The 111798-nt window shown below is 62.2% G+C and carries 116 protein-coding genes, 2 tRNA genes, 1 pseudogene and 1 riboswitch (1 of these 120 only partly in view); of the genes and pseudogenes, 34 read left to right on the top strand and 85 right to left on the bottom strand.

Features of this window, described 5'->3' with window-relative positions; genetic code table 11:
- A protein-coding gene (gene leuD / locus ACM9ME_RS05955; protein WP_415642521.1) for a 3-isopropylmalate dehydratase small subunit crosses the window boundary here: on the bottom strand, nt 1-509 show its 5' portion. 82 nt of this gene lie to the left of the window's left edge; 509 of the gene's 591 nt are visible here — the first part of the coding sequence; the start codon lies at nt 507-509; the stop codon falls past the left edge of the window.
- 51 nt (nt 510-560) lie between these two features.
- Between leuD and ACM9ME_RS05950 the strand changes: the two genes are divergently transcribed.
- Entirely contained in the window at nt 561-1226 is a 666-nt protein-coding gene (locus ACM9ME_RS05950; protein ID WP_415642520.1) for an epoxyqueuosine reductase QueH, read from the top strand.
- A 205-nt stretch (nt 1227-1431) separates the two neighbouring features.
- A complete protein-coding gene (locus tag ACM9ME_RS05945) occupies nt 1432-2271 on the top strand; it encodes a PEPxxWA-CTERM sorting domain-containing protein (protein WP_415642519.1) in 840 nt (279 codons plus the stop codon).
- Nucleotides 2272-2287: 16 nt separating this feature from the next.
- On the opposite strand, the gene ACM9ME_RS05940 is transcribed toward ACM9ME_RS05945, so the two are convergent.
- Genes ACM9ME_RS05940 through ACM9ME_RS05925 form a run of 4 tightly spaced genes read right to left on the bottom strand, consistent with a single transcriptional unit; the run spans nt 2288 to nt 6105 of the window.
- Nucleotides 2288-3268 (bottom strand): DNA polymerase III subunit delta', encoded by a 981-nt coding sequence (locus ACM9ME_RS05940; RefSeq protein WP_415642518.1) that lies wholly within the window; start codon nt 3266-3268, stop codon nt 2288-2290.
- Nucleotides 3265-3885 (bottom strand): dTMP kinase, encoded by a 621-nt coding sequence (gene tmk, locus ACM9ME_RS05935; protein ID WP_415642517.1) that lies wholly within the window; start codon nt 3883-3885, stop codon nt 3265-3267. Before tmk ends, ACM9ME_RS05940 begins: the two co-directional genes overlap by 4 nt.
- Nucleotides 3882-5045, bottom strand: coding sequence for a D-alanyl-D-alanine carboxypeptidase family protein (locus tag ACM9ME_RS05930; RefSeq protein ID WP_415642516.1), 1164 nt, complete (start codon nt 5043-5045; stop codon nt 3882-3884). Before ACM9ME_RS05930 ends, tmk begins: the two co-directional genes overlap by 4 nt.
- A gap of 25 nt (nt 5046-5070) precedes the next feature.
- On the bottom strand, nt 5071-6105 hold the full coding sequence (locus ACM9ME_RS05925; RefSeq protein WP_415642515.1) for a lytic murein transglycosylase: 1035 nt from the start codon (nt 6103-6105) through the stop codon (nt 5071-5073).
- Between the two features lie 77 nt (nt 6106-6182).
- Here ACM9ME_RS05925 and ACM9ME_RS05920 point away from each other — a divergent pair.
- Nucleotides 6183-6269: transfer RNA gene (locus ACM9ME_RS05920), tRNA-Ser, on the top strand.
- A 224-nt stretch (nt 6270-6493) separates the two neighbouring features.
- Here ACM9ME_RS05920 and rpmE read toward each other — a convergent pair.
- The 12 genes from rpmE to rpsB form a co-directional block, all read right to left on the bottom strand.
- A complete protein-coding gene (gene rpmE / locus ACM9ME_RS05915; protein WP_415642700.1) occupies nt 6494-6721 on the bottom strand; it encodes a 50S ribosomal protein L31 in 228 nt (75 codons plus the stop codon).
- 88 nt (nt 6722-6809) lie between these two features.
- Nucleotides 6810-7250 (bottom strand): 3-hydroxyacyl-ACP dehydratase FabZ, encoded by a 441-nt coding sequence (fabZ, locus tag ACM9ME_RS05910; protein ID WP_415642514.1) that lies wholly within the window; start codon nt 7248-7250, stop codon nt 6810-6812.
- A gap of 4 nt (nt 7251-7254) precedes the next feature.
- Nucleotides 7255-7869, bottom strand: a complete 615-nt coding sequence (locus ACM9ME_RS05905) for an OmpH family outer membrane protein (protein WP_415642513.1) — start codon at nt 7867-7869, stop codon at nt 7255-7257.
- Complete coding sequence (gene bamA, locus ACM9ME_RS05900; RefSeq protein ID WP_415642699.1) at nt 7869-10502, bottom strand: outer membrane protein assembly factor BamA; 2634 nt, start codon at nt 10500-10502, stop codon at nt 7869-7871. Before bamA ends, ACM9ME_RS05905 begins: the two co-directional genes overlap by 1 nt.
- 126 nt (nt 10503-10628) lie before the next feature.
- On the bottom strand, nt 10629-11738 hold the full coding sequence (gene rseP, locus ACM9ME_RS05895; RefSeq protein ID WP_415642512.1) for an RIP metalloprotease RseP: 1110 nt from the start codon (nt 11736-11738) through the stop codon (nt 10629-10631).
- Entirely contained in the window at nt 11735-12898 is a 1164-nt protein-coding gene (gene dxr / locus ACM9ME_RS05890; protein ID WP_415642511.1) for a 1-deoxy-D-xylulose-5-phosphate reductoisomerase, read from the bottom strand. Before dxr ends, rseP begins: the two co-directional genes overlap by 4 nt.
- Nucleotides 12898-13542 (bottom strand): phosphatidate cytidylyltransferase, encoded by a 645-nt coding sequence (locus tag ACM9ME_RS05885; RefSeq protein ID WP_415642510.1) that lies wholly within the window; start codon nt 13540-13542, stop codon nt 12898-12900. Before ACM9ME_RS05885 ends, dxr begins: the two co-directional genes overlap by 1 nt.
- Nucleotides 13539-14183 (bottom strand): polyprenyl diphosphate synthase, encoded by a 645-nt coding sequence (gene uppS / locus ACM9ME_RS05880; protein ID WP_415642698.1) that lies wholly within the window; start codon nt 14181-14183, stop codon nt 13539-13541. The genes ACM9ME_RS05885 and uppS overlap by 4 nt, the downstream gene beginning before the upstream one ends.
- 71 nt (nt 14184-14254) lie before the next feature.
- Nucleotides 14255-14812 carry a ribosome recycling factor gene (gene frr, locus ACM9ME_RS05875; RefSeq protein ID WP_415642509.1) on the bottom strand — a complete coding sequence of 186 codons (558 nt, stop codon included), beginning with the start codon at nt 14810-14812 and terminating at the stop codon, nt 14255-14257.
- Between the two features lie 10 nt (nt 14813-14822).
- Nucleotides 14823-15542 (bottom strand): UMP kinase, encoded by a 720-nt coding sequence (gene pyrH / locus ACM9ME_RS05870; protein ID WP_415642508.1) that lies wholly within the window; start codon nt 15540-15542, stop codon nt 14823-14825.
- Between the two features lie 125 nt (nt 15543-15667).
- Nucleotides 15668-16600, bottom strand: coding sequence for a translation elongation factor Ts (gene tsf / locus ACM9ME_RS05865; RefSeq protein WP_415642507.1), 933 nt, complete (start codon nt 16598-16600; stop codon nt 15668-15670).
- 150 nt (nt 16601-16750) lie between these two features.
- A complete protein-coding gene (gene rpsB / locus ACM9ME_RS05860; protein ID WP_415642506.1) occupies nt 16751-17644 on the bottom strand; it encodes a 30S ribosomal protein S2 in 894 nt (297 codons plus the stop codon).
- 340 nt (nt 17645-17984) lie between these two features.
- On the opposite strand from rpsB, the gene ACM9ME_RS05855 reads away from it, so the two are divergent.
- A complete protein-coding gene (locus tag ACM9ME_RS05855; protein WP_415642505.1) occupies nt 17985-18197 on the top strand; it encodes a hypothetical protein in 213 nt (70 codons plus the stop codon).
- On the opposite strand, the gene ACM9ME_RS05850 is transcribed toward ACM9ME_RS05855, so the two are convergent.
- Together ACM9ME_RS05850 and ACM9ME_RS05845 are read right to left on the bottom strand one after the other, a co-directional pair.
- Nucleotides 18166-18918: a CDP-alcohol phosphatidyltransferase family protein gene (locus ACM9ME_RS05850; protein ID WP_415642697.1), complete on the bottom strand. Its 753-nt coding sequence runs from the start codon at nt 18916-18918 to the stop codon at nt 18166-18168. The two genes, ACM9ME_RS05855 and ACM9ME_RS05850, sit on opposite strands and share 32 nt — an antisense overlap.
- Before the next feature lie 5 nt (nt 18919-18923).
- A complete protein-coding gene (locus ACM9ME_RS05845; protein ID WP_415642504.1) occupies nt 18924-19661 on the bottom strand; it encodes a phosphatidylserine decarboxylase in 738 nt (245 codons plus the stop codon).
- Nucleotides 19662-19767: 106 nt separating this feature from the next.
- Between ACM9ME_RS05845 and ACM9ME_RS05840 the strand changes: the two genes are divergently transcribed.
- Nucleotides 19768-20988, top strand: coding sequence for an NADP-dependent isocitrate dehydrogenase (locus ACM9ME_RS05840; protein WP_415642503.1), 1221 nt, complete (start codon nt 19768-19770; stop codon nt 20986-20988).
- On the opposite strand, the gene ACM9ME_RS05835 is transcribed toward ACM9ME_RS05840, so the two are convergent.
- From ACM9ME_RS05835 to ACM9ME_RS05825, 3 genes are all read right to left on the bottom strand, one after another.
- Complete coding sequence (locus ACM9ME_RS05835; protein ID WP_415642502.1) at nt 20989-21414, bottom strand: hypothetical protein; 426 nt, start codon at nt 21412-21414, stop codon at nt 20989-20991.
- Nucleotides 21415-21658: 244 nt separating this feature from the next.
- Nucleotides 21659-22528 carry a UTP--glucose-1-phosphate uridylyltransferase GalU gene (gene galU / locus ACM9ME_RS05830; protein WP_415642501.1) on the bottom strand — a complete coding sequence of 290 codons (870 nt, stop codon included), beginning with the start codon at nt 22526-22528 and terminating at the stop codon, nt 21659-21661.
- Nucleotides 22528-22704 carry a hypothetical protein gene (locus ACM9ME_RS05825; RefSeq protein WP_415642500.1) on the bottom strand — a complete coding sequence of 59 codons (177 nt, stop codon included), beginning with the start codon at nt 22702-22704 and terminating at the stop codon, nt 22528-22530. Before ACM9ME_RS05825 ends, galU begins: the two co-directional genes overlap by 1 nt.
- A 619-nt stretch (nt 22705-23323) precedes the next feature.
- Between ACM9ME_RS05825 and ACM9ME_RS05820 the strand changes: the two genes are divergently transcribed.
- Nucleotides 23324-24082 (top strand): NUDIX hydrolase, encoded by a 759-nt coding sequence (locus ACM9ME_RS05820; RefSeq protein ID WP_415642499.1) that lies wholly within the window; start codon nt 23324-23326, stop codon nt 24080-24082.
- Here the strand turns inward: ACM9ME_RS05820 and ACM9ME_RS05815 are convergent.
- The 3 genes from ACM9ME_RS05815 to ACM9ME_RS05805 all read right to left on the bottom strand — a co-directional run bounded on the left by ACM9ME_RS05815 (nt 24079) and on the right by ACM9ME_RS05805 (nt 25872).
- Complete coding sequence (locus ACM9ME_RS05815; protein WP_415642498.1) at nt 24079-24624, bottom strand: hypothetical protein; 546 nt, start codon at nt 24622-24624, stop codon at nt 24079-24081. The two genes, ACM9ME_RS05820 and ACM9ME_RS05815, sit on opposite strands and share 4 nt — an antisense overlap.
- Before the next feature lie 138 nt (nt 24625-24762).
- Nucleotides 24763-25050, bottom strand: a complete 288-nt coding sequence (locus tag ACM9ME_RS05810) for a hypothetical protein (protein WP_415642497.1) — start codon at nt 25048-25050, stop codon at nt 24763-24765.
- Nucleotides 25051-25092: 42 nt separating this feature from the next.
- Nucleotides 25093-25872: a transglutaminase-like domain-containing protein gene (locus ACM9ME_RS05805; protein WP_415642496.1), complete on the bottom strand. Its 780-nt coding sequence runs from the start codon at nt 25870-25872 to the stop codon at nt 25093-25095.
- Nucleotides 25873-25943: 71 nt separating this feature from the next.
- Between ACM9ME_RS05805 and ACM9ME_RS05800 the strand changes: the two genes are divergently transcribed.
- A complete protein-coding gene (locus ACM9ME_RS05800; RefSeq protein WP_415642495.1) occupies nt 25944-27110 on the top strand; it encodes an MBL fold metallo-hydrolase in 1167 nt (388 codons plus the stop codon).
- Nucleotides 27111-27116: 6 nt separating this feature from the next.
- Here the strand turns inward: ACM9ME_RS05800 and ACM9ME_RS05795 are convergent, their stop codons facing one another.
- Both ACM9ME_RS05795 and ACM9ME_RS05790 read right to left on the bottom strand, forming a co-directional pair.
- Nucleotides 27117-28451, bottom strand: a complete 1335-nt coding sequence (locus tag ACM9ME_RS05795) for an amidohydrolase (RefSeq protein WP_415642494.1) — start codon at nt 28449-28451, stop codon at nt 27117-27119.
- A gap of 4 nt (nt 28452-28455) precedes the next feature.
- On the bottom strand, nt 28456-28995 hold the full coding sequence (locus ACM9ME_RS05790; RefSeq protein WP_415642493.1) for a DUF3617 domain-containing protein: 540 nt from the start codon (nt 28993-28995) through the stop codon (nt 28456-28458).
- A 51-nt stretch (nt 28996-29046) separates the two neighbouring features.
- On the opposite strand from ACM9ME_RS05790, the gene uvrB reads away from it, so the two are divergent.
- Nucleotides 29047-31242, top strand: a complete 2196-nt coding sequence (uvrB, locus tag ACM9ME_RS05785; RefSeq protein WP_415642492.1) for an excinuclease ABC subunit UvrB — start codon at nt 29047-29049, stop codon at nt 31240-31242.
- Between the two features lie 4 nt (nt 31243-31246).
- Here uvrB and ACM9ME_RS05780 read toward each other — a convergent pair whose 3' ends face one another.
- The 11 genes from ACM9ME_RS05780 to ACM9ME_RS05730 all read right to left on the bottom strand — a co-directional run bounded on the left by ACM9ME_RS05780 (nt 31247) and on the right by ACM9ME_RS05730 (nt 41115).
- Nucleotides 31247-32038, bottom strand: coding sequence for an esterase/lipase family protein (locus ACM9ME_RS05780; RefSeq protein WP_415642491.1), 792 nt, complete (start codon nt 32036-32038; stop codon nt 31247-31249).
- A gap of 74 nt (nt 32039-32112) precedes the next feature.
- Nucleotides 32113-32721: a GNAT family N-acetyltransferase gene (locus tag ACM9ME_RS05775; protein ID WP_415642490.1), complete on the bottom strand. Its 609-nt coding sequence runs from the start codon at nt 32719-32721 to the stop codon at nt 32113-32115.
- Nucleotides 32679-33740, bottom strand: a complete 1062-nt coding sequence (locus tag ACM9ME_RS05770) for an alpha/beta fold hydrolase (protein WP_415642489.1) — start codon at nt 33738-33740, stop codon at nt 32679-32681. The genes ACM9ME_RS05775 and ACM9ME_RS05770 overlap by 43 nt, the downstream gene beginning before the upstream one ends.
- A complete protein-coding gene (locus ACM9ME_RS05765; protein ID WP_415642488.1) occupies nt 33740-34078 on the bottom strand; it encodes a poly(R)-hydroxyalkanoic acid synthase subunit PhaE in 339 nt (112 codons plus the stop codon). Before ACM9ME_RS05765 ends, ACM9ME_RS05770 begins: the two co-directional genes overlap by 1 nt.
- A gap of 31 nt (nt 34079-34109) precedes the next feature.
- Nucleotides 34110-34721, bottom strand: coding sequence for an NADPH-dependent FMN reductase (locus tag ACM9ME_RS05760; RefSeq protein ID WP_415642487.1), 612 nt, complete (start codon nt 34719-34721; stop codon nt 34110-34112).
- Between the two features lie 175 nt (nt 34722-34896).
- Nucleotides 34897-37020, bottom strand: a complete 2124-nt coding sequence (locus ACM9ME_RS05755) for a TonB-dependent receptor (protein WP_415642486.1) — start codon at nt 37018-37020, stop codon at nt 34897-34899.
- Between the two features lie 71 nt (nt 37021-37091).
- Entirely contained in the window at nt 37092-37601 is a 510-nt protein-coding gene (locus ACM9ME_RS05750; RefSeq protein ID WP_415642485.1) for a hypothetical protein, read from the bottom strand.
- A gap of 46 nt (nt 37602-37647) precedes the next feature.
- The gene (locus ACM9ME_RS05745; RefSeq protein ID WP_415642484.1) at nt 37648-39549 is read right to left on the bottom strand and encodes a TonB-dependent receptor plug domain-containing protein; all 1902 of its coding nucleotides are present in this window, start codon (nt 39547-39549) and stop codon (nt 37648-37650) included.
- Between the two features lie 74 nt (nt 39550-39623).
- Nucleotides 39624-39813: riboswitch (cobalamin riboswitch) on the bottom strand.
- On the bottom strand, nt 39787-39939 hold the full coding sequence (locus tag ACM9ME_RS05740) for a hypothetical protein (protein ID WP_415642483.1): 153 nt from the start codon (nt 39937-39939) through the stop codon (nt 39787-39789). It overlaps the preceding riboswitch by 27 nt.
- 49 nt (nt 39940-39988) lie before the next feature.
- A complete protein-coding gene (locus tag ACM9ME_RS05735; RefSeq protein WP_415642482.1) occupies nt 39989-40450 on the bottom strand; it encodes a peptidylprolyl isomerase in 462 nt (153 codons plus the stop codon).
- A complete protein-coding gene (locus ACM9ME_RS05730; protein WP_415642481.1) occupies nt 40447-41115 on the bottom strand; it encodes a PEPxxWA-CTERM sorting domain-containing protein in 669 nt (222 codons plus the stop codon). Before ACM9ME_RS05730 ends, ACM9ME_RS05735 begins: the two co-directional genes overlap by 4 nt.
- Before the next feature lie 123 nt (nt 41116-41238).
- On the opposite strand from ACM9ME_RS05730, the gene cobT reads away from it, so the two are divergent.
- A complete protein-coding gene (cobT, locus tag ACM9ME_RS05725) occupies nt 41239-43065 on the top strand; it encodes a cobaltochelatase subunit CobT (protein ID WP_415642480.1) in 1827 nt (608 codons plus the stop codon).
- Here the strand turns inward: cobT and ACM9ME_RS05720 are convergent.
- Nucleotides 43062-43541, bottom strand: a complete 480-nt coding sequence (locus ACM9ME_RS05720) for a hypothetical protein (RefSeq protein WP_415642479.1) — start codon at nt 43539-43541, stop codon at nt 43062-43064. The two genes, cobT and ACM9ME_RS05720, sit on opposite strands and share 4 nt — an antisense overlap.
- Before the next feature lie 134 nt (nt 43542-43675).
- Nucleotides 43676-44098 (bottom strand): hypothetical protein, encoded by a 423-nt coding sequence (locus ACM9ME_RS05715; protein WP_415642478.1) that lies wholly within the window; start codon nt 44096-44098, stop codon nt 43676-43678.
- Between the two features lie 124 nt (nt 44099-44222).
- Here ACM9ME_RS05715 and ACM9ME_RS05710 point away from each other — a divergent pair, with 124 nt between their 5' ends.
- Entirely contained in the window at nt 44223-45161 is a 939-nt protein-coding gene (locus tag ACM9ME_RS05710) for an esterase-like activity of phytase family protein (RefSeq protein ID WP_415642477.1), read from the top strand.
- Here ACM9ME_RS05710 and rpmB read toward each other — a convergent pair.
- Nucleotides 45158-45451, bottom strand: coding sequence for a 50S ribosomal protein L28 (gene rpmB, locus ACM9ME_RS05705; protein WP_415642476.1), 294 nt, complete (start codon nt 45449-45451; stop codon nt 45158-45160). The genes ACM9ME_RS05710 and rpmB overlap by 4 nt on opposite strands.
- Nucleotides 45452-45585: 134 nt before the next feature.
- Between rpmB and ACM9ME_RS05700 the strand changes: the two genes are divergently transcribed.
- From ACM9ME_RS05700 to ACM9ME_RS05685, 4 genes are read left to right on the top strand one after another with little or no spacing between them, the layout of a single operon-like run.
- A complete protein-coding gene (locus ACM9ME_RS05700; RefSeq protein ID WP_415642475.1) occupies nt 45586-45855 on the top strand; it encodes a hypothetical protein in 270 nt (89 codons plus the stop codon).
- A 58-nt stretch (nt 45856-45913) separates the two neighbouring features.
- Nucleotides 45914-46342 (top strand): nucleoside deaminase, encoded by a 429-nt coding sequence (locus tag ACM9ME_RS05695; RefSeq protein ID WP_415642696.1) that lies wholly within the window; start codon nt 45914-45916, stop codon nt 46340-46342.
- A gap of 37 nt (nt 46343-46379) precedes the next feature.
- Nucleotides 46380-47699: a hemolysin family protein gene (locus ACM9ME_RS05690; protein ID WP_415642474.1), complete on the top strand. Its 1320-nt coding sequence runs from the start codon at nt 46380-46382 to the stop codon at nt 47697-47699.
- 47 nt (nt 47700-47746) lie between these two features.
- Entirely contained in the window at nt 47747-48130 is a 384-nt protein-coding gene (locus ACM9ME_RS05685; RefSeq protein WP_415642473.1) for an HNH endonuclease, read from the top strand.
- Here ACM9ME_RS05685 and ACM9ME_RS05680 read toward each other — a convergent pair.
- The 12 genes from ACM9ME_RS05680 to ACM9ME_RS05625 form a co-directional block, all read right to left on the bottom strand.
- A complete protein-coding gene (locus ACM9ME_RS05680) occupies nt 48096-48518 on the bottom strand; it encodes a 23S rRNA (pseudouridine(1915)-N(3))-methyltransferase RlmH (protein ID WP_415642695.1) in 423 nt (140 codons plus the stop codon). The genes ACM9ME_RS05685 and ACM9ME_RS05680 overlap by 35 nt on opposite strands.
- On the bottom strand, nt 48515-49189 hold the full coding sequence (locus ACM9ME_RS05675) for a gluzincin family metallopeptidase (RefSeq protein ID WP_415642472.1): 675 nt from the start codon (nt 49187-49189) through the stop codon (nt 48515-48517). The genes ACM9ME_RS05680 and ACM9ME_RS05675 overlap by 4 nt, the downstream gene beginning before the upstream one ends.
- Entirely contained in the window at nt 49189-49509 is a 321-nt protein-coding gene (gene rsfS / locus ACM9ME_RS05670) for a ribosome silencing factor (protein WP_415642694.1), read from the bottom strand. Before rsfS ends, ACM9ME_RS05675 begins: the two co-directional genes overlap by 1 nt.
- 111 nt (nt 49510-49620) lie before the next feature.
- A complete protein-coding gene (locus tag ACM9ME_RS05665; RefSeq protein WP_415642471.1) occupies nt 49621-50268 on the bottom strand; it encodes a nicotinate-nucleotide adenylyltransferase in 648 nt (215 codons plus the stop codon).
- A complete protein-coding gene (locus tag ACM9ME_RS05660) occupies nt 50232-51476 on the bottom strand; it encodes a glutamate-5-semialdehyde dehydrogenase (RefSeq protein ID WP_415642470.1) in 1245 nt (414 codons plus the stop codon). Before ACM9ME_RS05660 ends, ACM9ME_RS05665 begins: the two co-directional genes overlap by 37 nt.
- A 2-nt stretch (nt 51477-51478) precedes the next feature.
- Entirely contained in the window at nt 51479-52150 is a 672-nt protein-coding gene (locus ACM9ME_RS05655) for a glutathione S-transferase family protein (RefSeq protein ID WP_415642469.1), read from the bottom strand.
- Nucleotides 52151-52184: 34 nt separating this feature from the next.
- Nucleotides 52185-52661: a hypothetical protein gene (locus ACM9ME_RS05650; RefSeq protein ID WP_415642468.1), complete on the bottom strand. Its 477-nt coding sequence runs from the start codon at nt 52659-52661 to the stop codon at nt 52185-52187.
- A gap of 70 nt (nt 52662-52731) precedes the next feature.
- Nucleotides 52732-57240 (bottom strand): glutamate synthase large subunit, encoded by a 4509-nt coding sequence (gene gltB / locus ACM9ME_RS05645; RefSeq protein ID WP_415642467.1) that lies wholly within the window; start codon nt 57238-57240, stop codon nt 52732-52734.
- On the bottom strand, nt 57237-57953 hold the full coding sequence (locus tag ACM9ME_RS05640; protein ID WP_415642466.1) for a DUF2059 domain-containing protein: 717 nt from the start codon (nt 57951-57953) through the stop codon (nt 57237-57239). The genes gltB and ACM9ME_RS05640 overlap by 4 nt, the downstream gene beginning before the upstream one ends.
- Entirely contained in the window at nt 57950-59380 is a 1431-nt protein-coding gene (locus ACM9ME_RS05635) for an NAD(P)-dependent oxidoreductase (RefSeq protein ID WP_415642465.1), read from the bottom strand. The genes ACM9ME_RS05640 and ACM9ME_RS05635 overlap by 4 nt, the downstream gene beginning before the upstream one ends.
- 144 nt (nt 59381-59524) lie before the next feature.
- Nucleotides 59525-60325, bottom strand: coding sequence for an undecaprenyl-diphosphate phosphatase (locus tag ACM9ME_RS05630; protein WP_415642464.1), 801 nt, complete (start codon nt 60323-60325; stop codon nt 59525-59527).
- Nucleotides 60325-61245 (bottom strand): complex I NDUFA9 subunit family protein, encoded by a 921-nt coding sequence (locus tag ACM9ME_RS05625; protein ID WP_415642463.1) that lies wholly within the window; start codon nt 61243-61245, stop codon nt 60325-60327. The genes ACM9ME_RS05630 and ACM9ME_RS05625 overlap by 1 nt, the downstream gene beginning before the upstream one ends.
- Before the next feature lie 74 nt (nt 61246-61319).
- On the opposite strand from ACM9ME_RS05625, the gene ACM9ME_RS05620 reads away from it, so the two are divergent.
- From ACM9ME_RS05620 to ACM9ME_RS05600, 5 genes are all read left to right on the top strand, one after another.
- A tRNA-Leu gene (locus ACM9ME_RS05620) sits at nt 61320-61406 on the top strand.
- A gap of 206 nt (nt 61407-61612) precedes the next feature.
- Entirely contained in the window at nt 61613-62263 is a 651-nt protein-coding gene (locus tag ACM9ME_RS05615; protein WP_415642462.1) for a hypothetical protein, read from the top strand.
- Nucleotides 62264-62312: 49 nt separating this feature from the next.
- Nucleotides 62313-63521, top strand: a complete 1209-nt coding sequence (locus ACM9ME_RS05610) for an ImmA/IrrE family metallo-endopeptidase (protein ID WP_415642693.1) — start codon at nt 62313-62315, stop codon at nt 63519-63521.
- Nucleotides 63521-64015, top strand: a complete 495-nt coding sequence (locus ACM9ME_RS05605) for a DUF4411 family protein (protein WP_415642461.1) — start codon at nt 63521-63523, stop codon at nt 64013-64015. Before ACM9ME_RS05610 ends, ACM9ME_RS05605 begins: the two co-directional genes overlap by 1 nt.
- 28 nt (nt 64016-64043) lie before the next feature.
- Nucleotides 64044-64286, top strand: a complete 243-nt coding sequence (locus tag ACM9ME_RS05600) for a hypothetical protein (RefSeq protein WP_415642460.1) — start codon at nt 64044-64046, stop codon at nt 64284-64286.
- Here ACM9ME_RS05600 and ACM9ME_RS05595 read toward each other — a convergent pair.
- The 5 genes from ACM9ME_RS05595 to ACM9ME_RS05575 all read right to left on the bottom strand — a co-directional run bounded on the left by ACM9ME_RS05595 (nt 64283) and on the right by ACM9ME_RS05575 (nt 68050).
- Nucleotides 64283-64597, bottom strand: coding sequence for a hypothetical protein (locus ACM9ME_RS05595; protein WP_415642459.1), 315 nt, complete (start codon nt 64595-64597; stop codon nt 64283-64285). The genes ACM9ME_RS05600 and ACM9ME_RS05595 overlap by 4 nt on opposite strands.
- Nucleotides 64598-64899: 302 nt before the next feature.
- Nucleotides 64900-65514, bottom strand: a complete 615-nt coding sequence (locus tag ACM9ME_RS05590; protein WP_415642458.1) for a hypothetical protein — start codon at nt 65512-65514, stop codon at nt 64900-64902.
- Nucleotides 65511-65957 carry a hypothetical protein gene (locus ACM9ME_RS05585; protein WP_415642457.1) on the bottom strand — a complete coding sequence of 149 codons (447 nt, stop codon included), beginning with the start codon at nt 65955-65957 and terminating at the stop codon, nt 65511-65513. The genes ACM9ME_RS05590 and ACM9ME_RS05585 overlap by 4 nt, the downstream gene beginning before the upstream one ends.
- Nucleotide 65958: 1 nt before the next feature.
- The gene (locus ACM9ME_RS05580) at nt 65959-66420 is read right to left on the bottom strand and encodes a hypothetical protein (protein ID WP_415642456.1); all 462 of its coding nucleotides are present in this window, start codon (nt 66418-66420) and stop codon (nt 65959-65961) included.
- Between the two features lie 1237 nt (nt 66421-67657).
- Entirely contained in the window at nt 67658-68050 is a 393-nt protein-coding gene (locus tag ACM9ME_RS05575) for a hypothetical protein (protein WP_415642455.1), read from the bottom strand.
- A gap of 31 nt (nt 68051-68081) precedes the next feature.
- On the opposite strand from ACM9ME_RS05575, the gene ACM9ME_RS05570 reads away from it, so the two are divergent.
- Nucleotides 68082-68336 (top strand): hypothetical protein, encoded by a 255-nt coding sequence (locus tag ACM9ME_RS05570; RefSeq protein WP_415642454.1) that lies wholly within the window; start codon nt 68082-68084, stop codon nt 68334-68336.
- Between the two features lie 65 nt (nt 68337-68401).
- On the opposite strand, the gene ACM9ME_RS05565 is transcribed toward ACM9ME_RS05570, so the two are convergent.
- On the bottom strand, nt 68402-70300 hold the full coding sequence (locus ACM9ME_RS05565) for a hypothetical protein (protein ID WP_415642453.1): 1899 nt from the start codon (nt 70298-70300) through the stop codon (nt 68402-68404).
- A 12-nt stretch (nt 70301-70312) separates the two neighbouring features.
- Between ACM9ME_RS05565 and ACM9ME_RS05560 the strand changes: the two genes are divergently transcribed.
- Complete coding sequence (locus tag ACM9ME_RS05560; protein ID WP_415642452.1) at nt 70313-70717, top strand: hypothetical protein; 405 nt, start codon at nt 70313-70315, stop codon at nt 70715-70717.
- 166 nt (nt 70718-70883) lie between these two features.
- Here the strand turns inward: ACM9ME_RS05560 and ACM9ME_RS05555 are convergent, their stop codons facing one another.
- Nucleotides 70884-71117 carry a hypothetical protein gene (locus ACM9ME_RS05555; RefSeq protein WP_415642451.1) on the bottom strand — a complete coding sequence of 78 codons (234 nt, stop codon included), beginning with the start codon at nt 71115-71117 and terminating at the stop codon, nt 70884-70886.
- Nucleotides 71118-73007: a phage tail tip lysozyme gene (locus tag ACM9ME_RS05550; RefSeq protein WP_415642450.1), complete on the bottom strand. Its 1890-nt coding sequence runs from the start codon at nt 73005-73007 to the stop codon at nt 71118-71120.
- Between the two features lie 247 nt (nt 73008-73254).
- Here ACM9ME_RS05550 and ACM9ME_RS05545 point away from each other — a divergent pair, with 247 nt between their 5' ends.
- Nucleotides 73255-74115 (top strand): hypothetical protein, encoded by an 861-nt coding sequence (locus ACM9ME_RS05545; protein ID WP_415642449.1) that lies wholly within the window; start codon nt 73255-73257, stop codon nt 74113-74115.
- 345 nt (nt 74116-74460) lie between these two features.
- Here ACM9ME_RS05545 and ACM9ME_RS05540 read toward each other — a convergent pair whose 3' ends face one another.
- From ACM9ME_RS05540 to ACM9ME_RS05495, 10 genes are all read right to left on the bottom strand, one after another.
- A complete protein-coding gene (locus tag ACM9ME_RS05540; protein ID WP_415642692.1) occupies nt 74461-74886 on the bottom strand; it encodes a nuclear transport factor 2 family protein in 426 nt (141 codons plus the stop codon).
- A 142-nt stretch (nt 74887-75028) separates the two neighbouring features.
- On the bottom strand, nt 75029-75712 hold the full coding sequence (locus ACM9ME_RS05535) for a hypothetical protein (protein ID WP_415642448.1): 684 nt from the start codon (nt 75710-75712) through the stop codon (nt 75029-75031).
- A 99-nt stretch (nt 75713-75811) separates the two neighbouring features.
- Nucleotides 75812-76432, bottom strand: a complete 621-nt coding sequence (locus ACM9ME_RS05530) for a recombinase family protein (protein ID WP_415642447.1) — start codon at nt 76430-76432, stop codon at nt 75812-75814.
- A 612-nt stretch (nt 76433-77044) separates the two neighbouring features.
- A complete protein-coding gene (locus ACM9ME_RS05525; RefSeq protein ID WP_415642446.1) occupies nt 77045-78007 on the bottom strand; it encodes a hypothetical protein in 963 nt (320 codons plus the stop codon).
- Nucleotides 78004-78702, bottom strand: a complete 699-nt coding sequence (locus ACM9ME_RS05520) for a MarC family protein (RefSeq protein WP_415642445.1) — start codon at nt 78700-78702, stop codon at nt 78004-78006. Before ACM9ME_RS05520 ends, ACM9ME_RS05525 begins: the two co-directional genes overlap by 4 nt.
- A complete protein-coding gene (gene gadC / locus ACM9ME_RS05515; protein ID WP_415642444.1) occupies nt 78699-80219 on the bottom strand; it encodes a putative glutamine/gamma-aminobutyrate antiporter GadC in 1521 nt (506 codons plus the stop codon). The genes ACM9ME_RS05520 and gadC overlap by 4 nt, the downstream gene beginning before the upstream one ends.
- Before the next feature lie 64 nt (nt 80220-80283).
- Entirely contained in the window at nt 80284-82062 is a 1779-nt protein-coding gene (locus tag ACM9ME_RS05510) for a pyridoxal phosphate-dependent decarboxylase family protein (protein WP_415642443.1), read from the bottom strand.
- A gap of 333 nt (nt 82063-82395) precedes the next feature.
- A complete protein-coding gene (locus ACM9ME_RS05505) occupies nt 82396-82815 on the bottom strand; it encodes a response regulator (RefSeq protein WP_415642442.1) in 420 nt (139 codons plus the stop codon).
- Nucleotides 82816-82888: 73 nt separating this feature from the next.
- On the bottom strand, nt 82889-83512 hold the full coding sequence (locus ACM9ME_RS05500) for a response regulator transcription factor (RefSeq protein ID WP_415642441.1): 624 nt from the start codon (nt 83510-83512) through the stop codon (nt 82889-82891).
- Nucleotides 83505-85064 (bottom strand): PAS domain-containing sensor histidine kinase, encoded by a 1560-nt coding sequence (locus ACM9ME_RS05495; RefSeq protein ID WP_415642440.1) that lies wholly within the window; start codon nt 85062-85064, stop codon nt 83505-83507. The genes ACM9ME_RS05500 and ACM9ME_RS05495 overlap by 8 nt, the downstream gene beginning before the upstream one ends.
- Nucleotides 85065-85313: 249 nt before the next feature.
- Here ACM9ME_RS05495 and ACM9ME_RS05490 point away from each other — a divergent pair, with 249 nt between their 5' ends.
- A complete protein-coding gene (locus ACM9ME_RS05490; RefSeq protein ID WP_415642439.1) occupies nt 85314-85511 on the top strand; it encodes a hypothetical protein in 198 nt (65 codons plus the stop codon).
- A gap of 251 nt (nt 85512-85762) precedes the next feature.
- Here ACM9ME_RS05490 and ACM9ME_RS05485 read toward each other — a convergent pair whose 3' ends face one another.
- On the bottom strand, nt 85763-86359 hold the full coding sequence (locus ACM9ME_RS05485) for a recombinase family protein (RefSeq protein WP_415642438.1): 597 nt from the start codon (nt 86357-86359) through the stop codon (nt 85763-85765).
- Between the two features lie 147 nt (nt 86360-86506).
- Here ACM9ME_RS05485 and ACM9ME_RS05480 point away from each other — a divergent pair, with 147 nt between their 5' ends.
- From ACM9ME_RS05480 to ACM9ME_RS05460, 5 genes are all read left to right on the top strand, one after another.
- Entirely contained in the window at nt 86507-87988 is a 1482-nt protein-coding gene (locus ACM9ME_RS05480; protein WP_415642437.1) for a Mu transposase C-terminal domain-containing protein, read from the top strand.
- Nucleotides 87988-88809 carry an AAA family ATPase gene (locus tag ACM9ME_RS05475; RefSeq protein WP_415642436.1) on the top strand — a complete coding sequence of 274 codons (822 nt, stop codon included), beginning with the start codon at nt 87988-87990 and terminating at the stop codon, nt 88807-88809. The genes ACM9ME_RS05480 and ACM9ME_RS05475 overlap by 1 nt, the downstream gene beginning before the upstream one ends.
- Before the next feature lie 175 nt (nt 88810-88984).
- Nucleotides 88985-91942 carry a Tn3 family transposase gene (locus ACM9ME_RS05470; protein WP_415642435.1) on the top strand — a complete coding sequence of 986 codons (2958 nt, stop codon included), beginning with the start codon at nt 88985-88987 and terminating at the stop codon, nt 91940-91942.
- Nucleotides 91943-92006: 64 nt separating this feature from the next.
- Nucleotides 92007-92294, top strand: coding sequence for a hypothetical protein (locus ACM9ME_RS05465; RefSeq protein ID WP_415642434.1), 288 nt, complete (start codon nt 92007-92009; stop codon nt 92292-92294).
- Between the two features lie 81 nt (nt 92295-92375).
- Entirely contained in the window at nt 92376-92633 is a 258-nt protein-coding gene (locus ACM9ME_RS05460; RefSeq protein ID WP_415642433.1) for a hypothetical protein, read from the top strand.
- Nucleotides 92634-93046: 413 nt separating this feature from the next.
- Here the strand turns inward: ACM9ME_RS05460 and ACM9ME_RS05455 are convergent, their stop codons facing one another.
- From ACM9ME_RS05455 to ACM9ME_RS05420, 8 genes are all read right to left on the bottom strand, one after another.
- Nucleotides 93047-93325 (bottom strand): hypothetical protein, encoded by a 279-nt coding sequence (locus tag ACM9ME_RS05455; RefSeq protein ID WP_415642432.1) that lies wholly within the window; start codon nt 93323-93325, stop codon nt 93047-93049.
- Entirely contained in the window at nt 93322-93756 is a 435-nt protein-coding gene (locus ACM9ME_RS05450; RefSeq protein WP_415642431.1) for a DUF5681 domain-containing protein, read from the bottom strand. Before ACM9ME_RS05450 ends, ACM9ME_RS05455 begins: the two co-directional genes overlap by 4 nt.
- Before the next feature lie 325 nt (nt 93757-94081).
- The gene (locus tag ACM9ME_RS05445) at nt 94082-95263 is read right to left on the bottom strand and encodes an AAA family ATPase (protein ID WP_415642691.1); all 1182 of its coding nucleotides are present in this window, start codon (nt 95261-95263) and stop codon (nt 94082-94084) included.
- Nucleotides 95264-95304: 41 nt separating this feature from the next.
- The gene (locus tag ACM9ME_RS05440; RefSeq protein WP_415642430.1) at nt 95305-96219 is read right to left on the bottom strand and encodes a DUF7146 domain-containing protein; all 915 of its coding nucleotides are present in this window, start codon (nt 96217-96219) and stop codon (nt 95305-95307) included.
- A complete protein-coding gene (locus tag ACM9ME_RS05435) occupies nt 96216-96542 on the bottom strand; it encodes a hypothetical protein (protein ID WP_415642429.1) in 327 nt (108 codons plus the stop codon). The genes ACM9ME_RS05440 and ACM9ME_RS05435 overlap by 4 nt, the downstream gene beginning before the upstream one ends.
- 206 nt (nt 96543-96748) lie before the next feature.
- A complete protein-coding gene (locus ACM9ME_RS05430) occupies nt 96749-96934 on the bottom strand; it encodes a hypothetical protein (protein WP_415642428.1) in 186 nt (61 codons plus the stop codon).
- Between the two features lie 99 nt (nt 96935-97033).
- Nucleotides 97034-97711 carry a hypothetical protein gene (locus tag ACM9ME_RS05425; RefSeq protein ID WP_415642427.1) on the bottom strand — a complete coding sequence of 226 codons (678 nt, stop codon included), beginning with the start codon at nt 97709-97711 and terminating at the stop codon, nt 97034-97036.
- The gene (locus tag ACM9ME_RS05420; RefSeq protein WP_415642426.1) at nt 97708-98952 is read right to left on the bottom strand and encodes a tyrosine-type recombinase/integrase; all 1245 of its coding nucleotides are present in this window, start codon (nt 98950-98952) and stop codon (nt 97708-97710) included. Before ACM9ME_RS05420 ends, ACM9ME_RS05425 begins: the two co-directional genes overlap by 4 nt.
- A gap of 208 nt (nt 98953-99160) precedes the next feature.
- Between ACM9ME_RS05420 and ACM9ME_RS05415 the strand changes: the two genes are divergently transcribed.
- A complete protein-coding gene (locus tag ACM9ME_RS05415) occupies nt 99161-100150 on the top strand; it encodes a LacI family DNA-binding transcriptional regulator (RefSeq protein ID WP_415642425.1) in 990 nt (329 codons plus the stop codon).
- Between the two features lie 37 nt (nt 100151-100187).
- Nucleotides 100188-101450 (top strand): MFS transporter, encoded by a 1263-nt coding sequence (locus ACM9ME_RS05410; protein ID WP_415642424.1) that lies wholly within the window; start codon nt 100188-100190, stop codon nt 101448-101450.
- Between the two features lie 37 nt (nt 101451-101487).
- Here the strand turns inward: ACM9ME_RS05410 and ACM9ME_RS05405 are convergent, their stop codons facing one another.
- Entirely contained in the window at nt 101488-103953 is a 2466-nt protein-coding gene (locus ACM9ME_RS05405; RefSeq protein WP_415642423.1) for a TonB-dependent receptor, read from the bottom strand.
- A 12-nt stretch (nt 103954-103965) separates the two neighbouring features.
- On the bottom strand, nt 103966-105054 hold the full coding sequence (locus tag ACM9ME_RS05400) for a Gfo/Idh/MocA family protein (protein ID WP_415642422.1): 1089 nt from the start codon (nt 105052-105054) through the stop codon (nt 103966-103968).
- A gap of 26 nt (nt 105055-105080) precedes the next feature.
- On the opposite strand from ACM9ME_RS05400, the gene ACM9ME_RS05395 reads away from it, so the two are divergent.
- The 3 genes from ACM9ME_RS05395 to ACM9ME_RS05385 all read left to right on the top strand — a co-directional run bounded on the left by ACM9ME_RS05395 (nt 105081) and on the right by ACM9ME_RS05385 (nt 107632).
- Nucleotides 105081-105989 (top strand): aldo/keto reductase, encoded by a 909-nt coding sequence (locus ACM9ME_RS05395; protein WP_415642421.1) that lies wholly within the window; start codon nt 105081-105083, stop codon nt 105987-105989.
- Nucleotides 105986-107053, top strand: a complete 1068-nt coding sequence (locus tag ACM9ME_RS05390; RefSeq protein WP_415642420.1) for an LLM class flavin-dependent oxidoreductase — start codon at nt 105986-105988, stop codon at nt 107051-107053. Before ACM9ME_RS05395 ends, ACM9ME_RS05390 begins: the two co-directional genes overlap by 4 nt.
- Before the next feature lie 75 nt (nt 107054-107128).
- On the top strand, nt 107129-107632 hold the full coding sequence (locus ACM9ME_RS05385) for a pyridoxamine 5'-phosphate oxidase family protein (protein ID WP_415642419.1): 504 nt from the start codon (nt 107129-107131) through the stop codon (nt 107630-107632).
- Between the two features lie 33 nt (nt 107633-107665).
- On the opposite strand, the gene ACM9ME_RS05380 is transcribed toward ACM9ME_RS05385, so the two are convergent.
- Nucleotides 107666-108883 (bottom strand): polyhydroxyalkanoate depolymerase, encoded by a 1218-nt coding sequence (locus ACM9ME_RS05380; protein WP_415642690.1) that lies wholly within the window; start codon nt 108881-108883, stop codon nt 107666-107668.
- A 78-nt stretch (nt 108884-108961) separates the two neighbouring features.
- Between ACM9ME_RS05380 and ACM9ME_RS05375 the strand changes: the two genes are divergently transcribed.
- Nucleotides 108962-110731 carry an ABC transporter transmembrane domain-containing protein gene (locus tag ACM9ME_RS05375; protein ID WP_415642418.1) on the top strand — a complete coding sequence of 590 codons (1770 nt, stop codon included), beginning with the start codon at nt 108962-108964 and terminating at the stop codon, nt 110729-110731.
- Between the two features lie 143 nt (nt 110732-110874).
- Here the strand turns inward: ACM9ME_RS05375 and ACM9ME_RS05370 are convergent, their stop codons facing one another.
- Together ACM9ME_RS05370 and ACM9ME_RS05365 are read right to left on the bottom strand one after the other, a co-directional pair.
- Nucleotides 110875-111450 carry a hypothetical protein gene (locus ACM9ME_RS05370; RefSeq protein WP_415642417.1) on the bottom strand — a complete coding sequence of 192 codons (576 nt, stop codon included), beginning with the start codon at nt 111448-111450 and terminating at the stop codon, nt 110875-110877.
- 15 nt (nt 111451-111465) lie between these two features.
- Nucleotides 111466-111798 (bottom strand): annotated as a pseudogene (locus ACM9ME_RS05365) (hypothetical protein); the annotation flags it as partial.

Genomic DNA, 111798 nt, shown 5'->3' with positions numbered 1-111798 from the left:
GCGATCTCGTCTGTCCCCGCCATCAGGCACGATTTGCGGAACGGGTCGATCTCGAAGCGAAAGCGGTCCTGATATTCGGTGGTGACGCTTTGTGCCTCCAGGTCGATATGGATCGGGTCGCCCGCCGCCGCGACCACCAGCAACCGATCGACCGCATCCTGCGGCAGGACGACGGTCAGCAGCCCGTTCTTGAACGCATTGCCGGAGAAAATGTCGGAAAAACTGGGCGCGATCACCGCCTTGATGCCCATATCGTCGAGCGCCCAGGCGGCGTGTTCGCGGCTCGACCCGCAGCCGAAATTGTCCCCCGCGATCAGCACCGGTGCACCCGCGAAATCCGGATCGTCGAACACATTGCCGTCCTCTGCCCGCACCGTTTCGAACGCCCCGCGCGACAATCCGGAGCGCGTGATCGTCTTGAGCCATTTGGCGGGGATGATGACGTCGGTATCGACATTCTTGCGCCCGAACGGATAGGCGCGGCCCGCGATGGTCGAAACTGGCTCCATCCGCCTCCCCTGCCCTTCGACAAGGCGCGGCGCAATCGCTATGGCGTGCCGATGACCGATCGCCCTGTGCTGACGCCCCCCGATGGCCACAAACGCGTCCTGCTGCACAGTTGTTGCGCGCCGTGTTCGGGCGAAGTGATGGAAGCGATGACGGCGTCGGGGATCGATTACACGATCTTCTTCTACAACCCGAACATCCACCCCAAGGCCGAATATGAACTGCGCAAGGAGGAGAATATCCGCTTTGCCGAGGAGCACGGCGTGCCATTCGTCGATGCCGATTACGATACGCAAAACTGGTTCCAGCGCGCCAAGGGGATGGAGCATGAGCCCGAGCGCGGCATCCGCTGCACGATGTGTTTCGACATGCGCTTCGAGCGGACCGCGCTCTATGCCCACGAACATGGGTTTCCAGTGATCACCTCGTCGCTCGGCATTTCGCGCTGGAAGGACATGAACCAGATCAACGGCTCGGGCGAGCGCGCCGCGTCGCATTATGACGGGCTGAGCTACTGGACATTCAATTGGCGCAAGGGCGGCGGCGCGGCGCGGATGATCGAGATTTCCAAGCGCGAACAATTCTACCAGCAGGAATATTGCGGCTGCGTCTATTCGCTGCGCGACACCAACGCGCACCGGGTGAGCCAGGGGCGGCCCGAGATCGATCCGGGGAAGTTGTTCTACGGGGTGGACGAGGCGGAAGTGGCAAAAGCCTGATCGTCGCCCCGGCGAAGGCCGGGGCCGCTCGAGGTTAGGCACTCAGACGCCAACGGCCCCGGCCTCCGCGGGGGCGACGCACGGTGCCGCCCCATCAGCCTCGCAAGATGCCCCAGCATCTCGAGCCACCGCACCGACTTCGTTTCTATACAATACGCGACAAACCACCGGCCCTACCGGGACCTCTTGATAATCGGGGGTGGCGATGGCGGTACGGACATGGATTTTGGGGCTGGCGCTGCTTGGCGTGTCGGGGACAGCCGTCGCAACACCGACGCAGGGCAAGTTGAAACCCGGCGCTGCCGTGGCCGATTTCCTGGTCAATGTTTATGCTACTGAGGCGCACTCGACCCAACAGGGGGCGACGTTCGGATCGCACACCGCCGTGCTCAAAAAGGGATCCGCGCAAACCTATAGCCGCAAAAAACCGTCAGCGGCGGTGCGATCCAAGGCCAAGGCAGGGCCTACGGTTCAGGCGACGGCCTACAGCAACCTCAGCTATGACTATGTTTTCCATGCCAAAAGTCAGACCGCGTTCGACCAATTGACGGCTTATGCTGCGACGCATGACGGTACTAATGCAACGATCAGCGGGTATGCGAAACAAGCTGTGAAAGGCTCCGGCTCCGCGCTGACGTCGATCGACGCCGGAGCCGCGATCACCGCCAGCTTTGCATGCACCGATACCGGAGGCGACTGCAACGACAGAGCGCACCACCTTGCCAAATACGTGTTCACGATCCCCGGGGCGGTCACGATCAGCGACGCTGTCCATCTGGACTTCGCCGGCCACATTTTCCTGACCAGTCTCGCCAATGCTTACACGCCGAAATCGCAGGCTTTCGCTTTTATCGATCCTGAAGTGGCTCTGCCCGGCGACTTCGGTGGCGACTTCAGCGACTTTTCCATCGAGCTCAGCGACGGTATCGACAATGCGATCGGCAGCGACGCCGTTCCCGAGCCGAATAGCTGGGCTTTGCTGATCATGGGGTTCGGCGTAGCCGGCGGGGCGATGCGGCGACGGGGCGCGCGCGTAACCGTCTGACGTCGAGAGATCGGGACTACCGCTTCGCCAAGGCGGCAACATGCCCCAGCATCTCGAACGCCACCGTCTCCGCCGCCAGCGATTGCGGCAGCGCGATCGCCGCCAGATGCCGCGTCGCCGACCAGTGCTCGATCGCATTGGCCAAGGCCGCGCCGTCCAGCCGCTTCGCCTCGTCGGCGATGAAGGCGGGGACGCGCGCGAGGAACGCTTCGTACCGTGCCGCCGACGCCTTGCCATAAAGGCTGCGGGCGAGCGTCGAGCGCAGGCGATTGTCGCGGTCGCCCTCGCGCGCGATCCGCACCAAAGTCGCGTCGATCTCGCCCAGGCGATTGCCCAAAGCGGCGATAGCGCGACCGGGCGATCCTTCGGCGGAGGCGATCGCCGCATCTTTGTCCGGTCCGTCCTGTTCCGTGGCCAGCGCCGCGCTCATTTGAGCGTCGTCGAGGGGGCCGAACCGCAGCACGCGACAACGCGAACGGATCGTCGGTAGCAATCGCCCGGCGACATGGCTGATCAGCATGAAGGTGGTGCTGGCGGGCGGCTCCTCCAGCATCTTGAGCAACGCATTGGCCGCGGGCCGTTCCAGATCGTCCGCCGCGTCGATGATGATCACCCGCCGGTCGGCGAGCGATGGCGGCATCGACAGGATGGGCTCGAGCGCGCGGATCTGCGCGATGCGAATGCTGCGCGCGACCGGATCGTCGGCCTTGCGCCGGTCATACGCTACGATGCGCGGCGGCGAGCCGTCCCAAACCTCGCGCTCGACCAGCCGGAAATCGGGATGGCTGCGCGCGGCGATCAGCGAGCCCGCGCGCGATTCTGCATCGGGGGGGAATGCGTAAGGCGCGCCCTCGATGATCGCCTGCGCGGCAAACTTTGCGAAACCCGCCTTGCCGACACCCTTGGGCCCGCTGAGCAACCAGCCATGATGCAGCCGCCCGCTCGTCAGCCCCGCGGCCATCTCCGCCCATTGCCGCTCGACGCCGATCAGGGTCACAGCAGGTCCGATAATGCGGCGATCAGGCGTGTGCTCACCTCGTCGGGCGATCCCGCAGCATCGATCGTGCGAAACCGTTCGGGCTCCGCCGCCGCGAACGCGCGAAAACCGGCATCGACCCGGTCGTAAAACGTGTCGTCGCGCGAACCCATCCGGTCGCTCGCGCCGCGTGCGCCCGCCCGGGTCAGGCCCGCTTCGACGGGCAAATCGAGCAGCAGGGTCCGGTCCGGTAGCATGGCCCCGCCGATGCGGTTGACCGTCACGATATCCGCATCGTCGATCCCGCCCGCCGCCCCCTGATACGCCCGCGTCGAATCGAGATAGCGGTCGCAAATCACCCATTTGCCCGCCGCCAGCGCCGGTTCGATCACCCGCGCGACGTGATCGGCGCGGGCGGCGGCGAAAAGCAATGTCTCGGTGGCGGCATTCCACCGCCCGGCCGCCCCGGTCATCAGCAGATCACGGATCGCCTCCGCGCCCGGCGTGCCGCCCGGCTCTCGCGTCGTCACCACCTCGATGCCACGAGCCTGCAACGCTTTAGCCAGCCGCCGCACCTGCGTCGATTTGCCGACCCCCTCGCCGCCCTCCAGCGTGATGAAGCGGCCCCTCTGGCTCACGCCAGTCCGATGAGCGATTTCAGCCCCGCCCATAGCCGCGAAAAAAATCCAGCCTCTCCGACATCGTTGGCAGCGGCGAGCGGCAACGTCTGCACCCCGGCATCGGCTGAAGTCACAACTAGGTCGGCAACATGCTGACCCGCCTCGATCGGCGGATGCAGCGGCCCGGTATAAACGATTTTCATCGTCATTCCCGCGTCGCTACCGGCAGGCACGGTCAACGCCAGGTCGCGCGGTGCGACCAGCGGCACCGTCGCGCTATCACCCAGTTCGACGCGCGCCGAACCGACCTGCTTCCCTTTGGCAAACAGTGGCTTGGCGGTCCACGCGCGGAAACCCCAGTTCATGAAACTCACCGATTGCGAAATGCGGTCGTTGAAACTGCCCAACCCGGCGACGACCATCACCAGCCGCCGTCCGCCCTGCTGCGCGGAGCCGGTAAAGCCATAGCCCGCCTCATCGGTATGCCCGGTCTTGAGCCCGTCGGCACCCTCGACGCGCCCCAGCAGCGGATCGCGATTGGCCTGAGTGATGTCCGATCCCGCCCCCATCGTCTTGCCCCAGCTGAATTCGCGCTGGCTGTAGAATTGCTTGTACAGCCCCGGATGCTCCTCGATCGTCGCCTCGGCGAGGTGCGCGAGGTCCTTGGCGGTGACGCGGGTCACGCCGTTATCGGGCCAGCCGTTCGACGTCCCGAAATTGCTGTTGTTCAGCCCGATCTTCTTCGCCGCCTGGTTCATCCGCGCGACGAACGCGGCCTCGGTCCCCGAAATACCTTCGGCGAGGACTACACAGGCGTCATTGCCCGACAGCGTCACCACGCCATGCAGCAAATTCTCGACGCTGACGCTCTCTCCGGGCGACAGGAACATCGTCGAACCAGCGGCGGCACCATGCCATTTCTGCCACGTTTCGGGCCGCACGGTGAATTGTTTGTCGAGGCGCAACTCGCCCTTTTTTATCATGTCGAACACGACATAGACCGTCATCATCTTGGCCATCGACGCGGGAGGCATCTGCCGGTCCGCATCCTTGGCGTAGAGCACCGCGTGACTCGACAGGTCGATCATGTACGCGATCGGCGCGCTGGTTTCGAACGGTGGCGCGGCGGCACCGGCGGGAACGGCAATCAGGACGGATGCGAGGAGAAGCTTCTTCATTCCCGGGCGATAGGCCGGAGGGGGGTCAGCTTTCAACCGCGTCGGCCAGCAATCCGACCGACAGCGCATAAAAATTCGAGCAATTGTAGTCGAGGATCACGCGGTAATTGCCGGTGAGCAGGTACGCCGTCGCATTCGGCCCATCGGGTTCGATCAGCGAAGCCAGCGTACTGTCGGGCATCGTCCGCCCCTGCGGCGTCACGCCCAGCGCGCGCCATTCGCGCATCGTCAGCCATTTGCTGTGCCGGTCATGCACTCGCGGACAGCGCGGGCTGGTCGTGCGGTCGCGAATCGCCGACCGGTCGAGATCGCCCGGCACGCGCACGGCGACGCCCCAGCGCTCGCCCGGCCGCCAGCCCGCCGCGACGAAGTAATTGGCGATCGACGCCAACGCGTCCGCGCGGCTGCGCCAGATATCGACACGCCCGTCACCATCGCCATCGGCACCCAGTCTCAGCACCATCGACGGCAGAAACTGCGGATAGCCGGTCGCCCCTGCCCAACTGCCTTTCAGCGTGTCCCGCGATACGCCCCGGTCCATCAGCTTGAGCACCGCGACGAACTCATCCTCGAACAGCGCGCGCCGCCGCCCGTCATAAGCGAGCGTCGCCAGCGCGCGGGCGAGGTCGAAATCGCCGGTATAGCCGCCATAATTGGTCTCATTGCCGAAGATCGAGACCATGATTGCTTCGGGCACCCCGGTTTGCGCCTCGACCCGGCTGAGCAACGGCCGCAGCGACGCATAGGCCGCGCGACCCCGCGTGATGCGATCGCCGTCGACATGCGCCGCGCGATAAGGCGCGAAATTGGGAATGGCGGACGGCGCGTTGGTGGCGGTCCCGCCCGGCTGCCCGCGGTCGAGCTCAACGACGCGCGCGCTGTACGTCAGCGTCGGCAGCACCGATGCGATCGTCTCCTCGCGCACGCCCGCCGCCCGCGCCTTGGCACCCAGCGTCTGGAGATAGGTCTGGAACCCGTCCTCTTGCGCCACCGCCATCCCGCCCATGCCCAATGGGGCCGCGGGCAGAATCATGGCGAGTGCGAACAGCAACGACCTCATCCCGGCATCGTGACACAGGATGACGCGCGCGTGAATCCCTTTCGTCGCACGCCGACCTCGGCTAGGCGCGGCAACTAGGACAGGTGGCCGAGTGGTTTAAGGCTCTGGTCTTGAAAACCAGCGACGGTGCAAGCCGTCCGTGGGTTCGAATCCCACCCTGTCCGCCGGAGCGAGGTGCGTAGCGCAGCAGCGCACCGGTCGCGAAGCGACGTGAACGGACGGCCAGCCTTGCGCAGCAAGGTCTGACGACGCGGCTTTGCCGCGGCAGCCTGTATCAAATATGAGCTGCGACGCGGCAAAGCCACGTCGTCGATCCTCGGCATGAAGCCGAGGCCGTCCGGCATGCCGCGTCTCGGCAATAGCTACGCTATCGCCGTGCGCTCCATGCTTACTTCTTCAGCGTAAGCCCGCCGAAACGCTTGTTGAAGCGCGCAACCTGGCCGCCTGCGTCGAGCATCTTGCCCGAACCGCCGGTCCAGGCCGGGTGGCTGGTCGGATCGATTTCGAGCGTCATCGTGTCACCTTCCTTGCCCCAGGTCGAACGCGTCTGGAACTCGGTGCCATCGGTCATCTTGATGTTGATGGTGTGGTAATCGGGGTGGATGCCGCTTTTCATATCGATACTTTCCATGATCGACCGGTTCCGACCGGTCTGGGAAAAAGGAAGCGCGCTCGTAACGTCGCGCGCTTGAAAAGGCAAGTTTTCAGGCTGGCGGATCCGCGATCATCGCGGTGAAATTCGCTTCCGCCGCCAATTTGCCATCGACCAGCGCGCGGCCCGCGAATTTGCAAACGCTCGCACGCTTCTGGACGAAGGCGCATTCGAGGCGGAGCAGCACGCCGGGTTCGACCGGCGCACGGAACTTCGCCCCGTCGATCGCCATGAAATAAACCAGCTTGCCCGATCCCGCGAGGCCGAGGCTTTCGACCGCGAGAATTCCCGCAGCCTGCGCCAAGGCTTCGACGATGAGGACGCCGGGCATGATCGGACGTCCCGGAAAATGCCCGGCGAAGAACCCCTCATTGATCGTCACGGCCTTTATCGCGACGATACGCTCGTCCTTGACGAGTTCCTCGACGCGATCGACCAGCAACATCGGGTAGCGATGCGGCAGCGCCGCCATCACCCCCCGAATGTCCATCATGGATTTAGCGGCCTGCAGGACGCGGTGTCGCCGGAGCGGCGGTTGCCGGCAACGGCGTAACCGACACACTGGTCACCGCCTGATTGAGCGCGGCAAGCACCGCGTCGGTCACGTCGACACCCTTGGCCGCTGCCAGCGTCGCCTGTTGGTCCATGGCGATATTGGCACCGCGCTGAGTCATCACCGACGTAATCACCGGATTCAGCTTTTCGCTGAGCTGGCGCAGCACGTTCTGGCGCGTCGATTCGATGTTGTTGCGCAGGCGTTCGACTTCCTGCTGCGCTGAGGCCTGCTGAGCCTGGAATGCCTGAACGCGCTGGTTCAGCGTCGATGCCGCGGTGTTCTTCGCCGCGCCGTCCGGCATTGCGCGTACACGCGTGGCTTCGGTCTCGAGCGCCTGCTGCTGCGTCTGCAGCGGGGTGCCCAGCGCAGTGGCGCGGGTCTGTGCCTGCGTTACCAGCGCCTGGGTCTGCGAATTGGCGGCAACGCACGCCGTGCAGGTGCCGAAGATGCGCGCCGTGTCGACAACCGCGATGACGGCGGGCGGAACGGCCTGAGCGAAAGCGGCAGCCGGTGTAAACACGGCCGCGGCAAGAAGCGCGAGCTTGATCTTGGTCATTAGAATTGAGTTCCTACGTTGAATGTGAACAATTTGGTGTCGTCGCCCTTTTGCTTGAGCAACGCCTTGGCGATGTCGAGCCGTAGCGGGCCGAACGGCGAGTTCCAATTAAAGCCGATGCCGACCGAAACGCGCGGTTTGGCCGAGCCGCCATAGTATTTCTCGTTGAACCCGGTGCTCAATGCCGTCGAATAAGGCGTCGTTCCCGTCGGGCAAACCCCACCGACCGCCGAGGTCAACGCCGGTGGCACCGCCATATCGACGCATTGGCGGGCGCCATCGGCGCCGAACACCGGACGCAGCAGCCGCGTATCGCCCGGCCGGTAGTCTTGTGTGTCCGGATAACGCAGCCCGAAGACCGACCCTGCGTCGAGGAAGATCGACGGTCGGATGCCCAATTCCCGCGCGCCCGCGCCCAGTGGAATCTCGAGCTCGAGATGCGTTACGTAATAAGCCCGACCGCCGAGAGCGTCGTCGGTGATCGTGGCGCGGTCGGTCGACTCGGCGACTGTGGTCGAACCGTCGGCATTGGTCGTGACAACATACGGCACGCGCTGAACTCGCGGACCGACGCCGCGAATGTCGAAGCCGCGAATCTGCGGCTCACCCAGGAAGAAGCGGTCGCTCAACCGGACCGTGTCGCTGCCGCGTCCCGGGGGGTTGCCCTTGAACGGCGTGATCGCGCCACCCTCGGCACGCACCGAGAAAATGAATTTTCTGCCGAGATCCCAATATTTGGCGGTCTCGCCCGATGTGCGAATATAACGCACGCTGCCGCCAAGTCCGGCCACGTCCTGGCTGAACACCGTTCGTTCGCCAGCGCTCGGCCGAATGCGGTTGTTCAGGCTGTCCCACACCAGGCTGTAACCGACCGACGACGTCGTGCGGTCGCCCAAAGCGTCGCACAGATACCGCCCGGCGACCAACGGATCGCACGTATCGTTCACGCCGGTTCCGTTGGGATCGTAGAAATAGGTGTTTTTATCGAGGCTGATCTTGTCCTGGCTCAACCCATAACGGAACGCCACCGACAGATATTCGGTCAGCGGCACGCCGGCGCGGATCTGGAATCCCGTCGTCAGCTGTGAATACGTGGTGTTGCGATCACCGTTCTGCGTGAAGTTGAACGAATTCAGATCGCGGCGGAAAATATCGCCACCGACAGCGATGTTCTTGTCGAACAGATACGGCTCGGTGAAACCGAGGTTGATCGACTTCGAATAGGTCGAATAATCGACACTGGTGCGCAATTCCTGGCCCTTGCCGCGGAAATTGCGCTGGCGGATCGACGCGTTGATGATGAACCGCTCGAGGCTCGAATACCCCGCCGACAACTGGAGTTCGCCGGTCGATTTTTCCTCGACGTTTGCTTCCAGCACGACGCGGTCGGGGGCCGAACCCTGGGTCTGCTTGATCTCCAGCTTTTCCTGGAAGAACCCGAGCGACTGGATGCGGTCCTGCGACCGCTTGATGGCGATCGAGTTGAACGCATCGCCTTCCGCCAGCCGCATCTCGCGCCGCACGACCTTGTCTTGTGTGACCGTGTTGCCGTTGATGTTGACGGCCTCCACATACACGCGCGGCGCATCGGAAATGCGAAACGTGATCGCCATGGTCTTGGTTTCTTTGTCGCGCTCGAAACCCGGATCGACCTGGGTAAAGGCATAGCCGACCAACCCTGCGGTCTCGCCGATCGCGTCGACCGTGTCTTCGACCTGCTTGGCGTTATACCAATCGCCCTTTTTCATCGGGATGATCGCCTTGACCGTTTCCGGCTTCAGATCGCGCAGATCGCTTTCGACATTCACGTCGCCGAATTTGTAGCGGTCGCCCTCTTCGACGACGTAAGTGATGATGAAATCGCGCCGGTCGGGGGTCAGTTCGGCCACCGCCGAAACAACGCGGAAATCGGCATAGCCCTTTGTCAGATAGAACTGGCGCAGCTTCGATTGGTCATAGGCCAGGCGATCGGGATCGTAGGTATCGTTCGACGCGAAGAAGCGATAAAAACTGGAGCGCTTGGTTGCCATCTCGCCGCGCAGTTCGCCATCCTTGAACACCGTATTGCCGATGATGTTGATCTGACGGACTTTGGACCGTGGCCCTTCGGTGATTTCATAGACCAGATCGACGCGGTTCTGATCGAGATTGACGATCTTCGGCTCGATCGACGCTGCAAACCGGCCTTGGCGGCGATACAGTTCGATGATCCGGGCGATTTCCGCGCGAACCTTTGACCGGGTGAAGATCTGGCGCGGGGCGAGCTTCAACTCCTTGGTGAGCTTCTCTTCCTTGATGCGTTTGTTGCCCTCGAACACCACGCGGTTGATGATCGGGTTTTCCTTGACGATGATCGTCAGCGCCCCGTTATCGTCGCGGATCTGGACGTCGGCGAACAATTCGGTCGCGAACAGGTCGCGCAGCGCTTCGTCGAGGGTTTCGCGGGTGTAAGGCGCCCCGGCGCGCAGCTTCACATAGCTCCGGACGGTCTCGGGTTCGATACGCTGCGACCCTTCGACACCGATCGTGCGGATCGTCCCGCCATCGGTCTGCGGGGCCGGCGCCGGAGGTGGCGGATTGAGCAGCGTCGCCGCTGCCACGGGCCGCGCCGGACGCTGGGCAATTGCGGGCATGCCGCCGAGCACCGTGCCGAGCAGCAACACGGTGGACAGACGCGCGCCATGCTTCACTGCCTTGTCGATCGTCACCCGGTCCCGCCTTGCTTTTAAAAAAGAGCCTGCGCCCCTGCCCGAAGGCGCTTATCCAATCAACCCGGCAAGCCGCCGGAACAGTCCCAAACCGGCCAGATCGTTCACAGTCACGAAGACGGTGAACGCCAGCAGGAGCGCCAGACCGGACCGGAACGCCAGTTCCTGCACCCGTTCCGTCACCGGCTTCCCCCGCACCGCCTCTGCCGCGAACAACGCGAGGTGGCCACCGTCGAGCATCGGAATTGGCAACAAGTTGATGAACCCCAGATTTATCGACAGCATCACCATGAAATAGAGGAAGGAAACCCAGCCATAGGAAGCGATCGCGTTCGACGCCGCCGCGACCTTGACCGGCCCGCCGAGCTCGTCCGCCGAACGCTGTCCGCTGACGATCTGCCACAGCGTCGTGGCCATAGATTTGACCGCATTAACCGTGAAGCGCCCCGCGGCGGCGGGCAATTCGGTGACGGAAGGGCGAATGTAATCGACCTTTGCGGGTGCGACCCCGATCCGCCCGACCCGCGTCTCCGCGCCCGTCAGGTCCTTGACCGTCTCAGCCACCGGCGTGACCATCAGGAGCAGCGATTTTCCGCCACGCTCGACCGTTATCGGCAACGTCTGGCCAGCCTTGATCTGGACGATCATCGCCAGATCTTCGAAATCGTCGATGCGGCTGCCATCAATGGCGGTAATTCGGTCGCCAACCTTCATACCCGCCGCCTGAGCAGACGAATGCGGTGCAAAACCGCCGACGTCAGCAAGGATGCGCGGCTCGCCAAATGCCGAGAACAAACCGGCCAGCATGATCATCGCCAACAGGAAATTGGTCAGCGGCCCGGCGGCGACGATCAGCGCGCGTTGCCACACCGGCTTGGTATGCAGCGACGCTGGATCATGAACCGCATTGGGATCGGGCTGGCTCGCTGCGTTCATGTCGCCGGCAAATTTCACGTAGCCGCCCAGCGGCAGCCAGCCGAGGCGCCATTCGGTGCCGCGCTTATCCATCCATTTGGCGATGGGTTTGCCGAAACCGATCGAAAACGCGTCGGCCTTGACCCCGAATACCCGGCCCATCGCGTAATGGCCCAGTTCGTGAAAAAACACGAGCGGACTGATCGCCAGCGCGAACCAGAATATTGCCGTCAATACCGCCATCATGCCTCTTCCCTGAGCATCGCTTCCGTCGCCACCGCCCGTGCCGCGGCGTCGATCGATAGAACGTCCGACACGCTCTGCGGTGCCGCATTCGGTTGGTAACGCTCCAGCGTGCGCTCGACCGTCGTGACGATATCGAGAAAGCCGATTTGTCCGGCGAGGAAACCGGCCACCGCAACTTCGTTCGCAGCGTTGAGGATGCACGGCGCGGCACCCCCCGCGGCCAATGCTTCGCGCGCGACACGCGTCGCCGGAAAGCGCTGTTCATCAATTGCTTCGAAGTCCAACCTGCCAATCGCCGCGAGGTCGAGAGGCGGCATCGGCGTCGCCATCCGGTCAGGCCATGCCAGGCAATAGGCCAATGGCGTACGCATGTCGGGAGGACCAAGCTGGGCGAGCATCGAACCATCGATATAATCGACCAGCGAATGCACGACCGATTGACGATGCACGACGATCTCGATCCGGTCGGGATTGATCGGAAACAGCCGCGCCGCCTCGATCAGCTCCAGCCCCTTGTTCATCATCGTCGCCGAATCGACGCTGATCTTCGCGCCCATCGACCAATTGGGGTGCGCGCAGGCCTGTTCGGGAGTCACCTGCCGCATCGCATTGATGCTGAAGTCGCGAAACGGCCCGCCGCTCGCGGTCAGCACGATCCGCCGCACGCGTTCGGGTCGCTCGAAATCGAACACCTGAAAGATCGCATTATGCTCGCTGTCGGCGGGCAATAGCGTTGCCCCCGATTTGCGCGCCAGATCGAGAATGAACGTGCCGGCCGAAACCAGAGGCTCCTTATTGGCCAGAATTACGCAGCCCCCGGCTTCGACCGCCGCCGCGACGGGTGCCAGCCCCGCGCAGCCGACGATTCCGGCGACAACGACGTCCGCCCCCTCGCCCGCCGCAGCGGTCACGGCATCCGCGCCTGACGCCGTGGCGATCCCCGTCCCCGCCAATGCCGCCGCCAGCGCATCGTGCTGCGCCGGATCGCAAATCACCGCGCGCTTGGCCTTCACGCTCCGCGCCGCCGCGGCCAGCCCGGCGGCATCGCGGTTCGCCGTGACCGACAGCACGTCAAAACGGTCTGGCTCGCGCTTGACGAGGTCGAGCGTCGACGCCCCGATCGAGCCCGTCGCACCAAGGATTGTCAGACTGCGCGTCATTAGATGAAGAAGATCACCGCACCGACGGCGACTAGCACCATCAACAGCCCGTCGACCCGATCGAACACACCGCCATGCCCCGGGATCAGCCGCCCCGAATCCTTCACTCCCGCGCGCCGCTTCATCCAGCTTTCGAGCAGATCGCCCGATTGAGCCAACATCGCTACAACGAGGCCGCGGATCGCCGCGTGGCCGAGCGCGCTTATTCCGTTCCCCTTGTACACTCCATACGCCAGAATCACGGCCGTTGCGGCGATGGCGCCGCCGAACAAACCTGACCAAGTCTTGGATGGACTAATGCGCGGCGCGAGCTTCGGGCCGCCAAAGGCGCGCCCTGCGAAATATGCACCGATATCGACCGCCCATACAGCCGCGAGTAGCGTGGTCGTCTGTCCCAGCTTGTAGTTCACCCGGAAGATAACCAGCGTGAACACCGCCGCTCCGATGTAGATCAAACCCGCCAGCAACCACACGATGAATGCGCGTCCGGCAAACAGCCGCGTCAGCGCGACCCATTCGATGAGCACCGCAAGCCCAACGAGCACGCAAAACCCGACGAACACCCAGCCGCCGACCGCCAACGCGCCCAGAGCGACGACAATCATCACAACGCCCGAGATGATCCGCTTGCCGAGTTCGCTCACAGCCCGCCGAACCTCCGCTCGCGCATGGCGTAGGCCTGGATGGCATCGCGCAGGCCATCCGCCCCGAAATCGGGCCACAATGTCTCGGTGAACAGCAATTCGGCATAGGCCGCCTGCCACAACATGAAGTTGCTCAGGCGCTGCTCGCCCGAGGTGCGGATCAGCAGGTCGACCATCGGCAGCCCTGCGGTATCGAGATTGGCCGCAACCGATGCTTCGTCGACCTCGCCCTGCGCCGCCGCTTTTTTCGCGGCGCGAACCATTTCGTTCTGCGCGCCGTAGTTCAGCGCGACACACAACGTCTGCCCGGTGTTGCCCGCAGTGCGCGCGATCGCCCCGTCGATCATCTCGACCACGTCGGGGCTGAATGCGCCATGATCGCCGATGACGCGCAACCGCACATTGGCCTCGGCGAGTTCGTCGAGGTCGCTACGGATAAAGTGCTTGAGCAACCCCATCAGGTCGCTGACCTCCTCCGCCGGCCGCCGCCAGTTTTCGGAGGAAAACGCATAAAGGCTCAGCACTTCGAGCCCCAGATCACGACTGGCGCGCGTCACCGCCCGCACCGCCTCGATGCCTTTGCGATGCCCGGCCGCGCGCGGCAAAAACCGCTTCTTCGCCCAGCGGCCATTGCCGTCCATGATGATCGCCACGTGACGCGGCAGCGTGCTCCCGCCCGCTTGCTTCACTCCCGCAAGGGCGGGCGCAGCATTCACTTGCCGAGGATTTCCCGTTCCTTGGCGCTGGATGCCGCATCGATGTCGACGATGGTGCTGTCGGTCAGCTTCTGGACGTCTGCTTCATGACGCTTGCGTTCGTCCTCGCCGATTTCGCCCTTTTTCTCGTCGGTCTTGAGCGCATCCATGCCGTCACGGCGAACGTTGCGGGCGGCAACGCGGGCCTTTTCGGCATATTGCCCGGCCAGCTTGGCGAGTTCCTTGCGGCGCTCCTCGGTCAAATCGGGGATCGGCAGGCGGATGCTGGTGCCATCTGTGATCGGATTGAGCCCGAGCCCCGCCGAACGGATCGCTTTCTCGACCGGCCCGGTGTTCGCCTTGTCCCACACTTGCACGCTCAGCATGCGCGGCTCTGGAACCGAGACAGTCGCCACTTGATTGAGCGGCATGTGCGACCCGTACACCTCGACCGTGATCGGATCGAGCAGATTGATCGACGCGCGCCCGGTGCGCAGCCCGATAAGGTCGCTCTTCAACGATTCGACCGCGCCCGCCATGCGGCGCTCGAGGTCTGATTTCTGATAAGCCGGCATGTCTGTGTTCCTAATTTCCGACGACCGTAGCCGTGCCTACGCCCGCGAGAACCCGGGCGAGATTGCCCTGTTCGCGAATGTTGAACACGATGATCGGGATGTTGTTGTCGCGGCACAAGGCCACGGCGCTGGCGTCCATCACTTTGAGGTTCTTTGCCAATACCGTATCGTAACTGACTGTATCATAACGCGTTGCGTTCGGATCGGTCTTCGGGTCGGCGGTGTAGACGCCATCGACCGAAGTTCCTTTTAGCAACGCGTCGCACTTCATTTCTGCAGCCCGCAAAGCAGCGCCGCTGTCGGTCGTGAAAAATGGCGAACCCACCCCCGCGGCGAAAATCACCACACGGCCCTTTTCCAGATGCCGCTCGGCCCGCCGACGGATGAACGGTTCGCACACGCTGGCCATGGGGATGGCCGACTGCACGCGGGTTTCAACCCCAATCTGCTCCAGAGCATTCTGTACCGCCAGCGCGTTCATGACGGTCGCCAGCATGCCCATATAATCGGCACTGGCGCGCTCGAACCCGCGCGCCGCCGCCGCCATGCCGCGAAAGATGTTGCCGCCACCGACGACGACGCACATCTCGAAACCCTTGCTCTTGGCGTCGGCAATCTCCTGGGCGACGCGCCCGGTCATCGCCGGATCGATGCTCAGGCCGCTGCCCTCACCCATCAACACCTCGCCCGACAGTTTCAGGAGGATGCGTTTCAGGGGCGGTCTCGACATGGGCTGGCTCGATAGTCCTTGCGGGGAATTAAGGAAAGCGGGACTCCGGCTCAACGACCGGGGCGACGAGCCTTTTTGAAACCTCGTCACCCCGAACTTGATCAGGGATCCCGCTTCTATCCGGCTTACGCGCCCTGCGGCACGCCCGAAGCGGCGGCGACTTCCGCTGCGAAATCGCTCTCGGCCTTTTCGATGCCTTCGCCCAGTTGGAAGCGAACATAGTCGGTCAGCGCGATGCTGCCGCCTGCATTCTTGGCTTCCGCCGCGATGACGTCCGCAATCCTGGTCTTGCTGTCCATCACGAACAGCTGGCTCATCAGCGCGTTTTCCTTGCGGAATTTCGCCAAAGCACCTTCGACCATCTTGGCGATGATCTCGGCGGGCTTGCCACTGGTCGATGCCTTTTCCTCGGCAATGGCGCGCTCACGGCTGACCATCGCTTCGTCCAAGCCTTCCTCGTGCAGCGACAGCGGCGATGCGGCAGCAATGTGCATCGCCAACTGCTTGCCCAGCGCTTCCATCTTGCCCGTATCGGCATCGCCCTCGAGCGCGACGAGCACGCCGATCTTGCCGAGGCCCGGCGCGGCGGCGTTGTGGACATAAGGCACGACGACGCCCTTGGTCACCGACACCGTCTTCACGCGGCGCAGCGACTGGTTCTCACCGATCGTGGCGATGTTCGCGGTCAGCGCGTCGTTCACGCTGCCACCAGCCATGGGCGCAGCGGCAAGCGCTTCGATGCTGTTGCCATTGGTCAGCGCGAGCTGCGTGACGTCACGGACGAATGATTGGAACTGGTCGTTCTTGGCGACAAAGTCGGTTTCCGAATTGACTTCGACCGCAGCACCCTTGGTGCCGCTGACGGCGACGCCAACCAAGCCTTCGGACGCGGTGCGCCCGGCCTTCTTGGCGGCGGTCGCGAGACCCTTGGTGCGCAACCAGTCGATCGCGGCTTCCATCTCGCCACCGGTTTCGGTCAGCGCCTTCTTGCAATCCATCATGCCCGCGCCGGAACGCTCACGCAGCTCCTTGACCGCAGCAGCGGTGATCTCTGCCATGTTACTTCCTCTTAGAAATCAGAAACTTGAAACCCAAACTTCGTCACCCCCGTGAAAACGGGGGGCCATCTGCTTTCCACGCCGCACTTGGCCGGATCACCAGATGGATTCCCGCTTTCGCGGGAATGACGAATGATTTGGTCGTCAGTGTTACGCTGCGGCCGTCTCGTCAGCAGCAGCTGCTTCAACAGCCGGAGCTTCAGCTTCGACAGCGGCAGCAACCGGAGCATCGGCAACCGGCGTGTCCGCAGCCTGATCGGCAACCGCTTCCGCTTCGGTCGTGACCGGGCTGGCTTCGAGCACCGGCTCGACCGGCGGCTCGACCATCGCACCAAAGTCTTGGCCACGATTGGCACGGGCTTCGTTGCCACCGCGCGTCGCGGCCTGGGCCAGCGCATCGCAGTACAGACGGATCGCGCGGCTGGCATCGTCATTCGCCGGCACCGGGAATGCGATGCCGTCCGGGCTGACGTTCGAATCGAGGATCGCGACGACGGGAATGCCGAGGACGTTGGCCTCCTTGATCGCCAGCTCTTCCTTGTTCGCGTCGATCACGATCATCACGTCGGGAATGCCGCCCATGTCGCGGATACCGCCAAGGCTCATTTCCAGCTTGTCGCGCTCACGCGTCAGCTGAAGCACTTCCTTCTTGGTCAGGCCGGCGGTGTCGCCGCTGAGCTGCTCGGTCAGCGTCTTAAAACGACGGATCGAATTCGAAATCGTCTTCCAGTTGGTGAGCATGCCACCCAGCCAGCGATGATTGACGAAATGCTGGTTCGACGCACGCGCTGCATCGGCAATCGGCTCCTGCGCCTGGCGCTTGGTGCCGACGAACAGAACCTTGCCGCCCGAAGCCGCCGTCTGCGACACGAAGTCGAGCGCCCGCGCCAGCAACGGCACGGTCTGCGACAGATCGAGAATGTGGATGCCGTTCCGCTCGCCGAAGATGTACGGCTTCATGCGGGGATTCCAGCGGTGAGTCTGGTGACCAAAATGCGCGCCAGCTTCGACAAGCTGCTGCATCGAGACGGTGGGAGCCGCCATAGGATGTTTCTCCTTACCCGGTTTAACCTCTGGGAAGCGGAACGCGAAGGGTTGGCCCCGCGCACCGGTTATGTAGCTTCCCATGTGGAATACGGGCGCCAGTACAGGGGAAAGCGCAGTTTTTCAACCCTTGGTTCGCGACGCTCCGGATAGAACGAGAGTCAGCGGTGTTGCCGGGCGCGCTGGCCTGTTGAGCTGCCAGCCGCTGCGCTGCTCGTATCGGTTTCGATGCAACCTGCAACGGTCGTGAGAAAACACGCTTGACAAATACAGAACATATAGTGAACATGGAACAAACACGGGCCGCTGGGGTTCGAATGGTGAACGAAAGGCCGTGGCTATGTTGATGATCGCATCGATCCTGATTTCGCTGGCTCTGATTGGCGTCGCGTCGATGGTAATGGCGCAAACGGTTGCTCCCGCTCTGCCGCGGATGCTCGTCGCGTTGAACGGTGCGTCACCTTTGTCACCTTTACCCGCCTGGCAGCGCCGTCCGCAGGTCGCGACGGCGCGCGTGCGGTTCACCCAGCCTGCGCTGCGCGCCGCCGCTTGACCTTCGCGTAACTGCGCACCGACCAGGCGATTAGCCCAAGGTAGACCAAGCAAATCACGGTTAGCGTTTCGAACGGCGCTGACAGCAAGGCAGCGCCGACGAGTGCCACACCCACCAAAGCCTCAAGCCGCACGGATCGTCTGATTCGCAAGGACGACCAGCTGAACGTCGCGATGTTCGACACGGCAAGGAATGCCACAAAGGCGAGCCACGGCGCAGTGATCCAGGGGATCCGCGCCATATCCTGTCCACTCCACAGCCAGATATACAGCGGCAGCATCGCCAATCCGGCTGCAGCCGGCGCCGGTACGCCGGTCAGGAAACCCGCGCTCTTATGCGGCTGCTCGACCGAATCGATCTGCGAATTGAACCGCGCCAAGCGCATCGCCATGCACACCGCCAGCGCCAGCGCGAAGATCCAGCCGTAGCGCGGCACATCCTTCAACGACCACAAGAACATGATCAGCGCGGGCGCGACACCGAAAGCAATGACGTCGGACAGCGAATCGAGTTGCTCACCGAACTTGCTCTGTCCCTTGAGCAATCGCGCAATCCGCCCGTCGAGCCCGTCCAGCACGCCGGCAATGATGATCGCCCCCGCCGCCCGTTCCCATTCGCCGGCGATCGCGAATCGCACACCGGTCAGCCCCGAACACAGGGCCAAAGCGGTAACCGCATTGGGCGCTACCGCGCGCAAGGGTATGCCACGCCGCAGCGGCATCTCGCTCAAAGTGCGCGACCCTTGGCCGCATCCGCATCGCCGATCACGCCGAGAATGGTCTCCCCCGAAATTGTCCGCTGCCCCAGCGACACCCGCGGCGCGGCGCCGGCCGGCAGATAGACATCGACGCGGCTGCCAAAGCGGATCAGGCCAATGCGCTGCCCGGCGACGACCATGTCCCCATTCTTGACGAACGGCACGATCCGCCGCGCGACCAGCCCGGCAATCTGTGTGAAGCCGACGCGCGAGCCGTCGCCGCGCTCGACCAGGATATGCTGACGCTCATTGTCTTCGCTCGCTTTATCGAGGTCGGCATTGAGGAACTTGCCCGGCACATAGACGACCGACTTGATCGTCCCGGCGATGGGCGTGCGGTTGATATGGACATCGAACACCGACATGAAAATCGACACGCGAGTCATCGGCTCGCTGCCCAGCCCTGCATCACCAGCCATTTCGCGGGGCGGTGGCACTTGCTGGATCAAGGTAATGAGGCCGTCCGCGGGTGCGACGATCAGATTTTCGCCCTGCGGCACGGTGCGGATCGGGTCGCGAAAGAACGTCGCCACCCAGATCGTGACACCCAGCAACGGCCAGGCCAGCGTCTCCCACGCCATGAACGCGCAAACGAGCGACGAAATCGCCGCGATCGCGACATATTTGTGCCCCTCGGGGTGAACGGTGGGAAAGCGCCACTTGATCGTCGTGACGGTGCCGGCGCTGCCGGGATCGAGTTCTGCCATTGCCGCGATATAGGCGGGGCGGGACGGATGGCCTAGTCCCGCCATTGATTGCGACGCGGGCGCGCACTAACGCCCACGGCAACCTCTCCCCAGGCACGGATGAATCATGGCGAAGATCAAGGTAAAAAACCCCGTCGTCGAACTCGACGGCGACGAAATGACGCGGATCATCTGGCAGTGGATCCGTGAAGGCCTGATCCTTCCCTACCTCGATATCGATCTCAAATATTACGATCTGAGCGTCGAGAAGCGTGACGAGACCAACGACAAGATCACCGTCGATAGCGCCAATGCGATCAAGCAATATGGCGTCGGCGTGAAGTGCGCGACGATCACGCCCGACGAGGATCGCGTCAAGGAATTCAACCTCAAACGGATGTGGAAGTCGCCCAACGGCACCATCCGCAACATCTTGGGCGGCGTCGTTTTTCGCGAGCCGATCGTAATCTCGAACGTCCCGCGCCTGATTCCGGGCTGGACCGACCCGATCGTCGTCGGGCGACATGCGTTCGGCGACCAGTATCGCGCGACCGATTTCCGCGTTCCCGGCCCCGGCAAGCTCCGCATGGTGTTTGAAGGCGATGACGGCACGATCATCGACGAGGAAGTGTTTCAGTTTCCCAGCAGCGGCGTCGCCATGGGGATGTACAATCTCGACGATTCGATCCGCGATTTCGCCCGAGCCTCGCTCAATTACGGCATTGCACGCAAATGGCCGGTCTATCTCTCGACCAAGAACACCATCCTCAAGGCCTATGACGGGCGCTTCAAGGACCTGTTCGAGGAAGTCTATCAGGCCGAGTTCGCGACCAAGTTCAAAGAACTGGGCATCACATACGAACATCGCCTGATCGACGACATGGTCGCCTCCGCGCTCAAATGGAGCGGCAATTTCATCTGGGCGTGCAAGAATTATGACGGCGACGTCCAGTCGGATCAAGTCGCGCAGGGGTTTGGCTCGCTCGGCCTGATGACCTCGGTCCTCCTGTCGCCGGACGGCAAGACCGTCGAAGCCGAAGCCGCGCACGGCACTGTAACGCGCCACTATCGCCAGCATCAACAAGGCAAGGCGACCTCGACCAACCCTGTCGCATCGATCTTCGCCTGGACCGGCGGCCTGAAATTCCGCGGCAAGTTCGATGATACGCCGGACGTCACCCGCTTCGCCGAAACGCTCGAACGCGTGTGCGTCGAAACCGTCGAACAGGGCGCCATGACCAAGGATCTCGCAATCCTCATCGGCCCCGATCAGGCGTGGATGACCACCGAGCAGTTCTTCGAGGCAGTGCGCGCCAATCTCGAAAAAGAAATGGGCAACTGGGCGTAGTTAAGGCGCCCCGTCGACAAGTCGCAAATCGACGACGGTCTCCGCATCCCCGCGAAGCACGACGTGAGGGTTTTTTGCGAAGCTCACAGTCTGATCGATGCCGACGCGCTGTGTGCCCATGCTGCTGCAGCCGTCGGTCTCCGGCCCCGGTCGCGACCAGTTGAAGCTGAATCGATAGGTCGGGTCGTCACCGCCGTTTTGCGCGTAAATCGAGATGTTGATGCCGGTCGCGTCGCCGCTCTGCCATGGTGTTTTACAGGCGAGCCTGCTCGCCTCCGTCCGGTTGGTCGACAAGCTGGCGCCCTGCCCGTCACGAATGCGCAAGCGATCGACAACTAGCGTTCGGCCTGCGGCAGTTATGCGCACGTCCAGAGTGCGAACCTTGCGCTCCGGCATTTCCGGTGCGCTGACGAAGACCGGAGCCATTGTCCGGGCGCCGATTGAACGAGGTGGAGGCGGCGAAGGCGGTGGCGGAGGCGAAAGCGGCGGAGGTTGCGGCACGAAAATCGGCGGCGGATCGGCCGTCGCCGGTGCCGACAACACGAGCGCTCCAGCTATGGCCAACCACGATACTTGCCGCATAATCCGCTCCCATAGAGGCTGGGACAAGCCATTATCGGGCGAACGTTGACGACATCTTACCGACTGATCAGCCGCGGTGCCCTACTGACTAGAGTGTGATCTCGCGCAAATACGCGGCTACCACCGGGCCGATATCCTTGCGGTCGAGCGCCAGCGCGATGTTGGCGGTGATGAAGCCGGCCTTGTCACCGCAATCGAAGCGGCGACCGCCGAATTTGTAGGCGTGGAAGGCCTGGCTGCCGATCATCCGCGCCATCGCGTCGGTCAGCTGAATTTCGCCGCCTGCGCCCTTTTCTTGGTCCTCCAGCACGCGCATCACTTCAGGCTGAAGGATGTAGCGACCGGGGATCATCAGATTGGACGGCGCGGTGCCTAATTTGGGCTTTTCGACCAAACCGGTCACTTCGACGAGATCGCCATCGACCTTGCCTGGCGTGATGATGCCGTATTTGTCGGTCTGGTCCGCGGGCACTTCGTAACCGCAGACGACGTTGCCGCCGACTTCGTTATACGCCTCGACCATCTGCTTCATGCAGCCCGGTTTTCCGACCATCAGTTCGTCGGGGAGGAAGATCGCGAAAGGCTCGTCACCGACGATGTGGCGCGCGCACCAGATGGCGTGGCCCAATCCGCTTGGCTCCTGCTGACGGACATAGACGACCTCGCCGGGCCTGAAGCGCGTGCCCTTGATCGCATCGAGCGCCTTGCCGCGCCCTTTCATCGTCGATTCGAGCTCATAGGAAATGTCGAAATGGTCCTCGATCGCGGACTTTCCACGACCGGTGACGAAAATCATCTGCTCGATGCCCGCCTCACGCGCCTCGTCGACCGCATATTGGATCAGCGGACGGTCGACGACCGTCAGCATTTCCTTGGGCATGGACTTGGTCGCGGGCAGAAAGCGCGTTCCCAGCCCGCCGACCGGGAACACGGCCTTACGAATCGGTTTGCGCGACATCAGTCCGTCGGCTCGGGAATGATGGTGGGCGCAGATGGCTCCTTTTTGCCGCGGTTCGCATACAGCAAGGCAGCGACCAGCGCCGCGGAACCGATGCCAGTGGCGACGCCTGCTGCGATCAGCACATTGCGCGTGGAGTCGCCCGAATCGGGCTTGCGTTTCTTCGTCTCAGCCATGCGGAAAGCGTTGGCGCAGCAAAATGGCATTGGCAAGGCAAACGCTGCCCGATTTCCCCGTTATCCACAGGGCGAAAGCCCGATTTTCCGCTTGTCCGACTCGGGGTTTGGGCACAGTCTGACTGCATCGCCGGTCGAAGGAAAGCGGCGGGAAACCAAGGCTTTCCACCGATGACGCGGCCGATAACGACGCTGCGACGAACGCGCAAGCGGGAGTGGCGACGGACCGGATCGGAAGCGGTAGAGGACGGTTCGAGACCAAGACGGGATGAAGTGGCTTCGGCCAGTTCGCCAGGTCGGACTTGAAGCCGAGAAACCAGTGACAGCGGCCGGGAGCGCTCTCGGGGTCAAACCCGAAGCACCCGGTCCGCGACACGCCACGGCGTCCAAGTTGCTGTCGACTGCTTGCAGTCTCGAGGGCGATACGGAAGACCGAGCTGGGGGCCGGCACTTTCGGGTGTCGGCCCCTTTTCGCGTGTGGCGCACCCCGCGTAACGCACTTACGCGCGGGCCGCCGAATGCCGGGCGACCTTCGCAAGGCGACGGATCGACGACGTGGCTTTGCCACGACGCGTGTTCCGCTCTTGGCTAACCGCCGCACCTGCGCCACTCACCGTAAATGACCGAAGCCATCCCCGCCGCGACTCTCGTCCTGTTTCGCGAAACCGGGGACGGCCCCGCAGAACATCTGTTCGTCGAACGCGCCGCGACGATGCGCTTTGCCGCCGGCGCCATTGTGTTTCCCGGCGGGCGCGTCGATCCCGGTGACCGCCGCATGGCCGAAACTTTTCCGGCTTACGACGAGGATGATGCCGCCGCGCGCATTTGCGCGATCCGCGAATCGATCGAAGAGGGCGGCATCGGGGCCGGACTATCCCCCGCCCCCAATCTCGCGGTCACCGAGCGGCTGCGCGCCGGGTTGGAGGCAGGAACGGTGTTTGCCGATTTGCTCGCCTCGGAGCAGCGTTCGCTCGATCTGGATGCATTGATCCCGTTTGCGCGGTGGCGTCCCAATTTTCCCGAGGCACGCGTATTCGACACCCGTTTTTTCCTGGCGCGGGTGGCGGCGGATGCGCCCGCCGCGCGAGTCGATGCCACGGAAAATGTGCGCGTCTTTTGGGCTAGTGCACAACAAGTGATCGACGATGCGGATGGCGGGAAGGTCAGCATCATCTTTCCCACGCGCCGCAATCTGGAACGACTTGCGGCTCTGGGCTCGTTCGATGCCGCACGTGCGCAGGCACTGTCGCTGCCCTCCCCGCCGCCAATGATCACGCCATGGGTCGAAGAACGCGACGGGGAACAGCATCTCTGCATCCCCGACAAGCATGGTTATCCAGTCACGTCGCAAGTCATGCGCGAAGTGCAGCGCGGCTAAGCGGGGTCCAATGCCTCGATCTTTTCAACCCATTCCGGGAAGAAACACGGCTCTCGGTTCGACCAGCCCGGCGCAGTGGCCGCGGCTTCGCTGATCGATTTGAGCAGGATGCGGCGACGCTCCGGATGCAAATGCGGCAATGACGCGGCGGCACAGAACGCGGCTGGCAGCCATGGACGAACTGCCGCACCCAGCAGTCGCTCGTACAGGAAACGATACGCACCGAATCCGTTGATGCGGTCCTGGCCCAGGTCGAATGCGGTCATGGTGATCAGCGGCGCCATCAATGGTTCGGCCGACGCGATATCCGCATCGTCTGGCATCAGGCTGCGCAAATCCGGCAGCCGGGCGTAAATTCGTGCCTGAGCCTTGATTGCCACGGCTTCGACATTATCGCGCGACCAGCGGTCGACCGCATCGCGTCGTCCTAGCCCCACATCGAGCGCGCGGCGGACAAACCGCTGCGTCGCTGCCGGAAATCCGGCAAACTCCTTGATCTCACCCAGCGCCTGCGCGCCCGTCGCTTGTCGTGTCGTACCCATGATCCCACCCCCCGGTGTGAAGAGGTTGCCAGAGCGATCAAACTACGTCCGCAAGGTTGACGCGGGCTTAACCTGAATCACTCAAGCGCAAGGAATCATGGATCATGCTGCAGCGCAACGGGGTGTTACAAAAATAATTCAGGCGTTGCTTCGAAGACGCTCTTCTTCGGCATTGTAACCCGACGATGCCACCGGCTCGTTGTTATGCACTGGCTGGGTTGCCGCCGGCGGATCCGACGCATCCATCGATTCATCGAGGCCGGCGTCGAGGCGCGCATCGGCATCCTCGGGATCGGCTTCCAGCCGCTCGGCGATGCTCTTATCCTGTCCGGCCTCCTGCCGCGGGTCGGTCGCGGGCTTGTCGTCCGGGCTGGCGGGGGCGACCGAAGCGTGATCCATGGCCTGTTCGGGAATGGTCGTGCTCATCACAAAGGCTCCTTGTTGCAGCATCACAACGAACCGAGCGCGTCACCCGTTCCGGCGGACGTTGACGATCTGGGACACCATATCGGCCGACCCGAAAATCGTCATGAACGCGATGTCGGTGGCGTCGCGCCCCACGCCGATGCGGACGATCTCGTTGCATTTGGCCATGCCGGTGGCGTCGAGCAGGTGCCAGCCGTCCTCCAACCACACCTCGACCACCGCGTGGAAGTCGGGCGGCTCGACGCCGGGCGCATAGGCGCTGACCAGCCGCGCCGGGATCATCGCCGCCCGTGCAAAACTCGCCAGCAAATGCGCGAAATCGCGGCATACGCCAGTCCGTGTCGTGAATGTATCGGCGGCGGTGGTTTCGCTGCTCGACGTCCCGCTCGCATATTCGACGTTGCGCGCGATCCAGTCGCGCATTTCGACGACCTTGGCGCCGCCAGATGTGTCGGCGAACCGGCGATGGACGAAGCTTTCGAGCTTGTCGGCCTGGCAATACCGGCTGGGCAGCAAATACGGCACCACCAGCGCCGGGAGGTCGCGGGGATCGGCGACGGAAAGCGACGCAAGGTCGACTACGGGACGATCGACATCGACCAACGCGTGGTAACTCACCTGCAACTGCCGGTCGGCATAGGCCCAGGTGCGCTGCCCGATCGATTCCTCGCCCGGCACCGCGCGCAGTCGCTCGGGCGAGGTGACCAGAAAATTGCTCTCGACGATGCGTTGGTCGGCCATCGCCGCCGCCTCGATCTGGAGCAGGACGTCGTGCGCGGATGGAAGGCGGTAGTCGAGGGTAACGTCGATCGCGATTTGCATGGTGCGCGCCTAACCGGTGAAAGGGTGCGATGTTCCCTTCCCTACTGCCATTCCGCTGCTAGGGGCGACAAATGGTTCGAAAGCTGTTGCGCGTCATCGGAATCGGTTTCGGCGCGCTGATCGTCTCGCTGTGCCTCGTTATCGTCCTGGCACCGGCATTTCTCGACCGCATCTATTATTCGGGGCCACCATCCGCGCATTACGACGGCGCGCATTTCCGCAACCCGGACAATGACGAAGATACGTTTCGCATTCCCGCCGGCGGCAGTCGCGCAGCCTTTTTCTGGCATTATCTGACGGGCACTGACGGACGACCCGTCTGGCCGGATCATGTCGCGGTGACGCAAACCAAGCCGCCCGCTCGGGTAATGGGCAATCGCATGATCGCGACCTGGATCGGCCATGCGACGGTGTTGGTGCAGACCAACGGGCTGAACATCCTGACCGACCCGATTTATGCGGACACCGCCGGGCCGTTCGGTTTCGGACCCAAACGCGTCGCGGTGCCGGGAGTGCGGTTCGAGGATTTGCCGAAGATCGATTTGGTGTTGGTCAGCCACGATCATTACGATCACATGGATTTGGGGACGCTCAAGCGGTTGTGGGATCGGGATAATCCCCGGATTGTCACAAGCTTGGGCAATGAAGCGGTAATGCGAGGAATTGGCGCACAGATTAGTGCGCTCGACTGGGGCAACAGCGTGCAAATCGGAACTGCGCGGGTTTTCGTCACGCGCAACCATCACTGGGGCAGCCGCTGGTTCACCGATCGTAACCGCGCGCTCTGGTCGAGCTTCGTAATCGAGCTACCGGGCGGCAATCTGTTCTTCGCGGGCGATACCGGCTTTGGCGACGGGCAATGGCCGTATGAAGCCGCCAAGCTCGGCCCGATCCGCCTCGCGCTCATTCCGATCGGCGCATTCCGCTTTCAGGCCGGGCAGATGCAGGCCGGCAGCCATATCGGCCCGGTGCAGGCAGTCGAAGTGTTCCACCGCCTCGGCGCGCGCTACGCCATGCCGATCCATTGGGGCACCTTCCGGCTGAGCTGGGAAGCATATGACACGCCGCCCAAATTGCTCGACCGCGTCATGATGTGCCGTGGGCTCAGCGATTTCACCGCTTACCCGATCGGGGCGCCGGTCGACGTCCCGCCGATCGACGCACCGCGTGCCAAGCTCCCCCCCGTCGCGCGCCGGGCAAGTTGCGATGCACGGCCGTTTGCACCCGATCTGCGTTAGGCGGGCCTAGGCCGGAGTTGGGCCCAGCAACTCGATCACCGCACGCGTCATCGCTTCAGACCCCAGCCGGATAGTCGGTTCGGGCGCGATCTTGAACAGGGGCGAGTGATGCCCGGCAATCGGCGGCCCGCCGTTGGCCGCAGCGTCGATCCACGCCTTGGGCGTCCCGCCGACCTGAAAATAATAGCCTTTCACGCCGGTGTCGGGCTGGACGAAATAAGCGAAATCCTCCGCGCCCATATTCTTCTGCACGAAGGGAACGACCGTTCCCGGCGGTAGGGATTTTGCGAGCGACGCATTCAGGCGGCGGGCGAGCGCGGTGTCATTGATCGTCGTTGGGGTGCTTTCGGTCACGGTCACCTCGGGCAGGTCCTTGCCGCTCAGTCCATTGGCACGTCCGATGCCGTCGACGACTTGCCGGATACCCGCGATCAAATCCTTTCGCGTCGCCTCGTCATTGGCGCGTACCGTGATGCCCAGATCGGCACGATCGGAAATGATATTATTCTTGGTCCCCGCGTGGAACGTGCCGACGGTGATCACGCCCGGCAGCAACGGCGATTTCGACCGGCTGATCACCCCTTGCAGCGCGGTCACGATCTGCGCGCCGATCCACACCGGGTCCTTGCCCAGCTGCGGCGAAGCGCCATGCGTGCCGACGCCATGGATCACCAGTTCGACACTGTCGGACGAGCTGTACTGGATCGTCTCCGACGCCGCGATACGCCCCGCTTCGAGCTCTGCGGCGACGTGGAATGCCAGCGCATAATCGGGTTTCGGAAAGCGCTTGTAGAGCCCATCCGCGACCATCGCCTTGGCGCCGCCGATGCGTTCCTCGGCCGGCTGCACAATGAACACCACCGTCCCGTGCCACGCATCCTTGCGCGTCGAGAGTTGACGCGCGGTCTCGACCAAGGCGGTGATATGCGTGTCGTGCCCACAGGCGTGCATGACCGGTTGCACGACGCCTTCGCGATTGGCCATAACGATCTTTGACGAATTGGGCAGCCCGGACTTCTCCTCCAGCGGCAATCCGTCCATGTCGGCGCGGATCAGCACCGTCGGCCCTGCACCGTTTTTTAGGACACCGACGACGCCGGTGCCGCCAACCTTTTCCGTCACCACCACACCAGGGACACCGCGCAAATTCGCGGCCATTTTCGCGGCGGTCTTCACTTCCATGAACGACAATTCGGGGTTGCGGTGGAAATCGTCCCACATCACCGCCAGCGATTTATCGTAATCGGCCTTGATCGAGGCGGCGAGATCGTCGGCGCGGGCCGGCGCGGCGAGCGCGACCAGGATTGCGGCCGTGGTGCGGAGCATGTTGATCAGCTTCACCGCGTCAGCCCTGCTTTTTCGGGCATTCGCCGACGCGTTTTGCGTCGAGCGTCATCGTCATATTGACCCGCTTGACCGGGCCGCCAGTCGCCTCGGTCGTCATCTGCAGCTTGTAGCTTTCGGGGCTATACGCCCCCTGCATCGTCATCGTGCGGGTCAGGCCATCGGTGGTGCAGACCAGCTTGCTGTCGATCTTGCCGTTGCCCATCGAAATATGGTCGTATTTGCAATCCTTGTTCATGCCTTCGACGAAGCGCTCAAACGGTTTCTTGGCATTTTCCTCGGTCAGGCATTCGAGCATCGTGCGCGCCTGGCCGATGCTGCTGCGCATGTTCTTTTCCAGCTCGGGCGGTGCGCCGGGGGCCGAGATATTGTCCAGCTTGACGGTCGCCTGCCACTGGCCGGGATGAAGGCTGGTTTGCGCGACGCCCGACTCTTTCATCTTTTCCGCGACTTCCTCGATGCTCGCATTCTGCGCCTCGACCGCGTTCTTTTTGCAACCGGCGAGGGCCAGCGGCACCAGCCAGATCAAATGCTTGTTCACGTGCATCCCCTTCGTTGCGCTGTGCGCCGTTGGACACCATATCGGTCGGGCATGTCCATCCAAATCCGCACGTCGCTCGCCGAGCCCGAAACCGATGCGAGTTTCGTCCCGCATCGTCCCTCACGCCCCCCCAAGGCGGAGGGCGGCAAGGCCTTCAAACTGGTCAGCGATTACGACCCGGCGGGCGATCAGCCCGCGGCGATCGAGGAATTGGTCTCGACCGCGCTTCAGGGCGAAAAGAACCAGGTGCTGCTCGGCGTGACGGGCAGCGGCAAGACTTTCACGATGGCTAAGGTCATCGAAGCGTTGCAACGGCCTGCCCTGATCCTCGCCCCCAACAAGATTTTGGCAGCGCAGCTCTACGGCGAATTCAAGCAGTTCTTTCCCGAAAACGCCGTCGAATATTTCGTCAGCTACTACGATTACTACCAGCCTGAGGCGTACGTCCCGCGATCCGACACGTACATCGAGAAGGAAAGCTCGGTGAACGAATCGATCGACCGCATGCGCCATTCGGCGACGCGGTCGCTGCTCGAACGCGACGACGTGCTGATCGTGGCGTCGGTGTCGTGCCTCTACGGCATCGGTTCGGTCGAGACCTATTCGGCGATGATCTTCGACCTCAAAAAGGGTCAGACGGTCGAGCAGTCCGAAATCATCCGCAAGCTCGTGGCGCTACAGTACAAGCGCAACGACGCGGCGTTCCAGCGCGGCAATTTTCGCGTGCGCGGCGACAATCTCGAAATCTTCCCGTCGCATTACGAGGACAGCGCATGGCGCATCTCGTTCTTCGGTGAAGAGGTGGAATCGATCGTCGAATTCGACCCGCTGACCGGCAAGAAATCGGCATCGCTCGATTACGTCCGCGTTTACGCCAACTCGCATTACGTCACGCCCGGCCCGACGATGAAACAGGCGATGCACGCGATCAAACACGAGCTGGACGAACGCCTCAAGGAACTGGTCGGCGAGGGGAAATTGCTCGAGGCGCAGCGACTCGAGCAGCGCACCAATTTCGACCTCGAGATGATCGCCGCGACGGGTGCCTGTAACGGCATCGAGAATTACAGCCGGTTCCTGACCGGTCGCCTGCCCGGCGAACCGCCGCCGACCCTGTTCGAATATTTACCCGACAATGCCTTGCTATTCGTCGACGAAAGCCATGTCACAATCGGTCAGGTCAACGGCATGTCGCGCGGCGACCATCGGCGCAAACTGACGCTGGCGGAATATGGCTTTCGTCTGCCCTCGGCGATCGACAACCGCCCGCTGCGCTTCAACGAATGGGACGCGATGCGCCCGCAGACGACCTTCGTCTCGGCGACGCCCGGCAGCTGGGAAATGGAGCAGACCGGCGGCGTGTTCGCCGAACAGGTCATCCGCCCGACCGGCCTGATCGATCCCCCGGTCGAGGTGAAGCCGGTCGAGGATCAGGTCGACGATTGCATCAACGAAATCCGCAAGACGACCGCAGCCGGATATCGCACGCTCGTCACCACTTTGACCAAGCGCATGGCCGAGGATTTGACCGAATATCTCCACGAAGCGGGGGTCAAGGTCCGCTACATGCATTCGGACGTCGAGACGCTCGAGCGCATCGAACTCATCCGCGACCTGCGGTTGGGCGTTTATGATGTCCTCATTGGTATCAACCTCCTGCGCGAGGGTCTCGACATCCCTGAGTGCGGGCTGGTCTGCATCCTCGATGCGGACAAGGAAGGGTTCCTGCGCTCTGAGACCTCGCTGGTGCAGACGATCGGGCGCGCCGCGCGCAACGTCGATGGGCGCGTGATCCTCTATGCCGACCGCGTTACGGGCTCGATGGAACGCGCGATGCGCGAGACCGAACGGCGCCGCGAGAAGCAGGTCGCGTGGAATACCGCCAACGGCATCACGCCGGAGACGATCCGCTCACGCATCGGCGACGTCATCCAACATCTCGCCAGCCGCGATCAGGTGACGATCGAGATCGACGAAGACCGGCCGCACATGGTCGGCCACAACCTTCGTGCGTACATCGAGGAGCTTGAGCGCAAGATGCGCAAGGCCGCGGGCGACCTGGAATTCGAAGAGGCCGGCCGCCTCCGCGACGAGATCCGCTCGCTCGAACAGGAGGAACTCGGCCTCCCTGCGCACGAGCAGAAGGTACCGCAAATGGGCCGGTCGAACGAAGGCAAACCCGGCACGCGCAAGATGCGTTTCGGTAAGGAAGCGCGCAAATGGTCAGGCGGGCACGGGAAACGCTGAGCCCTTAATGCGCGTGTCCCGAGGACGGATAGACGAACGCGCGCATCCCTTTGCGGTCGAACGGTTTCCACTCGCCATCCTTCTGTGCCAACCGATCGGCAATGGCGTAAAGTACGCTGGCATTGATACCGAGCCCGCAATGGCTGCCGCGCACTTCGATATTGTCGGTCAGCGGTGATTCCGGTTCCATGCAATTCTGCCACGCGACAATGCCATCGCCCTTGGTAAAGATCGCCGTCGATGGCACCGGCGGCACTTCGCGACTTTCGGCCAATTGCTTGGCGGTATGCGCGTCACGCAACCGCTGACCGGTCATATATTCGTAAGCAGCCATGACGTTGGTCGCCGCTGGGTTGCCGGTGAAAGGCGAGCCCAGCGTAATGATCTGGCGGACCATTTCGGGCCGTCGTCGCGCGAGCTGGCGCGCGAGCACACCGCCGAGGCTCCATCCGATCAGACTGACACGATTACCGGTTGCGGCATACACCGCATCGAACCGCGCGATCAGCTTTTCCCCTTCCCAACCACAGGTACGCGGGCCGAGGTTCCGGCCGAGATCCCACGTGTGCGGCTCATAGCCCAATTGCTTCAGATATTTGCGCAGGACCGAGGTCGACATGTCGCTGGTCATGAATCCGGGCAGGATCAATACCGGATGCCCATCGCCATGCGGCGCGCTCAACAACGGCGCCGCGGCCCACGGCAGCGTAGCATATTCGAAAATCGCCCGAAGCGGCTCTGTAAAGGCCAGCAATTTCGATGGCCGTTCGATTTCGGCGGTGTCGATCGTCGTCAATTCAGTCCTCCTGCGACTGTGTCGCCCTTATCCGTCCCAACGTCTGGTGGTGGGATCGGACGCAAGCTCCCTGTTTAACTGTCTTTTTCTTCTCCGAACGCGTTCCGCCGCGCTGCCACCCGTTCCGGATGCAACGCCAGTACGGCCAGGTCGTGATACTTCCCGTCACGATCGCACACTTCGTCGCGCAACAATGCTTCGCCGCGAAACCCGGCTTCTTCGAACAAGGTGATCGCGCCCGATTGATCGGGTGTCATCCGCGCACAAAGTTTTTTCGCCCCGCCCTCGATCGCCAGTCCGACGCATTTGTCGAGCATCGTTCGGCCCAAGCCCTTTCCCCGCATCGACGGCGACACGATCAGACGGATCTCGAACACATGCGCAGACCATCCGAGCGGGTCACGTAGAACACCCGAGGTGGCCACGATTTCATCTCCGCTGATCGCCACCAGCGTGTCCATTTCGCCATGCTTCACCGCTTCCATCCACGCATCGATCACACGCGCGTGCTGGATGTCGCGGCTCATAAACAGCAAGTCGTGGGAAGACAGCGCGGCGGCGAAACGCGCCACGCCCGGCACGTCTTTATGCTCCACAGGCCGGATAACCACCTCACGGCCGTCGATGTCGAGCTTTGTCGTCACGTACTGCGGACCCCTAACCATTTGTCGATCGCCGGCCAAAGCCGTTTGATGGCATTACCACCCGCGACGAGGCTGACATGCCCGCCTTTCAGAACGATCGCCTCCTTGTCTTCCGATCCGACCATGTCGATCAACGGCGCCGACGCGGCTTCCGGGACGATATGGTCGTGCTCCGCGGTGACATGAAGAAACGGCACCGCAATCTCGCCTAAATTCACGCGCCGCCCGCCAACCTCCAGCCTGCCTTCGAACAGCGCATTGTCCCACATCAGCTTCTTCGTCGTTTCGCGGAAATACTCGCCCGCCAGTGGCAACATGTCGCTCGACCAACGATCGAACATGCGGTGCGACTTCACGAACTCGTCGTTCCACATATTGTCGAGCAGCTTGTAATTGCCCGCCAGCCGCGCGCCCGGGCGGAGCATGTCGAACGCGGTGTAGAGATATTCGGCGGGCGCCATGCCCAACGTGTCGACCATGCGATCGACATCGAAGAACCGCTTGTCGGCCCAAGCCTGGAACAACGGCATACCGCTGAAATCGACCGGGGTGGTGAAGGTGGCGAGGTTTTTCAGCCCTTGCCCCGCGATCGCTGACCAGATCAGCGAGAGGACCCCGCCAAAGCAATAGCCGAGCAGGGAGACATCTTCCTCACCGGTCGTTTCTTTGACCTTGGCGACCGCGGCGCCGACGAAATCCAGAGCATAGGCCTCGAGGTCGAGCGCACGATCCTCGGCGCGCGGGGCCTCCCAGTCGAGCATGAACACGTCATAGCCGCGGTCTAGCAAGAACTCGACCAGGCTCTGCCCAGGGACCATGTCGAAAATGTACCCGCGATTGGTGGTCGCCATCACCAGCAGCACGGGGACCCGGTACACTTCGTCGGCGCGCGGTTGGTAATGATACACCCGCATCGGTCCGCGCGAGAGGATTTCATCCTTGGCGCTGGCCCCGAGAACGGGCGCGGGTGACGCCCAATAGCCCATGCCTTTGATATTGCGTTGAAGCGCGCGCTCGAACTCGGTCGCGGCAAAGCCGATCGGATCGGCGTCGGCCATCAGGCAGCCGGCTTTCGCGTCCGTTTCGGCGTTGGGCGTGGCATGACAGGCGCCGCATTGCCCTCGATGCGCGCGAGCGATGCCTCGATCGCGCTGAGCCGCTGCGCCATCGCCTCAAAATCGGTCTTGCTCGGCAAGTTAGCTGCCGCGAGCGCCTTGGCCATCATGTCCTGCGTCGCGGCCTGTGCCTGCATCGTCGCGGCAGTCATGCCTTGCATCGCTTGCGCGACTTCGGGCTTGGCGAGCATTTCGGCGCCGTGCTTGTTCGCCACCTTTTCCCACTCGGCGACCCAGCCACGCATCAGGCCGAGTGGATCGAAGGGCGGCGTGCTACTCATCGGCTGGTTGTCGAACCGGTGTTGCCGCGCGTCAACCCTCTTGGGTTTCCGCCGCCGAAACCGCACTCGCCAGATCGTCGAGCGCGCGCATGCGCGCGAACCCAACGACCTGACCCGCGAGCACGTCCAGCTGCTTGGCCAGGGTCGCATCCGATACCGTGCCATCGTCGCCGAAGACCGGCATGACCGAGTTGACAGTGACCGCCATCGGCGTCGGCCACCCCCGCAGGGCGTGTACGATGCTCCGGAGCGTGGCCAGTGTCGTGCCTGTCGCCTGCCATCCGGCGGCGACCGAAATCAACCCGACCGCGCGGCCCTCGAAATACGGACGTGCATCCCGCGACATGTCCTCGACATAATCGAGCGCGTTCTTGATCAGCCCGGACACGGTGCCGTGATAACCGGGCGACGCGATGATGATACCATCGGCGGCGCGCAGTCCGTCAATCAATGCCGCCGCTTTGGCGGTGCGCGGGGTGCCGTAACCGTACATTGGCACGTCGAGCGCCTGGCCATCGAAGCACAGGGTCTTGGCGCCCGACGCTTCACAGGCGCTCAGCACATGACGCAACACTCGTTCCGAAGAACTGTTGGCGGTCATCGTGCCACCAAGGCCAACGATCAGGGGTTTGCCGTCGCTCATCCACTCCGCCTTAGCGGAGCGAATGGCACGCGCAAATCAACGGAACACGAAGAAATATAAAATCAGGATCACCGGGATCGGCACGCCGATCAGCCACAGCAGCAAACCCTTGCCCATCGTCCATCCTCTCGTCGTTCTGTGAAGATGAAACAACGCACCCTGTCTTGTCGTTCCCTCAGAAGGTCTTGCGAATACCGCCGAAGAAGCCACGCCGCGCACCGAACTGCGGCGCGCCGACGCCGACACCCGATCCGTCGCGAATCTCATAGACCTTATCGAACACGTTCACGACGTCGAAGCGGACCGACAGCCCCTTTAAAAATCCCGGCCCGTCGAGATTCTGGGCAATGCCGAAATTGGCGGTAAAATAGCTGGGGAGCTTGCCGCCATTAGGCACGATGCCCGCAGGATCGTCCGCCCGCAGGCCGTCACCGTAAAGAAAATCGGCGCTGGGCACGAGCGTCCCGATGCCGTCCTTGATGGTCACGCTGCCACCGCCCGACGCGGTCCAGCGTTGCGAATGGTCGGTAAAGATGGAGTGGTTCGCGATATAGTCGAGTTCGTCCTGCGCAAAAAAGAACTGGCTTGAGACGATATTGCGGCCCTTTTCCTGTCCGCGCGCGAGGTTGGCGTAGAGTGAAACCGGCCCGCGGCTGTAATTGGTACGAAACTCGACGCCCCAGGCATAGCCGGTCGCGTAGTTGAAGGGCGACAAGACCAACGACGATCCGAATTGCCCTTCGTCGAGCAGATTGCGCTTCTTTTTGTAATAGGCGTCGAGACCGACGGTCAGCCCGTGCGCCACGGTCTGTTCGATCCCGCCGTCGAAATAATGTTCGCGCTCGGCACGAACGGGATCGCCGAACGGAATTTCGGACTCACGCGTAGTCCCGTTGAAGCGCGCGACGGTCGTGGTGCCGACCAATTCCTGCGGCGGTGGCGTGAAGTTTCGCGCATAACCGATGTGAAACGTCGTCCCCGGTGCGGGCCGGTAAACCAGGTTGGCGCGCGGGCTGAGCTGTTGTTCGCGCGTGTAAGCATCCACCCGGTCGAACCGCACGCCGTAATTGAAAGTCAGTTCGGGCGAGAGCGTCCATTCGTCCTGAAGATAGATACCGTAGAGTTGGCCGGACTTGCGGCCGGTGTCGATGATCGAGATCGGCTGATCGGTCGTCTGTTGGCCCATCGCGTCGACGGGGAACACGCGAGACGTGACGGTCGAGCGGGTCCGCTCGTTCTGAAAGAACAAGCCGAAACGGATCATGTGGCTGTCCGTCGCCTTGTAGCTGCCATCCGCTTGTACGCCCGCGGCAAAACTGGACAAACGCGACTGATCGGCAAAGCCGTTGAAGATGATGTCCCCACCCTGCGGGTCCGGTGAGAACCGCGTTTGAGAATAACGGACGAACGGCGCGACCTGAAGGTTTACGGCGTCGCCGGCATATTGATACGCCAGAACGCCGTAATGCGTCGTTTCACGCTGGTTCTGGTCGAGCAAGGAAGAATCGAATGTCGATCGGCCATTGAGCGTGAACGCGGGCGTCTGGCCCGGATTGTTGGGGATCTGGAACTTTCCGATCGCCGTACCGCCGAACACCGTTAACCGACTGGTGTCCGACAAAATGTCCGAAAGATAGCCGAACGCGCGATATTGTTTGGTCCGGTCATGAACCGCATTGCGGGTCGCCACGGGATTTTCGACACCGAGATCGTTCTGGAGGTAGCTGCCGGAGAAGAAGTAATTCAAGTTGCCGGTCGATCCGCGCAGCGTGGCGCTGGGCTGGATCGTGTTGTGACTGCCGCCATAATAGCCGACATCGCCGCCGTCCTCGAACGCGCCGCTGCGCGTGCGGAGGTTGATGACGCCCGAAGTGCGATAGCCATATTGTGCCGGCAGCGTTCCGGTAATCAGGTCGATCGTCTCGGCGATCCGTGGATCGAACGTCTGGCCGAAACCCGAAATCGCTTCCGGGACGATAACGCCGTTCAGTCGGTATTGTAGATTGGCGTGCTCGTTACGCACGTGGACCGCGCCATAGCTGTCCTGGGTCACACCCGGCGCCTGCAGCAGCACACTGGTCAAATTACGGTCGGCACCCTGCGGCTGAGCGTCCAGCGTGGCGCGGGTAAACTTGAAATCGCCGGCGCCCAGCGACGGCAGGATCGCATCGCGCGCGGTGTCGAGGCGACGTGCGGTGACGACAATGTCCTTGCCGGGATCGGCAGCGGGTGCATCGGTCGGCGGAGCGGCAAGTGCGGGGGTCGCTAAGGCGGCGGTAACGAGAAGAAGATTACGCATATGGGCTCCAGTCGTGAGCCGCGCTTAGACCTCAATGATATGTTGTAACAAGTCGTTTCGTCGCGGAAGTGTCACGCCTTGACGACGGCACCTTGCGCTGGGGTGAACGACAGCAAGCGAAACGCTCCGCCGAGGATCAGGAACCAGCCCAGATCGTTGAACGCGATGCCGATGACAAAATTGGGCGCGTAACCGTCCAACCCGCCGAGAAACACGGCAGCGAAGCCGGTAACCACCTCATACGCCACGAAAGCTGCGGCCAACGCACCAAGCGAGCGCAGGCCCACCAGTGGCGCCCGCAACAGGCTTGCGGCGTAAACCCCCGCAAGACCACCCGCGAGGAGCGAACCGCCCAGTGCCCAGCTATCCAATGGATAATGCAGAAAGGCGAAACCGACGAACTGGTTGACCGCCCAAACTGCGGTGATCAGCCCCATCGCCTGCCGCCGCGACAACGTCAGCGCCGCGACGGTCGCAACCGCCGTGAACGGAAAGACGCAGGCGAAGAAATAGCTGCCGAAACTGGCCGCCGTCGCGAGGACGGCGGACCACATGAGCGGATTGGGTTGAGTGCGGGTCATGGGCGGTGTTCCTATGCCTAGTTATCGGCGGTCACAAGTTGGACGGTTACAGGCGGATACGTACGCCGGCATGAGCGTTGCGGCCCAGCGTGCCGTAACCGCTGACGACTTCATACTTGTCATTGAGCAGATTTTCGACGCGCGCGAAGAGTTCGAACGTATCGTTCAGCTTGAAGCTGCCGCGCAGGCCCACCAGCGTGTAGCCGCCCAGATTGGTACGCAGGAACGACAGATAGTCGAAATCGACGCTGCGGCTGACGATCTGAACGCTGCCACCGACGCTGAAGCGATCACTGCTCCAATCGGCCGACACATTGCCGCTGTGCCTGGGCCGGCGGAGCAGGGTTTCGCCCGTGACCCGGTTTTTGGCATCGGTGAAGGTGTAGTTTGCCACCAAGGCGAGGCCGTCTACCGGGCGGATTTCGGCAAACGCCTCGACCCCGCGAGCGCGCGTGCGAGCGATATTGTCGTAAAAGCCGAACGGCCGGAACGCGCAGGCGGCAGGCGCGGGCGTCACGCCGAAGCAATTGGCGAAATCGATCTGGTTGCGCGTGTTGCGACCGAACACCGTAACGCCAATGCGGCCGCGATTGAAACTCTGCTCGACCCCGAGATCGACGCTGTCGGCGCGTTCAGGCTGGAGCGGCGCGATCCCCGCGAGCGTTGCCGTGCCGTAAGGGCCGAAAAGCTGGTACAAGGTCGGCGCCTTGAACCCGCCGCCATAAGCCGCGCGGAAGGTCGTGTTGCCGGTGGTGAAGGCAACATTCGCCGCCCCCGTTAACTTGGTGCCATAGGTCTGGTAATCATCGACGCGCAAACCGCCGGTCAGGGTCACCGCGTCGACTGGCGTGACGATCGCCTGCGCATAGCCGCTGGTCGAATGCGTGCGGTATTTCGCGAAGCCGGTGAAATAGCTCGGCCGTTCATGCTCCGCACCGAACACGAGGCGCGCAACGCCGAGATCGGCATCGCCCTGATATTCATAGCGTTCGACCCGCCCGCGCGACACGAACGCGTTGCCGCCGAAACTGTCGCGGTTGATGTCGTTGAGCGTAAAGGCGACGCGGTTCTTGATACCGGCCAGTTCGGCATTGAGCCCGGCATAGCCGACGCTTTGTTCGGTTTTCGAATAATCGTTGGTGTCGGTAAAATTGAACGACGAGTCATAGCCGTCGAAGCCGACCTTTGAATTGGCATAAAAGCCGCGCAGATCGAGCGACACGCCTTCGGCCAAGCCGACTTCGACACGGCCATTCCCCGCAAACTGACGGTAACCGTCGCGCTCGGTGCCGTAGCGGAACGCGGAAATGCCATCGTCGCGGTACCAGCCTCCGCCAACGCTCGCGGCGATGCTGCCAAAGGTACCGCTACCATTGGCGACGACATTGGCCTGATTTTTGTAACCGTATTCACCGCGGATGACGGCATGCGGATCGTCACCCGGCCTGGCCTCGACGATGTTGACGACGCCGCCGATCGCCTGGCTGCCCCACGGCACCGAGGCGGGGCCGCGCAATATTTCGATCCGTTCGATATTGTCGGTGACGAGATTGCCGAAATCGAACGCGCCGCCGGGTGAGGTCGGATCGTTGACGCGTACGCCGTCGATCACGACCAGCGTCTGCGCGTCCTCCGCGCCCCGGATACGGACGGCGGTCGGCTGGCCGGGGCCGCCATTGCGTGTGACGGTGAGGCCCGGCGTGGTGGCGAGGAGATCGGAGATCAGCGGGAGTTGGCGGCTTTCGATGGCCGTTTGAGTCAGGACGGTGACTGCTTGGCCGACCTGATCAAGCCGCTGTTCAGCGCGGCTTGCTGTGACGATAATGGTTGGAGGTGTCCAAATGCAGGTTGCGTGAACTTCGTCGGGTTCGATAGGCAAGCAGAGATGATCGCGCGGTTTGTCGAGCGCAGCGGCTTGCGACGCGGCTAAAGCGATAAGAGACAGCATTGGGTAACCTTCACATCCGTTCACATCGGTTGCGAGGGTGCTCCCCCGTTCGATCGTGTGTTCCCGCACGCCCGAAAGGCCGACTGTGACAGGGAGGTCTCCTGGCTCCCGGGTTGTCGTTCGGCCCGCCTTCTCAGAGCTTGCGCTCCAATGGCATGATGGGCGTCACTCGCCGGTTACAGTTGCGGGTACAGCGCCGGTGTCGCACCGGCTTCCCTGTCCTGTCGTGAGGTTCGCTTAGCTGCCTGGCGCGGGCGGCGCAACGACTGCAGTCGGCGCGCGACGCGCGGTGACGATATGCACGGGTTTGGCGATCATGTGGCCCTTGAGGAATCCCTCCCCCTTTGTCGGGTCGAGCGGGGCGTCGAAGATCTTGCGCGCGACGTCCATGCCGCTGACGACGTGCCCGAACGCGGCATAACCCGCCGCCGCATCCGGATTAGGATTCTTCGCATCGGCATCGAGGCCGGGGCATGTCGGAGAGCAGGATCGAAAAGTCGCCGGTCGCGGTGCCGGGAGCGAAGCGGGCCATCGAGATCGCACCCGCTTTGTGCAACACACCGGTCTGGCTGGTCGGTTCGTGCGCGATGGGTTTAAGAGTGCGCTTCGGATCGTAGCGTGTGCCGGCCTGGATCAGACCACTGGGTGGGTCGCCGTAGGGCAAGCGCATCACGCGATAAAAGACAATGCCGTCGAACCGCCGCTGATCGACGTAGCGCAGGAAGTTGGCGGTGCTGATCGGTGCGTGCTTGGCGTCGAGTTCGAGTACGATCGTACCGGCCTCGGTGTTCAGCGCAACGCGCGGAAAGTCGGTATAGGGAATTTGCGCGGGTTTAGGCGCCAGCCGAGGGGCGGCAGCGACCAGAGCGAGGGCAGCGAGTGCAAAGAGCGGGCGGATCACGCCGCCAGTGCTAGACCCGATTTGCGGCGGCGCGCAACCACGCCCGCCAAGCCATAGCCTGCGATCATCAGTGCCCATTCGGCGGGTTCGGGCACGTTCGTCACCGTAAAGCTGAACAAGGCATCGCCGACGTCGAGATCGTAATTGGTCCAGGCGCCATTGCCGCTGGGGCTACCCGCGCCATTGTCGAACGTGAAGTAACGCAATGCCGGGCTGCTGTTATTGCCGAGCACCAGGCCGGTATCGCCCGTCGCATCGGGACTGCGATAAACGCTGATATAAGCGACGTATTTGGTCAGATCGAGGACGCGGACATTGGGGGTGAATGTGATCGTCCCCGCGCCCGACGGGACATAGCTGCTTTCCCACAAGGTCGTCGGCGATCCGCCGCCCGACGTGTAGTTGAAAGCGCCATTCCAGGTGCCGATGCCGGCGAAAATCTGGCCGACGCCACCCGTCAAAGTGAACGAAAAGGACGTAAGCTGGCCCGACATTGGCGACGCGAACACCTGAGCATAAGTCGGGCTGGCGCCGGGCAACGTGCCAAACGGTGTAATCGTCTGCTGGCTGGGATAGGCGGCGTTGGCCGACGTCACCGTGCGGTCCGCATATGCGGGCGATGCCAAGGCGGCGAAACCGGCAGCCATGAGAGCAAGAACGCGCATGTAAATCCCCGAATTTGACGATGCTGTAACGGGTGCGGAACGGAGGCGCAAGAAATCAGCCGGGAGCGCCTGTGCCGCAACGGGACGCCTTGCACATGGCCAAAGGGTGGGTAAGCGACAGATATGGCCGCCGAACAGACTCCGCTGGATCGCTTTCGCAACGTGCTGGGCGGCGCCGCGCGCGCCATCGCGCACGAGCCCGAGATCGAGCTGGCTTATACCGCTGATGCGCCGAGCCAGGCGGGCAAGAATTTGCGCGTGCCGATGCCGGCGCGCGGGCTGCCCGCCGATCAAGTGGCCGAGGCACGTGGTGTGGCAGATGGCTTTGCGTTGCGGCTGCGCCACCACGACGCATCGCTGCATCAGAAACGCGCCCCTGCCCCGCCAATTGCGCGCGCGGTGTTCGATGCGATCGAGCAGGTCCGTGTCGAGGCGCTGGGCAGCCGCGGCATGGCGGGAATGCGAGCCAATCTGGCCGATGCGCAGGCGTTCCGGCTGAAGTCCGACCCGATCGTGCGCGCGCGCGAGGCCGACGAGGTGCCGCTGTCGAGCGCAGTCTCTTTGTTGCTGCGTGAGCGGTTGACGGGGGAGGCCGTGCCCGAAGCGGCGCAGCGCGGGCTGGAGATGGTCCGCGCATGGATCGAGGACAAGGGCGGCGCGGACATGGACGCGCTGGGGCTGCTGATCGACGATCAGGGGGCCTTTGCCGATTTGTCGGCCAAGCTGCTTCGCGACCTGAACCTGATCGAAGGCGAACCTGCGCCCGATCAGGCAGACGAAGGCGGCGACGATCAGGATCAGGACGGCGAAGACGGGGACGCAGGGGACAACGACGAATCGCGTGAGGGCGATGCCGCGGTCGAACAGCGTGGCGAGGAGCGATCCGACGAGGATGGCGACGGCGAAGGCGAGTCCGACGGCGAGGAATCCGGCGACGAGGACATGTCCGAAGGCGGCGAAGGCGAGGATGAAGGGATGCTGCCCGTCCGCCCCAATCGACCGCCCGCCGACCTGACGCCCGATTTCGATTACAGGGAGTGGAGCCGCGCGTTCGACGAGGTAATCTCCGCCGAGGAATTGTGCGATCCCGACGAACTGACGCGGCTGCGCGCGTATCTCGACCAGCAGATGGTGCATCTGTCGAGTGCGGTGACCAAGCTGGCCAACCGGTTGCAGCGGCGGTTGATGGCGCAGCAGCTCAGGTCATGGGATTTCGATCAGGAAGAAGGCATGCTCGACGCGGCGCGGCTGGCGCGCGTGATCGTCTCTCCCGGCAGTTCGCTGAGCTACAAGGTCGAGCGCGACACAGAGTTCAAGGATACGGTGGTGACGCTGCTGATCGACAATTCGGGGTCGATGCGCGGACGGCCGATCTCGATCGCCGCGATTTCCGCCGATATCATGGCGCGCACGCTGGAACGCTGCGGCGTGAAGACCGAGATTTTAGGATTCACCACGCGCCAGTGGAAGGGCGGGCAATCGCGCGAGAACTGGCTGGCGGCGGGGCGGCCCCCTGCGCCCGGACGGCTCAACGATCTGCGGCATATCGTCTATAAGGCGGCGGACAATCCCTATCGCCGCGCGCGCGCCAATCTCGGGTTGATGATGCGCGAGGGGTTGCTGAAGGAAAATATCGACGGCGAGGCGCTGATCTGGGCGCATGCGCGGTTGCTGGCGCGGCCCGAGGATCGCAAAATCCTGATGGTCATATCGGACGGCGCGCCGGTCGACGATTCAACGCTGAGCGTGAACAATGGCAGCTATCTCGAGCGCCATTTGCGGCAAGTGATCGGCTGGATCGAAGCCAAGTCGCCGGTGCAACTCGTCGCGATCGGCATCGGCCATGACGTGACGCGCTATTACCGCCGCGCGGTCACGATCATGGATGCCGAGCAGCTGGGCGGCACGATGGTCGAACAGCTGGCGGGGCTGTTCGACCTACGAGATTAATAGAAAGCCGCCGGATCGGGGGTGGGCGCGCGGCAGGCGGTGATGCTGCCGCGGCTGCAATCATAAACATTCTGGCGCCACACGCGCATCGCGTCGGCATAGGCGCGACGTTTGGCGGCATATTGCGCTTCGTTGCTGGCCGCCGTCGCATCGTGCGCGCGGAGCATGGTGACGTAATTGCCCATGTCGTAATCATAGGCCGCCTGGGCATTGGCATTCGCATCGGAAACGGCCGCATCCTTAACCATAGTCGGCGCATTGGCGGCGGCGGTGGCGGGCGCGATCTCCGCACGATTGGGCGCGTTGATCGCATCGGTCCGCGCCTGTGCCTTATCGTAGCCACGATCGGTTTGCAGCGGCGTGCGGGGGGGGGGGCGGGATCGGCGCTTTGTTGCGCGAAAGCCGGCGCAGACAACGCCAGCGCGAGCGAAATCATGTATTTCATCGCAGACATTCCTCTCTCGAACGATGCCCATGAACGCGCCCCACCCGCGCGGTGTTCCAAAAATGGTCGAAGGACCGGACACCGGAATGACGCGCCTTCGGGGGGAATGCGCGTCATCCGATAGTCCAGCCCTTCTACCCCTAGGTGCGACCCGAGGGGATTCGGTTAGCAGCGACCGTTGCGATCGATCGCTTGGCCGGCGAGTGCGCCGACGCCCGCGCCGACGATCAAACCGGTCGTGCCGTCATTGTGACGACGGCCATAATAGCCGCGGCTGCCTCCGCGATCGATTTCGCGACCGAGCAAGCCGCCGATCACGCCGCCGATGATCGCACCGGCAGCACCATCACCACGGCGGCAATCACGATAATAACCGCGATTATAGTTGCGGTTGTAATAGCCGCCGCGATTGTAATAGCTCTGGTTGTAATAACCGCGGTTATCATAGCCACGGTCCTGATAACCGCCGCCATAATCCTGGCCATAATAGTCGCCCGGGCGATAACGCTGGGCGGACGCGGGAGTCGCCGCGATGCCGGTGATAGCCACGCTGGCGAGAGCCGCGCCGGTCAGAAACTTGGTAATCATCGTTCGTCTCCTTCTCGACGCAAGTGTTTGTCGATGCACACTTTATACGATGATTCGGATGCGTGAAGTCTGAACATGCATGTTAGCTGTTGTTCATGCACGACAGTCCGCGCAGAGGGGCACGGTGCGTCGATCCATACCCCTGTTCGCCGTGCTGCTCTTCCTGGTCTTTGCCGGACCGTCGCGCATCGCCCCGAAGTTCGGGCTGACCGGCGGGCCGATCATTCTGAATGCGGCGCCAGTGGTGCTCGATCCGCGCGATCCCAGGCGGCGGCGTGTCGGCGAACTGACGTTCCTGCGCGGCTGGGATCTGACCTCGACGTCCGAAGACCTTGGCGGGCTGTCGGCGCTCAGGCCGTGGCACGGGCGATGGCTGGCGGTGCAAGACACCGGGGCGCTCGTAGATTTCTCGCCGGCCCGGCGCGATGCACGGATCATCCCGCTCGCGCCACGCTGTAATCCTCATCGGCTCAAGCTGGGGCGCGATACGGAGGGGCTCGATACCGACGGCACGCACATCTGGGTTTCCGCCGAATGGCACAATACGATTTGCCGGCTAGACCCTGACGGTGTGCAAACCGGGATTCAGCCGCCGGACATGGCCGACTGGCCACGCCGCAGCGGGCCGGAAACACTGCTCAGACTGCGCGATGGCCGGTTCCTGGTCCTGCCAGAAGACGCCAGCTTTCCCGCTTTGCTGTTTCCGGGCGATCCCGTCAGCGGGGTCAAGCCCGCCAAGCTGCGTTATCGGCCGCCCGACGGGTATTGGCCGACCGATGCTGTCGAACTGCCCGATGGCCGCATCATCATTTTGAACCGCGAATTCGGGCTGCATGGCTTTGCGGTCAAGCTGGTACTGTTCGACCGCATTCCAGCGCGCGGCACGCAGCAGGGACGCACGCTCGCCACGCTCGCCACGCTCGCTGCGCCGCTGACGCACGACAATTTCGAAGGGATTGCCGCGCGCCGCGAAGGCAGTGCGACCATCCTGACGATCGTTTCCGACAATAATTACAGCTGGTGGCAGCGAACCTTGCTGCTCGAATTCCAGCTCGACGATTAAGCCGCGGCGGCGACCGCCTTCTTGGCAACCGCACGCTTCAGGCGGCGGGCCTTGAGGCTCAATTTGTCTTCCGACGTCTTGGCCAGCCAGTTGTCGAGACCACCGACATGTTCGACAGAACGCAGGCCCGCCGTCGACACGCGCAGCTTGACCGATTCGCCCAGCGTATCGCTGATCAACGTCACGTTCTGCAGATTGGGCAGGAACGTACGCTTGGTCTTGTTGTTGGCGTGGCTGACATTGTGGCCCACCTGACGGCCCTTGCCGGTCAGTTCGCAAATGCGCGACATCGTTCGGTTCTCTTGATTAAATGGCTGATTGGAAGGTGGCGCGCCTAGTCGTTTCAGGGCCGATGGTCAAGGCGGCGCAACCTTCGGTCCCCTGCCCGCGTTACCCGCTCACAATCTTTCGGAGGCGAAACAACATGCGTGCACTATTGGGTCTTATCGTAATCGTGGTTCTCGGGCTGATCGTCGCATCGGCGCTCGGGCTGATCAACCTGACCTCAAGCGGCAAACTCGAAGCGCCCAAGGTGCAAACCACCGGCGGCAGCGTCCCCAACGTCAGCGTCAACACCGGCAAGATCAGCATCGGCAGCGAGGACAAGAGCGTCTCCGTGCCGACTGTCAAGACCGAGGAAAAGACCGTGAAGGTCCCGACCATCGGCGTCGAAAAGGCCAAGGACAGCAAATAAGGACAAGGGTCACTGTGCCGTCTAAGGCGGCGCGGTGGCCTTGTTTTTATCTCTGCCGATGCGGCGCGCGCTCGAGGCCGCGCGTGAAGCGGCGTCGATGGGCGAAGTGCCCGTCGGCGCCGTTGTCGTTCGTGGCACAGAGATCATCGCAATCGCCGGCAATGCGCCGCGCCGGTTGAACGACCCGACCGCACATGCCGAAATGCTGGCAATCCGTGCGGCGGCGGCAACGCTTGGCACGGACCGTCTGACCGGCTGCACGCTTTATGTGACACTCGAACCGTGCGCGATGTGTGCCGGAGCCATCGCGCTCGCTCGCCTCGACCGGCTGGTTTACGCTGCATCCGATCCCAAGGGCGGCGGGGTGGCGCATGGGGCGCGGGTGTTCGATCAGCCGACCTGTCACCACCGCCCCGAAGTGATCGACGGTGTCGGCGAGGACGAGGCAGCAGCGTTGCTCCGCGAATTCTTTGCCGCGCGACGTTGATACGCGCACGAAAACCCGTCACTAACCTGTCAGCAAGATGAACAGCACCCCCCTCGCGCCGTTCCCGTGGATCGACGTCGCGGTCATCCTGATCCTCATTCTGATCAACGGCCTGTTCGCCATGGCCGAATTGTCGATCGTGTCCGCCCGCAAGGCGCGGCTCGAGGCGATGGCACGGCGGGGCAAGACGGGTGCGCACATTGCGCTGCAGCTCAACGCTGATCCGTCGCGGCTGCTGTCGACAGTCCAGATCGGCATCAGTTTGATCGCGGTGGTATCGGGTGCTTATTCGGGCGAGGCGCTGGGCGGACCGATGGGCGCGCGGATCGAGGCGCTCAATCTCGGATGGAGCCATGAAACGGCATATCGCGTCGGTTTCATCCTGGTTATCGGTGTCGTCACGTTCGTGTCGCTGATCATCGGCGAATTGGTGCCGAAGCAGCTGGCGCTCAGAAATCCAGAACCGATCGCGGCAATTGCCGCGCGACCAATGTTGTGGCTGTCCAAGGCAACCGCGCCGCTGGTGTGGCTGCTCGACCGGACCAGCGCGGGGATATTCCGTCTGCTCGGTCTGAGCCGCGAAAACCAAAGCCATGTCACCGCCGAGGAACTCCACCTGATTGTTGCCGAAGCGTCGAAATCGGGGGTCATCGAAGAGAGCGAGCGGCAGATCATCTCAGGCGTCGTCCGCCTCGCCGATCGCCCGGCGCGCGAAGTGATGACGCCGCGCACCGAAGTCGACTGGATCGATGCCGATGCCGACCGCGACACGATCATGGCGCGGCTCGGCGAATTGCCGCACAGCCGCATCCCCGTGGCCGAAGGATCGGTCGACGCGATCATCGGCATCGTCCAGGCCCGCGACATCGTCCAGACTTTGATCGCCGGCCGCGAGGTCGATTTGCGCGCGTTGATGAAGGCGGCGTGCGTCGTTCCCGACCATGTCGATGCGATGGATGCACTGGAGGCGTTGCGCCGATCCGAAGTGCCGCTGGCGCTGGTCCATGACGAATATGGCCACCTCGAAGGCATCATCACCCCGGCAGACTTGCTCGCTGCCATCGCCGGCGAATTTCTGAGCGATCAGCATGCAGACGACGAACCGGCGATCGTCGAGCGCGAGGATGGCAGCTTGCTGGTCAGCGGCTGGTGCCCCGCCGACACGCTGGCGGCACGGATCGGCGTGCACCTGCCCGAAGAACGCGACTATGCGACGGTGGCGGGGCTGGCGCTGGACGCGCTGAAGCACCTGCCCGAAATTGGGGAGACGTTCGTCAGCGACGGCTGGCGGTACGAGATACTCGATCTGGACGGGCGCAAGATCGACAAGTTGTTAGTGAGTGAGGCGCGCAATTAACGACATTTGATCGCGCGCTGTTAATCGTCATCAGATCAACTGCCGATATGAATCTAGCAAGGTTGAAGAAGGTCCGAACTGCACTAGCAGACGCTCAGGACGGGCGCTGCTGCTATTGCCGACGTCCGTTCGGGGACGGCGCTCTCGCCTGTACGCTGGAACATCGCCGACCAAGGATGAACGGCGGCACTGATGACATCGCCAATCTCGCGGCAGCATGCTGGCACTGCAATCGCAATCGCGGCATGCAGATGCACCGCGCCAAGCTGCTCAAATCTCAAAAATCCGCAGCCCACGCCTTGGCCGTGGCGAATGTGACGCTGGCCAAGACGGCACTGATTGAGGCACTGACAAACTATCGGTCAGCCCGCGCAACATTGGCGTCCATGCGTTTGCTCAACCCTCCCGGTGATACGGATGCCCGGCAATAATTGCCGTGGCGCGGTATAATTGCTCAACCAGCATCGCCCGCGCGAGCATGTGGGGCCAGGTCAGGCGCCCGAAGCTGAGCTTGAGGTCTGCGCTGGCGCGTTCTTCTTCGGTCAGGCCATCTGCCGCGCCGATGAGGAAGCGGACTTCGCGGATACCGGCGTCGCGCCAGGTCTCGAGTTTTTGCGCCAGTTGGACCGAGCCGAGCGTCTCGCCGGCTTCATCGAGCGCGATGATCCGCGTCCCCGGCGCGACTGGCGGTGATTCGCCGCCTGTATCCGGCAGTTCGGTGACCGCGAGGGGCCACGACATCCGCTTGGCATAGCGCTCGATCAACTCGGCCTCGGGGCAACGCCCGATCCGCCCGTGGGCGACGATGTGCAGTCTCAGAAGCTCTTCCAATGCGCGAACAACGCATCGACCGAGCCGCCGTTGGTCCGCAGTTCGGCTTCGACGCGTTTGCGCCCGTCGTAATAGAGCAAGGCGGGATGATCCTCGCCGCGGCGGCGCAGGTCGGCAGCCTGCGCGTCGCCGAGCGAGCCTTGCCCCGCGACATGATCGGCAAAGCCCTCGGTCAGCCAGCTTGGGTAACGCGCGTCGGCGGTCAGGCCGTAGCGCGCGCGCGTCATTTGATGCGTCCATTCATGCGCGATCGTGCCGCTGAGAGCGCGTTCGCCACCGACCGTCCGCCCGTTCAGCGCGCGGTCGGCAGCGATGTCGTTACGGTTGACAACCACCGCCACCGACAACGGCCGGGTCAGTGCAAACGCGCCCGAACTTTGCAGCGCGAGGACATGCCAACGCCAGCCGCCGTCGGTCAGGAAAACCTGTCCGCCATGGCGCTCATCCGCCAGCGGACTCGCCGCGACCAAAGCTTCGGCATGATGCACGACCTGCACGATCTGCGGCGCGATCGGCGTTTCGGCATAGACCGTCACGTCGCCGACCGATTGTTTGTACGGAAACGCCAGCGCGACCGGCGCATGGATGACCACCGCGCCCAGAATCACCACGCTCGCTACCGCCCATTGCCAGCGGCGGCGCGGCTTGCGCCTGGCCATCAGTGCGTCGTGGGCGCAGTCGGGGCGTCGCCAAAGCCCCACATGCGCTCCAGATTGTAGAACGTGCGTACTTCGGGACGGAACAGGTGGATGATCACGTCACCGGCATCGAGCAACACCCAATCGGCGGCGGCCATGCCCTCGACGCGGACCGGGCGACCGGTGTGGGCCTTGATCTTTTCCTGCAGCTTTTGCGCCATCGACGCGACTTGGCGGGTCGACCGCCCGCTGGCGATGACCATGTGATCGGCGATCGATGATTTGCCGGCCAGCGGGATGCTGATCGCCTCAACCGCCTGATCGTCGTCGAGCGAGTCCATGATCAGTTTGTGGAGCGCCGCGATTTCTGCATCGGTCGATTGGCGCGGAGCGATGGTCGGGGCCTGATCGGCAGTGGCGGTCGCGGGCAAGTCTGTTCCTTTGGAAGCCGCCTACGCTGGCGGCGGGGTGGATATGGGGGTGACGGCGCGGGCATACCAGTCCGGATCGGCGCGACGGAGTTCGGTCGCCGAAATCGGGTCTGGAGGCAGGTGCAACAGCACGAGCGCCGGCGGTCTCCAACGCGTCCAATCTTTGCCGCCCGCGGTCCGGACGAAACGCCGCAGCCAGGCCGCGGCGGGACTCGCCGAGGCCATGCCGGAATATCCCGGACGCACCGCAACCGCAATGACGATCGACCGGGCCAGCCGCCGCCAGTCCTTCCACCGGTGCATTTCGGCAACAATGTCAGCGCCCATCACCCACACGAAGCGGCGGTTGGGATAGCGTTGGATCAGCTTGCGGACGGTATCGACGGTGTAGCGTGTGCCGAGTTTCGCTTCGATAGCGCTGGCACGAATCGGGCTGTGGCGCGCGACGCGGCGGGCGGAGGCGAGCCGCGCAGCGAGTGGCGCCATATCCTTGGCGCCCGTCTTGAGCGGATTACCGGGCGACACCAGCCACCACATTTCATCGAGCCCGAGCTGCTCCATCGCCGCGAGCGAGATGCTGCGGTGCGCGCGGTGCGCCGGGTTGAACGACCCGCCAAGAAGACCGGTGCGGATCAGAGGCGCACCTGGCCGCTGCCACGCCCGATCCATTTGTATGTCGTGAGACCTTCGAGCGCGACCGGCCCGCGTGCGTGGAGGCGGCCGGTGGCGATGCCGATTTCGGCACCGAGGCCGAACTCGCCGCCGTCGGCGAATTGGGTCGAGGCGTTGTGGAGGACGATTGCCGAATCGACGCGTGCGAGGAAGGCTTCGGCGACGGCGCGATCTTCGGTGACTATGGCGTCGGTGTGGCCCGAGCCGTGGCGGGCGATGTGCTGCAGCGCCGCGTCCACATCGTCGACGACCGCCACGGCCAGATCGGGGGCGAGGAATTCGCTGTCCCAGTCGCTGTCGCTGGCGAGGCCGACGCGCGGATCGAGCGCTTGCGCCGCCGTATCACCGCGCAGGATCGCGCCGGCTCCGAGCAGTGCCGCAACGAGTGCCAGTGCGGCGGGATAGGCACGGTCGATCAGTAACGTCTCCAACGATCCGCATACGCCGGTTCGCCGCAGCTTGGCGTTGACCGCGATCGCCTGCGCCATAACCGGGTCGGCGGCGGCGTGAACGTAAAGGTGGTTGTTGCCGTCGAGATGCGCGAGCACCGGCACACGCGCTTCGGTTTGAACACGGGCAACGAGCCCTTTGCCACCGCGCGGGATGATGACGTCGATCAGGCCGTTTGCGGTCAACATTGCGCCGACGGCGGCACGGTCGGCAGTCTCGACCCGTTGTGCTGCATCGGCGGAAATTCCGGTTTCGGTCAATCCACGCACGAATGCGGCATGGATTGCAGCATTGGACCGAGACGCCTCACTGCCCCCGCGCAAGATAATCGCATTGCCACTCATCACCGCCAGCGCCGCCGCGTCGGCGGTGACGTTGGGGCGGCTTTCGTAAATCATGCCGATCACGCCCAGCGGCACACGGACGCGGGACAATGCGATGCCATTGGCGGGGGTGCGCGTGTCAATGACTTGCCCCACGGGATCGTCGAGCGCGGCGACTGCATCCACCCCGGCAGCCATCGCTTCGATGCGATCGGTGTCGAGGCGCAGGCGGTCGATCAGTGCGTCGTTAAGACTGGTGGCAGTGGCGACATCGGCTTCGTTCGCGGTGGTGATGTTCGCCACGTCATTGCGAATTGCCGCCGCCGCCGCGCGTAGCCCAGCCCGCTTCGCCTCGGTCGAACACACCGCCAATTCCCGCGCAGCCGTTCGCGCCCGCGCGCCCATCGCCGCGATGATCGCGGCCGCATCCATGATCAAAAGTCCAGCTTGTCGTAATGCGCGGGCGGCGCGATCACGCCCATCCGTTCGGCCAACAGCGGCCGAAAGCCGGGCCGCGATTTCAGCCCGGCATACCAGGCACGCGTCCCTTCATGACTGCGCCAATCCACGCCGCCGAGATAATCCGCGACCGAAATATGCGCCGCCGCGGTCAGATCAGCGAGGCTCATCGTCGCCCCTGCCAGCCATTTGCGATGATCGAGCAGATAATCGAGATAATCGATCATGGCGTTCGCCGTGCGCATCGCATCGCGCAGCGCGCCGGTATCGGGACTGGTGCGATGGACGAGCCGTTTCAGCATGCGCTCACGCATCAACGGCGCGACGACCTCACCGTGAAATTGCTGGTCGAACCATGCCACCAGCCGGCGAATTTCGGCGCGCGCCACCGGCGTTCCGGCGATCATCGGCGATCGTTCGACGGTCTCTTCGAAATATTCGCAGATCGCGTCGCTGTCGATCAACGTAATCCCGCGATCGCTCTCGATCAGCACCGGGGTCTGGCCAGCGGGATTGAGATCGACGAACTCGTCGCGCCGCTCCCACGGATGCTCGCGGATCAGTTCGTAATCGACACCCTTTTCGGCGAGGAGCAGCCGCACCTTGCGGGAAAAGGCGCAAAGCGGAAATTGATGGAGCAGCCACATAGTGCGGCTGCTTTAACGACTGCTTCAGTGCGCGCTAGTAGCCGCTCTCGTTCAGCGCATGTTCGATCTTGCGCGCGAAATCGTTGGCGGCCGCCTGTACGGCGGTGGCGGTGCGGCCGGCCCGAACGGCGGCCCCTGCGGCACGCGTCATGTCCTGGCGGATATGTTCACGGTATGCGGGGTCCCGGCGGGCCATCAGATCGCCAATGGTGCGATCACCATTGTCGCGCGCCGAGGGGTCGGCGGCGCGACGGATGCCATCAATGCGCACGTCGAGCATCGCGTCGGTGACCGCCTCGACCGCCCCCATCACCTGGCGCGCAGTCGACGGATCGATCGGCGAGCGTGGCGCATATTCGCGGGCGTCCTGCCGATCATCGTAACGGGCATCGCGTGAATCCTGATATTGTTGCTCGCGCGCCTGACCATAAGGCTGCGGCGGCGGGGGGTAATCCTGCGCCATGGCGGCGGTGGACAGCAAAGCGAGCGGCAACAGCACGAGCGTCTTCATGAGCTAAACCTATCAGAAGTCAGCAGAATGCCAAAGCCCTGCACGTGCGGCGCTTTACCGCCGCTGAACGTCATTCGGCGGCGATGGCCACCTCGTCGTCGAGCGGGTGTGCCAGCCGCGTGAGCATTTCGCGGGGGACTACCTGCCAGAATTTGCCGACATAGCTGCCCCAATCGTCGAGGACCGATGCAGCCCAACGGCTGTCGGTCATCGCGACATGCGTTTCGATCAGCGCGCGCAACCGCCCTTCCCACCAGGCCGAGCCGATCCGGCGCAGGACGATGGTTTCGGGATTGGCGCGCGCTTCGAAATGGCCGTCGAGATCGAGCACGAAGGCCATGCCGCCCGACATGCCCGCGCCGAAATTGCCGCCGGTCCGCCCGAGGATCACGGCCACGCCGCCGGTCATATATTCACAGCCATTCGCGCCGCAGCCTTCGACCACCACGTCCGCGCCCGAATTGCGCACGCCGAAGCGTTCGCCCGCCTTCCCCGCCGCGAACAACTGCCCCGATGTCGCGCCGTACAGGACGGTGTTGCCGATGATCACATTGTCCTGGCTGGCGAGCGGTGAGCTGACCATCGGTCGCACCGCGATGATGCCCCCGGAAAGTCCTTTGCCGACATAGTCATTAGCCTCACCGAACACTTCGAGGGTGATGCCCTTGCACAGGAACGCGCCGAGGCTTTGTCCCGCCGAGCCGCGCAGACGCACCTGGACGTGGCCATCGGCAAGCGCGCTCATGCCGTATTTGGCAGTGATTTCCGCCGACAGCCGCGTGCCGACCGCGCGGTGGGTGTTGCGCACCGTGTAGGTCAATTGCATCTTTTCGCGGCGGTCGAACACCGGGGCCGTGTCGCGCAGGATCTGTGCGTCGAGGCTGTCGGGAACGGCGTTGCGGAACGTGCTGAGGCTGAAGCGGCGCTCCGCGTCGGTCGCGTCGACTTTCGCCAGGATCGGGTTGAGATCGAGGTCGTCGAGATGCTCGGCACCGCGGCTGACCTGACGCAACAGATCGGTGCGACCGATGACGTCGTCCAGGCTGCGGAAACCCAGCCGTGCGAGGATTTCGCGGACTTCCTCGGCGATGAAGGTCATCAGATTGATGACCTTTTCGGGCGTGCCGGTGAATTTTTCGCGCAGCCGTTCGTCCTGCACGCACACGCCCACGGGGCAGGTGTTCGAATGGCATTGCCGCACCATGATGCAGCCCATCGCGACGAGGCTCAGCGTCCCGATGCCGAACTCTTCCGCGCCCAAAATCGCGGCGATGACGATGTCGCGCCCGGTCTTGAGCCCGCCATCGGTACGCAACTTCACACGCCCACGCAGGCCATTCAGCGTGAGCGTCTGGTTGACCTCGCTCAGCCCCATTTCCCACGGCGTGCCGGCATATTTGATGCTGGTCTGGGGGCTGGCGCCCGTGCCGCCGACATGCCCGGCAACCAGGATGACATCGGCATGCGCCTTGGCCACCCCTGCCGCCACGGTGCCAATGCCCGCCGCACTGACCAACTTCACGCAGACCCGTGCATGCGGATTGATCTGTTTCAGATCGTAGATCAGCTGGGCCAGATCCTCGATCGAATAAATGTCGTGGTGTGGCGGCGGCGAAATCAGGCTGACGCCGGGGGTCGCGTGGCGCAATTTGGCGATGAATTCGGTGACCTTGAAGCCGGGCAACTGCCCGCCCTCGCCCGGCTTGGCACCCTGCGCGACCTTGATCTCGATCTCTTCGGCAGCACCCAGATATTCGGCGGTAACGCCGAAGCGCCCGCTCGCGACCTGTTTGATCCCCGAATTGGCATTGTCGCCATTGGGATAGGGTTTGAACCGCGCGCTGTCCTCGCCGCCCTCGCCCGACACCGCGCGCGCGCCGATGCGGTTCATGGCAATAGCCAGCGTTTCATGCGCCTCAGGCGACAGCGCGCCGAGCGACATGCCGGGTGTCACGAAACGCTTGCGGATTTCGGTGATCGCCTCGACCTCGTCGATCGGCGCGGGCTCCTTCGGCCAGTTGAATTCCAGCAGATCGCGCAGATAGACCGGGGGCAGATCCTGCACCCCGCGCGCGAATTGCAGATAGGTCGAATAGCTGTCCGACCCGACCGCTTTTTGCAGCAAATGCATCAGCGGTGCGGAATAAGCGTGCGCTTCTCCGCCCATGCGCTGACGATAGAAGCCGCCGATCGGCAACGTCGCCACCGCGCTGCCAAACGCCTTTTCGTGCCGCTCGGACGCATTGAGCGCGAGGCTGTCATAGCCCTCGCCCGAAATCTTCGCGGGCATGCCGGGGAACAGGTCGTTGACCAGCGCGCGGCTGAGCCCCACCGCCTCGAAATTATACCCGCCACGATAGGAGGAGATCACCGCGATGCCCATTTTCGCCATGATCTTGAGCAGCCCGTCATTGACCGCCTTGCGCGCGCGCTCGACGCTGTCCGCCAGCGGCGCATCGCCGAGCAATCCGCGCGCGTGGCGATCGGCGATCGCCGCCTCGCTGAGATACGCATTCACCGTCGTCGCGCCGACGCCGATCAGCACCGCGTGATAATGCGTATCGAGGCATTCCGCCGCGCGCACGTTGATGCTGGCGAACGAGCGCAGCCCCTTGCGGACGAGATGCGTGTGCACTGCCGCCGCGGCGAGGATCATCTGCATTGCCACCCGCTCGGGCCCGACGCCCTCGTCGGTCAGGAACAGCTCGCTCTCGCCCCGTCGCACCGCCTGCTCGGCCTCGGCACGGACGCGCGCAATCGCCGCGCGCAGTCCTGCCGCGCCACTTTCCGCCTCGTAGGTGCAGTCGATCTGCGCGACGCTGCCGCCGAAGCTCGCCTTCAGCCGCGCCCAGTCGGCATTGGTCAGCACCGGCGTGTCGAGCACCAGCACGCGGTCGCGCCCATCGCCCTGATCGAGAATGTTGGTCAGGTTCCCGAACCGCGTCTTCAGGCTCATCACCTGGCGTTCGCGCAAACTGTCGATCGGCGGGTTCGTGACCTGCGCGAAATTCTGGCGGAAGAAATGGTGGATCGCGCGCGGATTGTCCGAAATCACCGCGAGCGGCGTGTCGTCGCCCATCGAGCCGATCGCTTCCTTGGCATCCTCCGCCATCGGCGCGAGGATCAGTTCCATATCCTCCATCGTCAGACCCGCCGCGACCTGCCGCTGCGTCAGTTCGGCACGCGACCAGGCGGGTTCGGCAATGCCGGGTTCGGGCAGATCGGCGAGGGTCAGGAAATCGGCGACGCGCGCCGCATAATCCGCCTCTCCAGCCAGCCGATCCTTGATCGCGCGGTCGCGGTACAATTTGCCGCTGTCGAGATCGACCGCGATCATCTGCCCCGGCCCCAGTGCGCCCTTGGCGATGATGGTCGATTCGGGAACGACGACCATGCCTGCCTCGGACCCGACGACCAGCAAACCGTCGTCGGTCAGCATCGTGCGCAACGGTCGCAGCGCGTTGCGATCGACCCCCGCCACGGCCCAGCGCCCGTCGGTCATCGCCAGCGCGGCAGGGCCGTCCCACGGCTCCATCACGCTCGCCAGAAACGAATACATTGCGCGGTGCTCGGGCGGCATGCGCGGGTCGGCCTCCCACGCCTCGGGCACCAGCATTGTCTTGGCGGTCGGTGCATCGCGGCCCGAACGGCAGATCACCTCGAACACCGCATCCAGCGCGGCAGTGTCGCTCGCGCCCGCGGGAATGACCGGCTTCACCTCCGCCTGGGCATCGCCAAAGGCGAGGCTGGCCATGCGGATTTCGTGGCTCTTCATCCAGTTCTTGTTGCCGCGGATCGTATTGATCTCGCCATTGTGCGCGAGGCAGCGGAACGGCTGCGCCAGCCACCATTGCGGGAAGGTGTTGGTCGAATAACGCTGGTGAAAAATCGCCACGCGGCTGGCGAAACGTTCGTCCTGCAGATCGGGGTAGAAGACCGACAGGCTCTCGGCGAGGAACAGCCCCTTGTACACGATCGACCGCGCTGACAGCGAACAGATGTAGAAGCCCTGGATTTGCGCCTCGATCACCTTGCGCTCGATCTTGCGGCGCACGAGGTACAGCTGCTTTTCGAACTCCTCGACCGGCACTTTTTTGCTGTCAGGCCCGGCGATCATGATCTGCTCGATCTCGGGCCGCGTCGCCTGTGCCTTCAGCCCGATGACCGAGACGTCGACCGGCACTTGCCGCCAGCCATAGATATTGAATCCCGCGTCGATGACCTCGCTTTCGACGATCGTGCGGCATGCCTCCTGCGCGCCCAGATCGGTTCGCGGCAGGAACACCATGCCGACGCCGACCCACGCCTTGTCGATCGGTTTGTGCCCCGACGCGACGATGGCGTCGGCAAAGAACGGCAGCGGCAAATCGACATGCAGTCCCGCGCCATCACCGGTTTTGCCATCGGCATCGACCGCGCCGCGATGCCACACCGCCTTCAATGCATCGATGACGGATTGCACCACACGCCGCGACGGCTTGCCATCCACCGCCGCGACCAAGCCGACGCCGCACGCATCGGACTCGCTGTCGGGCCGGTACATGCCATGTTCGGCGAGGTAGGCGCGTTGGTCGATCATTTCTTCTGGTCTAGTTGCTTCGTGTCGACGCCGAGCAGTTCGGCCAGCCGCGTCCGGTCAGCGGGCGTCAAATCCTTGGCCGTCTTTGCCGGTGGCAAGTCGGCGGTCGCCTTGACCGCTTGCGCCATAATGTCGGGCATCGCCGCCATCAACTTGGGCATCATCGCCTGCATTCGGCTCATCACTGCCGGGTCGGTGTACAAGGTCATCTGCTGCGATGCGTAAAGCGATCCGGTCGGTGTGGAGAAGAATCCCGACAGTTCCGCCAGTTGCGCCTGCGAAAAGCGATTTTGCAACGACACCGCCAGCCCGGCGCGAATATCCGGTTCCATCGTTTCCATGACCGGGATCATCGCGTCGAACATCGCACCCGTCATCCGGCGCATGCGCTCGGCATAATTCGGATCCATGATCGTCATGATTTCGCCAAGCGTCGCCTTGTTTATTTTGGTCGCTATTGCTGGATCGAGCCCTGCAGCCTTGAGTATCGGGCCAATTGGCATATTGCCGACTCCGTCGGTCATGCTGCCGATCATCTGCTTCAACGTGCCACCCAACATCTGGCGGTAAGTGCCATTGGGGAGCAATTTGGCGGCGATCCCGACTGCCACGGGCGAAGCGACCGTTTCGACCGGCGCCATGACCGGCGCATTGCTCTGGGCCCAAGCGGGCGCGGCAACCGTCAGAGCAACTACCAATGCAATCGTCTTCATGCCGCTTTCCTCTCGCTAGCCGCCTTCGTCCGCAAAAACTTGTGCATCGCAGCCGCCACATCCCGCCCGTCACGGATCGCCCACACCACCAAACTCGCCCCCCGCACGATGTCGCCCGCCGCGAATACGCCGTCGAGGCTTGTCATCATCGTGGCATTGTCGACGCGGACGGTGCCCCAGCGCGTCACGCCCAGGTCGCGCGCGCCGAACAATTTCGGCAGGTCTTCCGCATCGAAACCCAGCGCCTTGATGACCAAATCCGCCTCGACGGTGAACCCGCCATCGGGATCGGCAATCGGCGCGCGGCGACCGCTGGCATCGGCGGCGCTCAGCTTCATTGCATTGGCCTCGACCGCCGTCACGCGCCCATCGGCACCGGTGAACCGTTCCGGCCCGGCGAGCCAGACAAAGCGCACGCCCTCTTCCTCGGCATTGCCGACTTCGCGCTGCGACCCCGGCATGTTGTCGCGGTCGCGACGATAAAGGCATTCGACCGAGGCCGCGCCTTGACGGACAGCCGTGCGGACACAGTCCATCGCCGTATCGCCGCCGCCGATCACGACGACGCGTTTGCCCTGCGCATTCAGCGAACCGTCATCGTACGCCGCCACCGTATCGCCGAACCCCTTGCGGTTCGACGCGGTCAGATAATCGAGCGCCTCGACCACGCCGTCCAGGTCTACGCCGTCCGCCTTGATCGCCCGCGCCTTGTACACGCCGGTCGCGATCAGGAGCGCGTCATGGCGCTGGCGCAGTTCGTCCATCGACGCATCACGCCCGACTTCGAAGCCTTCGTGAAACACGATACCCGCCGCCTTCAGGCGCTCGACGCGGCGCATGACCACCGGCTTTTCCAGCTTGAAGCCGGGAATACCGTAAGTCAGCAGCCCGCCCGCGCGGTCGTGCCGGTCGTAAATATGGACCTCATAGCCCTCGACGCACAGCAATTCGGCAGCGGTCAGCCCGGCTGGTCCGGCACCGATGATCCCGACCGATTGGCCGCGCGCAGCGCCGACCTGAACCGGTTCGACCCAGCCCTGTTCCCACGCCGTGTCGGTGATGAATTTTTCGACCGACCCGATCGTGACCGCGCCGTGGCCCGAGAATTCGATCACGCAATTGCCCTCGCACAGCCGGTCCTGCGGGCAGATCCGCCCGCAAATCTCGGGCATGGTCGAGGTGGCGTTGGAAAGCTCATACGCCTCGCGCAGACGCCCCTCGGCGGTCAGACGCAACCAGTCGGGGATGTGGTTGTGCAGCGGGCAATGCACCGTGCAGTATGGGACACCGCATTGCGAACAGCGCGACGCCTGTTCCTCGGCCTTCACCGGCGCATATTTGTCCGCGATCTCGGCAAAGTCTCGCGCGCGATCCCACGCATCGCGTTTATCAGGATAGTCCTGACCCGCGACCACGAATTTGAGCATGTCCCCCGGCATGACGGCGCTTTGACGGACCTTCCCCGCCACAGTCAATCAATAGGGTAATATATCTGACCTAGTTGGACCGGGACTTATTGGCTTAGCGGGAAGCTATGCCGATCAACCATTTTCTGTAAGTCCGTTTCGGCCCTAAATTGAATATAGCCAAACCAAGGCCGCGCTTCCAGCCAAAATTCGATACCAGGCAAACGGTGCAAAACCATGCCGCGTCACGATCGCGAGGAAGCCCTTGATCACCGCCATCGCCACCACGAACGAAACGACGAAACCGATCGCGATCAGGCTCAGGTCATGCGCTTGGATTTCATGCCGATGCTTGAACATCTGCAACACCGTTGCTCCGACCAACGTCGGCAACGCGAGAAAAAAGCTGAACTCCGCCGCGGTCCGCCGGTCGATCCCCAGCGTCATCGCGCCCATAATCGTCGCGCCCGACCGGCTGACACCCGGAATGATCGCGAGGCATTGCATCAACCCGACCTTGATCGCCTCGCCCGTCGTCACATTGGCGACGCCATGCACCTCGCGCGGTTTGGCCAGCCGCTCGATAATGAGGATCGCTACCCCGCCGACGATCAGCGCCCAAGCGACGACCACCGCATTCTGCAACAGCGCATCGATATGATCCTTGACCGCGAGGCCAACGACCACGGCGGGCAGGAATGCGACGAGCACATTGCGCGTAAACGCCACGGCTTCGGGCCTGCGCTGGAGCAATCCGGTGCCAACGGTCAGGAACGTCCGCCAATACAGCACGACGATCGCCAGAATCGCCCCCGGCTGGATCGCGATGTTGAACACATTCCACCGCGCATCGTCATAGCCGAGCAACTTGCTGGCGAGGATTAGATGGCCCGTCGATGACACCGGCAGATATTCGGTAACCCCCTCGACAATGCCGAGGATGATCGCGGAAATCGTGTCGGACATCAGGCTGCCGCGTCGGCGGTAAAGCGCCCGTGGCGACGGTATTGCACCAACCACCCATCGGTGACCGCATCGAGCGGCGTCGGCGTTATGCCAAGTTCTTTGAGCCCCGGTCCGCGCGCAACACTCGGCACACCCAGCATCGTCCACTGGTCATGCGTGATCGGCGCGAACGGCAGCCAGCCCGTCGCCTTGGCCATCAGGCCGGTCAGTGCATCGGGCAGCGGCAGAAATGCCTTCCGACCGATCGCACCGGCGATACGCCGGTTCAGCCCATCCATCGTGATCTCTTCGGGCCCGCCGAGTTCGAACGTCTCGCCCCGGCCCTGACCACTTACCGCTGCGGCAACGGCCTGCGCCACGTCGCGCACGTAAACCGGCTGAAAGCGCGCCTCGGGCCGCACGATCGGCACCACCGGCAACAGTCCCTGCAGCCGCGCGAAGCGGTTCACGAAATCGTCCTCGGGCCCGAACACGATCGACGGACGCAGGATCGTCGCCTGTGGGAATGCAGCGCGCACCGCAGCCTCGCCTTCGCCCTTCGAAGCGGCATAATCGGACGCACTCGCCGGATCGGCACCGATCGCCGACACATGCACCAGCGTTTCTGCCCCAGCTTGCGCCGCCGCCTCGGCAACGTGCCGCGCGCCGTCGACATGAAACGCCTGGAAATTGCCCTTGAGGATCCCGACCAGATTGACGACGGCATCGCTGCCATCGACGGCGCGCGCGACGCTCCCCGCGTTGCGAATATCGCACGTCGCAAAACTCAACTGCCCCAACGCCGCCTGCGGCCGCACGAAGAACGCCGCTTTTGGCTCGCGCGCGGCAATGCGGATGCGCCACCCCGCCCTGGCAAGCTCGCGCGCAGCATAGCGGCCGATAAAGCCGCCGCCGCCGATGATCGTGACCAATTTGTCCATCGCCGCGCCTTGCCGTCCGCCACTGCGATTGACAAGCCGCGTCGCCCCCTCCTACAGGCCGCCCCCTACCCCGTGCCCAGATGGCGGAATTGGTAGACGCACCAGCTTCAGGTGCTGGCGGTCGCAAGGCCGTGGAGGTTCGAGTCCTCTTCTGGGCACCAAGTATCTTCAGCTAAGTTGTTGGATTTACGGCAGAAAATGCCGCCAGCGCTTGGCTGCTCCCCACAGTTGTTCCCTCATCGTGTATTTGATCGACCGTGCACAACGGTGACCAAGGGCGACGGCATTCGCCCCGACAGATAGCGGTTTCTTCATCGGTGCCATCGCATATCGCGCGCTGGAATACGCAACATGCGGCGGAGCAGTCTTGAACGCATTCACATCCATCACGCCGATGAAAGCCGCCGAGCTGGTCGAAGCGGCTGGTATCGACAACGCTCGCCAGATCATCGCGGACCATACAGCTGCCGGGCTGGTGCGCTCTTATGCCTTGGTCATCGAGACGATTGATCAACGAGGCACAAGCGAATGCACCCGTGGCGGCGCGGTGCCCGTCGAGCTTTGGCAACGGGTCGTTCGTGAAGGCGTGGCCGACGATGTCTGGTCGCGGGGCACTGTCAGGTTGCCAGGCGCTGAGCTGATCGGCGGCAATTCTGCGGCTGTCGTGACGGGCATTACCTTTAGCCCCAAGCATATCGACCGTTTGATCGCTCACCATGTAATTGCCACGAAAGCCACAGCCACCAAGCAGGGGCGAACACTGCCAACCGCACCAGTCGAAACTCACGACGATGTGGTCCCTGCCGAACCTCAGGCGCGCCGCGCGGCCGATCCTTCAGCCATCCCCGCTGGCGCTATGCTCGCAACGATCCAGCAGGCAATGGCAGCGCTGGGGTTGAGCAGGGGCACAATCAACAAACTACTGGACGAGGGTCGTCTCGTGCGGAGCGAAACGGGAATGCGGGCTGTGCGGATCGACGTAGCCAGCATCCGCACCTTCGCAGGCATAACACCCTAATTGCTCAATGGCCGTGGTCGCCACTTGCAAGATGCTGGCGGTTTGATTGGTGGTCGTGCATTGTGAAGTTGTGGCTGGCGTCAACCCAAACATCCTGATCTGGGCGAGAGAGACCGCTGGTCTCGATTTGGAATCTGCTGCCCGCAAGATAAGCCTGAATGCGGCGCGCGGTGTGAGCGGTGCAGATCGCTTAGCTGCGTTTGAGGCGGGGGAAGGGTCGCCGTCCTCTACCCTTCTCGCGCGTATGGCGCAGCAGTATCACCGACCATTACTGACGTTTTATCTGCCGGAACGACCAGAGCCAGCCGAACTGGGCCAAGACTTCAGGACGTTGCCTGATCAAGGCGACCCCTCGAACGTCTTGCTGGCTACGCTACTCCGTGACGTAAAGGCTCGACAATCGCTCGTTCGCGATACTTTGGAGGATGACGACGAGGCGGAGTCGGTCGCCCTTGTCGCGTCGCAGCAAGGTGTCACGGAAGCTGGTCCGCTGGCTGCCGCCTTGGCAGAGGCGATCGGCTTCGACCGCGCTGAATATCGAGCCCGTGCCTATGCCGACGACGCGTTCACTTATCTTCGCGGTCTAGTGGAAGCGAGGGGCGTGTTCGTGATTTTGGCCGGCGATTGTGGCCATTGGTCCACCGCGATTGAGGTCAACGTCTTTCGCGGCTTCGCCATCGCAGATCAGCTCGCGCCGTTCATTGTTATCAACGACCAAGACGCGAAGGCTGCCTGGTCGTTCACGCTTCTGCACGAATTAGCCCATCTTCTCTTGGGTGAGACCGGGGTAAGTGGTGGCGCTCCGCAAGCGGGTATCGAACAGTTATGCAACGATACCGCTGCCGCCGTATTGATTGCTCCAGCCGAAATCGCGAACCTAGTACTCACGGGCGATGCCGCGGACATCGCCGCGATTGATGCCTTGGCCAATCAAGCTCGAGTCAGCCGGTCGATGATCGCGTATCAGCTTCTTCGCGCGCGTCGTATTTCGGTCGCCCGCTGGGAAGGTTTGCGAGATCGATTCCGCGCCGAATGGATTGCGTTAAAAGCGCGGGAGCGAGAGCAAAATCGCGCGAAGGATGGCGGGCCGAACTGGTATATCGTTCGGCGCCACCGCCTAGGACAGGCTCTTTTGGCGGTTGCTCGCCAGGGTATTGCAGACGGATCGCTTACGCCCACCAGAGCCGCAAGAATGCTTGGCGTGAAGCCAATGGCCGTTTACCCGCTCCTCGCTGACATTCGTCGGGCCTACGCCTGATGCTTTATCTGTTGGACGCTAACACGCTGATTAACGCCCACCGCACGTGGTATGCACTCAATCGCGTGCCGGAGTTCTGGCGGTGGATCTTGCATCATGCCGAGGCTGGCACGGTGAAGATGCCGCCTGAGATATATGCTGAGGTTGAAGCCGGCACGGACGATCTAGCCGCCTGGGTAAAAGAAGCTGAGCACAAGAAGTTACTGCGCCTCGATGAGGACGCCGACCTGATAAAGGTTCAGACGGTCTTGGCTCAGTATGGCGCGGGCCTGACCGAAGCCGACATGATCACGATCGGCCAAGACCCGTTTCTGATCGCTGCGGCTTTGGGACACGCAGATCGACGTGTGGTCACTGCCGAAGTGTCCAGCGCTGGCAAGCAGGGAGCGAAGCGCAAGGTGCCTAACGTGTGCGACAGCTGCGGGGTGCCCTGGCAGTCGCCAATCGAGTTCATTAACGAACTCGACTTCACGACCGATTGGGACAAGCCATAACAGTGACCGGGCCGCTGAAGGGGGAAGTGTGACCGACGACTATTGGAAGCAATCGGCCAAGCTCGTGCGCTTAGCCGGTGGAATGGCGCTTGCTCCTGACCCGCCGATCTGGTCGGAACCAAGCCAAGTGGCGGACGGCAATTTGAGCGATATGTTGCGTAAGTGGGCCGACTTGCCCCCTTCGCATCAGCCCCATCACGGCATCGAGATAAATGGTGACATATTGACTGAACCCGCCATCAGAGGCTGGATCGACCAGCCTCGCGATTAGCTGACAAACATCGCCTCGACGATTGCCTGCATCAGCACGCCCCGCGGCACCGGCACGCTGACAGAAGTGTAGCCGACATTCTGCGCACGACGCTGGCCATAGAGTCCAATCCACAGACGCCCGTGCTGGCGCCATGCGCGTTGCAAAGGAACGATGGGCATCAGGAAGCACACCCCAGATGGTGCGTATGCGTAAGCGATGAAATCGCAGGCCAGCGGCTTCTGCACCCAGCCTGGTGAGCGACGCGCTTCGTCACTCCACTGTTCGAGCAGGATGTCCGGCCAATCCTGTGTGCGTATTTTCTCGTCCACGGTGTAAGTGCGACCACAAGCCAGCGTCAGGACCCGATCGACGCCCCCTCGCTGTGCCCACCCGTCGTCACGAACAGATATGGCGGACTTCAGCCGCGGGAACATTCGCTCGTAAAGCGGATACCACCAGTCGGCGTCGGCATACTGTTCAGAGAGGCGAAGGCTGTCTGTGAAGTTGTGAACCCGGCCACGCGTGACGACGCCCCGGCCTTTCGACCGAGGCGCTGAATTGGGAGCCGAGGCCGCTGATGGCGTCAACTTGACGCTTTCGCTCTAAGGCGCGTTGCCGTGACGGTGTCGCGTCATGCGGGCGTTCCCGGCCTGTCTACTCGACCGCGGGTTCCGAGGTGCACCTTACCGCTGTCCGCCGACCGAACGTGGATGCCGGCCCCAGCGCCGCTGCCGCACTGAAACGTGCTCAGCAGGTTGGTATGGCCAACATAGGGGCGACGGCCGGTTTCGGGATCTGGCTCGATTGCAAAGCATGGCAGCGTGAGCACGTCGCCCATCATCTGCTCGCGCTCGCCAGCTTCTTCGGCCCCACAATCCTCCTCGGCGTCGTGTGGCTGATCTTCGATCCCGCTTTCAGGGTCGTCGTCCTCGGCGTGGTCGTCGGCTTCTGTGTCTTCCAGGAAGCCCCTGCATGTGGTGTTGCCATGCTCGGCCCCGAATGGGGACAGCTTATGCCGCCCCCGCGTGTGCCATTCGGCGAAGGATTGATCACCCTTCCAATCGTCATCGGGTTCGTCGTCGCCGCCATCCTCGTTCTCTGCATCACCATCGAGCGTGTCGAGAAGATCGATCGCCACCGAGATGAAGCCTTCGACCTGTCGGCGGTCGAACCGCGCCAGGATGCGCGACACGGCGGGCATGGGCGGCACGGACGGCAGCGCCGTGATGGGGTTGGTCGCCATCACGCTTCCTCCATCCAGCTTCGGGGCAACCGCGCCATTCCCTGACCGTCGTGGTCCACCTCGCCTAACATGCGGTGGATGCCCAGCAGGTCGCTCGCCTTCACCGGAAACTGACGCGGCGGATTCAGCATCTCAACGATCATGAAGGGCACGGCGTTGACCCACAGCCCCGCATTGAACGGGAATGTGCATTCGTCGGGCAGCGCCATGACGACGCGCTTGACCATGCACTGATGCTCGCCATGTGGCACCTTCTCGGGCTTGAACCACAGACAGACATATTCACCGGTCTTGGGCTTGCCCTTCTTAGTGAAGGCCAGGGTGCAGCCGTCCATATATTCCGGTTCGAGGCAGCGCCCCTTGCACACCGAAGCATAATAATCGGGCATGTCGTCCAGCGTCTCAACGAGCGCGGGGACCGATGGGTTGGTGGGCTGGCTCGCCATGTTATGCCCTCCCCTGCGCGCGACGAAGGGCCGCAATTGCGCCGACATGAAATCGGACATTCCAGTCAAGCGCGTCGCCGAGTGCGATAAAGTGACTGAGGTTTTCGCTACAGGCGGCTGCGTTATCCGATCCGTCAGTCAGGCTGCCGTCGTGGGCCAGCGCGACCCAAAGTTTACGTTCGGCGGCGCGGGGTGTGGGAGCGAGGTCAGCGAGGATGTCGGCTTCCAGCCGGTCAATCGTCTTCCAACGCGCTGCATCGTCGCCGGTCTCACCGTCCCCGATCGGTGAAGTGTTGATCGCTTGAAACGTGGCCTTCCAAAGACTGAATGCCAGTTCGCCCTTGTCGGTAGGCGCGGCTGGATCGAGCGCAAATGCGACGCCACGAGACGTGATGATTTTCGTCGCCAATGCGAGCGACGGAGGCGTGGCGAGCGGTGTCGCGGCTGTGCTAACAGCGGTCATAGTCGTGTCCCTTCCTCAACGAGGGGTTTCGATCAGAGCCGGGGTGGAAGCTGGAACTTCCCCTCGGCTCGCTACTCTGGTATCACGGTTTTCATGCCAGATCAAGAAACCGTGCAACCACAAAAACGGCGGGGGCCGAAACCGACTGGCAAGGGCGCCCCGATACAGGTTCGATTGCTGGCCGATGTGCTTCAGCCATTGGATAAGTGGATCGGTGAACAACCTGACCCGAAACCGTCGCGCCCTGAAGCGATCCGCCGGCTGGTGCGAAAGGCATTGGGCTTGGGGTGAAGGTCGCGCCTCCACCCCTTGGCGTCAGCTAGCCGACAACGCCCGGTGTCGAAGCACGTGGCATGCTACACACAAGGCCATCATGAACCGCCAGTCGTATCGGTCATCATGTCCGCGGGGCAACTCATGGTGCGCCTCGCGTGCCTGATGGCAACAGCACCCCTGACAAAAGGGATGCGCGTCGAGGAACAGGCCATTCCTTTTTTGCCGTGCATTCGGTTTGGTCGTGCGGCGTTTCTGCCTCCAGGCTTTCGTATTGGACATGTCTTTTTCTCCTCTGCCAGGATTGGCAAAGGACCTGCTCAGGTCACGGTTGTTGGCGGCTCGGGGCCGTCCGCTCGGTCGGCCGGCGGAGCCGCTAACGCCGATCGGTCTGGTAAAGTCTCCAGCAACGCACCGCAGGTTGCGCCCAAGGATCACGAAGTGATACGATCCGAGCCGCTGAGCGGCGACCACGAGCGACAGCGAGCCTGACGGCGGCCGAGAGGTCCGGGCCTGCTGAAACGGAGTGGAAGCGACCGTTAACGATACGCGGCACCGCGTAACGTTAGCGGTATTGCGCCTGAGCTAACCTGACGGGGAACCCGTCAAGTTAGCGGTATTGCGCCTGCGAAATTCGGGCGTGAAAGCCCTGGATCAGGCGGTGACGCGTCGCCGTCCTCGATTTCCTTCCCGGATAAATCAGAAGGGGTCCGATTTTCCACGCCTTTGGCAGCATTTGTGCGGTCTTCGGGAATGAAACGCATTTATGCGAGAAAATCAGCGAGGCATTGTTGCGGGGTAAAACGCATTTATCGGAGAGAAACCCCGAGTGCGGCCAGCCCTTTGAGATTGCTTGATTTCTATGCTTTGACAGGAGGACGGCAACGCCGCCTCCTAGCGATCGAACGATCCCCCAATGCCCGACCAAGGCGCTCTGCGGGCGTCTGGCGCGTGTTTTCCCGGATTAATCGGAGAAGCTGCAAATCTCGGGCCGAAGACCCGATTGTGGGCCTGATAGAGAGTTCGGCGGTTTTGCGTCGAAAACGCTGCCTGAATCACCTCTGCGGGGTAAAACGTATTTATGGGGGAAATGGAATCGGCCCGTCCGGGAAACCGCGACTTCAGCTTCAGGCACGACGTTCTGCCAATCCTCCGACGAAAAGCGTTCGACCGTGGATTCTAGGTCGCTCACCTTTGATTGTGCCTCGTCGGCCTTATCCCGGACGTCGCTCAATTGGCTCTGTAGCTGTTCGACCTGAGATTGCAGTTCCGCGTTCTCATCCTTGAGCTCGGCGTAAGATGGCTGATTTGTGCAGCCAGACAACATAAGCGCCGCAATCGCGATATAGATTTTCATAAGCCCCCCTCATCGCGTTATGCGACAGGCGTTGCTGTGCGACAACCAGACCGGTGCCTGCTTTACAAAATGCGCCACGTTGGTGCACGAGCGTCTTGTGAGCGAGCGGATTGCAGCAATCATCCCTTGGCTGGCAGTCGCCTTAAGCGTCGCCTTCACGGTCTACGCATTCACGACAATGTCGCAGGAACGCTACGATCGCATGGAGGGTCCGTGGACAATATGCCTTGCGATCGGCGTGGCGACATGGGTGATCGTGCGAAAGTTGGATGAGCTGAAACGTTGAGGCGTGTCTGGCGCACATTCGTGGTGGCTGCACTACTCTACGTCGAAATCTATCCAGCCGATCCGTCAGCGATGGTTGTCGCCTTCGTTCGCTGCGAGACTTGTCGGCGGTAAAGTGAACGCGCTGGCCAGTCGCGATTGCAGGCTGAACACTTCATTGGCGATGGCGGGTTCCGCGCGAGCAATCTTGGTCAGACCCTGAATGGCCGTAAATCCTGCCTTTGGATTTGGCTTCTTGAGCGCTCCAGCGATCCAGCGCGCCACGGTTTGATTGGCCAGCAGTTTGCCGCCGCCGAACTGCAATGCCGATGCGACTACGGGCACAAAGGGATTGAGCCAACCAGAGCCCATCGTCGCCATAGCAGAAGTGGCAATGCTTGTTTTCGACACGTTGGCGAATTGCCCCGCCGCCTTCATGCCGTCCATCACGCGGGCAATGTCGTCCAAGTCCTTGGCATGTTGTCCTTGAAACAAGATCGATTTGGCGCGGGGCGACATGCCATTCCACTTTGTGGCGAACGTGGCAGGCGAAAAGACGTCGCCATCCTTGGTCTGCTTGCCTGCCGCTGCATCGCCTAGGTGGCCGATAATGGTCGCTCGCACGCTGTCGGCCTCGTCTGTCGGCATGGAGCGCAAAGTCTGCGCCAGCTTGATCGGTTGTCCGCCTTGAGCATTGCCGAGCCGCTGGATTGCCTCAAACGCTTTTTGCGGGTCCTTCTTGCCGTCACTGCCGAGGACATCGCTCAATACGTTGTCGATCCGCGACTGCCGACCGCGCCAGAACTGGTTGACCCGCCCAAACTGAGTTAGAGCGCGCGGACTGGTCGCGGCTGCGGTCGCTTCCATATCCCGCGATAGCGCGCCGTAGAGGTTGCGAAGGCCATCGATCGCTGCGCCATCGCTTGACAGGCCGGGTTGCCCGACAATTTGCCCGACGATGGTGCGAAGGCGGCGCATATCCTTCCACTCAAGCTCGCCGCCTTCGGCTTTACCGGTGCCTTTCGCGGGAACGGCAGGGGTTCCCTCGATGTCCACGCCGAATCCGGTGCCGCCTTTTTGCGCTGGCTTCCCAGGCTCCATAATTTCCTTTGGAGTGAGTGCGTCGAGGGTCGCTTTCAGGCGGGGGTTCTCGGTCCATATCTTGGACAACTCAGGGTTGCTTTCCATGCCCGTCGTCAAATAACGAAGCGCGGCACGGCTTTCGCCTAACTGAACTTTGGCCTTTGCGTCGATCGGCAACGCATCCTCAAGCGCCTGCCCCTTGGCTTCTGTAGTGGTCATCCACTCCCGCGCGCCCTTTTGTGCCGCCTGTCCTGCGCCCGTCTTGTCGGTGACATTATCCACACCGCCAGCAAGCCGCGCCGCAATCGCATCGCGTGCAGCTTTGGCTTGGCCGATCAGTTCGGTGGCACGGTCAGCAAGTGGAATGCCGCCCAACGTAATGCCCGCGACTGCCGTGGCGAAGCGGCTTTTGGTCGCGTTGGGCAAGTCCGCAGCCATGAACCCAATATCTTGACGATCGGCTGCGGCAACGAACTTTTGAGTTTCTTGTGTCAGTTGTTGCGCGGGCGTCATCGGTGCAGCGCGTGCTGCCAGAGCTCTTTCAGCCAGCTTCGGCGCAAGGGTCTCGCCTGCCTTGGCCAGAACTCCACCAGTGACAGCGCCAATAGTGCCTTCGACTAGCGCGCCCTTAGCCGCGTCACCCAAGGTATCGGCAGACCCCGCACCGTGGGCAACACCATAAGCCGTGTTCGTCGCAATCATGCGCTGGCCGACAGCCCTTGCAGCGATCGTGCGAGCTTCGGCCATGCTCGCGCCGCCACGAAGCGCCTCCGTCCCTGCCTTGATACCAACGCCTTCGAGGCCGGTCGGAATGGCGAGCCCTCCCACCAACTGACCGATCAACCGAGCGGTGCCGTGATTCTGCTCATCCGAGCCGATCGCTGCGTTGTTCTGATCGAGCATCGAATGATAGGCTTGGTCGAAGTCGCCGCCAGACATCGCAGCCTCGGTGCCAGCGATCAATGCGCCCATCTTTGGCATCGTTCCGACCGAGACGGTATCCATCACCCCGCGAGCCGTCGCTTCAGGCGCAGTCGTATCAACGGGCGTGACCGGTGCATAAGCTGGCGAAAAGTCCACCTGCCCGCCTTTGGCGATTGCCGCGTCACGATCATGCACGAACTTGGCCATCTTGGCCGGATCGACGCTAAACCCGAAGCCCTCGACCTTGGACAAAATGTCATGCACCGAACCGTTGCGGATTACCTGTCCATATTCCGCCTCTTGGTCGGGCGTCAGCGTCTTGCTTGGCGTGATGTCATTCGGGTCGTTTACGGATGTGCCCGATACGTCGGTGACGTGTGGATCGCCGATCGCTGAGTAAGGATCGTTTGCAGGCGGCGCAGCAGTTTGAGTGGCGGGCTCAGGCGCGACGGCTTGTGGCGCTTGCTCGTGCGACGGACGATTATACGCGCCGGACGCCGTCACTTCATCTTTGACAGCAACGATAGGCTCGCCAAACGCAGCATAAGGATCCTCAGCCATCTTAGCGCCTTTTCAGCACGCGGCCGTCGTTCGTCACGAACATCGAGCCGTGCGGCAATTTAGCTGCCTGCTGCGGTGACGTGACGACGGCGGGTAGTGATCCGTTCGTGCGGAAATATTCGAGCGCTGCCGCCTTTGCCCGCGTGGCTTTCCCCGGCGCGAACTTGTCGAGATCGAGGTCCTTGCCGGTGTTATCCTTGTAGGCTTGGATCAACGGCTGATACCTGCCGAACATTTAGTCCATGTCGGTTGCCAGCGCCGTCTGAATGCCGGTCTTGCCCTTGGATGGGTCATAGCTTGCCATGTGCTCTTCGACTTGGCCCTGGGTCGGAGCTTTGCCTTCCAGAAACTTGGGCAGTTCACTTGCGACGAATTTGCGGCCCTCATTGTATTTGATCAACCAAGGCGCGTTGGTCTGGCCAGCCCACCACGATGAGACCGAGTTTTGCATCGACGTGGAGTGATCGGGGAGTTCGTGCGCTGCTTGAGCGAGTTCATAGATGTGGTTGATGAGCGTCGCCGCGCTGAGCATCGAGGACCCCGGCCCCGGACTGCCTGGCGTGTATTGTTTGATCGTATCGGCGCGGCGCCTGAAAGCCTGTTCGTCATACGATGGGTCAATCTGCAGCACAGCCGCGCGCAAAGCCTGAGCCTGCGGTGAGCGCGCTGTCGCCGGGGGATATGCAAGGCGCGTGTCCAATACGGCCTGAGCCTGCCGTGCGAGCGATGGGTTGGTCTTCATCAGATCTTGCTGATACGCATCCCCGGACAGATCGGAGTTTCCGGGGACCGCCGACTTTGCCGCACTATCCCCAATGGCTTGCACACCGCCATCGGGCCGCACTTCCCACACTTTGTCCGCCGAGAGCCCGCGCGTCGTTGCCTCTTGGGGAGTGAGTTGGCGGATGCCGGGCTTGTCAGGCGTCAGGCGACGATAGCCGGGGATGCCGCCAGCGTCGGGGGCGGGTGCGCCCTGCTGCCCATATTGATCAGCGAACGCCGTTGCCGCGCTCATGCGGACGTTTCGGTCACGGCCCGAGGATCGCTCATAATGTTGGTCGATCAACGCGGCTGCCTGCGCTGGCGTCTTTGCCGCGAGGATCGCATCGCGCTTGGCCACAGTCATGCCCGCCGCTACGGGGTTGTTCATTTCCCATGCGACGAACTTTGCCTGATCTTCGGGTGAGGCATCGGTGACAGACTTGCCGATGATGCGCTGGAAAGTATCGGCCCGGTCCTTATGCCATTGCGCTATCCCACTGGCCGATCCGCCGTCACCCTGAGCGCCGTCATAGCCGCCTTCGACGTGGAAATTGCCCATGAAGCCAGCGACGACAGCGGGTGGCAGACCCGCATCCGTGAGCGTTGCCGCAACCGACGTAGCTTTGGGCGACATAAGCGCGCGGCCAGTGGGTTGCACGCCAGCAACAGGTTGACCGGTTGGACCGGTTGCCTCGTAAGGATTGCCAGCCGCGTCTTTGATGATGGGCGAACGCGCTACTTCTTTGCCATTGTGGAAGCGCACGGCCCCCGCTTCGAGGGTGTAGTCTGGACTGTCCACAAGCAGTCCCAGCGCCTTCGCCTTTGTCGGGTTTGATGCAGAAAAGGCGAGCGACGCGTTGCCCGACAAATCCTTCATGGCTTGCTTTTGAACCGCCGGATCGGTCGATGCGAGGTCGTCGCGAATTTGGGTCCAGTTGTCCGTGGCGTGGCCTGCGGCTCGGTCAGCGGTGATCAGACCATCAACCTGCTTCAGTGCCAGATCGACCCGACCGCTCTCGGCAGTGTTATGCAGCGTGTAGAGCTGCAGTTCATGGGATTCCCGCACAGGCGCATCCAACATGTCTGCCGCTGATTTGAATGCTTCGGCGTGCAGAGGGTGCTGGGCAAGGATCGCCGCGCGCGATTGCGCGGTCGGGTTTGCGAGATAGCCCTGAATGTCGGTTTGATACTGCTGGTCTTCGATTCGCTTTTGTTGAGCATCTGCCAACTGGGCTTGCCCCTCCCGAAGCCTCTGATTTCCCAGCTGCTTATTTTGGAAGTCGCGGTCGCCCTGCGCAAACGCCTGCCCCGCCAACCCGCCCGCATTTAGCAGGTTGCCGATCATGTCGTCATAAGCGCTCATCGGACCACAAGCCCGCCGATTGCGTCCGACGGATCGATCATCATCATGTTAAAAAGCACAGGCGGGATCATTCTCACTCCTCCGACCTAAAGATCGAATGAAGGTGATGCCCCGCTGGTCGGGCGATCCGCAGCTGTGCGCTAATTTCTACGCCTCTTCTGAGATTGGGGCAAGAACGAAGGTCCGCTATTGCCGACTAGGTTAGCCCCAGGCTTGTGAAGGCACCTGTCAATGAGCGCTGCTCGCATTGCTAAAAGCGGTCGAACATGATGAACTCAGTCTAGAAAACGCATTAAAATTCCAATTTGCCAACCCTGAGAGAGCGATGGTTAAATCTTCCCGTGAGCGAGTGTTGAAGCGCTTGGCGGCGCGAGGTTGCCCCGTGCAAATTTCCCAACAGGGACCGCTAGCAATGAAAGGTCGCGCCTTTCGATTTTTTAATTCCGCGTATCTTGCCTCCGTTAGGCGTGGCGACATTCGCATCGGCACACTGGATTCTTTTCGAGTCCAAGATGGTATTGACGATGGCCGTTCCGACGCATTTGAAGGCGTGGCTTCATGGTGTCAGGCCGAAGAAGTTACACTCGTGAAAGGCGATGAACTCCGCGATATTGTCCTTCATCAACATATTGATCCACGCGTAAGAAGCGCTGATTTTGACCAAAATTTCTCTTTAGTTATTAAGAAAGGCGGACGCCACATGGTGATGGTGAACGCCTATGTAATTTGCTTTTCTTTAAACTTGAGCGACGAATTATGCCGTAATATGTATTCAAAATTCGGCTATGACATGTACCTTGAAGTCGTGAATATGAGAAAATACCTCAGAGAGATAATGAGACAGTTCCCAGAAAATACGGAAATGGCTGCTGTGCCGATAAACTATGTTAATGAATTAGAAGATACACGTTTCGTCGTAGACCCGTTCATAAAAATAACCTCTTTTTCTTGGCAAGATGAGTTCCGAATTGTGATCAGTGGCAAATCAGCAACGCCAATTATTGTCGCTGTGCCGAGCACTCGAAGGCTAGTCCGCGTTCACAAAAATCCGTGGGCCCCTTCCACACCAGAGATTCTGATGAAGCTCGCAAGTGATGCGGCCTCCTGATTTGGTGAGGTTACTTGGTCCCTGTGCTTTGCACGCACCCGTATTTACCCGGGTCAACCGATGGGATCGCGACGAACTTCCTCGTCCGCCGCAGCATCATATGCCATCTCGAGTAACTCCTCGCCAACGTGTTCGTGAGTGGCATGGATCTGGGCGACAACGGACGCCTCAAGGCCAAGCCGGATAATGTCGGGCCACCACTCGTCAAGGTAGCCAACGGCCCATTTTGTCCAGTGGAGGGCAGCGCGACCATTGTGAGATAAACAACGCTTAGCCGAACAGATAAAGAACGACGGTGCCCAGGGCCTAACGCGCCGACGTCTGCAAGTGGTGGACAGCGGATATTCAGAAGCCAGAGGTTTGGGTCGCCTGCTGCACCACCAATCGCCAGCTCCCATCTCGTTTTACCAAGACGTCCGTGAACCGGAGATACATCTCGCCATAATGGCCAAATGCGGTACCGCCGAGATGGTCGACGCCCGTAACAACTGCCGTTTTGCCATAGGTCGTGATGTCCAGAGGACCATGATCGATAAACTTCGGCTTGATCTTGCCAGTGGCGAACACCGCGATATCCTCAGCACGAGACTTCACCTTGCCGTCCATGCTCTGGATCCGCGCCTCTGCAGCATAAAATTGCTCCAGAAATGCAATGTTGCCTGCGATCCTCGCCTTCCGCCAGTCGTCCTCCGCTCTTGTAATCTCTTGCCGGGTGGCATCCGAAGTCTGAGCAAATGCCGATGTGCTGCACATCAGGCTCGTTATCAGCACGCTCAGCAAAGCTAGATTCCGCATCGAATCGACCTCCGTGCCGCTGTCTACGGATTCGGCTGAATGTCGGCAACTGGGGCGTTTTCGGACTGGCCCCTTCTGGGTTCGGCCCCCGTCGATCGGGAACGTCGCGACCTGGTGGTTAGCTGCCAGTCGGCTTTTGGCCTTCATCCTTCTCGAATTGTTGTTCGCACAGCCTTGTTGGTTGCCACGCCTGCGTCAGGGTTGTCGGCGGTCGGCTGGCGTCATGGAGGATCAATGCGAAGCCTCGCCGTGGATCTTTGCCAATTGCCATGAGCAACATCGGTGGGCCGGATTTGATCAGCAAGCTGTTGCCCGGACCGCGTCCAATCTGAACCCCGTCAGGCGTTTCAAGGCATGTGTCGCCGCTCACGGCGAAGAAGGCTTCCGGGCCGGAATGCGTATGAAGCGGTGCCTTGGTTCCAGGCTTGAAGATCGATCGCAGATATTCAGCGGAATAGTTCGATGCTGGTTCGATCGGCAGCGGTCCAATCACGGAGACGGATTTGCCGCCCTTCGCGCGCCATTTGGCTTGCTCGATGGTGAAAAGCCAGACTGCCCCGAACGCCTCGACAACTGTGCTCGCCGGACCCGCCGCTTTGTGAGCCGCACCTTTAGATTTGAAGCGATCCAAATGCCAGAAAGCCTGTCCCGACGGCAAGGAAGGCAAATCTTTCCGTGCCAGCATGCAAGCGGGACCAGCTTCCTCGGAGAGCGTGCATGCACGTGTCGTTGCTTGGCCCCAAACCGGCGCAGCCGTCATGCTCGCCAAAAGCAGCGTTGAACAGATTAGGACCGTTCGCATCCCGCGCTCCTTGCTCACCAATGGTCGCAAGCATGTCTGTTTTCGCGACGTGCTTCAAGGTGCCTGAACGGCCGACTTTGGGCGACAGCGGACCTGCAGCTATTTTCCTTTGCGTGCCAACAGCCGGTCACCGTCAGGCCTGAGTTCACCTTTCGGTGCCACGTGGCGATATAGCGTCTGCCGCGTGACCCCCAGCTCGGCGCAGAGCTCGGCAATTCTGGTTTCGGGCTTGCCCATCGCCGCTTGTGCAAGCCGCAGCTTGGCCGCCGTCATTTTGAACGGCCGCCCGCCATTGCGACCTCGAGCGCGGGCGGCGGCAAGCCCTGCCATTGTACGCTCGACGATCAATTCCCGCTCGAACTCCGCCAGCGCCGCAAAGAAAGCGAACATCAGCCGACCATTGGCCGTGGTGGTGTCGATCGACGCACCCTGGCCGGTAAGCACCTTAAGCCCGACGCCGCGGGCGTTTAGGCCCTGCACGACCTCGACCAGGTGCTTCAGGTTGCGGCCGAGCCGGTCCAGCTTCCACACGACGAGCGTGTCGCCCTCCCTAAGCGCCCTGATGCAGGCATCGAGACCTGGCCGGTCGTCGCGCTTGCCGGAGGCGCGATCCTCATAGAGTTGGTCGGCAGCGACGCCAGCCTCTACGAGCCCATCACGCTGTAGGTCGGTCACTTGGCTGCCGTCAGCTTTCGAGACCCGCATATAGCCAATTAACATGCCTGGTCCTCCCAATCTGTCGTGTCACCTAAACGTCCGTTTGCGAGCGCGTGACAGCATCCCCCGTTCCGACACCCAAAAGTGTAGACTTCAGCGCTAATTGACACAGTTCTGTCGGCGCTAAATGGCACCCCTGAATGCAAAAACGGTTGTGCTGGCTTTTCATAATGAAGTGAGACTATTGAAAAGTGTTGTGCGGTCGTCAGCTAAACTGCGACGCCTCATGTGATGTTAAGGCACCCTGCCGCTTACGCTGGTATGGCTCCGCGGGCGGAACTTGAAGTTCGCAGGCCGCGGCGACCATGTTCAACTTTTAGCAACTCCTGCCTAACCTCGCAGCTTTAGCGTTCTCTGCGCTTCAGGTGGCCGAACATGCGCTCTCGTCGTTGTCACGCGGGAACGTACCCTATCAGTATTTCCTCGCGGTCGCGACGCAGGCGGCGCACTTGCGTCCACATCGCGTTCCGCGAGGATGTTCTGCTTCCACAATCCTCTGCTCGCGCAACAATCTCGCTGTAACGGCAGCGTTGCCGGGATGCTAGGTTCACACGGCCCCAAGCGCGAACTGGTGACGGATTCGCGGTACGCTTTGGAGTAGACAAACACCGAATCTTAAAAACTTAGCGCGATTGCGATCTGAGGTGCGACATACGAGGCTGTGTTGCGACCTGCGACAGAGACCTCAACGCCTGCAATGATCCCCGCATTGGCCGACCAATTGTATTCTATAGCCGGGGCAAGCGCCGTGCTCGACGCGCGGGCGCCGGTCGTGCCGATCGGAGAACCTGTACCATCGACGCCGGATAACCGCGACCTGCCGGCATCGCTGCGCACTAGGTCGGCGGCCAGCACCCAGCGTTGGTCAATCGCATACCCGGCAGCGATCCCGATCTGGGTCGACACGCCCGGTCGCGCGCGCCCGGCGAAACCGGAGGCAGTGCCATAGACGCTCAGATCCTGCACACCCGCCGATGCCAATGGCTCCGTGGCGGAAGCGAAGACGCGAATTCTAACCGGATGCCCACCCTTGGTGTCGAACAGCGATTCGACCACGACCCCTTGCTTCGCGAGGGTGACACCACCGCCCAACCCATTGAGCGCATTGTGGAGACGATCGTAGCGCCCTGTAGGTAGCACCAACCCGGCGCTTGCGGTTATCGAGGGCGAACCGGTGCGACCATTCTCATCCTTCAAACGATATTCGAGTTCGATCGGAAGATCGGCGATCCCAAGACCGCTTCTGGAACGACCATCCGTCACGCGGACAAACGTCGGAAGCGCCTGAAAGCTAAGGCGGTCGGTGATGCCATACTTCATCACGATTACTACCTGGGTTTGGTCGATGCCGTCACCTCCCCGATTATGGTGACCGTTGTCCTCATACGCTCCGGTGTCGATCTTGTAGATCAGATAGGGCTCGATCGCGAGCGCACCGGCCTTAGCGAGCGCGGGCGACGACGCTTCGAGCGAGCCGGTGAACCATTGATTGCGCACCGCCAAGTCGGCCTCTTGGGCAAAGGCACCACACGGCAATCCCAGCGTGAAGACGGCGACGAGGGCTGTGGTAATTCTCATCGAACCGAACTCACCATACCGAGCCCGGGGAATAGGACGAGCAGCGCACTGGCCATGCCGCCGACCGCGATCGCGACAACCAGCAGTCCGAACACCTTCTCCGTGATCAGCAGAGCCTTTTCACCGATGACACGCGTGATCGGCGCTGCCAGGAAATCTAGCGCGACGATAATCGCCGCGTTCACTAAAATAGCGACCGTGGCTGCCAAATAGACTGGGCGGCTGCCGCTGCCCCAGGCAATAATAACCGACAAAACGCCCGGCCCGGCATAGATCGGAAAGCCCAACGGCATGATCCCGACCGAGGACGGCGACGGAGCGTCAACGCGATCCGCCACGGTCGACACGTGCGTGTTCGATGCGCGATGGTGGTGGCTGCGAGCTGGTCCATCGTTGGTCGGGGTAGGCGCGTTGAGCATCTGCCAGCCAATCACGCCGATGACCGCCATGCCTGCAACGCGGAGCGCGGCGACGCTCACGCCGAACACGCCGAGTGCTGCGTTGCCGGCGAATAACGCTAGCAGTCCGGCGACGATATAAGTCGCGGCGGCGATCAGCGCGGTGCGCCGCTGCCCAACAGGGGTTTGCCCCTTGGTGCTCGCTACGAACAGCGGCAGGATCGCGATTGGCGCGGTGATCGCAAACAGGCCAACGATCATCGTGACCAGCGCGCCGGTATCTAACGCGCCGCTCACACCACGCTCTCGAATGGCTCGAAGTCCGAATCCGCCGCTTTCCATCCGGGCTTGTGAAACGCGTAAATGATGAACGGAATCGCGAGGAAGAGTGCCGATCCGATCAGCAGGGTGCCGACGTACAGGACCGGATTGCCGGTACTGATCTGCGCGGGCGGAATGAAGCTAAATCCCAAAGCAACGAGCGCGCCTGCCAGTCCGACAAGGCCGACCAGCCACATGCCGAGAATGCCGCCAGGGATACGGAAGGGACGGAGTCGATCAGGCTGGCTGTAGCGAAGTTTGATCGCCGCGACGTACAGCAGGACGTACATCACCAGATAGATGATCGTCGCCATCTGGCTGAGCAACTGGTAGGCGGATTCGACCGATGGCAGCACCGTAAAGGCAATGCACAGCACCGTCACGAGCACCCCTTGGAGAATCAGGATGGCAACCGGAATGCCGTGCGCGTTCGTCCTCTGGAGGAGATGCGGCAAATATCCTGCCTTGCCGACGGCGAGGAGCCCGGTCGATGGTCCTGCGACGATGACGCTGACTTGGCCCAGCACGCCGAAGGCGAGCATGGCCGCCATGACATTGCCGAGCCAGGGCAGACCGAACGACGCCCACAACTCGTTATAAGCAACGAGCAACCCGCGATTGATATCGATCGCCTCGCGGGGAATGACCGCACCGACGGCGAGCGTGCCGAGCACGAAGATCGCGACGACCATGATCGTCGCGATCAGCACCGACAATGGATAGTTGCGGGTCGGGTTGGTGAGATCCTTTACGTGGACCGCCTGCATTTCCATCCCGGCGAAATACAGGAATACGCTCGCTGCCAGCACCATGCTGTGGAAATTGCTGAAATCTGGGATCAGGCTGCCATGGAGATCGAGATGCATCGGCTTGCCGCTCGCTACATACACTACGCCAAGTGCGATCAGGATCGCGCCGGGGACGATCGTACCGAACAGGCCGCCCAGAGAGCTAAGTCGCGTCGACGCGCCCATGCCACGAAAGGTAAAGAGTGTTACGAACCAGTAGACCGCGAGCAAGATGACGATCGTGTAGAGTTTGTTGTCGGCTAGTGCCTGGTCAAATGCGGGCGGCCACCAGATGTAGGCGAGTGCTGCCGCCGCGAAGATCAGGACGGTCGGGAACCAGATCACGATCGCCTGCCACTGGTAGTAAATGGCGGCGAAGCCCCAGCGCGGACCGAACGCCTCTCCAATCCAGCGAAACACGCCGCCCTGCTTCGGGAAGGCGGCGGCCAGTTCGGCGGCGACCAGCGACACCGGGATCAAGAATACGACCGCTGCGAACAGATAATAGAAAATTGACGCCATGCCGTACTCGGCTTGGGCTGGCATGCCGCGCAGGCTGACAATCGTCGTCACGTTCATGATCGCGAACGCCATCATACCGATGACGATCTTGGGGCGTGGCTTTGTCTGGCCGCCATGCGCGAGCCAGCCCACGGCCTTGGAGGTGCTGCCGGAATCGGCGGCAGGGAGCGTGCTCGCGGACATGGGAATGGCCTTGATTAAGCGCGCCGCCGACCTGGGTCGGCGGCGCGGAGGACGCTCGGGAAGATCAACGCTTCAGGACTTCGTCGCGCGCTTCCTCGACGCAGCGCAGCGCCCATTGCATCGTTTCAGGCGTGATGAAAACATTCATTGGAAACGATTTTAGCGCGTATACCACAGCTTCGGCGTCGGTGCCGTCGCGGTTGTAGCAGGTGTCGCGAAAGCCCGTGCTAAAGCTCATGTACGGCGTATACCTGCCGTCGATCTGCTTGCCCGCGCGGAACCACTCGAACAGCTTGTTGCCAACCGCCTCGGTGAGGTGGTTGTGCTTGATCAGGTCGCTACGGAGCGCAGGATCGTTTAGCTCGCGCCCATATTGCACCCGCGCATCGATCCCTTTGGGATAGACACGGAACAGAGTGATTAGCCCGTTGTCGTCAGGATTCACGCACACCATATCAGGGTGGCTTCCGATTAAGTCGTAAAGATAATATTTGGTCTCGAGGATGCCGCCGAGAATGGCTTGCATACCCTCTTTGCCGAAATATTTGAGCGTCGCCCAACCCGCGAGCGAACCTGAAGCCGTACGCGAGACCTCAAGCGTATAATACATCGGATTATAAGGCGTACGTGCCTGTAGATAGGCATCAGCGCCGCGGCGATGAATTGACTCGAATTCGGTCGCATCGCGATAGAGGAAGCAGCTGCTTACATAGGGTGCCCAGCCAACTTTGTGGAAATCGATGCCGACGCAATCAGCATATTCCAGATCGCGCATTGCGTCGCCATTACGCTTTAGCACTGGCAGGATCCGGTCGGAGAATTCGAGCGGATTGGCCTCGAAATCATAATCCTTAAAATAGATCCACGACCAGCCGACTACCGCATCGGCATATAGCACCGCTTTGCCGAAGCCTTCGGGGTTGGGGTGACGGTCCATAACCTCACGCACCGCACCAATCGGATCGAAGGCGCTCGCGTCGGTTGTGCCCATCGTGCAGACGACAGTCGCTACGGGAACGCCTTGGGCAGCGAAATCGGTGAGCAGCTCCTCAAGATGACCCAGATCCATCTGATTGGTAGCAATGTCGGTGCGCACATGGACTATATTGTCCATGCCGAGGCCGAGCCAGTCGGTCGCATTCTGCTGCACGTAATGCGCCTGCTGCGAACAGATAACCTTCGCGTCGGTCCGAACACCCTTGGCCCGCGATTCGGTCAGAACCCGCGTGAGACCGTATTTAAGCCCATAGGTCCAGCAGCCACCGCCCCCATAAGTATAGATCGCGCCGCTGTTGACCGGATTCCATCCAAACATGTTGCTGACCATGCCGGCAGTTTCGAGCTCGGCGCGGTGAACATTCCAAGCATATTCACCTTCGAGGATATTAGCGGAGAAGACCTGCGACAGCATCGATGCAACAACCGCAGCGGTATTGGCTTGCGGGATAACGTTGCACATTGTCAGCGGGTTACCCCAATTGGGCGCGCCTTCGAATAGATTGACGACATCATCGAGCACCGTGTCCAGATCGCCCATCGCTTGCGGGATCGTGATGTTCTTCACGTCTGGGTACGAATAGGTCAACGCGGGGTTCTTGCCGAGAAAAGCGGGACCGCCCTTTTCGGGCCGCAGCATGTCTAGCTTCTCGACAAACTTGCCGATCTGGCGGGCGAGCGGATCGTCCTGACCACGGAACGGCGAGGGGAATTCGCTCGCCATTTTGGCATGATATTTCGCCCATTTCGGCGGGTTGGCTGATGCTGCCGACGCCTCGCTCTCAGTTGCCTCGTCGACCGAGGATGCGTGCGCGATGGCCGCGGCGGCTTGGGTCCGATCGTGCATGGAATACCTCTGGTCATGAAATGGTCGTTGGGAAACCGTCTCTTCGACCTATCGGGACCTCTTTTTAACCATCGGGAACTACGCAGAGAAGTGACCGAGCTGACGAGTTTCAATTCGAAGCTTCGCGTTAAGCGTTCGATAGGTGGTCTCGTCAAACGACGCTGCGCTTCCCTCGCGCGCTTGGGTGACGCCGTAATTTGGGCAGGAAGCTAAGCTATCTTCGACGTGAGACGGAGAGACGGAAAGGAAGCCTACCTGAATCTGTGTCCGAATAAGGTACAGGGGCCGATCTGGTCGGGGCGATCAGCATTTCCGATCCACAGCACCTATGGTTTAGGCCACGGCATTCCACCCCGCCCAGCTACGGTCGACCGACGCATCGATTGCGATCAGAAGTGTCAGATCGCCGACGTTGGGCTGCATTACCCTGTCTCCATGGCGCTCTGCTTCGTACAAGAGCACGCTGCCTGGATCGAGGCTACCGAACAGCAACGCCTTTCCCCGCCAACCACTGGCGCGCATTTTTGCCAGAATATCCACGCCGTCGCATTCCTGCATTTCGAGATCGAGGATGATGCAGGGATTGTCGCGGGAAGCCGGATCAGCCAGAAGTGCCGCACAGCTCGCGTAAGACCTGACGTCGTATCTCTCGGACCGAAGTAATAACTGTCGGGCATGGCGGACGGTGGAATCGCCATTGACGAGAGAAACGCCGACTCCCTCCGGCAAAGAGATGTTCGTGTCGTCTGGCATGCGTGCGTCCTCGAATTTACCGTGGGTTCGCATGTTGGACGGTTCGCTGTCTGTACGTAGAAGGCGATGGGTCTCAGGCCGGATCGCCCACGCCCAAGCCAGCGGTAAACGCGATCCGCAGGACATCGGACAGGCTACGCGCGGACAGCTTCTCCATGAGATTGGCGCGGTGAACCTCGACTGTCCTTGTCGCGATCCCGAGGTCGAAGGCGATCAGCTTGTTGGGCCGACCGAGTACCATCCCGTCGAGCACATTGCGCTCCCGCTCCGTCAGCGCTGCCAAGCGGACGATAGCCTCGGCGGAAGCGAGGTGGTGCCTATCATTCCGGCCGGCCTGGTCCAGCGCCTCGTCGATGGCCTTTAGCAGCGCTGATCGTTCGAATGGCTTCTCTAGGAATTCGATAGCACCGGCCTTCACTGCGCGAACCGCAAGCATCACATCCCCGTGACCGGTCAGTATAATGATAGGGAGCATTATGCCTTGTTGGGCCAGTCGTCTCTGGACCTCCAGTCCGTCTATTTCGGGCAGACGCACGTCAAGAAGGACGCAACCTTGCGTCTCGCGTGTGGTCGCCTTCAAGAACTCTATGCCTGACGAATAGGTCTCGACTATGTGGCCCGCCTTGCGAAGCATGAAGCCGATCGAACGGCGGATCGCCTCATCGTCGTCGACAATGTGGATGGTACGGTCATACATCGTCGTCTCCTGCTAAGGGCACGCAAAAGTGAAACGCCGTACCCGCGCCGGTGCCAGCGTCCGCGTCCGCCCAAATCCGCCCGCCATGCGCCTCGACGATCGTTCGGCAAATCGACAGCCCAAGACCCATCCCATCTTCCTTGGTCGTCACGAAGGCGTCGAACAGCCGGGCGCGAATGTCGGGATCGAGACCGATGCCCGTATCTGCCACGGTCACCCGCACCCAGCCGTCCCGATCGGGCGCGGTGGCAATCGTCAGTTTTTTGCATGCGACGGTAGCCATCGATTGGATTGCGTTGCGGATTAGATTGACCAGCACCTGCTGGATCTGCACACGATCGACTAACACCGTGTCCAGGCCAGCGGCGATGGTCATCGTTACCTTAATTCCCGCTTCGTGCGCGCCAAGCAGACCAAGGCTGGTCGCTTCTTCGACGAGCATGTCCAACCGTTCAATTCCGAACCCGGTCTCACCTCCGTCGACGAAGGCGCGCAGCCGTCGCACGATTGTCCCCGCCCGGAGCGACTGGGCCGCCGCGAGACCGAGCGCCTCCGCGATCTCGCTCAAGAGGCCGTCTTTGGTGTCGCCAATCATATCTCGGGTCGTCTCAAGGTAGTTGGCAATCGCGGTCAACGGCTGATTGATCTCGTGCGCGAGCGTCGACGCCATTGTTCCCATCGCGCTGACACGGGAAACGTGGATCAGCTCAGACTGCAGTTCCTTTACCTGGCGCTCGGTTTTCTGGCGGTTGGTCAGGTCCCGGACGAACCAGGTGAAGATGCGCTCACCGGCGATCGAGGCCTCGCCGACTGCCAATTCGATCGGAAAGACGTCGCCGCTCGCGCGTTGAGCGGTAGACATTCGGACATTCCCGATGATGCTTGAGCCGCCAGTTGTAAGATAGTCGCGCAGGAATTTGGCTTGATCGCGACGCTCGATCGGAGGCATTAGTAAACTGACATTCTGTCCGAGGACATTGGTCTTGGCATAGCCGAACATCTGCTCCGCGGCCGTACTAAATGAGGACATGGTGCCGTGCTCGTTCATTACGATCATCGCATCGGGCACCGTGGCGAGAATCGAACGAAGGTGGTCCTCGCGACGCACCAGCCCCGCCTCCGCGGCTTTCTGGTCGGTTATGTCTCGGACAACCTTGCCAAACCCGCGCAATTCTCCGCCAGCGCCTCGGAGTGCGGTCAGAGTGATGCTGGCGAGAAACTCTGATCCGTCCTTGCGGAGCCGCCAACTGTCTTCCTCGATGCGGCCGCAAGCAGCCGCGCGTGCCAGATCATCAACGGGCTTGCCGATGGCGACATCTTCGAGCGTGTAGAACTTCGAGAAGTTGGAACCGATGATCTCGGCTTCTGTCCATCCCTTGATGCGCTCGGCCCCTAAGTTCCAAATCGTCACGCGGCCTTCGGTATCGAGCATGTAAATTGCGTAGCTCGTCGCCCCGTCGATGAGCAGCCCGAGCTCCTCCGCCATTACCGCATTCCTGTGGGTGATCGCCTCGCTGCTTGACGAAACATCGGCAAGCGTTGTGCCGCTCATAAAGAGCGATCGTTCAATCGGGGGGCGTGGCGATAGCTCATGGGAACACTCTACCTTTAACCTAGGCGTCCTCGAAGCTTCGGGAACCCGTGAAAAGCAACGTTCAGGGAGCGCATAGGACCCATCTTATATATTGGTTCGATCCCGGAACCGTTGTGAGGCTAAGGCGGCGGCGGTCTCCCGAAAACGGCTCCGCCTCCAACCGGCTAAACCGTGCCATCAGAATGTATCTGCTGATAGGGAGGCGTCATGCTCAAGCATCGGACAAAACGGGTCGCCGCCCGCGACGCGCGCGCCGTAAAGCGCCTCGCTGAAATCGAGGCGTCAATCGTAACGCTCAGCGACGACGACCTCCTCGACCTCGCCGATATCTTCAAAGGGGAGCTTCGCACTCCCTTAAGCGAAAGCGCCTCCGCCGAAATGGCGAAACGCAAAATCAGTCTTTAAGCGAATCCACCATATCGCGACGATCGCCAGAAATCGCCATTCTCGTCCTATCGCGTCAATCCCAAGTTGGCGGTTCCACTCGGGAAGCCACAGGCAGAGGTGTCTGACTTTTCAACAGCCGCGGTCGGTTCTGACACGCGCATCCGACCCATGCTTTCCGAGGCTTGGCGGGTGTCAGAAGTCCGCCCCACAATACCGGGCTTCCAAGGTTTGCAATTCGGTCATGACTGACCATGGGCGAGAGCAGCCGATCATGCTGCATCCGCGGTTGGCGCAGTCGGCTGACGCCCGAGCGTCCGGTACACGGTTGGCCTGGAGATCGAGAACACTTCGGCAAGATCGCTGATCGAGTAGTCGTTGGTGTCATACATGCGGCGCAGCTCCTTCTGCTGGCGATCGGACAGCTTGGGTTTTTTGCCGCGCAGCTTTCCCTTGGCGCGCGCCACCGCCATGCCTTCGCGAGTTCGCATTCGGATCAGATCCGCCTCGAACTCGGCGAAGGTGGCGAGGATGTTGAAGAACAACTTGCCCATCGGATCGGACGGATCATGCACGCTGGCCCCAAGCTGGAGCTTCACACCCCGCACCGCGAGGTCGTCACCGATCGCACGAGCATCCGGCACCGATCGGGCCAGACGATCGAGCTTCGGCACCACCAGCGTGTCGCCGCTCCGTACCGCCGCAAGTGCCTGATCGAGACCGGGGCGGGTCCGATTCGTCCCGGTAAAGCCCTTGTCGGTATAGATGCGATCGGCCGCGACGCCGAGTTTCACCAGCGCGTCCTGCTGGGCGGCAAGGTCCTGTTTGTCAGTGGAGCATCGGGCGTAGCCGATAAGCGTGTGCGTCATGGACGAATCTGTAACGTAAAGGGGTCCCTCAACGCAAAAGATATAGTACTATCTATGTGAGACTCGGGTTTGGCGGTTTTCTGTGCCTCGACAAGCCAGCTATCGACTGTCCGCTGAACGATCCTCTTTCGGACGGGGTAAATCACCATGACCGATGATCGAAGGCCAGAACCGGGAAGTGTGGAAGTCACGACGCGGATGGTCGTACTTCGCCGGCATCTCCATGATGCAGTGCCGCTGGCCGAGGCCGCGATCGACGCCGGCATATCGATCCGCACCGCCCGCCGCTGGCTTGCCCGCTACCGTGCCGATGGTCCGGCAGGACTTGCGCGACCAACCCGTCCGGAAGCGGGCAAGCGCACCTTCCCGAAAGAACTGGTGGAACTGATCGAGGGCATGGCGCTGCTCAAACCACCGCCATCGATTGTGACTATCCATCGTCGTCTCGCCGGCATCGTCGGCGAACGGGAATGGCGAATGCCGTCCTATGGCAGTGTGCGCGATATCGTCCGTCGGATCGATCCGGCGATGCTGACCTTGGCACATGAAGGCGCCGCTGCCTTCCGCGACAAGTTCGAGCTGGTGCATCGACACCGCGCCGAACGCCCCAATGCAATATGGCAAGCCGATCATACCCAGCTTGATATCCTGATTCTTGATGCAGGCGGTCGCCAGGTGCGGCCGTGGCTCACGACCGTGCTGGACGATCACTCGCGCGCGATCGCGGGCTACATGGTTTTCATCGGTGCGCCATCTGCGCTCAATACCTCGCTCGCGCTGCGGCAGGCGATCTGGCGTAAGGCCGACACGGCATGGCCGGTGTGTGGCATTCCCGATGTGCTATACGTCGATCACGGATCGGACTTCACCAGCCTCCACCTCGAACAGGCTGCGGCCGATCTTCGTATCCGTCTGGTTTACTCAGCCGTTGCGCGCCCGCAGGGACGCGGCAAGATCGAGCGGTTGTTCCGCACCATCAACACGGAACTACTGACAGAACTGCCGGGCAATCTTCGCAACGGCAAACCGGTCTCGCCTCCTCGCTTGACACTGCCCGAGTTGGACGCCGCGATCGGCGCTTACATCGTCGCGATCTACAACGTCCGCTCGCACCGCGCGATTGGCGTACCGCCCGTAGACGCGTGGCGTGGCGACGGTTGGCTATCCCGAATGCCGGAAACACTGGAGGAGCTGGACTCGCTGCTGGTCATGGTCGCCAAGCCTCGTACCGTCCACCGCGACGGCATCCGTTTCGAGGGGCTGCGCTACTTCGACCCTACGCTTGCCGCCTATGTCGGCGAGCCGGTGACAATCCGCTACGATCCTCGTGACGTCGGCGAGGTTCGGGTGTTCCATCGCAACATCTTTCTGTGCCGGGCTGTCAGCCCCGACCATGCTGGCCAGAATATCACGCTCAAGGATGTCCAATCCGCCCGCGTTGCCTATCGTCGTCGGCTGCGAAGCGAGATTGGAGAGAGAAAGGCCCGCGTTGCGGACTATCTGCCCGCGATCCTGCGCCCGCCCGCTTCGGGCACGACACAGGCTCCAACATCGAAACCCGCGCCTGCCACGACACCCGAGCCGACACGAAACAAGCCGCGCCTCCGCACTTATTATGAGGGTGAGTGATGGCGGACGGAAGCGCTCGCGCCACCAGCTTTATCTCGACGCAGGAGCATCGCCGCTTCACCGAATTTGCAAACGCCGTCCGTAAGCACCGCTACATCGGCTTGTGTCATGGCACGGCCGGCGTCGGCAAAACCCTGTCTGCGCGACGCTACGCTCGTTGGGACGGCGCAGTCGATCTACTCATGACATGGGGTGCGCGGCAGCCGTCAGACCTCAAAATCTACGCCGACCTCAATCGCGCGCGTGCCGTGTTTTATACGCCCACAGTGGGCAGCACGCTCCGCGAGCTTCGTCAGGACCTGCCCCGTCTCATCGATAGGGTCGATGCCTGCATCGATGAGCATATCCGTCCCAAAGATCAGATCATCGCGTCTCCCCGCAAACATTTTGTCGAATTGTTGATCGTCGATGAGGCCGATCGCCTGTCCAACACGGGGTTGGAATATTTGCGTGACCTGTTCGATCGGCAGGGCATCGGCCTGATCCTGATCGGGATGCCGGGTATCGAAAAACGGATGGAGCGATACGCGCAGCTTTTCAGCCGCGTCGGCTTTGCCCACCACTACCGACCGTTGCAGGATCAGGAACTGACCTTTGTGCTGACACGGCGCTGGCGCGACCTGGGGCTAGCGATGGACGATGCGGATTTCACCGACGCACAGGCAGTCGCCGCGATCGTGCGGATCACGGGCGGCAACTTCCGTTTGCTGCACCGCTTGTTCGTCCAGATCGAGCGCATCCTGAGGATCAACGGCCTCAATGCGATCACCGACGATGTGGTGGAAGCGGCGCGCAGCACCCTTGTGATTGGTGTCACTTAGCGCTGACAGGACTGTGCCAATCAGCGCTGACATCTACACCCAAAAGTGTCACGTAACCGGTCACTTTGTCAAAGAAACGCAAAGGTAGTCTGCATCGAGTTTGCGTGACAGCATGTCGTGAGCTTTGCGCTGTTCGGCGCAGAGTTCTGTCTATCCCCATGCTCCGGAGCAACCAATGGCCCGACGCGACCTGCTGAATACCGACGATCGCCGTATCCTTTTCGGCGTTCCGAGCGACCGGGATGCGCTCGCCCGTCACTACACCTTCGGCCCGGCCGACCTTGACCTGATCGAAGCGCGCCGCCGTTCGGGCAACCGGCTCGGCTTTGCCGTGCAGCTTGCACTCGTGCGCCATCCCGGTTTCGGATTGGCGCTGGCCGGTGACCTGCCGCCAGGCTTTGTCAGCTATGTAGCGGAGCAGATCGGTGAGCCGGCAAGCGCCTTTGTTACCTATGCTCGCCGATCCCAGACCCTGACCGACCATGCTCGCGAAATTACTGCTGCTCTTGGCTTACGAGCGCCGACCGTTGGCGACCTGTCGCTGATGATCGAGGCGGGCCCCAAGGCGGCCTGGTCAACCGACAGCGGTTTCGCGATCGCCACTGGCATCATCGATACCCTGCGCGGCGAACGCATCTTACTGCCGGCGCCGGCGGTCATCGAGCGCACCGGCCTGGCTGGGCGTGCGCGCGCCAGGAAGCGCATTGCCCACACGCTGATTGCCGGGCTGACCGCCGAGCAGCGGGGTCGGCTCGACGCGTTGCTGGTTGCTGATCCGGCGCGCGGGGTCACGCCGCTGGCTTGGGCAAAGGCTATTCCCACAGCGCCCAAGGCCGATCACGTCCGCAACCTGATCGAAAAGCTGATTTTCGTGCGCAGCTTTGCCATCGATCCTGGAGCCGGATCGAACATTCATCCCGATCGGCTTCGACAGCTCGTTCGGGAGGGTCGGGCATCGTCTGCCTATTTGCTCGACCGCTACTCGTCGCATCGGCGGCACGCTATCCTCGTCGCGCTCCTGCTCGATCTGGAGGCAAGACTGATCGATGCGGCGCTCGAGATGGCCGACCGGCTGATCGGCGGTGCCTTCACCAGGGCGCGCAAGGCACAGGATCGCAACTACGCCGCCACCGGCAAGGATGTGGGTCGGCTCATGAAGCTTTTTCGCGGCACCCTCGATGCGCTTAGTGATGCCGCTGACAACGATGCCGATCCCATGGAGGTGCTCGACAGCCGAGTAGGCTGGGCGAAGCTGATGCGTGCGCGGGCGGAAGTGACAGCGATCGCTGAACTTGCCGGCCAGGATCCGCTCATCCGTGCTGCCGATCGGTGGACGACGCTCAGGAAGTTTGCACCGCTCCTCCTCGAAGTGCTCGATTTCAAGGCGGCCCGCCCTGGGGATCCGACCCTCAAGGCGTTGCAGTTGCTGCGCGACATGAACCGTTCCGGCCGTCGGCAGGTCCCGGCGGATGCGCCAATGCCGTTCCGCAAGGACTGGTGGGCCCTGGTCAGCGCTGAAGGAAAAATTGATCGGCGCCTCTATGAGACGGGCATATTTGCGCACCTTCGAAACAAGCTCCGGTCCGGCGATGTCTGGGTAGAGCGATCGGGCAATTACCGCCGCTTCGATAGCTATCTCGTCAGCGCCGAGGCGGCAGCGCCGGTGGTGGCCGAGCTGAATCTGCCTGCCACCGCTGCCGAATGGCTCGAGACCCGAGGCCGCAAGCTCGACTGGCGGCTGCGGCGGTTCTGGCACCGCCTGTCGCGCGGCAAGCTTGATGGCGTCGAACTACGCGATGGCAAACTGCACATCGCGCCGGTTCGGGCTGCCACGCCGCAAGAAGCAGATCTGATCGCGGGTCGGCTTGATGGTCTGCTGCCGGCAGCGCGGATCACCGAGGTGCTGCACGAAGTGGCGCGCGAGACCGGTTTTGCCGCAGCATTCACCAACCTGCGGACCGGCGAGCCCTGCAGCAACGAAAACGCGCTGTTCGCTGCCATCCTCGCCGACGCCACCAATCTCGGGCTCTCGCGCATGGCCGATGCCAGTCAAGGTGTGACCCGCGACCAGCTGGTGTGGACGGCAGATGCCTTCATTCGCGAAGAGACCTATCGGGCGGCACTGGCGAAGATCATCGACGCTCATCACGGGCTGCCGATCGCGTCGGTCTGGGGCGACGGCACCACATCATCTTCGGACGGCCAGTTCTTTCGCTCGGGCAAGCGGGGCAGCGGCGCCGGCGAGGTCAACGCAAAATACGGCGTCGATCCCGGCTTCTCTTTCTACACCCATGTCTCGGACCAGCATGGTCCCTACCATGTCACCGTCATCTCGGCAGCGACGCATGAGGCGCCCTATGTGCTGGACGGGTTACTTAACCATAGTTCGTCGCTCGCGATTGCCGAGCACTATACCGACACCGGCGGCGCCACCGACCATGTGTTTGCGCTTTGCTCGCTCCTCGGCTTCCGCTTCTGCCCGCGGCTGCGCGATTTCCCCGACCGCAGGCTTGCCTCGATCGGCCCGGCCTCGGATTATCAGGGACTGGCGCCGCTGATGGGCAAGCGCATCCGGGCCGACGTCATCACCGAGCACTGGGGCGATGTGCTCCGCCTTGTCGCGTCGCTGAAAACCGGCGTCGTTGCGCCGTCGACGATGCTGAAAAAGCTGGCTGCGTATGAGCGTCAGAACCAGCTCGACCTGGCGCTTCAGGAAATTGGCCGTGTCGAGCGCACGCTGTTCATGCTAGACTGGCTCGAGATGCCGGAGCTACGCCGCCGCTGCCATGCTGGCCTCAACAAGGGCGAGCAGCGACATGCGTTGGCACAGGCCATCTGCACATTTCGGCAGGGCCGCATTGCCGACCGCAGCCATGAGGCGCAGCAGTTCCGGGCGTCCGGGCTCAACCTGGTAATCGCCGCCATCGTCTACTGGAATTCGACGTACATGGCCGATGCTGTTGCCCACCTTCGGGCCAACGGCGACGACGCGCCCGATTACCTGCTGACCCACACCTCGCCAGTCGGGTGGGAGCACATCGCGTTCTCGGGCGACTTCCTGTGGGACAGGGCTGCGGCGCTACCGGCAGGGCGGCGATCGCTGAATTTCGCCGGCCGGCGCCGTGCGGCATAGGGCCCGACCTTCCATGACTGCTTTCGCCCACTAGCGGACGTAGAGCAAGCCGCTAAGCTGGCTTATGACCATAGAAGCCTTAGCTCTCGTGGGAGCGATCATCGGGTTCCTTGCGGCGCTGCTGATCGCCAATTTTCGGATCGGATGTGCGGGCTTGTGGATCATCCCTATCGCGATGATCGTGGTAGTGATTGCCGAACAGCGGCTTCATCCCGAAAATGTCAGATCGACTAGCGCGCTCGATTTTGTGTTTGTACCACTTTGGCCGAGTCTTGGTGCATTGGCCGGTTACGCCGTCGGACGGTTAATGCGATCCGTAGTCGCAAAGGTTCGAAAGCGGACGGGCAGCTAACCACCACTTGCAGACATCGGCGCGTTAGGCCCTGGGCACCGTCGTTCTTTATCTGTTCGGCTAAGCGTTGTTTATCTCACAATGGTCGCGCTGCCCTCAGTGCTCTGCTCCGCCTTGCCATTGAGCCTGGAAGACGGATTCAACTTGGCTGCAAAGGCCGTCCATCACCTCATGATGCTCGGCGGGCACCGGGACGACGACCAATCGCTCATCGAGATGATCGAGAGCAACATTACGATCATTAACAAGCTGGGTCCGCAGTCGCATCAGGAACCGATCAACGATCACGTTGAGAGCGATGCGCAATGCAGCCTCATCGTAATAGGGCTCGACAGATGACAGAGTCTCCACCGTCACGAAACTGGATCTCGCGGCGCAACGAAATTCACCGTCATGACACGGTCACCCGGCATGATCGGGCCATGCTCAGCTTCGTATCGACGGCACGCGGTTTCAGGGTCTTCTCCGACGCGTCTGAGCACAACGCACGTTCGTTCGGCGTTAGCGGTATCGTTCGCTTCCAAGGCCTTTACTCGACGATCCAAATTCATGCGGTCTCACTCCTGCCGAAAAGCCATTCACGGAGCTCGCTCCGGAAATCTCGCGGGTTTGCCATCGGTCGTTGCTGCAGTTCTGTTCGCTCCCGTTGAGCTTGTTCGGCTTCAGCATAGGAGAGCGGCTCTCCAAGCCATTCGCGAACAGCAGGAGAGAGCACTGTGGGCCGCCCTGCCTCGATCGAGCGAAGCCGATGATTAAGCGACGGCATGGTCTTGTCCGTTCTGCACCATCTTGGCGATCGCATAATCCAAGGGCCAATTCGCGAACCGAACCGCCCAAGCCACCTTCTGTGCCGGCGCAAAACGCGCCCAGTCGGCTTCGTCGATCTGCGCTAACTCTTGGTCCATATTGGCAGCGATTGATGTCAGTCGGCTGGTCACTTCGGCAGCGTGCTCTTCGATCTGCGCGACACGCGCATCGACCGTCAGTCTTCGCGTTTCCAGCCGTTCGATCCTCGGCGATAGCTTGCTCATGATGCAGTTCCTTCCAGCGCAGCGATCCGACGTTCGAGATCACCAGTCTCGACGATGCCCTTGTGAGCGGTGAGGAGGGCCATCACTCCAGCGGCTTCCCCTGGTGTGATCTCCCCAGCGGAAAGCGCCGCGAGAACAGTGCTCGATGCCGCCACCGCATCAGCTGCGCATTCCACCGCAGGCAGATCTATTGTGATCGGCGCGTCCTTGCGCGCTGGGGCAAGGCGTTCGAGGCATAGACGCAGCGCAACCATATCGCCGGCCAAAGCCTTCGTAATTGCGACTTGGGTTAGCTGTTCGTGCTGGCCTTCCAGCAGCGCCTCGATGGCCCGACTGACACGCGATCGAGCGCCCTTCGGCTTGCCGGGATTACCATGCTTGAAGCGGGTGTCAGTCACCGTATTATCGGTGTCGTTACGGACGTTAGTCATTGTTGCTGATCCTGTTGCTGCATGGCGCGCGCCCACATGCGAGCCGACGTTGAAGAGTTGGTAAGGGCCGACCTAACGGCGCAATTGGCACTATCGGCACAGGCCAGCGCCGGTGCTCGTGATCGACTTATCGTCGGTCACACCAACTTCACTCTTGGTAACAGTCGTTTTGGCTCGCACAGAATTGCTCATTTCCCGCACCCGATATTCCTTCCCTTTGCCTCCGCACCGCACCCCCCCACCCCCATAAAGGGGGTGGTGGTGCGGAAGCTCGTAGGCCCGCACTCCGCACCGTTCCGCACCGCACCTGTTTCGTGGTGCGGGATCATGCCAGCACAGCCTCGCCGACCACGATGAAGGGTCGCAAATCTCCATGCTTGTCCTTGCGGCGATCCTCTTTGAGTGCCCCACCCTTGATCCATTCGGCGAGATACTTGCGCACCTTCGACTTGTCCGCCTTGCGCTCAACATCGAGGCCCAGCACTTCCGCAATGGGGATCCCGACCCAGTCGGAAGCCTGATCGCTCTTTCGCCATTCGCCATCGGCGATTGCTGCTTGGACGCGACGTAGATGATCCGGCGTCATGTCATCCCAAATGTCAGGCGGCGACCACGGCACCACGACTGGCAGGCTGTCGCCATCACCCCCGTTTTCGCCGTTGCCCAGGGACACGCTGACTAGCTCGAACCAGTCGGATTGATCGGCAGGTGGCGCACGGTTCGGCTTGTCGTCGTAGACCCGGAAATATCGACGCCTGCGCTCTTCCTCGATGGCAAACCGCGCTGCTTCCTCGTCGGTCATGCGATTGAGGACTTGTGCTGACCGTGCAGCGTTCACTAACGCCGAAGCACCGCGCGCCGCGTCCGCGTTGACTTCACCACCACGAATTTTGATCGAATGGTGGACGAGCTGAACGGCACAGTTTGCATCGACCGCGATGTGTGCGAACGCCTTGGCAATCGCGTCGATCATGCGGTTGTCGTTCTCGCTGGCTCGATGCGCGCTGACGAACGGATCGACCGTAAGCACGTCGATCTTCCGCGCTCGCAATTCCTGCGTCAGGTCAGCGATCACGTCCAACTTGAGCTTGAAGCCATCGGCACCCTCTTCCGCGACGACGAGTTCCGCACCCGACATGGCATTGTCGCGAAACAGGCGCCCTTCGAGATGTTCGGGCTGCAGTCCCCAATGGAGCACGCCGGCCGCGATCAGCCGGTCGATCTCATCAGCGCTGTCCTCAAGATTCCAGAGCCACACGCGCTTCGGCCCGCCCCAGACGGCTTGGCCAAGCAGATTGCGCCCTGATGCGAGTGACAGTGACTGGCCGACAGTGAAGGCAGTTTTACCCGCAGCACCTGGCGCGACGATCAACGACAGAGATCCACGCAACAGTGTCCGGCCATAGAGCCACTCTCGTTGGGGTATCGAGCGCGCATCCCGCCATGGCCAAGGCGTCGCGACGATCCTCGGCCCGTCGCCAATGTCGATACGATCAGCGAGCCGCACGATTTCAGCGCCCTCGACGCGTTCCCTGATGCCAGCCAGGGTCACCGTGCCACCCCGCGCAGTTCGTCGTTGAAATCCTTGTGACCATCCAGCGGGCGAATGATCCGAACCTGACGCCCAGGGCGTGCGAATGCCCGAGCGGCATCCTGCGCCGACCGCTCCCCGGGCTCGTCACCGTCAGCGCCGATCACCACCGATGCAACGCCTTCAGGTATGCGCATCGAGGGCAGCATCGACGCACCAGCCGCGACCCACACAGCGCAACCCAGTTCCTGTTGCAGCGTCAGGCCATCCTCGAGCCCTTCACACACCATGAGCTTCACGGCGCCGGGGGCCAGCCTGATTGCGCCACCTCTGACCGAGCCAAGCGAGAGCTTGGGCTTGGGCACTGCGGCCTTACCACCGCCGTCCGTCAGGTAGGTCCGCTGGATCCCGATCGCCTTGTTATCCACGCTGGCGACCAATGCGATGAGGCAGGGGTGCATTGGGCCGCGCTTGCCATATCGCAGGCGTGCAAATCGGAGGCTGTCGGGCAGGTTGAGCCACAAGCCGCGTCGCCTGAGGTAGGTCTCGGCTGGCGTTCCGCTGATGGGCGAGGCGTTGCGCCAAATGTCACGCGCCTCATCCCCGCGATCTTCCTTGGGCTCAGTGTCCGCTATCGCAGGCTGATAGGTCGTGACGGGCAGATTTCCGCCCGACAACATCGCGGCAGCATCGCGCAGCCCGACCCCGGCTTGCAGCTGCAGGAAGTCGAGCACATCCCCTTGGACACTGCATCCAAAGCACTTGAAGCGAGCGCCGCCAGAGAAAATAGTGAAGCTCGGACTGCGATCAGCATGGAACGGGCAGCAGCCCAGCCACTCCTTACCGACGCGTTTCAGCTTCACGGCCGCGCCAGCAATCTGGACCAGCGTCGGCCCACTCTGCTTGATGCCAGCGAGATCGAGGCCGCTCATGCCGCACCTTTCGGCGTCACGCCGTCCATGATTTCGGACAACCTCTGGCGCAACGTCAGGACTGCCTCGGACGCACGACGATCGACACTGCGTCGCCGTTTCTCGATCAACGGCATGAGGTCGATCACCTCAGCATCGAACGGGTCCAGCTCCCATTCTACGACTTTTGCTCCCACCGCCGCACCAAGACGGCGGGCGTTGAGTCGAGCCTCAGCTAGCGTGCCATAGGCGGCAAAAGCCGGATCGAGGTTCAGGGGCGGATGAGCTTCGACGCGCCAGGTGCCGTCGTCGTTCGGCTCGAGTTCAATGATGCGGCCACTCATGCCACCGCTCCCCAGATCGCGTCAGCGAGTGTTTTCGTGGACGCGCCGGTGACACCAATGAGAAGCAGCCGTTGAAGCCGGAGCGCCTGAGTGTTATCATTGGCGGCGCTGCTGTTGAGCAAAATCGTGGAGGGCTGGACTGTGGTGGTCCGGCCCTTTCGCGTCTTAGGGGCGACGCATACCGCTGCTGTGTTGAGCATGCTTGATCACGCTGCGATCTGTTCGAGTAGCTTGGTTTTCAGGCCGGTGATCGAGCGACCGGTGATCAGGCTTTTCCGCCCCAGCTTCACGAGTTCCAGGTCACCTCGATTGATCAGATTGTAAGTGTGGGCACGGCTGATGCCGCCGAGCTGAGCCTGAGTTTGAGGGATCGAGAAAAACGGCTCGTCCATGATGTTGCCTCCTAAAAGATGCCGGTGTGCACCGACGGGCAACGACACAATTGAACGCGATCGTTTTGGTTGGGACGAGGGATAATCAGATTTCGAAATTTACACCTTTGCCATCAAAACTGGCTCGGCTGCAGCAGCCTTCAATATCTTAGACGCCTGGTCGATAGTGAGCGGCCAATCCGACCCAGCACGGAACATAGCCATCTGCCGATCAAGGAACGCCGCCATTTTTAGGTCGGCCTTGGCCCAGCCGGATTGGCGCGTGGCATTCCACCAGCCACTAACTGTGCCGTAGCTTATAGCCCGCGCGCCGCCCGCCTGCTTTCGCCCAGAATGCCCGGCATCGCCGAGTATTGTTGCAACCAGCTTACAGGCATCCTCCTGCCCCATCTGCAGGGTGGTAAGCAGGGTAACGCCGAGTAGCGCATGCTGACGAACGAAGCGCCGCCCAGTGTGCTCCCTACCCTTTCCCACTCCGCGGACGGGTTTTAGAAGTTCGGGTTGTCCGCCTTGTTGAAGGTCGAAAATGGCGGCGATCACGTCGTGTAGGGGCGTGAGCCCAACATTGTTAGTCATTCCGGGCAGCCTGCCAAGCGCTATCATAACTTGGCCTATCGCCAAGGCTGCGAACGTTGCGCGGTTCGACCTTAGCGGAGGCCATGTATCTATCTCCTCGAGATCGTCGTTGGCGGCTGGCCGAGCGAGATAATCAGTTCCCGCACGTTCCAGCTTACCCTTCAATTCGGCAAGCCAAGCATCAGGGTCCCAATCACTCATGCCGGGCCCACCGCGCCGGCTACGAACTCGCCCCACGCTTCAAGCAAGGTCCGGCGCATCTCAATGAACGACGTGCGCTTGTATGCCGCAACGGTCGCGTCGGATACCGAGTGCGCTAACGCTGCCTCCGCAACGGGGTCCGGAATGTGCGGCATTTGCTCAGCAGCCCAGTCGCGAAATGAACTTCGGAACCCATGTGCATCATAGTTCGCACCAGCGCTTCTAAGGGCTTTGCTTGCCGTCATGTCCGATAGCGGCTCGCCTTTGCCATTGGGACAAAACAAGGCGTCCGGCTTCGCGCTACGTTCGAGCGATATTTCTTCCAATAATTCGATCGCGGCTGTGTTTAGCGTCACCATGTGTGGCACCCGCTCCTTCATCAGGTCCGCTGGCCGATCCCATTCGCGCTTGACGAGATCGACCTGATTCCATCGCCCGCGTCGAACTTCGCCAGGTCGTGCAGCCGTCAATATTTGCAACAACAGCAAGCGACGTCCTTGCGTCGGCGGTTCAGATCGGAGCTGTTGCACCAGCGCCGGAACGTTGGCGTAGGGCATCGCACGGTAGTTTCCGCCCTTAGGCTGCCGCGACAGTCCCGCGCCGACTGACTTGCTGGGCGCTTCAGTGGGGCGCCATCCTTTGTTGTGCGCGAAATTGAGAACCTTGCTTATGCGCTGACGGACTTTGCGTGCCATGTCGGGCTTGCTCATCCAGATCGGGATCAACGCTGCCGTGATGTCCGCCGCAGTGATCTTGTCCACCCGCAAATCACCCAACGCCTTGAACACGTGGTTCTCGAGAGACTTCAGGAAGACGTCGCCCCCCTTATCCGTGAGGCCGAGTTTCAAGATGGCATGTGTTGCCTTCGCTGCGTCGCGAAATGTCGGCACCGAATTACGCTCTTTGTCTCGCTCGGTAACGGGATTGAGGCCAGCCTTTGCAGCCAGCCGCAACATCGCAGCCTTATCTCGCGCTTCGCCGAGCGTAAGCACTTTCCGATGTAGCAGGGGGATGGCGATTTCCAGCGACACATCATTGGGGGCCTTTTTGGGGGCCTCGCTGTAACTACCCAACCCGATGTCACGCCGCTTGCCGTCAACCTGAACTCGCAGCAGCCAAGATTTCGATCCTGCTTGATCCGGTTTGCCGCTCTTCGGTTTGACCAGGAGGTAGAGACCCTTGCCGTCGGCGTGTCGGCCCGGCTTGGCACTCTTCGCGCCCAAGGCGGTCAGCATGGTCATCTGCTCCCCTATCCGTTCCCACACTTAGAACTGGCTTTGGGTGAACGTCAATGAACAACCGTGGAATGCTCGACGTGAATCTATAGGGAACGCTGTCTCGTCGGTGGCCAGTCATGAACATCCATGAACAATGGGTTCGAGTCCTCTTCTGGCACCATTTTTCCCATAGCCTCTGGCGTTCGCTCCCGGTGTCGGGCAGCAGGCGTGGGTGCGGGCAACCATTCACGACGTGGCGCTTGTCGCCAAGGTTTCGATCAAGACCGTTTCGCGTGTCCTCAACGACGAACGCTATGTCCGCGAAGACACGCGTCAGCGGGTGCGTGCGGCGGTCGCGCAGCTCAACTTTCATCCCAGTGCCGCGGCACGCCTGCTTGGCGGCGGACGCAGTTATCAAATCGGTTTCATCTGCGATAATCCCAACCCGTATTACGTGTTTGAACTGCAGATGGGCATCCGCGATCGCGCCGCGCAGGACGGCGTACGCGTGCTGGCGCAACCCTATGATCGCGATACCGACGGCCTGACTGCGGAGATCGGCGCGCTGATCCACGCGACCCGCGTCGATGGCCTGATCCTGACACCGCCGGTTACCGATCGCCGCGATGTCCTCGACCTGCTGGTCGGGAGCAGTATTCCGGTCGTGCGGGTCCAGCCGGGCAGCGATCACCACCTCACGCCTGCGGTCGCCATCGACAATGTTGCCGCCGCCCGCGCGATGACCGAACATTTGATCGCCAGGGGCCATCGTCGCATCGGGTTCATCGGCGGACCAGATGCGTTCAAGGTGAGTGGAGAGCGTCGCACGGGGTACGAGGCGGCGCTGAAGGCGGCGGGCTTTCCGATCGATCCCGCCCTGATCGCGCAAGGCGATTTTGGCGTGGCGGCGGGTTCGGCGGGTGGCGCATTGCTGATCGATGCCGAGGCGACCGCGATTTTTGCCGCGAGCGACGCGATGGCGGCGGGGGTGCTGGCGGAAGCGCACCGGCGCGGGATGACCCTGCCCCGCGACCTGTCGGTGTGCGGCTTCGACGATAGCAGCCTGGCGTCGAGCGTGTGGCCCCCCTTGACGACGGTGCGCCAGCCCTTGCGCGACATCGGCTGGCACGCGGCCGATTTGTTGCTGACCACCGACCCCGATCAGCCGCACCGGACACTGCCGTTCGAAATTATCGAGCGGGCATCGACGATGCACCGGTAGCCGCGCCTCTGGCCAATCGCCCGGCAATGTGACAGCGATGGACAAAGCCTTGGGAGGGGTCATGAACGGATCGCAAAGCGGCGCGCGCTGGACCATCGTGGCGATGGTCTTTGCCGCGGTGATGCTGAATTATGTGGACCGCCAGATTTTGGCGCTGCTCAAGCCGACGCTGGAGCTGCAGTTCAAATGGTCCGACGGCGATTACGCCAACATGTTGTCGGCGTTCCAGGTCGCGGCGGCGGTGGCGTTTCTCGGCACCGGCTGGTTCATCGACCGCGTCGGGCTGCGCTTGGGCTTCGCGCTGGGCGTCGGCATATGGAGCCTGGCGGGGATCGCGCATGCCTTTGCCGCGACGGTCGGCGGGTTCATCGGGGCGCGCGTCGTGCTGGGCGCGGCGGAGTCGGTCGGCACCCCTGCGGCGGTCAAATCGGCGGCGACGTATTTCACGCAGAAGGAGCGCTCGATCGCGCTGGGCATCGGCAACACCGCGCCCAATGTCGGCGCGATCATCACCCCGCTGATCATCCCGGCGGTGGCCGTGGCCTTCGGCTGGGAAGCGGCATTCCTGCTCGCCGGCGGTCTCGGCCTGGTGTGGGTTGCCATATGGTTCATGATCAAAGTGCCGGCGGTTGCGGAAGACGGCGTCAAACCCGCGCCGATCCGCTGGCTCGATCTGCTCCGCCGGCGCGAGACCGCCGCGATCGCCATCGGCAAGCTGTTGTCCGACCAGGTGTGGTTCTTCATGCTCGCCTGGCTGCCCGATCTGTTTCACCGGATGTTCGGCCTGCCGCAGGGCACTGTCGGGCTGCCGGTCGCGCTCGCGTACACCATGGCGGCGATGGGTGCGCTCAGCGGCGGATGGCTGCCGACGCGGATGATGGCGCGGGGGTGGACCGTGAATCGTGCGCGCAAGACCACGCTGCTGATCTATGCCTTGCTCATCCTGCCCGTGACGCTGGTGATGTGGACCACGAACGCCTGGGCGGCGGCGCTGCTGCTCGGGCTCGGCCTGTTCGCGCACCAGGGCTTTTCGACCAATTTGTTCGGTGTGGCGACCGATGTCGTCCCTGCCCGCGCTGTCGGATCGACGATCGGTATCGCGGCTTTTTGCGGCAATCTGTGGTCGATCGTGCTGATCCAGCTGGCGGCGATATCGTTGAGCCATGGCTGGGGCTATGGCCCGTTGCTGGCGATTTGTTCGGTGTCGTATCTGATCGCGCTGGGCTTCATCCAGTTGCTCATCCCTGTCATCCGCACGGTCGATGACGACGGATCGGGCGCGATCGCGATGGCGCATTGATTGACGGGGAAGCGTTCTCACGCTTCCCCGTACGACCTCAGAAGTTGATCCGCCCGGTCACGCCGTAATAGCGATCGGCATCGCGCGGGATCTGATAACGATACGCACCGCCCGGCCCGCCATTGATGATCGCCGCCGCAAAGCTGGTGTCGAACACGTTACGAACCTGGAAGGTCAGGCGATAATGATCGTCGGCGTCGGCGATACCCGCTGACAAATTGACCAGACCATAGGCTTTGATCGTCGCCAGTTGCCGCAGGATCGGATCTGGCGAGAAGGCCGACAGCTGTTTGGATTGATAGCTCGCCTGCGCGCCGAAGAAAGGTTCGATCGAGCCAGTGCGGATGCGATAATCCGCGGCCAGCGAACCCTTCCATTTGGGCGCATAAGCCAGCGGCGTTCCCGGCTGGACGGTGGCGGTTGGCGCCGCGCCCGGCGCCGGATTGAACTGGTCGACCTTGGCATCGGTATAGGCGACGCCACCCGAGATATTCAGGTCGCGGACCGGCCGCCACAACAGATCGAGCTCGCCACCACGCGTCGAAATGGTGCCGGCGTTGGTGAAGCGCGTCACGACCACGCCCGCGACGAGATCGGGATTATTCGCCTGGAAGTTATGATATTTGGCGTAATATGCGGCCAGATTGATGACCAACCGGCCGTTCATCAGGCTGTTCTTCAAACCGATTTCATAGGCGTCGGCGGTTTCCGGCGAAATCCGGTTGGTGCCCGTCGCGGTCAGGTTGAAGAACACGTTATACGCGGGGCCCTTATACCCGCGCGCATACGTCGCATAAGCCATGACATCGTGATTGACGTCGAATTGCACCCCGGCCTTGCCCGACAGATTGTCGTTGGTCGTCTTGGTCCGGAACGGCACGCCGTTGGAGCCTAGCGGCGCCTGGGCCAACGCGATTGCGGTCGGCGTACCAGCCGCAAGCAGGGCGGTGTAGCGATCGAATACGCCCTGATCGAAATTCGGCTGGATGCCCGGCGCGGCCGTCGGCACAGTCAGTCCGCCGGAAACGGCAGTAGCCAGTCCGGTTGTCGTCCGGATGTGAAATATATTCAGTTGATCGTCGGTGTAGCGCAGCCCACCGATGATACGAAAGCGGTCGCCGAGATTGAGCGTCGCCTGTCCGAAGAATGCCAAATTCTTGAATGTCGAGCCGTAATCGGCGGTGCCCGATGGCGTCGTCGATGGCGCGGCGCTGGCACTGGTGCACGGCGTCAACGCGGTCGGCGCCGGCACGACCGCCGAGGCGCAGACTACGTCGTTGCGGGTAAAGATACGCCGCGAGATCGCCCGCGAATAATAGATACCGGCAACGTAATCGATCAGCTGATGACCCGGTGACGTCAGGCGGAATTCCTGGCTGAAAGTATGCCCGGTCTGCGGTCCGAAATCGTGCAGCTGGTTGAAGCCGATATAGGCCCGGTCGAGGAAATCGCCGTCGCGGATCTCGGTGTTCTTGTAATTGCGATACGCTGTGATCGAGGTGACCGTCGCCATGCCGAGATCGGCATTGAGCTGTGCGGAGAAACCATAGCCGGTTTCCTTCGTCGCGGTGATCAAATTCTGGTTGATGGTCCGCGATTGATCATAGAACGGCGTGGGCAACGCAGCGGTAGAAGGGTTGGTCGTCGTCGCACCCGTCGCCCCCACGATTGGCGGTGAGCCAATCACCTCGGCACAGCAATCGTCGTTATTGTGGTGATAATCGCCGATCAGCGCGAGGGTCACGTTCGGCGAGAAATCGATATTCGCCTGGGCGCGGAATCCGTAATGCTTGTACCCGTTGACCCGGCGACCGCCAAACGCCTGGTTGCGGATGTTGCCGTCATAATCGCTGTAGAAACCGCCGATGCGCGTTTTCACATTGTCGCCGATCGGCACGTCGACGCCACCGCGCAGACGCCACTCCGCGCCATTGCCGCCAAAATAACCGCCTTCGACATAGCCGCCGAGTTCCGAACCGGGCTGCTTCGAAATGATATTGATCACGCCTGCGCTGGCATTCTTGCCGAACAGCGTCCCCTGCGGACCGCGCAACACTTCGATCCGGTCGATGTCGAGCAGATCGCCGAACGCTTCGCCCGAACGCGAATAGACCACGCCGTCGACGACCGTCGAAATCGACGGCTCACCCGCAATCGAGAACGTCGCGGTGCCGACGCCGCGCAGGAACAGCGACTGGTTGAGCGTGGTCCCCGATTTGAGGAAGTTGAACGACGGCACCAGGGAAACTGCGCCCTCGAGGTTGAGCTTGCCCTGTGCTTCCAGTGCGGCGCCGCTGACAACCGACACGGCGACCGGCACATCTTGCAACCGTTCCGAACGCTTTTGCGCGGTGACGATAATGTCCCCGGGACCGGTATCGTCCGGCGTGGTGGTCGCGGCTTCGGGCGCCGTTGCGGCCCCCGTCTGCGGCGTCTGGGCAAAGCCCGGCGACGCGACGATCGCGATCGCGGCGACTCCTGCAAGCATGTGTGTCTTGATCATTGTCTCTCTCCCCTAAAGGCCGAATTCGTCCATCGTCACCACGCGCTTTTCCCGCGCGCTGAGTTCGGCTGCGGCACCGATTGCGACGGCCATCATGCCGTCCTTCGCAGTGACCTCTACCGGGCCTTGTCCGCGAACCGCCGCAGCGAATTTCTTGTGTTGGTAAAAGGTCGCACCATGGTGATGCCCGGCGGCCAGCGCTTGCGGATCGACCGCCACATGCGTGCGCTCGATCGACTTGGGCTGCATGAAGCCGGTGCGGCGGCTGAGCGTCAGATCGCCGCCCGGGATGGTGACGTCGAGGCGCGCGGTATCGCCGACCGCCGTAATCTCTTCCTGATTCTCGGCACCCTCGGCGAACATCGACAGATCGAGCATCGCGCGCGTGCCGTCGGCGAAATCGACCGTCGTATAGCTGTTGTCGAGAATGTCGGGCGTGCGCCCGTCATAGCGTTCGTCGCGGTGGTTCACGTCCATCGCGCCCGAACAATAGACGCGCACCGCCTCCGACCGCGTGATCAGGCGCATTAGGTCGAAGAAATGACAGCACTTCTCGACCATCGTCCCGCCGGTATTCTCGCCAAACCGATTCCAGTCGCCGACCTTGTTCAGGAACGGGAAGCGGTGTTCGCGGATCGACAGCATGCGCAATGTACCGATCCGCTCGGCATGGACCTGCGCGACGAACTCGGTCACCGGCGGCATGTAGCGATATTCCATGGCGGTCCAGAAAATCCCCGGCGTCTCGCCGGCGCGCTGCACGATCCAGCGCGCATCATCGATCGTCGTCGCCAGCGGCTTTTCACACAGGATATTCAGGCCCGCGTCGAACAAAGGGTCGAGGACCGCGCGGTGCGTATAGTTCGGCGACGCGACGATCACCGCATCGACCAGCCCGCTCGCCGCCAACCCTTGTGCATCACCGAATTGGGTCACGGTCGCGCCACGCTCGCCCAACGCGGTTTGCGCCCAGCCGAGCGACGTTTGAACCGGGTCGGCGATGGCCGTGACGACGGCGCCCGGCGTGATCGCCAGGTTGTTCAAATGCTCGACACCCATCATTCCGGTGCCGACCAGCCCGTATCGGACTTGCTCTCCCAAGCGTATTGCCCTTAGTTATGACAACGATGTCTGAAATCCAGCTTACACCCGATCCGCGCCCGCTCGGCAAGAGTGGAATCATGGTCAGCCCAATCGCCTGGGGAATGTGGCGATTCGGCAACGCATCGGTCGACGAAGGGCGCCGGCTGATCGAAGCGGCATTCGACGCCGGGATCACGCTGTTCGACACGGCGGACATTTATGGCTTCAACGGATCGTCCGGCTTTGGCGATGCGGAAAGCCTGTTGGGCCAGGTGCTGGCGCAGACACCGGAATTGCGCGCGCGCATGGTGCTCGCGACCAAGGGCGGCATCGCCCCGCCGGTGCCCTATGATCAGAGTGGGGCGTATCTGATGGCCGCCCTCGACGCGTCGTTGCGTCGGCTCGGCGTCGAACAGGTCGATCTGTATCAGGTCCACCGCCCGGACATTCTGACGCATCCGCACGATCTCGCCCGCACGCTGGACGACATGATCGCCAGCGGCAAGGTTCGCGCGGTCGGCGTGTCGAACTTCACGCTGCCACAGGCGCGGGCGTTGGAGAGCTTCCTCGCCGCCCCGCTCGCCAGCTATCAGCCCGAATTCTCGCCGTTGCAGTTGGGACCGATGACCGACGGCCTGTTCGATCTGGCGATGGAGCGGGACATTGCGGTGCTCGCCTGGTCGCCACTGGGCGGTGGACGCTTGGGTGATCCGAAAGACGATCGCGGTGCGGCGGTTGCCAAGGCACTCGATGTGATTGCCGAACAGTTTGCGGTCAGTCGCGCGGCGGCGACCTATAGCTGGCTCATGGCACATCCGGCGCGGGTGATTCCGATCGTCGGGTCGCAGCGCGTTGAACGGATTGCCGAAGCGGCTGATGCGTTCAAGATTCGATGGACGCGCCAGTCATGGTATGACGTGCTGGTCGCGGCGCGCGGAGAGAAATTGCCATGACCGTTGACCGATCGTGCGAGATCAGCTGGTTTTCCGCGCTGTGCGACGACGACTATGAATTCCTCGGTGTTCCCGATCCCGCGCTCAAATCGAGCTGGGAACATTGCCGCGACATCGTCCTGACCGCCGAAACCGGCGGGTTCGACAACATCCTGCTGCCTTCGGGTTACCAGCTCGGCATCGACACGACGGCCTTTGCCGCCGCCATCGCGCCGATGTTGCGACGAATGGCTCTGCTCATGGCCGTGCGCATCGGTGAAACCTGGCCGCCGCAACTGGCGCGGCAGATCGCGACGATCGACCGGCTGCTCGGCGGACGCCTGACCGTCAACATCATCTCCTCCGATATGCCCGGTGAACAACTCGCCAGCGCGCCGCGTTATGCCCGCACGGTCGAGGCGATGCACATTCTCAAGACGCTGCTGAATGGCCAGCCTCTCGATCATCAGGGCGAGTTCTGGAAGTTGAAAGTCGATCCCGCGCGCGTCGGGACGGTCAGCGGCAAGGCGCCTCTGCTCTATTTCGGTGGCCTGTCGGAAGATGCGCGCGAAGCCGCAGCCAAAGGCTGCGACGTGTTCCTGATGTGGCCCGACAAGAAGGAAAATGTCGCGGCGATCATCGCCGACATGGATGCGCGCGCTGCCAGGCACGGTCGCAAACTCCGTTATGGCTATCGCGCGCATGTCGTCGTGCGCGATACCGAGGCCGAGGCGCGCACGTACGCCGACCGGCTGTTGTCCAAGCTCGATGCCGCCCAGGGCGCGGCGATCCGCGCGAAATCGCTCGATTCCACATCGACGGGCGTGGCGGCGCAGGCGGCGCTGCGGGACACTGCAGCAGACGATGGCTATGCCGAGGACAATCTGTGGACCGGCGTCGGCCGGGCGCGCTCGGGATGTGGTGCCGCGATCGTCGGCGACCCGGATCAGGTGCTCGCCAAGCTCAATATGTATCAGGACATGGGCATCGAAGCATTCATCCTGTCCGGCTATCCCCATGCCGCCGAAGCCGATCTGTTTGCACGCCATGTCTTGCCCAACATCGAGCATGCCCGATTGGTCTGACCAGGGTGAACCTTGGCTTGTTCGGAACCGCCCGCGCCACGGTCCGTTTTCCCTCCAACTCAAATGGAGGTCATTATGGGCAACGAAGCCGAGATCACTGCAAAATTCTGGAAGGCGCTGCGCAAGGACATGACCATGTTCTTGGGCCTGGCCGAAGGCGAGGACGGACACGCTCGCCCGATGACCGCGCAATTGGACAATGACGACACCGACGGCGGCCCGATCTGGTTTTTCACTTCGACCGACAACAAATTGTTCGCCCAACTGGGCGAAGGCGTCATCGGCGGTGGTCAGCGCGCGATGGCCCATTTCGTGTCCAAGGGGCACGATGTCTGGGCCACCCTGCACGGTTCGCTGTCGGGCACCCGCGATCGTGCAACAATCGAGCGCTTATGGAACCCGTTCGTTGCCGCATGGTATGAAGGCAAGGACGATCCAAAGATTGCGCTGATCCGGCTCGAGCCCGAAAACGCCGAGATCTGGATCGACGCCAATTCGGCGGTGGCCGGCATCAAGATGCTTCTCGGGATCGACCCGAAGAAGGATTACAAGGACAAGGTGGCCGAAGTCACGCTGTAGCAACACATGAGGCGCGGGGTTCAGCCCTGCGCCTCAAACGTTATGCGAAGCGATCCAGCCTTCGACAATCGGCGCGATGGTGTCACGCCATTTGCTGCCGTTGAAGATGCCGTAATGGCCGGCACCCGGAGCAAGGAAATACTTCTTTTCCGCGTCGGGTAACCCGGTGGCGATGGTCAGCGCCGCCTTGGTTTGTCCGATCCCCGAAATATCGTCGCGTTCGCCTTCGATCGCCAGCAATGCCGTCTTGGTGATCGAACCCGGATCGACGCGATTGCCATGGTGGATATAGTCGCCCTTGGGCAGTGCGTGCTGCTGGAACACCACATCGATCGTCTGGAGATAGAATTCGGCGGTCATGTCGCACACCGAGCGATATTCGTCGTAAAATGCCTTGGTCGCATCGGCACTGCTGTCATCGCCCGCGACGAGGTGACGGAACAGTTCCCAATGCGACGTCATGTGGCTGCCAAGGTTCATCGACATGAATCCCGCGAGTTGCAGGAAGCCCGGATAAACCTTTCGCCCGGCCCCCGGGTAGCTCATCGGCACGGTCTGGATCACATTCTGCTCGAACCAGGCAAAGGGCCGCTGCGTCGCGACGGTATTCACCGCCGTCGGCGCCTCGCGCGTATCGACCGGCCCACCCATCATGGTCAGCGTGCGCGGCGTTGCGGGATGGTTTTGCCCGTTCATGAGCGCGACCGCGGCATAAGCGGGCACCGACGGCTGGCAGACCGCCAGCATATGCGCACCGGGACCAACCGCCTCGAGGAACTCGATCAGATAATCGACATAGTCGTCGAGGTCGAACGTGCCGTCGCTCAACGGGACCTGACGCGCGTCGCGCCAGTCGGTGATGTAAACGTCATGCCCCGGCAACATCCGCTCGACCGTGCCGCGCAACAATGTGGCATAATGGCCGGACATCGGCGCGACGATCAGCAGGCGCGGTTGCCCGGTGATGCCGTCGCGCACGAAACGCTTCAGCTGGCCGAACGGCTTGCGGACCACGATCTCCTCGGTGACCGCAACCACATTGCCGTCGATGATTGTCGAGTTCAGCCCGAAATCGGGCTTGCCGCGCGTTTCCGCCGCATGTGCGAACACTTCCAGCGCCGACCCGAGCGCAGGGCCCCCGAACTTGGCAAACGGATGATTGGGTGACTGGAGCATTTCGGCGCTCCATTCGGCGGCGGCGCCCATCCCGGCCAACCAGCCGCGCTGAAACTCGTAAATGTCATATAGCACGCCAGCGGCATGGCGCATCCCGTTGCATGTTGCAATGCACAATGGACAGCCGCGCCACGGGGCCTTAGCCGCGCGCCAATGGCCGACGACACCATAGCAACGCCTTCCCGCAAACTCGCCAATCTCGACATCGTGTGGCGGTTTGCCAAACATTATCCGGGGCGCCTCGCCGCCGCTTTGGGGGCGTTGATCGTCGCCGGCGTGTCGTCGCTGGCGGTGCCGTACGGCTTCAAACTGATCATCGACAATGGCCTGATGCGCGTCGGCTCCAACATCGCACCATGGTTCGAAGGCCTGTTGGGGATCGTCGTGATCCTCTCCCTCGCCACTGCCGCGCGCTTCTACTTCGTGTCGTGGCTGGGCGAGCGCGTCGTCGCCGACCTGCGCATGGCGGTGCAAGCGAATTTGTTGCGGCTCAGCCCCAGCTATTTCGAGGAAAACCGCCCCTCCGAAATAGCCAGCCGCCTGACCGCCGACACGACGATCATCGAACAGCTTGTCGGGACGACAGTGTCGGTCGCGCTTCGCAATATATTGATGGGCGTGGGCGGTGTTGTTCTGCTCGTCTCGTTGGCACCCAAACTCGCCGGAATGATGTTGCTCGGCCTGCCGCTGATCGTCGTGCCGATTACCGTGCTCGGCCGCCGCGTGCGCAGCGTGTCGCGCTCCAGCCAGGACCGCATCGCCGATGTCGGCGCGATGGTCGACGAAGTGCTCGGCGCGATGAAGATCGTTCAGGCGTTCCGGCAGGAGGGCCGCGAGACCCAACGCTTCCGCGATGCCGCCGACCGGGTGTTCGCCACCGCCAAACGGCGCATCGGCCTGCGCGCGGTGATGACCGCGATCGTCATCATGCTGGTCTTCGGATCGATCACCCTGGTCATCTGGGAAGGGGCGGCCGACGTCGCCGCCGGGCGGATGTCTGGCGGCACCATCGCCGCGTTCGTGCTGTATGGCGGCATCACCGCGGGCGCATTCGGCGCGCTGACCGAGGTTTATGGCGATGTGCTGCGCGGGGCCGGCGCCGCCGCGCGCCTCGGCGAATTGCTGGAGGAACAGCCGGGCATCGCCGCGCCGGCGCACCCGACCAAACTTCCCGAGCCGCCACAGGGTCGCCTCGCCTTCGATCACGTCACGTTCCGCTATCCGACGCGTCTGGAAGTCGCCGCGCTCGAGGATTTTTCGCTGGAGGTCGCACCGGGCGAAACGCTGGCGGTGGTCGGGCCTTCAGGCGCCGGTAAATCGACCTTGTTCCAATTGCTGCAGCGCTTTTACGATCCGCAATCGGGCAGTGTCAGCGTGGATGGTGTCGCCCTCCCCGCCGCCGACCCGCACGCCGTTCGCGCGCGCCTGTCGATGGTGCCGCAGGAGACGGTGATCTTCGCGTCCAGCGCGCGTGACAATTTGCGCTATGGCCGCTGGGACGCGAGCGACGCGGATCTGTGGCAGGCCGCCGAAGCCGCCAATGCCGCCGAATTCCTCCGCCGCCTGCCCGACGGGCTCGACACGTTCATGGGCGAAAGCGGTGCGCGCCTGTCCGGCGGCCAGCGTCAGCGCCTCGCCATCGCCCGCGCGATCCTCAGCGATGCGCCGATCCTGTTGCTCGACGAAGCTACATCCGCGCTCGACGCCGAAAGCGAGCGGTTGGTGCAGGACGCGCTCGAACGCCTCATGGCCGACCGCACCACGCTCGTCATCGCCCACCGCCTCGCCACCGTCCGCGCCGCCGACCGCATCATCGTAATGGACCACGGCCGGATCGTCGAACAGGGCACGCACGACGCCCTGATCCGCGAAAAGGGACTTTACGCGCGGCTGGCGAGTTTGCAGTTCGAGATGACGGCCTGAAGACTGCGGCCAAGCTTAGCCCGACACTTCAAGCATTTCTGCCGATTATGGCCGTGGCGCCTGCGTCCTTCCAAAGGTAGGACGCTACGGACCTCGCCAGCAAGTGCCGCATTGTTGGAAGTCCGTCGCATAGGCCCGTTGGTTTAATGCGCTGTCGGGTTAGCCACGGTCGGTGTAGACGACGTTGCCGGCGTTGGGCTTGGCGCAATTGCTGGGGCTGGTGCTTGCGCGGGGCCATCAACACCGACGCGAATGAAAATAGCCTGATTGATTTTTTCAAATGCGTCTTGGTAGACCTTTGGATCGTTGATCGGCTCTTCGTCTTGCATAGCGCCCCAGCCAGCAGCCTGATTCTTGAATTTGCCCATGACGAATGTCAGCCGCACTTTGGTCAGCGTCGGCGACCGATCTTCGATATATGCAGAAACCACTGGCGTTTTTTTCGACGTGCCAAACCCAACGAATGGGAGCCACGTCATCTTGGTCTTTGTGCTCGCACTCGCCGTGATCAGCCCTGTGTCAAAGTCGGCCGATCCGATCCGATATCCCGAATCTTGAAACACGCTCATAACGGACGAAAACACGACACGTTTGGTTGCTTCAAAGTCCTTTGCTTGAATTTGCTGAAGTTCCAACCCGCTGATCTCGGGCGGCTTCTTTGCAATTGCAGGCGCGGTAATGGACAGCGCAAGTGCGCTCACTGCGAAAAGTTTAATCATAATGCCCCCCGTTAATTAGAAAGAGCTACTACGGCTCTTGAAGTCCGACACGACCTTGTTCGCGCCAAATTTAATGATCAAGGTCATCGTGCGGCTGGACTCAGTATTTTTACTCTTGGAGCTACCGAAGCCCAAACCGCCACCCGCTCCGACTCCGCCGCCACCGCCACCAATCAGCATCCCGATGGAAAAACCTGAGTCCTTCGACATGCTAACCGTTGCGTGGCTGACCTGACCCCCTGATTTTCCTCCAGATGCGATTAGAGTCCGGCCTGATGGAAGGACGGATTGATGAAGCGGATACGGTTTACGGAAGAGCAGATTGTCGGGGTGCTGCGGGAGGCTGAG

The sequence above is a fragment of the Sphingomonas antarctica genome, from assembly GCF_965137005.1.
GTDB lineage: Bacteria > Pseudomonadota > Alphaproteobacteria > Sphingomonadales > Sphingomonadaceae > Sphingomonas_O > Sphingomonas_O antarctica.
This window is presented reverse-complemented; position numbering and strand designations above follow the sequence as displayed.

Coding starts and splice junctions, on each gene's coding strand:
- ACM9ME_RS05950 (WP_415642520.1), top strand. CDS start 561: ATGACCGATCGCCCTGTGCTGACGCCCCCCGATGGCCACAAACGCGTC.
- ACM9ME_RS05945 (WP_415642519.1), top strand. CDS start 1,432: ATGGCGGTACGGACATGGATTTTGGGGCTGGCGCTGCTTGGCGTGTCG.
- ACM9ME_RS05930 (WP_415642516.1), bottom strand. CDS start 5,045: ATGAAGAAGCTTCTCCTCGCATCCGTCCTGATTGCCGTTCCCGCCGGT.
- ACM9ME_RS05925 (WP_415642515.1), bottom strand. CDS start 6,105: ATGAGGTCGTTGCTGTTCGCACTCGCCATGATTCTGCCCGCGGCCCCA.
- rpmE (WP_415642700.1), bottom strand. CDS start 6,721: ATGAAAAGCGGCATCCACCCCGATTACCACACCATCAACATCAAGATG.
- fabZ (WP_415642514.1), bottom strand. CDS start 7,250: ATGATGGACATTCGGGGGGTGATGGCGGCGCTGCCGCATCGCTACCCG.
- ACM9ME_RS05905 (WP_415642513.1), bottom strand. CDS start 7,869: ATGACCAAGATCAAGCTCGCGCTTCTTGCCGCGGCCGTGTTTACACCG.
- bamA (WP_415642699.1), bottom strand. CDS start 10,502: ATGCCCGCAATTGCCCAGCGTCCGGCGCGGCCCGTGGCAGCGGCGACG.
- rseP (WP_415642512.1), bottom strand. CDS start 11,738: ATGATGGCGGTATTGACGGCAATATTCTGGTTCGCGCTGGCGATCAGT.
- dxr (WP_415642511.1), bottom strand. CDS start 12,898: ATGACGCGCAGTCTGACAATCCTTGGTGCGACGGGCTCGATCGGGGCG.
- uppS (WP_415642698.1), bottom strand. CDS start 14,183: ATGGACGGCAATGGCCGCTGGGCGAAGAAGCGGTTTTTGCCGCGCGCG.
- frr (WP_415642509.1), bottom strand. CDS start 14,812: ATGCCGGCTTATCAGAAATCAGACCTCGAGCGCCGCATGGCGGGCGCG.
- pyrH (WP_415642508.1), bottom strand. CDS start 15,542: ATGTCGAGACCGCCCCTGAAACGCATCCTCCTGAAACTGTCGGGCGAG.
- tsf (WP_415642507.1), bottom strand. CDS start 16,600: ATGGCAGAGATCACCGCTGCTGCGGTCAAGGAGCTGCGTGAGCGTTCC.
- rpsB (WP_415642506.1), bottom strand. CDS start 17,644: ATGGCGGCTCCCACCGTCTCGATGCAGCAGCTTGTCGAAGCTGGCGCG.
- ACM9ME_RS05855 (WP_415642505.1), top strand. CDS start 17,985: ATGTTGATGATCGCATCGATCCTGATTTCGCTGGCTCTGATTGGCGTC.
- ACM9ME_RS05850 (WP_415642697.1), bottom strand. CDS start 18,918: ATGCCGCTGCGGCGTGGCATACCCTTGCGCGCGGTAGCGCCCAATGCG.
- ACM9ME_RS05845 (WP_415642504.1), bottom strand. CDS start 19,661: ATGGCAGAACTCGATCCCGGCAGCGCCGGCACCGTCACGACGATCAAG.
- ACM9ME_RS05840 (WP_415642503.1), top strand. CDS start 19,768: ATGGCGAAGATCAAGGTAAAAAACCCCGTCGTCGAACTCGACGGCGAC.
- ACM9ME_RS05835 (WP_415642502.1), bottom strand. CDS start 21,414: ATGGCTCCGGTCTTCGTCAGCGCACCGGAAATGCCGGAGCGCAAGGTT.
- galU (WP_415642501.1), bottom strand. CDS start 22,528: ATGTCGCGCAAACCGATTCGTAAGGCCGTGTTCCCGGTCGGCGGGCTG.
- ACM9ME_RS05825 (WP_415642500.1), bottom strand. CDS start 22,704: ATGGCTGAGACGAAGAAACGCAAGCCCGATTCGGGCGACTCCACGCGC.
- ACM9ME_RS05820 (WP_415642499.1), top strand. CDS start 23,324: ATGACCGAAGCCATCCCCGCCGCGACTCTCGTCCTGTTTCGCGAAACC.
- ACM9ME_RS05815 (WP_415642498.1), bottom strand. CDS start 24,624: ATGGGTACGACACGACAAGCGACGGGCGCGCAGGCGCTGGGTGAGATC.
- ACM9ME_RS05810 (WP_415642497.1), bottom strand. CDS start 25,050: ATGAGCACGACCATTCCCGAACAGGCCATGGATCACGCTTCGGTCGCC.
- ACM9ME_RS05805 (WP_415642496.1), bottom strand. CDS start 25,872: ATGCAAATCGCGATCGACGTTACCCTCGACTACCGCCTTCCATCCGCG.
- ACM9ME_RS05800 (WP_415642495.1), top strand. CDS start 25,944: ATGGTTCGAAAGCTGTTGCGCGTCATCGGAATCGGTTTCGGCGCGCTG.
- uvrB (WP_415642492.1), top strand. CDS start 29,047: ATGTCCATCCAAATCCGCACGTCGCTCGCCGAGCCCGAAACCGATGCG.
- ACM9ME_RS05770 (WP_415642489.1), bottom strand. CDS start 33,740: ATGGCCGACGCCGATCCGATCGGCTTTGCCGCGACCGAGTTCGAGCGC.
- ACM9ME_RS05765 (WP_415642488.1), bottom strand. CDS start 34,078: ATGAGTAGCACGCCGCCCTTCGATCCACTCGGCCTGATGCGTGGCTGG.
- ACM9ME_RS05760 (WP_415642487.1), bottom strand. CDS start 34,721: ATGAGCGACGGCAAACCCCTGATCGTTGGCCTTGGTGGCACGATGACC.
- ACM9ME_RS05755 (WP_415642486.1), bottom strand. CDS start 37,020: ATGCGTAATCTTCTTCTCGTTACCGCCGCCTTAGCGACCCCCGCACTT.
- ACM9ME_RS05750 (WP_415642485.1), bottom strand. CDS start 37,601: ATGACCCGCACTCAACCCAATCCGCTCATGTGGTCCGCCGTCCTCGCG.
- ACM9ME_RS05745 (WP_415642484.1), bottom strand. CDS start 39,549: ATGCTGTCTCTTATCGCTTTAGCCGCGTCGCAAGCCGCTGCGCTCGAC.
- ACM9ME_RS05740 (WP_415642483.1), bottom strand. CDS start 39,939: ATGGACGTCGCGCGCAAGATCTTCGACGCCCCGCTCGACCCGACAAAG.
- ACM9ME_RS05730 (WP_415642481.1), bottom strand. CDS start 41,115: ATGCGCGTTCTTGCTCTCATGGCTGCCGGTTTCGCCGCCTTGGCATCG.
- cobT (WP_415642480.1), top strand. CDS start 41,239: ATGGCCGCCGAACAGACTCCGCTGGATCGCTTTCGCAACGTGCTGGGC.
- ACM9ME_RS05720 (WP_415642479.1), bottom strand. CDS start 43,541: ATGGGCATCGTTCGAGAGAGGAATGTCTGCGATGAAATACATGATTTC.
- ACM9ME_RS05715 (WP_415642478.1), bottom strand. CDS start 44,098: ATGATTACCAAGTTTCTGACCGGCGCGGCTCTCGCCAGCGTGGCTATC.
- rpmB (WP_415642476.1), bottom strand. CDS start 45,451: ATGTCGCGCATTTGCGAACTGACCGGCAAGGGCCGTCAGGTGGGCCAC.
- ACM9ME_RS05700 (WP_415642475.1), top strand. CDS start 45,586: ATGCGTGCACTATTGGGTCTTATCGTAATCGTGGTTCTCGGGCTGATC.
- ACM9ME_RS05695 (WP_415642696.1), top strand. CDS start 45,914: ATGCGGCGCGCGCTCGAGGCCGCGCGTGAAGCGGCGTCGATGGGCGAA.
- ACM9ME_RS05690 (WP_415642474.1), top strand. CDS start 46,380: ATGAACAGCACCCCCCTCGCGCCGTTCCCGTGGATCGACGTCGCGGTC.
- ACM9ME_RS05685 (WP_415642473.1), top strand. CDS start 47,747: ATGAATCTAGCAAGGTTGAAGAAGGTCCGAACTGCACTAGCAGACGCT.
- ACM9ME_RS05675 (WP_415642472.1), bottom strand. CDS start 49,189: ATGGCCAGGCGCAAGCCGCGCCGCCGCTGGCAATGGGCGGTAGCGAGC.
- rsfS (WP_415642694.1), bottom strand. CDS start 49,509: ATGGACTCGCTCGACGACGATCAGGCGGTTGAGGCGATCAGCATCCCG.
- ACM9ME_RS05665 (WP_415642471.1), bottom strand. CDS start 50,268: ATGGATCGGGCGTGGCAGCGGCCAGGTGCGCCTCTGATCCGCACCGGT.
- ACM9ME_RS05660 (WP_415642470.1), bottom strand. CDS start 51,476: ATGGATGCGGCCGCGATCATCGCGGCGATGGGCGCGCGGGCGCGAACG.
- ACM9ME_RS05655 (WP_415642469.1), bottom strand. CDS start 52,150: ATGTGGCTGCTCCATCAATTTCCGCTTTGCGCCTTTTCCCGCAAGGTG.
- ACM9ME_RS05650 (WP_415642468.1), bottom strand. CDS start 52,661: ATGAAGACGCTCGTGCTGTTGCCGCTCGCTTTGCTGTCCACCGCCGCC.
- gltB (WP_415642467.1), bottom strand. CDS start 57,240: ATGATCGACCAACGCGCCTACCTCGCCGAACATGGCATGTACCGGCCC.
- ACM9ME_RS05640 (WP_415642466.1), bottom strand. CDS start 57,953: ATGAAGACGATTGCATTGGTAGTTGCTCTGACGGTTGCCGCGCCCGCT.
- ACM9ME_RS05635 (WP_415642465.1), bottom strand. CDS start 59,380: ATGCTCAAATTCGTGGTCGCGGGTCAGGACTATCCTGATAAACGCGAT.
- ACM9ME_RS05630 (WP_415642464.1), bottom strand. CDS start 60,325: ATGTCCGACACGATTTCCGCGATCATCCTCGGCATTGTCGAGGGGGTT.
- ACM9ME_RS05625 (WP_415642463.1), bottom strand. CDS start 61,245: ATGGACAAATTGGTCACGATCATCGGCGGCGGCGGCTTTATCGGCCGC.
- ACM9ME_RS05605 (WP_415642461.1), top strand. CDS start 63,521: ATGCTTTATCTGTTGGACGCTAACACGCTGATTAACGCCCACCGCACG.
- ACM9ME_RS05585 (WP_415642457.1), bottom strand. CDS start 65,957: ATGGCGAGCCAGCCCACCAACCCATCGGTCCCCGCGCTCGTTGAGACG.
- ACM9ME_RS05580 (WP_415642456.1), bottom strand. CDS start 66,420: ATGACCGCTGTTAGCACAGCCGCGACACCGCTCGCCACGCCTCCGTCG.
- ACM9ME_RS05575 (WP_415642455.1), bottom strand. CDS start 68,050: ATGAAAATCTATATCGCGATTGCGGCGCTTATGTTGTCTGGCTGCACA.
- ACM9ME_RS05565 (WP_415642453.1), bottom strand. CDS start 70,300: ATGCTCGATCAGAACAACGCAGCGATCGGCTCGGATGAGCAGAATCAC.
- ACM9ME_RS05555 (WP_415642451.1), bottom strand. CDS start 71,117: ATGTTCGGCAGGTATCAGCCGTTGATCCAAGCCTACAAGGATAACACC.
- ACM9ME_RS05550 (WP_415642450.1), bottom strand. CDS start 73,007: ATGAGCGCTTATGACGACATGATCGGCAACCTGCTAAATGCGGGCGGG.
- ACM9ME_RS05535 (WP_415642448.1), bottom strand. CDS start 75,712: ATGCGAACGGTCCTAATCTGTTCAACGCTGCTTTTGGCGAGCATGACG.
- ACM9ME_RS05530 (WP_415642447.1), bottom strand. CDS start 76,432: ATGTTAATTGGCTATATGCGGGTCTCGAAAGCTGACGGCAGCCAAGTG.
- ACM9ME_RS05525 (WP_415642446.1), bottom strand. CDS start 78,007: ATGAGAATTACCACAGCCCTCGTCGCCGTCTTCACGCTGGGATTGCCG.
- gadC (WP_415642444.1), bottom strand. CDS start 80,219: ATGTCCGCGAGCACGCTCCCTGCCGCCGATTCCGGCAGCACCTCCAAG.
- ACM9ME_RS05510 (WP_415642443.1), bottom strand. CDS start 82,062: ATGCACGATCGGACCCAAGCCGCCGCGGCCATCGCGCACGCATCCTCG.
- ACM9ME_RS05505 (WP_415642442.1), bottom strand. CDS start 82,815: ATGCCAGACGACACGAACATCTCTTTGCCGGAGGGAGTCGGCGTTTCT.
- ACM9ME_RS05500 (WP_415642441.1), bottom strand. CDS start 83,512: ATGTATGACCGTACCATCCACATTGTCGACGACGATGAGGCGATCCGC.
- ACM9ME_RS05495 (WP_415642440.1), bottom strand. CDS start 85,064: ATGAGCGGCACAACGCTTGCCGATGTTTCGTCAAGCAGCGAGGCGATC.
- ACM9ME_RS05490 (WP_415642439.1), top strand. CDS start 85,314: ATGCTCAAGCATCGGACAAAACGGGTCGCCGCCCGCGACGCGCGCGCC.
- ACM9ME_RS05485 (WP_415642438.1), bottom strand. CDS start 86,359: ATGACGCACACGCTTATCGGCTACGCCCGATGCTCCACTGACAAACAG.
- ACM9ME_RS05480 (WP_415642437.1), top strand. CDS start 86,507: ATGACCGATGATCGAAGGCCAGAACCGGGAAGTGTGGAAGTCACGACG.
- ACM9ME_RS05475 (WP_415642436.1), top strand. CDS start 87,988: ATGGCGGACGGAAGCGCTCGCGCCACCAGCTTTATCTCGACGCAGGAG.
- ACM9ME_RS05470 (WP_415642435.1), top strand. CDS start 88,985: ATGGCCCGACGCGACCTGCTGAATACCGACGATCGCCGTATCCTTTTC.
- ACM9ME_RS05465 (WP_415642434.1), top strand. CDS start 92,007: ATGACCATAGAAGCCTTAGCTCTCGTGGGAGCGATCATCGGGTTCCTT.
- ACM9ME_RS05460 (WP_415642433.1), top strand. CDS start 92,376: ATGGTCGCGCTGCCCTCAGTGCTCTGCTCCGCCTTGCCATTGAGCCTG.
- ACM9ME_RS05455 (WP_415642432.1), bottom strand. CDS start 93,325: ATGAGCAAGCTATCGCCGAGGATCGAACGGCTGGAAACGCGAAGACTG.
- ACM9ME_RS05450 (WP_415642431.1), bottom strand. CDS start 93,756: ATGACTAACGTCCGTAACGACACCGATAATACGGTGACTGACACCCGC.
- ACM9ME_RS05440 (WP_415642430.1), bottom strand. CDS start 96,219: ATGAGCGGCCTCGATCTCGCTGGCATCAAGCAGAGTGGGCCGACGCTG.
- ACM9ME_RS05435 (WP_415642429.1), bottom strand. CDS start 96,542: ATGAGTGGCCGCATCATTGAACTCGAGCCGAACGACGACGGCACCTGG.
- ACM9ME_RS05430 (WP_415642428.1), bottom strand. CDS start 96,934: ATGGACGAGCCGTTTTTCTCGATCCCTCAAACTCAGGCTCAGCTCGGC.
- ACM9ME_RS05425 (WP_415642427.1), bottom strand. CDS start 97,711: ATGAGTGATTGGGACCCTGATGCTTGGCTTGCCGAATTGAAGGGTAAG.
- ACM9ME_RS05420 (WP_415642426.1), bottom strand. CDS start 98,952: ATGACCATGCTGACCGCCTTGGGCGCGAAGAGTGCCAAGCCGGGCCGA.
- ACM9ME_RS05410 (WP_415642424.1), top strand. CDS start 100,188: ATGGACAAAGCCTTGGGAGGGGTCATGAACGGATCGCAAAGCGGCGCG.
- ACM9ME_RS05405 (WP_415642423.1), bottom strand. CDS start 103,953: ATGATCAAGACACACATGCTTGCAGGAGTCGCCGCGATCGCGATCGTC.
- ACM9ME_RS05395 (WP_415642421.1), top strand. CDS start 105,081: ATGTCTGAAATCCAGCTTACACCCGATCCGCGCCCGCTCGGCAAGAGT.
- ACM9ME_RS05390 (WP_415642420.1), top strand. CDS start 105,986: ATGACCGTTGACCGATCGTGCGAGATCAGCTGGTTTTCCGCGCTGTGC.
- ACM9ME_RS05385 (WP_415642419.1), top strand. CDS start 107,129: ATGGGCAACGAAGCCGAGATCACTGCAAAATTCTGGAAGGCGCTGCGC.
- ACM9ME_RS05375 (WP_415642418.1), top strand. CDS start 108,962: ATGGCCGACGACACCATAGCAACGCCTTCCCGCAAACTCGCCAATCTC.
- ACM9ME_RS05370 (WP_415642417.1), bottom strand. CDS start 111,450: ATGATTAAACTTTTCGCAGTGAGCGCACTTGCGCTGTCCATTACCGCG.